Source organism: Curtobacterium citreum, from assembly GCF_006715175.1.
Taxonomy (GTDB): Bacteria; Actinomycetota; Actinomycetes; order Actinomycetales; family Microbacteriaceae; genus Curtobacterium; species Curtobacterium citreum.
This window is the reverse complement of sequence record NZ_VFMQ01000001.1, coordinates 3484152-3598297: the sequence shown is the minus strand read 5'-3', so window position 1 is coordinate 3598297 and position 114146 is coordinate 3484152. Positions and strand designations below refer to the sequence as shown.

The 114146-nt window shown below is 71.1% G+C and carries 118 protein-coding genes (2 of these 118 cut by a window edge); 92 read left to right on the top strand and 26 right to left on the bottom strand.

Going from position 1 to position 114146, the window contains the following annotated elements:
- The 36 genes from FB462_RS17085 to map form a co-directional block, all read left to right on the top strand.
- Window positions 1-72: the final stretch of a prepilin peptidase gene (locus FB462_RS17085; RefSeq protein ID WP_229666986.1), read on the top strand. It extends 768 nt beyond the left edge of the window; only the last 72 of its 840 coding nucleotides appear in the window; its start codon lies off the left edge, out of view; the stop codon is at window positions 70-72.
- 21 nt (window positions 73-93) lie between these two features.
- Window positions 94-1143, top strand: coding sequence for a type IV pilus assembly protein PilM (gene pilM, locus FB462_RS17080; RefSeq protein ID WP_114849343.1), 1050 nt, complete (start codon window positions 94-96; stop codon window positions 1141-1143).
- Window positions 1140-1892 carry a hypothetical protein gene (locus tag FB462_RS17075; RefSeq protein WP_141863162.1) on the top strand — a complete coding sequence of 251 codons (753 nt, stop codon included), beginning with the start codon at window positions 1140-1142 and terminating at the stop codon, window positions 1890-1892. The genes pilM and FB462_RS17075 overlap by 4 nt, the downstream gene beginning before the upstream one ends.
- On the top strand, window positions 1889-2668 hold the full coding sequence (locus tag FB462_RS17070) for a hypothetical protein (protein WP_141863159.1): 780 nt from the start codon (window positions 1889-1891) through the stop codon (window positions 2666-2668). Before FB462_RS17075 ends, FB462_RS17070 begins: the two co-directional genes overlap by 4 nt.
- 172 nt (window positions 2669-2840) lie before the next feature.
- Window positions 2841-3491, top strand: a complete 651-nt coding sequence (locus tag FB462_RS17065) for a CBU_0592 family membrane protein (RefSeq protein ID WP_141863158.1) — start codon at window positions 2841-2843, stop codon at window positions 3489-3491.
- Between the two features lie 58 nt (window positions 3492-3549).
- Entirely contained in the window at window positions 3550-4002 is a 453-nt protein-coding gene (locus FB462_RS17060; RefSeq protein WP_141863156.1) for a DUF6121 family protein, read from the top strand.
- Between the two features lie 115 nt (window positions 4003-4117).
- Window positions 4118-5248 (top strand): hypothetical protein, encoded by a 1131-nt coding sequence (locus tag FB462_RS17055; RefSeq protein ID WP_141863155.1) that lies wholly within the window; start codon window positions 4118-4120, stop codon window positions 5246-5248.
- A 337-nt stretch (window positions 5249-5585) separates the two neighbouring features.
- On the top strand, window positions 5586-5954 hold the full coding sequence (gene rpsL / locus FB462_RS17050) for a 30S ribosomal protein S12 (protein ID WP_141863153.1): 369 nt from the start codon (window positions 5586-5588) through the stop codon (window positions 5952-5954).
- Window positions 5955-5959: 5 nt separating this feature from the next.
- On the top strand, window positions 5960-6430 hold the full coding sequence (gene rpsG / locus FB462_RS17045) for a 30S ribosomal protein S7 (protein ID WP_058742332.1): 471 nt from the start codon (window positions 5960-5962) through the stop codon (window positions 6428-6430).
- Between the two features lie 100 nt (window positions 6431-6530).
- Complete coding sequence (gene fusA / locus FB462_RS17040; RefSeq protein WP_114849349.1) at window positions 6531-8645, top strand: elongation factor G; 2115 nt, start codon at window positions 6531-6533, stop codon at window positions 8643-8645.
- 137 nt (window positions 8646-8782) lie between these two features.
- The gene (gene tuf / locus FB462_RS17035; RefSeq protein WP_058742334.1) at window positions 8783-9970 is read left to right on the top strand and encodes an elongation factor Tu; all 1188 of its coding nucleotides are present in this window, start codon (window positions 8783-8785) and stop codon (window positions 9968-9970) included.
- A gap of 136 nt (window positions 9971-10106) precedes the next feature.
- Entirely contained in the window at window positions 10107-11084 is a 978-nt protein-coding gene (locus FB462_RS17030) for a DNA topoisomerase IB (RefSeq protein WP_141863151.1), read from the top strand.
- A 113-nt stretch (window positions 11085-11197) separates the two neighbouring features.
- On the top strand, window positions 11198-12013 hold the full coding sequence (locus FB462_RS17025; protein WP_141863149.1) for a DarT ssDNA thymidine ADP-ribosyltransferase family protein: 816 nt from the start codon (window positions 11198-11200) through the stop codon (window positions 12011-12013).
- A gap of 516 nt (window positions 12014-12529) precedes the next feature.
- The gene (gene rpsJ, locus FB462_RS17020) at window positions 12530-12838 is read left to right on the top strand and encodes a 30S ribosomal protein S10 (protein WP_022903286.1); all 309 of its coding nucleotides are present in this window, start codon (window positions 12530-12532) and stop codon (window positions 12836-12838) included.
- A 13-nt stretch (window positions 12839-12851) separates the two neighbouring features.
- The gene (gene rplC, locus FB462_RS17015) at window positions 12852-13505 is read left to right on the top strand and encodes a 50S ribosomal protein L3 (protein WP_022906340.1); all 654 of its coding nucleotides are present in this window, start codon (window positions 12852-12854) and stop codon (window positions 13503-13505) included.
- A 2-nt stretch (window positions 13506-13507) separates the two neighbouring features.
- Entirely contained in the window at window positions 13508-14167 is a 660-nt protein-coding gene (gene rplD, locus FB462_RS17010) for a 50S ribosomal protein L4 (RefSeq protein ID WP_058742337.1), read from the top strand.
- Window positions 14164-14463 carry a 50S ribosomal protein L23 gene (gene rplW / locus FB462_RS17005; protein WP_058742338.1) on the top strand — a complete coding sequence of 100 codons (300 nt, stop codon included), beginning with the start codon at window positions 14164-14166 and terminating at the stop codon, window positions 14461-14463. The genes rplD and rplW overlap by 4 nt, the downstream gene beginning before the upstream one ends.
- Before the next feature lie 18 nt (window positions 14464-14481).
- Window positions 14482-15321 (top strand): 50S ribosomal protein L2, encoded by an 840-nt coding sequence (gene rplB / locus FB462_RS17000; protein WP_022903282.1) that lies wholly within the window; start codon window positions 14482-14484, stop codon window positions 15319-15321.
- 11 nt (window positions 15322-15332) lie between these two features.
- Window positions 15333-15614 carry a 30S ribosomal protein S19 gene (gene rpsS, locus FB462_RS16995; RefSeq protein WP_017885529.1) on the top strand — a complete coding sequence of 94 codons (282 nt, stop codon included), beginning with the start codon at window positions 15333-15335 and terminating at the stop codon, window positions 15612-15614.
- Window positions 15615-15639: 25 nt separating this feature from the next.
- The gene (rplV, locus tag FB462_RS16990) at window positions 15640-16032 is read left to right on the top strand and encodes a 50S ribosomal protein L22 (protein WP_058742339.1); all 393 of its coding nucleotides are present in this window, start codon (window positions 15640-15642) and stop codon (window positions 16030-16032) included.
- A complete protein-coding gene (gene rpsC, locus FB462_RS16985; RefSeq protein WP_058742340.1) occupies window positions 16032-16829 on the top strand; it encodes a 30S ribosomal protein S3 in 798 nt (265 codons plus the stop codon). The genes rplV and rpsC overlap by 1 nt, the downstream gene beginning before the upstream one ends.
- A gap of 2 nt (window positions 16830-16831) precedes the next feature.
- A complete protein-coding gene (gene rplP / locus FB462_RS16980) occupies window positions 16832-17251 on the top strand; it encodes a 50S ribosomal protein L16 (RefSeq protein WP_022903279.1) in 420 nt (139 codons plus the stop codon).
- A complete protein-coding gene (gene rpmC / locus FB462_RS17845; protein ID WP_058742341.1) occupies window positions 17251-17571 on the top strand; it encodes a 50S ribosomal protein L29 in 321 nt (106 codons plus the stop codon). The genes rplP and rpmC overlap by 1 nt, the downstream gene beginning before the upstream one ends.
- Window positions 17571-17855: a 30S ribosomal protein S17 gene (gene rpsQ / locus FB462_RS16970; RefSeq protein WP_058728266.1), complete on the top strand. Its 285-nt coding sequence runs from the start codon at window positions 17571-17573 to the stop codon at window positions 17853-17855. Before rpmC ends, rpsQ begins: the two co-directional genes overlap by 1 nt.
- Before the next feature lie 31 nt (window positions 17856-17886).
- Window positions 17887-18255, top strand: a complete 369-nt coding sequence (rplN, locus tag FB462_RS16965; RefSeq protein WP_017885523.1) for a 50S ribosomal protein L14 — start codon at window positions 17887-17889, stop codon at window positions 18253-18255.
- Window positions 18256-18258: 3 nt separating this feature from the next.
- On the top strand, window positions 18259-18618 hold the full coding sequence (gene rplX / locus FB462_RS16960) for a 50S ribosomal protein L24 (RefSeq protein WP_058742342.1): 360 nt from the start codon (window positions 18259-18261) through the stop codon (window positions 18616-18618).
- Entirely contained in the window at window positions 18618-19208 is a 591-nt protein-coding gene (rplE, locus tag FB462_RS16955) for a 50S ribosomal protein L5 (RefSeq protein ID WP_058742343.1), read from the top strand. The genes rplX and rplE overlap by 1 nt, the downstream gene beginning before the upstream one ends.
- A 154-nt stretch (window positions 19209-19362) precedes the next feature.
- A complete protein-coding gene (gene rpsH / locus FB462_RS16950; protein ID WP_058725384.1) occupies window positions 19363-19761 on the top strand; it encodes a 30S ribosomal protein S8 in 399 nt (132 codons plus the stop codon).
- A 6-nt stretch (window positions 19762-19767) separates the two neighbouring features.
- Window positions 19768-20304 (top strand): 50S ribosomal protein L6, encoded by a 537-nt coding sequence (gene rplF, locus FB462_RS16945; RefSeq protein WP_058742344.1) that lies wholly within the window; start codon window positions 19768-19770, stop codon window positions 20302-20304.
- A 2-nt stretch (window positions 20305-20306) separates the two neighbouring features.
- Window positions 20307-20678, top strand: a complete 372-nt coding sequence (rplR, locus tag FB462_RS16940; protein WP_058742351.1) for a 50S ribosomal protein L18 — start codon at window positions 20307-20309, stop codon at window positions 20676-20678.
- A 5-nt stretch (window positions 20679-20683) separates the two neighbouring features.
- Window positions 20684-21409: a 30S ribosomal protein S5 gene (gene rpsE, locus FB462_RS16935; protein WP_058742352.1), complete on the top strand. Its 726-nt coding sequence runs from the start codon at window positions 20684-20686 to the stop codon at window positions 21407-21409.
- Window positions 21409-21594 carry a 50S ribosomal protein L30 gene (gene rpmD / locus FB462_RS16930; RefSeq protein WP_031273241.1) on the top strand — a complete coding sequence of 62 codons (186 nt, stop codon included), beginning with the start codon at window positions 21409-21411 and terminating at the stop codon, window positions 21592-21594. Before rpsE ends, rpmD begins: the two co-directional genes overlap by 1 nt.
- Window positions 21591-22055: a 50S ribosomal protein L15 gene (gene rplO / locus FB462_RS16925; RefSeq protein ID WP_058728270.1), complete on the top strand. Its 465-nt coding sequence runs from the start codon at window positions 21591-21593 to the stop codon at window positions 22053-22055. Before rpmD ends, rplO begins: the two co-directional genes overlap by 4 nt.
- Before the next feature lie 146 nt (window positions 22056-22201).
- On the top strand, window positions 22202-23524 hold the full coding sequence (secY, locus tag FB462_RS16920; protein WP_058742353.1) for a preprotein translocase subunit SecY: 1323 nt from the start codon (window positions 22202-22204) through the stop codon (window positions 23522-23524).
- Complete coding sequence (locus FB462_RS16915; protein WP_114849352.1) at window positions 23521-24111, top strand: adenylate kinase; 591 nt, start codon at window positions 23521-23523, stop codon at window positions 24109-24111. Before secY ends, FB462_RS16915 begins: the two co-directional genes overlap by 4 nt.
- A 23-nt stretch (window positions 24112-24134) precedes the next feature.
- Window positions 24135-24965, top strand: coding sequence for a type I methionyl aminopeptidase (gene map / locus FB462_RS16910; protein WP_259550048.1), 831 nt, complete (start codon window positions 24135-24137; stop codon window positions 24963-24965).
- A gap of 251 nt (window positions 24966-25216) precedes the next feature.
- Here the strand turns inward: map and FB462_RS16905 are convergent, their stop codons facing one another.
- Window positions 25217-26473, bottom strand: coding sequence for an LCP family protein (locus FB462_RS16905; protein ID WP_141863147.1), 1257 nt, complete (start codon window positions 26471-26473; stop codon window positions 25217-25219).
- Between the two features lie 303 nt (window positions 26474-26776).
- Here FB462_RS16905 and infA point away from each other — a divergent pair, with 303 nt between their 5' ends.
- From infA to FB462_RS16865, 8 genes are all read left to right on the top strand, one after another.
- Window positions 26777-26998 (top strand): translation initiation factor IF-1, encoded by a 222-nt coding sequence (infA, locus tag FB462_RS16900; protein WP_017885509.1) that lies wholly within the window; start codon window positions 26777-26779, stop codon window positions 26996-26998.
- A 70-nt stretch (window positions 26999-27068) separates the two neighbouring features.
- Window positions 27069-27185, top strand: a complete 117-nt coding sequence (gene rpmJ / locus FB462_RS16895; RefSeq protein ID WP_022903266.1) for a 50S ribosomal protein L36 — start codon at window positions 27069-27071, stop codon at window positions 27183-27185.
- A gap of 139 nt (window positions 27186-27324) precedes the next feature.
- Window positions 27325-27699, top strand: a complete 375-nt coding sequence (gene rpsM, locus FB462_RS16890) for a 30S ribosomal protein S13 (RefSeq protein WP_058742347.1) — start codon at window positions 27325-27327, stop codon at window positions 27697-27699.
- 9 nt (window positions 27700-27708) lie between these two features.
- A complete protein-coding gene (rpsK, locus tag FB462_RS16885; RefSeq protein WP_017885507.1) occupies window positions 27709-28107 on the top strand; it encodes a 30S ribosomal protein S11 in 399 nt (132 codons plus the stop codon).
- Window positions 28108-28313: 206 nt separating this feature from the next.
- The gene (locus FB462_RS16880; protein ID WP_058742348.1) at window positions 28314-29306 is read left to right on the top strand and encodes a DNA-directed RNA polymerase subunit alpha; all 993 of its coding nucleotides are present in this window, start codon (window positions 28314-28316) and stop codon (window positions 29304-29306) included.
- A gap of 60 nt (window positions 29307-29366) precedes the next feature.
- A complete protein-coding gene (rplQ, locus tag FB462_RS16875) occupies window positions 29367-29942 on the top strand; it encodes a 50S ribosomal protein L17 (protein WP_114849354.1) in 576 nt (191 codons plus the stop codon).
- A gap of 160 nt (window positions 29943-30102) precedes the next feature.
- Window positions 30103-31215, top strand: a complete 1113-nt coding sequence (locus FB462_RS16870) for an FUSC family protein (RefSeq protein WP_141863144.1) — start codon at window positions 30103-30105, stop codon at window positions 31213-31215.
- Between the two features lie 26 nt (window positions 31216-31241).
- Window positions 31242-34529, top strand: a complete 3288-nt coding sequence (locus FB462_RS16865; protein ID WP_114849356.1) for an AfsR/SARP family transcriptional regulator — start codon at window positions 31242-31244, stop codon at window positions 34527-34529.
- Window positions 34530-34550: 21 nt separating this feature from the next.
- Here the strand turns inward: FB462_RS16865 and FB462_RS16860 are convergent, their stop codons facing one another.
- Together FB462_RS16860 and FB462_RS16855 are read right to left on the bottom strand one after the other, a co-directional pair.
- The gene (locus FB462_RS16860) at window positions 34551-35384 is read right to left on the bottom strand and encodes an ABC transporter permease (protein WP_058743221.1); all 834 of its coding nucleotides are present in this window, start codon (window positions 35382-35384) and stop codon (window positions 34551-34553) included.
- Window positions 35381-36382, bottom strand: a complete 1002-nt coding sequence (locus FB462_RS16855; RefSeq protein ID WP_114849545.1) for an ATP-binding cassette domain-containing protein — start codon at window positions 36380-36382, stop codon at window positions 35381-35383. Before FB462_RS16855 ends, FB462_RS16860 begins: the two co-directional genes overlap by 4 nt.
- Window positions 36383-36548: 166 nt before the next feature.
- Here FB462_RS16855 and FB462_RS16850 point away from each other — a divergent pair, with 166 nt between their 5' ends.
- The 10 genes from FB462_RS16850 to glmM all read left to right on the top strand — a co-directional run bounded on the left by FB462_RS16850 (window position 36549) and on the right by glmM (window position 46514).
- Window positions 36549-37466, top strand: coding sequence for a tRNA pseudouridine synthase A (locus FB462_RS16850; RefSeq protein ID WP_114849357.1), 918 nt, complete (start codon window positions 36549-36551; stop codon window positions 37464-37466).
- Window positions 37463-38209, top strand: a complete 747-nt coding sequence (locus FB462_RS16845; protein WP_141863142.1) for an MBL fold metallo-hydrolase — start codon at window positions 37463-37465, stop codon at window positions 38207-38209. The genes FB462_RS16850 and FB462_RS16845 overlap by 4 nt, the downstream gene beginning before the upstream one ends.
- Window positions 38210-38332: 123 nt before the next feature.
- Window positions 38333-38743, top strand: a complete 411-nt coding sequence (locus FB462_RS16840) for a hypothetical protein (RefSeq protein ID WP_141863140.1) — start codon at window positions 38333-38335, stop codon at window positions 38741-38743.
- The gene (locus tag FB462_RS16835) at window positions 38659-39684 is read left to right on the top strand and encodes an ABC transporter ATP-binding protein (protein WP_114849360.1); all 1026 of its coding nucleotides are present in this window, start codon (window positions 38659-38661) and stop codon (window positions 39682-39684) included. The genes FB462_RS16840 and FB462_RS16835 overlap by 85 nt, the downstream gene beginning before the upstream one ends.
- 29 nt (window positions 39685-39713) lie before the next feature.
- Window positions 39714-40391, top strand: a complete 678-nt coding sequence (locus tag FB462_RS16830; protein WP_167510159.1) for a hypothetical protein — start codon at window positions 39714-39716, stop codon at window positions 40389-40391.
- A complete protein-coding gene (locus FB462_RS16825; RefSeq protein ID WP_141863136.1) occupies window positions 40388-40645 on the top strand; it encodes a hypothetical protein in 258 nt (85 codons plus the stop codon). The genes FB462_RS16830 and FB462_RS16825 overlap by 4 nt, the downstream gene beginning before the upstream one ends.
- 106 nt (window positions 40646-40751) lie before the next feature.
- Window positions 40752-43796: an ExeM/NucH family extracellular endonuclease gene (locus tag FB462_RS16820; protein WP_141863134.1), complete on the top strand. Its 3045-nt coding sequence runs from the start codon at window positions 40752-40754 to the stop codon at window positions 43794-43796.
- Between the two features lie 356 nt (window positions 43797-44152).
- Window positions 44153-44599 (top strand): 50S ribosomal protein L13, encoded by a 447-nt coding sequence (gene rplM, locus FB462_RS16815; RefSeq protein ID WP_022904636.1) that lies wholly within the window; start codon window positions 44153-44155, stop codon window positions 44597-44599.
- A 36-nt stretch (window positions 44600-44635) separates the two neighbouring features.
- The gene (rpsI, locus tag FB462_RS16810) at window positions 44636-45121 is read left to right on the top strand and encodes a 30S ribosomal protein S9 (protein ID WP_058743227.1); all 486 of its coding nucleotides are present in this window, start codon (window positions 44636-44638) and stop codon (window positions 45119-45121) included.
- Window positions 45122-45143: 22 nt separating this feature from the next.
- Window positions 45144-46514, top strand: coding sequence for a phosphoglucosamine mutase (gene glmM / locus FB462_RS16805; RefSeq protein WP_114849365.1), 1371 nt, complete (start codon window positions 45144-45146; stop codon window positions 46512-46514).
- A gap of 136 nt (window positions 46515-46650) precedes the next feature.
- Here glmM and coaA read toward each other — a convergent pair whose 3' ends face one another.
- Together coaA and FB462_RS16795 are read right to left on the bottom strand one after the other, a co-directional pair.
- Window positions 46651-47595 carry a type I pantothenate kinase gene (coaA, locus tag FB462_RS16800; protein ID WP_114849366.1) on the bottom strand — a complete coding sequence of 315 codons (945 nt, stop codon included), beginning with the start codon at window positions 47593-47595 and terminating at the stop codon, window positions 46651-46653.
- A gap of 125 nt (window positions 47596-47720) precedes the next feature.
- Window positions 47721-48206, bottom strand: a complete 486-nt coding sequence (locus FB462_RS16795) for a glutathione peroxidase (protein ID WP_141863132.1) — start codon at window positions 48204-48206, stop codon at window positions 47721-47723.
- Window positions 48207-48276: 70 nt separating this feature from the next.
- Between FB462_RS16795 and glmS the strand changes: the two genes are divergently transcribed.
- From glmS to tsaE, 5 genes are all read left to right on the top strand, one after another.
- Window positions 48277-50124: a glutamine--fructose-6-phosphate transaminase (isomerizing) gene (gene glmS, locus FB462_RS16790; RefSeq protein WP_141863130.1), complete on the top strand. Its 1848-nt coding sequence runs from the start codon at window positions 48277-48279 to the stop codon at window positions 50122-50124.
- A 7-nt stretch (window positions 50125-50131) separates the two neighbouring features.
- Window positions 50132-50512, top strand: a complete 381-nt coding sequence (locus FB462_RS16785) for a holo-ACP synthase (RefSeq protein ID WP_114849368.1) — start codon at window positions 50132-50134, stop codon at window positions 50510-50512.
- A 70-nt stretch (window positions 50513-50582) separates the two neighbouring features.
- The gene (gene alr / locus FB462_RS16780) at window positions 50583-51686 is read left to right on the top strand and encodes an alanine racemase (protein ID WP_114849369.1); all 1104 of its coding nucleotides are present in this window, start codon (window positions 50583-50585) and stop codon (window positions 51684-51686) included.
- A complete protein-coding gene (gene alr / locus FB462_RS16775; protein ID WP_167510158.1) occupies window positions 51683-52894 on the top strand; it encodes an alanine racemase in 1212 nt (403 codons plus the stop codon). The genes alr (FB462_RS16780) and alr (FB462_RS16775) overlap by 4 nt, the downstream gene beginning before the upstream one ends.
- Entirely contained in the window at window positions 52891-53418 is a 528-nt protein-coding gene (tsaE, locus tag FB462_RS16770) for a tRNA (adenosine(37)-N6)-threonylcarbamoyltransferase complex ATPase subunit type 1 TsaE (protein WP_229666854.1), read from the top strand. Before alr (FB462_RS16775) ends, tsaE begins: the two co-directional genes overlap by 4 nt.
- Window positions 53419-53692: 274 nt before the next feature.
- Here tsaE and FB462_RS16765 read toward each other — a convergent pair whose 3' ends face one another.
- Window positions 53693-54442, bottom strand: coding sequence for a glycoside hydrolase family 16 protein (locus FB462_RS16765; RefSeq protein WP_141863128.1), 750 nt, complete (start codon window positions 54440-54442; stop codon window positions 53693-53695).
- 186 nt (window positions 54443-54628) lie between these two features.
- On the opposite strand from FB462_RS16765, the gene tsaB reads away from it, so the two are divergent.
- From tsaB to FB462_RS17840, 4 genes are all read left to right on the top strand, one after another.
- On the top strand, window positions 54629-55255 hold the full coding sequence (gene tsaB, locus FB462_RS16760; RefSeq protein ID WP_141863125.1) for a tRNA (adenosine(37)-N6)-threonylcarbamoyltransferase complex dimerization subunit type 1 TsaB: 627 nt from the start codon (window positions 54629-54631) through the stop codon (window positions 55253-55255).
- The gene (rimI, locus tag FB462_RS16755) at window positions 55252-55818 is read left to right on the top strand and encodes a ribosomal protein S18-alanine N-acetyltransferase (protein ID WP_229666855.1); all 567 of its coding nucleotides are present in this window, start codon (window positions 55252-55254) and stop codon (window positions 55816-55818) included. The genes tsaB and rimI overlap by 4 nt, the downstream gene beginning before the upstream one ends.
- On the top strand, window positions 55805-56860 hold the full coding sequence (gene tsaD, locus FB462_RS16750; protein WP_141863122.1) for a tRNA (adenosine(37)-N6)-threonylcarbamoyltransferase complex transferase subunit TsaD: 1056 nt from the start codon (window positions 55805-55807) through the stop codon (window positions 56858-56860). The genes rimI and tsaD overlap by 14 nt, the downstream gene beginning before the upstream one ends.
- A 116-nt stretch (window positions 56861-56976) precedes the next feature.
- Window positions 56977-57681, top strand: a complete 705-nt coding sequence (locus tag FB462_RS17840) for a DUF4190 domain-containing protein (RefSeq protein WP_141863121.1) — start codon at window positions 56977-56979, stop codon at window positions 57679-57681.
- 68 nt (window positions 57682-57749) lie between these two features.
- On the opposite strand, the gene FB462_RS16740 is transcribed toward FB462_RS17840, so the two are convergent.
- Window positions 57750-58952 (bottom strand): class I SAM-dependent methyltransferase, encoded by a 1203-nt coding sequence (locus FB462_RS16740; RefSeq protein ID WP_141863119.1) that lies wholly within the window; start codon window positions 58950-58952, stop codon window positions 57750-57752.
- A 158-nt stretch (window positions 58953-59110) separates the two neighbouring features.
- On the opposite strand from FB462_RS16740, the gene groES reads away from it, so the two are divergent.
- Together groES and rarD are read left to right on the top strand one after the other, a co-directional pair.
- A complete protein-coding gene (gene groES, locus FB462_RS16735; protein WP_058743061.1) occupies window positions 59111-59407 on the top strand; it encodes a co-chaperone GroES in 297 nt (98 codons plus the stop codon).
- 169 nt (window positions 59408-59576) lie between these two features.
- Complete coding sequence (rarD, locus tag FB462_RS16730; protein WP_114849374.1) at window positions 59577-60539, top strand: EamA family transporter RarD; 963 nt, start codon at window positions 59577-59579, stop codon at window positions 60537-60539.
- A 236-nt stretch (window positions 60540-60775) separates the two neighbouring features.
- Here the strand turns inward: rarD and FB462_RS16725 are convergent, their stop codons facing one another.
- The 3 genes from FB462_RS16725 to guaB all read right to left on the bottom strand — a co-directional run bounded on the left by FB462_RS16725 (window position 60776) and on the right by guaB (window position 65091).
- Window positions 60776-62110: an ABC transporter substrate-binding protein gene (locus tag FB462_RS16725; protein WP_141863117.1), complete on the bottom strand. Its 1335-nt coding sequence runs from the start codon at window positions 62108-62110 to the stop codon at window positions 60776-60778.
- 363 nt (window positions 62111-62473) lie between these two features.
- Window positions 62474-63370 (bottom strand): hypothetical protein, encoded by an 897-nt coding sequence (locus FB462_RS16720; RefSeq protein WP_141863115.1) that lies wholly within the window; start codon window positions 63368-63370, stop codon window positions 62474-62476.
- A gap of 218 nt (window positions 63371-63588) precedes the next feature.
- The gene (guaB, locus tag FB462_RS16715; protein WP_114849377.1) at window positions 63589-65091 is read right to left on the bottom strand and encodes an IMP dehydrogenase; all 1503 of its coding nucleotides are present in this window, start codon (window positions 65089-65091) and stop codon (window positions 63589-63591) included.
- A gap of 353 nt (window positions 65092-65444) precedes the next feature.
- Between guaB and FB462_RS16710 the strand changes: the two genes are divergently transcribed.
- From FB462_RS16710 to FB462_RS16680, 7 genes are all read left to right on the top strand, one after another.
- On the top strand, window positions 65445-66935 hold the full coding sequence (locus FB462_RS16710) for a branched-chain amino acid ABC transporter permease (protein ID WP_229666857.1): 1491 nt from the start codon (window positions 65445-65447) through the stop codon (window positions 66933-66935).
- A gap of 12 nt (window positions 66936-66947) precedes the next feature.
- Complete coding sequence (locus FB462_RS16705) at window positions 66948-67934, top strand: branched-chain amino acid ABC transporter permease (protein WP_114849378.1); 987 nt, start codon at window positions 66948-66950, stop codon at window positions 67932-67934.
- Window positions 67927-68814 (top strand): ABC transporter ATP-binding protein, encoded by an 888-nt coding sequence (locus tag FB462_RS16700; protein WP_114849379.1) that lies wholly within the window; start codon window positions 67927-67929, stop codon window positions 68812-68814. Before FB462_RS16705 ends, FB462_RS16700 begins: the two co-directional genes overlap by 8 nt.
- Window positions 68811-69617: an ABC transporter ATP-binding protein gene (locus FB462_RS16695; RefSeq protein ID WP_229666858.1), complete on the top strand. Its 807-nt coding sequence runs from the start codon at window positions 68811-68813 to the stop codon at window positions 69615-69617. Before FB462_RS16700 ends, FB462_RS16695 begins: the two co-directional genes overlap by 4 nt.
- A 190-nt stretch (window positions 69618-69807) precedes the next feature.
- Complete coding sequence (locus tag FB462_RS16690) at window positions 69808-70014, top strand: hypothetical protein (RefSeq protein ID WP_114849380.1); 207 nt, start codon at window positions 69808-69810, stop codon at window positions 70012-70014.
- A gap of 9 nt (window positions 70015-70023) precedes the next feature.
- Window positions 70024-71145, top strand: coding sequence for a GuaB3 family IMP dehydrogenase-related protein (locus FB462_RS16685; protein WP_114849381.1), 1122 nt, complete (start codon window positions 70024-70026; stop codon window positions 71143-71145).
- 116 nt (window positions 71146-71261) lie between these two features.
- The gene (locus FB462_RS16680; RefSeq protein ID WP_114849382.1) at window positions 71262-73184 is read left to right on the top strand and encodes a glycerol-3-phosphate dehydrogenase/oxidase; all 1923 of its coding nucleotides are present in this window, start codon (window positions 71262-71264) and stop codon (window positions 73182-73184) included.
- A 55-nt stretch (window positions 73185-73239) separates the two neighbouring features.
- On the opposite strand, the gene FB462_RS16675 is transcribed toward FB462_RS16680, so the two are convergent.
- A complete protein-coding gene (locus tag FB462_RS16675; RefSeq protein WP_141863113.1) occupies window positions 73240-73746 on the bottom strand; it encodes a hypothetical protein in 507 nt (168 codons plus the stop codon).
- 73 nt (window positions 73747-73819) lie between these two features.
- Here FB462_RS16675 and FB462_RS16670 point away from each other — a divergent pair, with 73 nt between their 5' ends.
- Genes FB462_RS16670 through guaA form a run of 5 tightly spaced genes read left to right on the top strand, consistent with a single transcriptional unit; the run spans window position 73820 to window position 78669 of the window.
- Window positions 73820-74350 (top strand): cation:proton antiporter regulatory subunit, encoded by a 531-nt coding sequence (locus FB462_RS16670; RefSeq protein ID WP_058741281.1) that lies wholly within the window; start codon window positions 73820-73822, stop codon window positions 74348-74350.
- Between the two features lie 3 nt (window positions 74351-74353).
- Window positions 74354-75853, top strand: a complete 1500-nt coding sequence (locus tag FB462_RS16665; RefSeq protein WP_058741280.1) for a cation:proton antiporter — start codon at window positions 74354-74356, stop codon at window positions 75851-75853.
- A gap of 5 nt (window positions 75854-75858) precedes the next feature.
- Window positions 75859-76635, top strand: a complete 777-nt coding sequence (locus FB462_RS16660) for an SURF1 family cytochrome oxidase biogenesis protein (RefSeq protein ID WP_058741279.1) — start codon at window positions 75859-75861, stop codon at window positions 76633-76635.
- A 10-nt stretch (window positions 76636-76645) separates the two neighbouring features.
- A complete protein-coding gene (locus FB462_RS16655; RefSeq protein WP_022906980.1) occupies window positions 76646-77092 on the top strand; it encodes a DUF3817 domain-containing protein in 447 nt (148 codons plus the stop codon).
- Window positions 77089-78669: a glutamine-hydrolyzing GMP synthase gene (gene guaA / locus FB462_RS16650; protein WP_058741277.1), complete on the top strand. Its 1581-nt coding sequence runs from the start codon at window positions 77089-77091 to the stop codon at window positions 78667-78669. The genes FB462_RS16655 and guaA overlap by 4 nt, the downstream gene beginning before the upstream one ends.
- Before the next feature lie 264 nt (window positions 78670-78933).
- Here the strand turns inward: guaA and FB462_RS16645 are convergent, their stop codons facing one another.
- Window positions 78934-79818, bottom strand: a complete 885-nt coding sequence (locus tag FB462_RS16645) for a Bax inhibitor-1/YccA family protein (protein ID WP_141863111.1) — start codon at window positions 79816-79818, stop codon at window positions 78934-78936.
- Between the two features lie 238 nt (window positions 79819-80056).
- Here FB462_RS16645 and FB462_RS16640 point away from each other — a divergent pair, with 238 nt between their 5' ends.
- On the top strand, window positions 80057-81070 hold the full coding sequence (locus FB462_RS16640) for a glycerophosphodiester phosphodiesterase family protein (protein ID WP_141863109.1): 1014 nt from the start codon (window positions 80057-80059) through the stop codon (window positions 81068-81070).
- On the opposite strand, the gene FB462_RS16635 is transcribed toward FB462_RS16640, so the two are convergent.
- Complete coding sequence (locus FB462_RS16635; RefSeq protein WP_141863107.1) at window positions 81044-81556, bottom strand: hypothetical protein; 513 nt, start codon at window positions 81554-81556, stop codon at window positions 81044-81046. The genes FB462_RS16640 and FB462_RS16635 overlap by 27 nt on opposite strands.
- A gap of 126 nt (window positions 81557-81682) precedes the next feature.
- On the opposite strand from FB462_RS16635, the gene FB462_RS16630 reads away from it, so the two are divergent.
- Window positions 81683-84139: an ATP-dependent helicase gene (locus FB462_RS16630; protein WP_141863105.1), complete on the top strand. Its 2457-nt coding sequence runs from the start codon at window positions 81683-81685 to the stop codon at window positions 84137-84139.
- Between the two features lie 108 nt (window positions 84140-84247).
- Here FB462_RS16630 and FB462_RS16625 read toward each other — a convergent pair whose 3' ends face one another.
- From FB462_RS16625 to FB462_RS16590, 9 genes are all read right to left on the bottom strand, one after another.
- Window positions 84248-84742 (bottom strand): GNAT family N-acetyltransferase, encoded by a 495-nt coding sequence (locus FB462_RS16625; RefSeq protein ID WP_141863103.1) that lies wholly within the window; start codon window positions 84740-84742, stop codon window positions 84248-84250.
- A 55-nt stretch (window positions 84743-84797) separates the two neighbouring features.
- A complete protein-coding gene (locus FB462_RS16620; protein WP_141863100.1) occupies window positions 84798-85433 on the bottom strand; it encodes a pyridoxal 5'-phosphate synthase in 636 nt (211 codons plus the stop codon).
- Between the two features lie 18 nt (window positions 85434-85451).
- On the bottom strand, window positions 85452-86105 hold the full coding sequence (locus FB462_RS16615) for an NUDIX domain-containing protein (protein WP_141863098.1): 654 nt from the start codon (window positions 86103-86105) through the stop codon (window positions 85452-85454).
- Entirely contained in the window at window positions 86102-87658 is a 1557-nt protein-coding gene (locus FB462_RS16610; protein ID WP_141863096.1) for a nicotinate phosphoribosyltransferase, read from the bottom strand. The genes FB462_RS16615 and FB462_RS16610 overlap by 4 nt, the downstream gene beginning before the upstream one ends.
- Window positions 87655-88491, bottom strand: a complete 837-nt coding sequence (locus FB462_RS16605; protein ID WP_141863094.1) for a phosphoribosyltransferase family protein — start codon at window positions 88489-88491, stop codon at window positions 87655-87657. The genes FB462_RS16610 and FB462_RS16605 overlap by 4 nt, the downstream gene beginning before the upstream one ends.
- Before the next feature lie 27 nt (window positions 88492-88518).
- The gene (locus FB462_RS16600; protein WP_167510157.1) at window positions 88519-89376 is read right to left on the bottom strand and encodes an oxygenase MpaB family protein; all 858 of its coding nucleotides are present in this window, start codon (window positions 89374-89376) and stop codon (window positions 88519-88521) included.
- Window positions 89373-89741 (bottom strand): hypothetical protein, encoded by a 369-nt coding sequence (locus FB462_RS17460; RefSeq protein ID WP_167510156.1) that lies wholly within the window; start codon window positions 89739-89741, stop codon window positions 89373-89375. The genes FB462_RS16600 and FB462_RS17460 overlap by 4 nt, the downstream gene beginning before the upstream one ends.
- A 44-nt stretch (window positions 89742-89785) precedes the next feature.
- Window positions 89786-90079 (bottom strand): hypothetical protein, encoded by a 294-nt coding sequence (locus FB462_RS17455; RefSeq protein ID WP_167510155.1) that lies wholly within the window; start codon window positions 90077-90079, stop codon window positions 89786-89788.
- 236 nt (window positions 90080-90315) lie between these two features.
- Window positions 90316-91947, bottom strand: coding sequence for a RecQ family ATP-dependent DNA helicase (locus FB462_RS16590; protein WP_141863090.1), 1632 nt, complete (start codon window positions 91945-91947; stop codon window positions 90316-90318).
- A 199-nt stretch (window positions 91948-92146) separates the two neighbouring features.
- Between FB462_RS16590 and sucC the strand changes: the two genes are divergently transcribed.
- From sucC to FB462_RS16550, 8 genes are all read left to right on the top strand, one after another.
- Window positions 92147-93316: an ADP-forming succinate--CoA ligase subunit beta gene (gene sucC, locus FB462_RS16585; RefSeq protein ID WP_114849394.1), complete on the top strand. Its 1170-nt coding sequence runs from the start codon at window positions 92147-92149 to the stop codon at window positions 93314-93316.
- 14 nt (window positions 93317-93330) lie between these two features.
- A complete protein-coding gene (sucD, locus tag FB462_RS16580) occupies window positions 93331-94218 on the top strand; it encodes a succinate--CoA ligase subunit alpha (RefSeq protein WP_058741263.1) in 888 nt (295 codons plus the stop codon).
- Between the two features lie 146 nt (window positions 94219-94364).
- Window positions 94365-96413, top strand: coding sequence for a cell division protein PerM (locus FB462_RS17835; RefSeq protein WP_141863088.1), 2049 nt, complete (start codon window positions 94365-94367; stop codon window positions 96411-96413).
- 31 nt (window positions 96414-96444) lie between these two features.
- Window positions 96445-97038: a phosphoribosylglycinamide formyltransferase gene (gene purN / locus FB462_RS16570; RefSeq protein ID WP_114849396.1), complete on the top strand. Its 594-nt coding sequence runs from the start codon at window positions 96445-96447 to the stop codon at window positions 97036-97038.
- The gene (gene purH / locus FB462_RS16565) at window positions 97035-98669 is read left to right on the top strand and encodes a bifunctional phosphoribosylaminoimidazolecarboxamide formyltransferase/IMP cyclohydrolase (protein WP_114849397.1); all 1635 of its coding nucleotides are present in this window, start codon (window positions 97035-97037) and stop codon (window positions 98667-98669) included. Before purN ends, purH begins: the two co-directional genes overlap by 4 nt.
- A 640-nt stretch (window positions 98670-99309) precedes the next feature.
- The gene (locus tag FB462_RS16560) at window positions 99310-101133 is read left to right on the top strand and encodes an ABC transporter ATP-binding protein (RefSeq protein ID WP_114849398.1); all 1824 of its coding nucleotides are present in this window, start codon (window positions 99310-99312) and stop codon (window positions 101131-101133) included.
- Window positions 101134-101264: 131 nt separating this feature from the next.
- Window positions 101265-103073, top strand: a complete 1809-nt coding sequence (locus tag FB462_RS16555; protein ID WP_114849551.1) for an ABC transporter ATP-binding protein — start codon at window positions 101265-101267, stop codon at window positions 103071-103073.
- 37 nt (window positions 103074-103110) lie between these two features.
- Window positions 103111-103536 carry a DUF805 domain-containing protein gene (locus tag FB462_RS16550; protein WP_141863086.1) on the top strand — a complete coding sequence of 142 codons (426 nt, stop codon included), beginning with the start codon at window positions 103111-103113 and terminating at the stop codon, window positions 103534-103536.
- Window positions 103537-103667: 131 nt separating this feature from the next.
- Here FB462_RS16550 and FB462_RS16545 read toward each other — a convergent pair whose 3' ends face one another.
- From FB462_RS16545 to FB462_RS16535, 3 genes are read right to left on the bottom strand one after another with little or no spacing between them, the layout of a single operon-like run.
- A complete protein-coding gene (locus tag FB462_RS16545) occupies window positions 103668-105182 on the bottom strand; it encodes an ICP22 family protein (protein ID WP_141863084.1) in 1515 nt (504 codons plus the stop codon).
- Window positions 105183-105236: 54 nt separating this feature from the next.
- On the bottom strand, window positions 105237-105572 hold the full coding sequence (locus FB462_RS16540) for an MGMT family protein (protein WP_141863082.1): 336 nt from the start codon (window positions 105570-105572) through the stop codon (window positions 105237-105239).
- Window positions 105572-106027: a GNAT family N-acetyltransferase gene (locus tag FB462_RS16535; RefSeq protein WP_114849402.1), complete on the bottom strand. Its 456-nt coding sequence runs from the start codon at window positions 106025-106027 to the stop codon at window positions 105572-105574. Before FB462_RS16535 ends, FB462_RS16540 begins: the two co-directional genes overlap by 1 nt.
- Window positions 106028-106128: 101 nt before the next feature.
- Between FB462_RS16535 and FB462_RS16530 the strand changes: the two genes are divergently transcribed.
- Window positions 106129-107379: an ROK family transcriptional regulator gene (locus FB462_RS16530; RefSeq protein ID WP_141863080.1), complete on the top strand. Its 1251-nt coding sequence runs from the start codon at window positions 106129-106131 to the stop codon at window positions 107377-107379.
- A gap of 110 nt (window positions 107380-107489) precedes the next feature.
- Here the strand turns inward: FB462_RS16530 and FB462_RS16525 are convergent, their stop codons facing one another.
- Window positions 107490-107918, bottom strand: a complete 429-nt coding sequence (locus FB462_RS16525) for a hypothetical protein (RefSeq protein ID WP_058741254.1) — start codon at window positions 107916-107918, stop codon at window positions 107490-107492.
- Between the two features lie 180 nt (window positions 107919-108098).
- Here FB462_RS16525 and FB462_RS16520 point away from each other — a divergent pair, with 180 nt between their 5' ends.
- From FB462_RS16520 to FB462_RS16505, 4 genes are all read left to right on the top strand, one after another.
- On the top strand, window positions 108099-110528 hold the full coding sequence (locus FB462_RS16520; RefSeq protein WP_141863078.1) for a lamin tail domain-containing protein: 2430 nt from the start codon (window positions 108099-108101) through the stop codon (window positions 110526-110528).
- Window positions 110529-110621: 93 nt separating this feature from the next.
- Window positions 110622-111464, top strand: a complete 843-nt coding sequence (locus tag FB462_RS16515; RefSeq protein WP_141863075.1) for a PhzF family phenazine biosynthesis protein — start codon at window positions 110622-110624, stop codon at window positions 111462-111464.
- Window positions 111465-111732: 268 nt separating this feature from the next.
- Window positions 111733-113094: an extracellular solute-binding protein gene (locus tag FB462_RS16510; protein ID WP_114849405.1), complete on the top strand. Its 1362-nt coding sequence runs from the start codon at window positions 111733-111735 to the stop codon at window positions 113092-113094.
- Between the two features lie 109 nt (window positions 113095-113203).
- Window positions 113204-114146 carry the 5' portion of a carbohydrate ABC transporter permease gene (locus tag FB462_RS16505; RefSeq protein ID WP_114849406.1) on the top strand. The gene runs 8 nt beyond the window's last position, so only the first 943 of its 951 coding nucleotides appear in the window; its start codon is at window positions 113204-113206; the stop codon falls past the right edge of the window.

Below are 114146 nucleotides of genomic sequence, written 5' to 3'. Positions count from 1 at the left end.
GGGGCATGGCTCGGCATCCTCCTCGGCACGCCGCTGTGGAACGCGTACCTCGGCCTCATCGGCCTCACCTGATCACGAGCGGAAGAACGAGCAATGGCGAAGAACGTCGTCGGGATCGACATCGGCAGCACGTCCATCCGTGCCGTCGAGGTCGCGCGGACCCGTGGGAACGCCCCGTCCATCCTCCGCATCGCAGAGGTCCCGCTGCCGATCGGGTCGACCAGTCGCGGTGAGGTCCTCGAGCCGAACACCGTCGCCGCCGCGCTCCGGGAGCTGTGGGCCGTCGGACGTTTCCGGACCAAGGACGTCGCGCTCGGCATGGGCAACCAGCGGGTGCTCTCGCGGGACCTCACCGTCCCCAAGGCGCCGCTGGCACAGATCCGTGAGTCGCTCCCGTTCCAGGTCCAGGACCTCCTCCCGGTCCCGGTGGGCGAGGCCATCCTCGACTTCTACCCGATCGCCGAGGGCAGCGGCGAGGGCGGACCCGTCGTGCACGGCCTGCTCGTGGCCGCCATCAAGGACGCCGTGCTCGCCAACGTCCGAGCCGTCCAGCTCGCCGGTCTCCACCCGGTCGGCGTCGACCTGATCCCGTTCGCCCTCAGCCGCGTGCTCGCACCCGCCGACGTCCCGGCCGCCGCCATCGTCGAGCTCGGCGGCAACGCCACCACCGTGGTCATCGCCCGGCACGGGGTCCCGCACTTCGTCCGGATCATCCCGACCGGCGGCGACGAGGTCACGAAGCAGATCGCCGTGCGGCTCGAGATCTCCCTCGAGCAGGCCGAGGTCGTGAAGCGCTGGATCGGCACCGGGGCGCGGGCGCAGACCGCCGACGACGTCCGCGCCGCCGCGGTCGTCCGCGAAGCCACGAACGAGCTCATCGCGAGCATCCGCAACACGCTGAACTACTTCGTGAACACGAAGGGCGACGGCGCGCCGATCGCACGGCTCGTCCTCGCCGGGGCGGGCAGCGGCCTGCCGGGCTTCGGCGAGGCCCTGGCCGAGACGACCGGCGTCCCGACCGTCGTGGGAGACCCCTTCGCGGGCGTCCACTGGGCGCGGAGCATCGCGCCGGAGGTCGTGGCCGAACGCGGGCAGTCGATGGCGGTGGCCTGGGGCCTCGCCGCGGGAGGACGAGCAGCATGACCGGCACGATGGAACGGCTCCGCGGAGTCCGACCGACCTCGTCGGCCGCCAAGCTCGTGTCCGACCACGAGCAGCGCTCGAGGCAGCAGAACCGCCGGGCCCCCCGGGACCTCGTCGTCGGTGGCTCGCCCCGGGTCGACCTCCTCCCCACCGAGGTGCTCGTCGACCGTCGCCAGCGCGTCGTCGTCCGCCGGGTCTGGTTCGGGGTGGCCGTGGTCGCCTCGGTCGTGCTCGTCGGGAGCGGGATGACGGCGCTGGACCAGATGTCCTCGGCCAGCCAGCTCCGGACGGCCCAGAGCGAGGGCACCGCGCTGCTGCAGCAGCAGGGACAGTACTCGGACGTCCGCGACGTCGAGGGGCGCTCCGACCTCGTCCGTTCGGCGCAGGCGGTCGGCGGAGCGACGGAGATCGACTGGGCTGCGTACCTGCAGAGCGCCCAGGACTCGCTGCCCGCCGGTGTGGCCATCACCGGGGTGACCGTCGACTCGGCGTCGCCGCTCGCGCCGTACACACAGGCGGACGCCCCGCTGCAGGGTGTCCGGATCGCCACGGTCACCTTCGACGCGGACAGCCCGACGCTGCCCTCGATCCCGGACTGGCTGGACCGCGTGCGTGGGCTGAAGGGGTTCGTCGACGCGAACGCGAACGCCGTGTCACGTGTCGACGAGGACGGCCACTACACGGTGAACATGACCGTGCACGTGAACGAAGCCGCCTACGACGGCAAGTACGAGGAGCGATCGAAGTGACCAGGAACCGGCTCCACCTCGTCGTGGCACTCGTCATCGGCAGCGTCGTCCTCGTCGGCGGGTTCTTCCTCGGTGTGCAACCGCAGCTGGCCGCCGCCGCGGCGAACCGGCAGCAGCAGGCGTCCATCGAGGCGACCAACGAGACCTACCGGAGCGAACTCGCCCGACTCGCGGAGCAGTCGAAGGAGCTCCCGAGCAAGCAGCAGGAGCTCGCGACGCTCGAGGCCTCCGTCCCGTCGACCCCCGCCACCGCAGCCTTCTACAAGGAGATCGACGCGGTCGCGTCCTCGTCCGGCGTCACGGTGACGGGCATCACGACCGCGTGGGCGGCCGCGTACGCACCGCCGGCGTCGACCGGGACGACCGGTGGAGTACCTGCGTCCACCGGCACGAGCGCGACCTCGGCGCCCAGCGGCGAGCCGACGGCCGCTGCGCCGACGTCGCCCGTGGCCCCGGCGACGAAGACGGACAGCCGCATCACCGGCGCCAACTTCTCGACCATCGCGGTGAGCATCGACGTCTCGGGGTCGTTCGCGCAGGCGCTGCAGTTCACCAAGGGCGTGCAGAGCGGAGAGCGCCTGTTCCTCGTCAACGGCATCACCTCGCAGAAGCAGGAGACCGCGGCCGACGCGTCCGCTGCCCCGACCGCAGGCGGGACCACCTGGACTCTCTCGGGGTTCGTGTACGTCCTCGCCGATGCGAAGGCCGCCCAGGTGTCGCAGGCGACCGAGAACGCGTCCGCGACCCCCTCCGCCACCGCCACCCCCGCCGGCTGACACCCCCTGGGAACCCACCCCGCGAAGTGGGTGCGCCACGCCACGCCGCACCCACTTCCGCGACACCCGTCGGTGTGCCTACGATGCTCCCGACGTCGCACTCGCGACTGCTCGCCCCCCTCTCGGACGGTCGCCTCTGGACGGCCGTTCCTCGTCGTGCCCGGAGTCGCGCGTGTTGGTCGGAATCGTGGAGTTCCTCGGCTGGTTCGGAGCCGTAACCGTCCTCGCTGGTTACCTGTTGTTCTCGCTCGGGAAGATCCCCAACGGGCCGCTGTACCAGGTGTTCAACCTCGTCGGAGGACTGTCGGTGGCGATCAACGTCGCCGCCCACCACGCGATCCCGTCGACCATCGTGAACGGCATCTGGGCCGTCGTCGCGGTCGTCGTGCTGGTCCGGATGGGTCGCGCGCGCCGAGCCCGGGTGCGTGCCGGCCGGACCGCTGTCGGGCCCGCAGTCCTGCACGCGGAGCCGCCGACGACGACCGCGGTCCTGCCGGTCGTCGGACCCGCGCTCCGCGACCACGAGGTCCAGCCGCACACGCCCGCCCGGGCCGAGCCGCGCCTCCAGACCGGACCGCTCCCCGCGGCCGAGCCGCGCCTCCAGACCGGGTCCGCACCCACCGTGCCGATCACCGGGTCCATCCCGGTGATCACCGCGACCATCGCGCTCGCCCTCGTCGCCGCAGCGAACGAGCAGGCGGCGCAGGACCAGGCGACGAACGACCGGACGGCAGAGGACCGGGCGGCGCAGGACGAAGCGGCACAGGAGCAGGACGACACGGCACACGAGCCGACGCCGGCCGAGCAGCCCAGCCGCACCTGACCCGGCCCGATCGCGCAGCCGGACGCCCCCGTGGGCGGCCCGGCGGTACGATCGCCCCATGTCCCGGTGGCTGATCGCGACGATGACGTCGGTCCTCTTCATCGCGCTCGTCATCGCGGTGACGGGCTTCGAGGCCCTGCTCGCCGACGTCGAGGCGATCCCCCAACCGGACGCGACCGCGTACCTGGGCCCGGCGATGGTCCTCGGGGCCGGCGTGGTGGTCTTCGTGACGACGGCCGCCGGCATCCGCGAGGGCAACCCCGGCGTGACCGGACTCGTGGCCGCCGCGTCGACGTACCTCGTCATGCTCGCGGTCGGTTCGGTCGGCTACTCCCTCGTCCGCGGTGACGCGACCGAGCTCCTCGTGTTCCCTGCTGGCTCGGCGCTGAGCCCCTTCGTCGTCGGCTCGGTCGTCGTGGCGCTGCTCTGCGTCGTCGGCGGCATCGCGGCCGCACGACACCAGGCCCGCTCCGCACCCCAGCAGGCGCCGGCGGACCACGACCACCGCTGACGGGCGAGGACAGGGTGCGCGGGGACCGCAGCCCGGTCCGACGTCGTCTCCCGGCGGTAGGATCCCGGAGCACGCACGCACCAGGCACGCGCGCACCAGGCACGACGGGGGACGCATGACCGAGGAGCGACAGGTGGCCGACTGGGCCGCGACACCGCACGTCGACACGATCCGGGGCACGCTCGAGCAGCCGGTCGCGCCCCGACCGGTGCCGCCTCGGCGGCGACTCGGCCGCGGTCCGCTCATCAGCATCATCGCCGGTGGGGCCGCGATCGTGCTGCTGGCCGTCGCCGGGGTCGTCGGCTTCTCCGTCGGCACCTCCTCGCACTCGCCCGACCGACCGGTCCGCGCCTTCCTCGACGACCTGACCGCCGGTCGTGTGGACGACGCCCTCTCGGCAGCGGGCATCGAGCACGGCAAGGACGACGTGCTCCTCACCGACGCCGCGTACGCCAAGGCCTCCGGGCGGGTCACCGGCTACCGGATCGCCGCGACCGACACCGCGGGCGACACCGCCCGGGTCCGCGCCTACCTGAAGCAGGGCGGCCGGGACGTCGCCGCGACGTTCACGCTCGACAAGACGGGCACCGACTGGGGCGTCTTCCCGGTCTGGGACCTCGAGGCGCCCCGCCTCGGACAGGTGCAGGTGGCGGTGAGCGGCCCCGGCGGCACCGCGGTCCGCGTCGCCGACCAGGAGATCACGACGTCGAAGGACGGCATCGCGACGCTCAAGGCCCTGCCGGGGGAGTACTCGATCGCCGTCGACGGCGGCAAGTGGTTCACCGCGGACGCCCAGCGCACGACCGTGTCGGGCTTCGGCGGTGCCGTGGGATCGGTGCCGGTCACGCTGCAGACGACCCTCACCGACGCCGGCCAGCAGGCCGCGAAGGACGCGGTCGACAAGTGGGTCGACGGCTGCATCGCCTCGACCGAGACGGCGCCGCCCGGGTGCAGCTTCTACGCCTACGGCGAGGACCCGGCCTACACGTACACGAACCAGAAGTGGACGCTCGAGTCCCGTCCGGTCGTCGCGGTCAGTGACTGGGTCTCCCGCGGATGGCTGGTCTCGACCACCACCAACGGGCGCGCGAAGTTCACGGCGGACATCTCGAACTCCGCCGGCACCGGCACGGCCTCGGCGGGGCCGATGAACGTCAACGCGAGCGGCTACATCACGGGCTTCACCGACCAGGGGGCGACGTTCGTCTCGGCCGTCGGCAACGGTTCGTCGGACTCCGGCTCCTGACCCGACGCCCGTCCGCCGGGTGGTCGGGTCCTCGGCCTGGAGGCGTGACCCACCCCCGCCGATCGGCTCGCCTCCGCCGTCGGGCGGGCAACCGACCGACCGTACCCGCTCCGGCGCGCAGGTGGTGCGCGCCACGACGCGCCCGGATTGATTTCGCCCGACCGCGCGGGTAGGCTCTCCTGGGTGTGCGCCCTCGGGCGCGCCCGAAATCCCGGGTCGGCATCGCCGGCTCGGACATCCATCCCCGCTTCCTCCGCCGTCAGGCGGCGATCGGCGTGGGATGAGGAAGCCAGCGGAACGCGCTGGCCAGAGCACGAGCGAAGAACCAGGAGAACAGTTGCCTACCATCCAGCAGCTCGTTCGCAAGGGCCGCACGCCGAAGGTCGTCAAGACCAAGGCGCCGGCACTGAAGGCGAACCCCCAGCAGCGTGGTGTCTGCACCCGCGTCTACACCACCACCCCCAAGAAGCCGAACTCGGCCCTGCGCAAGGTCGCTCGTGTCAAGCTCTCGAACGGCACCGAGGTCACGGCCTACATCCCCGGTGAGGGCCACAACCCGCAGGAGCACTCGATGGTGCTCGTCCGCGGCGGTCGTGTGAAGGACCTCCCCGGCGTGCGCTACAAGATCATCCGCGGTGCCCTGGACACCCAGGCCGTCAAGAACCGTAAGCAGGCCCGCAGCCGCTACGGCGCGAAGAAGGGTTGAGTTAGATGCCTCGCAAGGGTCCCGCCCCGAAGCGTCCCGTCGTCGCCGACCCGGTGTACGGCGCGCCGATCGTCTCGCAGCTCGTCAACAAGATCCTCCTGGACGGCAAGAAGGGCCTCGCCGAGCGCATCGTCTACGATGCACTCGAGGGCGTCACCGCCAAGAACCAGCAGGATGCGGTCGCGACGCTGAAGAAGGCGCTCGACAACGTCCGTCCGACCCTCGAGGTCCGCAGCCGCCGCGTCGGTGGCTCGACCTACCAGGTGCCGGTCGAGGTCAAGCCGCACCGCGCGAACACCCTCGCGCTCCGCTGGCTCACCTCGTACGCCAAGGCCCGTCGCGAGAAGACGATGACCGAGCGTCTCATGAACGAGATCCTCGACGCGTCGAACGGTCTCGGTGCCGCGGTGAAGCGCCGTGAGGACACGCACAAGATGGCCGAGTCGAACAAGGCCTTCGCCCACTACCGCTGGTAAGTCCGGCCGGTAGTCCCGGCACCGGGAGGGCGTCGGTGGTCAAGAACCCCGGCGCCCTTCCCGGACGCCAACCTCTCCTACAACTCTTCCGGAGGAACCTGTGGCACAGGACGTGCTCACCGACCTGAACAAGGTCCGCAACATCGGCATCATGGCGCACATCGATGCCGGCAAGACCACGACGACCGAGCGCATCCTGTTCTACACGGGCATCACGCACAAGATCGGTGAGGTCCACGACGGCGCCGCGACGATGGACTGGATGGCGCAGGAGCAGGAGCGCGGCATCACGATCACGTCGGCCGCGACGACCTGCTTCTGGGACAACAACCAGATCAACATCATCGACACCCCCGGTCACGTGGACTTCACGGTCGAGGTGGAGCGTTCGCTCCGCGTCCTCGACGGTGCCGTCGCCGTCTTCGACGGCAAGGAGGGCGTCGAGCCCCAGTCCGAGACCGTGTGGCGTCAGGCGGACAAGTACGACGTCCCCCGCATCTGCTTCGTCAACAAGATGGACAAGCTCGGCGCGGACTTCTACTTCACCGTCGACACGATCATCAACCGCCTCGGTGCTGAGCCCCTCGTGCTCCAGCTCCCGATCGGTGCCGAGAACGACTTCGTCGGCGTCGTCGACCTCATCGAGATGCACGCCAAGGTCTGGCCGGGCGATGCCAAGGGTGACGTCACCATGGGCGCCCAGTACGAGGTCCAGGAGATCCCCGCGGACCTCCAGGCCCGTGCCGAGGAGTACCGCGCGAAGCTGATCGAGCGCGTCGCCGAGACCGACGACGCCCTGCTCGAGAAGTTCTTCGGTGGCGAGGAGCTCACGAAGGCCGAGATCAAGGGCGCGATCCGCAAGCTCACGATCGCTTCCGAGGTCTACCCGGTCCTCTGTGGTTCGGCGTTCAAGAACCGCGGTGTCCAGCCGATGCTCGACGCGGTCATCGACTACCTCCCGTCCCCGCTCGACGTGCCGCCGATGATCGGCCACGACGTCAAGGACGAAGAGAAGGAGATCATCCGCAAGCCCGACGCCACCGAGCCGTTCTCGGCCCTGGCGTTCAAGGTCGCGGTGCACCCGTTCTTCGGTCGTCTGACCTACGTCCGCGTGTACTCCGGCTCGATCGAGTCCGGTGCCCAGGTCATCAACTCGACCAAGGGCAAGAAGGAGCGCATCGGCAAGATCTTCCAGATGCACTCCAACAAGGAGAACCCGGTCGACAACGTCACCGCCGGACACATCTACGCGGTCATCGGCCTCAAGGACACCACCACCGGTGACACCCTGTGCGACCCGACCAACCAGGTCGTCCTCGAGTCGATGACCTTCCCGGAGCCGGTCATCGAGGTCGCCATCGAGCCGAACACGAAGGCCGACCAGGAGAAGCTCTCCACGGCCATCCAGAAGCTCGCCGAAGAAGACCCGACGTTCCGCGTCGAGCTCAACGCCGAGACCGGTCAGACGACGATCAAGGGCATGGGCGAGCTCCACCTCGACATCCTCGTCGACCGCATGAAGCGCGAGTTCAAGGTCGAGGCCAGCGTCGGCAAGCCGCAGGTCGCGTACCGCGAGACCCTGACCAAGGTCGTCGAGCGCTACGACTACACGCACAAGAAGCAGACCGGTGGTTCCGGCCAGTTCGCGAAGGTGCAGATCGCCCTCGAGCCGATGGAAGTCACGGCCGAGAAGGTCTACGAGTTCGAGAACGCCGTCACCGGTGGTCGCGTCCCGCGTGAGTACATCCCCTCGGTCGACGCCGGTATCCAGGACGCCATGCAGGTCGGCATCCTGGCCGGGTACCCGACCGTCGGCGTGAAGGCCATCCTCAAGGACGGCGCGGCGCACGACGTCGACTCGTCCGAGATGGCGTTCAAGATCGCCGGTTCCATCGCCTACAAGGAGGCCGCCCGCAAGGCCGGCCCCGCCATCCTCGAGCCGATCATGGCCGTCGAGGTGCGTACTCCGGAGGAGTACATGGGCGACGTCATCGGTGACCTCAACTCCCGTCGTGGCCAGATCGCCTCGATGGAGGACGCCTCGGGCGTCAAGGTGGTCCGCGCGAGCGTTCCGCTGTCCGAGATGTTCGGCTACGTCGGGGACCTGCGGTCCAAGACCTCTGGTCGTGCGGTCTACTCGATGACCTTCGAGACCTACAGCCAGGTCCCGGCCAAGGTCGCCGAGGAGATCATCGCGAAGAACAGCGGAGAGTAACGCTCCGGCGTTCTCTCGACAGGCGAGGGTGCCCGGCGACGGGCCCCTCGCCACCAAGTACAGTAATGACACACACCCTGCACGCCAACGGTCTCGCGACCGGGGGCTTGCTCTCCGAGTCCTGAGGAGGACCCACAGTGGCCAAGGCCAAGTTCGAGCGGACCAAGCCGCACGTCAACATCGGAACCATCGGTCACGTCGACCACGGCAAGACCACGCTCACGGCGGCGATCACCAAGGTTCTGCACGACCAGTACCCGGACCTCAACGAGGCCCGTGACTTCGCACAGATCGACAGCGCTCCCGAGGAGCGCGATCGCGGCATCACGATCAACATCTCCCACGTCGAGTACCAGACGGAGAAGCGTCACTACGCTCACGTCGACGCTCCGGGTCACGCTGACTACGTGAAGAACATGATCACGGGTGCGGCGCAGATGGACGGCGCGATCCTCGTGGTCGCCGCCACCGACGGCCCGATGCCCCAGACGCGTGAGCACGTGCTGCTCGCCCGCCAGGTCGGCGTCCCGTACATCGTCGTCGCGCTGAACAAGTCCGACATGGTGGACGACGAGGAGATCCTGGAGCTCGTCGAGCTCGAGGTCCGTGAGCTCCTCGGCTCGCAGGAGTTCGACGAGGACGCCCCCGTCGTGCAGGTCTCGGCGCTCAAGGCGCTCGAGGGCGACGAGAAGTGGGTCAAGTCCGTCCAGGACCTGATGGCCGCCGTCGACGAGAACGTCCCGGACCCGGTGCGCGCCACCGACCAGCCGTTCCTCATGCCGATCGAGGACGTCTTCACGATCACCGGTCGTGGCACCGTCGTCACCGGTCGTGTCGAGCGTGGCACGCTCGACCTCAACTCCGAGGTCGAGATCGTCGGCATCCGCCCGACGCAGAAGACCACGGTCACGGGCATCGAGATGTTCCGCAAGCTGCTCGACAAGGCCGAGGCCGGTGACAACACCGGTCTGCTCATCCGTGGCCTCAAGCGCGAGGACGTGGAGCGCGGCCAGGTCGTCGTCAAGCCGGGTTCGGTCACGCCGCACACGGACTTCAAGGCGAACGCCTACATCCTGACCAAGGACGAGGGCGGCCGTCACAACCCGTTCTACGCGAACTACCGTCCGCAGTTCTACTTCCGCACCACGGACGTCACCGGCGTCATCACGCTGCCCGAGGGCACCGAGATGGTCATGCCCGGCGACACCGTCTCCATGACCGTCGAGCTGATCCAGCCGATCGCCATGGAGGCCGGCCTCCGCTTCGCCATCCGTGAGGGTGGTCGTACGGTCGGCGCCGGTACGGTCGAGGAGATCATCAAGTAACTCCGTCCAACGGAGCACTGCGCAAGCGGGGTCGGGCCTTCGGGTCCGGCCCCGCTTCGTCGTTCCGCGGGCGTCTGCTCGTACGGTGGTCGCTGTCCGTGGCCCGTCCCAGGTGCGCACGTGTTGCATCGGTGCGGTGACCCGTCTCCGCCGATCCGCGACCAACGGCCGTGGCTACCACCGTGTCCGCAGCGGCCGCGGCTTCTCGTACCGCGACCCGGACAACAACACCGTCACCGACCCCGAGGTGCGCCAGCGGCTCGAGGACCTCGTCATCCCGCCGGCGTGGGACGACGTCTGGATCTCGCCGTACGACAACGGGCACGTCCTCGCGACGGGCATCGACGGTGCCGGCCGCCGGCAGTACATGTACCACCCGTCGTGGCGCGAACGGATGGACCGGATCAAGTACGACCGGGCCCTCGCGCTGGCCGAGTCGCTGCCCGGCGCGCGTCGGATGGTGACGCAGGACCTCCGTCGTCCCGAGCCCGACCGTCGACGCGCACTGGCCGCGGCGTTCCGGATGCTCGACCAGGGATCGCTCCGGGTGGGTTCGGAGCGCTACGCGACCGAGCACGGGAGCCGCGGGCTGTCGACGCTCCTGTGCGCGCACGCGCACGTCTCGGGGAACGACATCGAGCTCGACTTCCCGGGCAAGAGCGGGCAGGAGTGGTCCTCGACGATCCACGACGCCGACCTGGCGCGGGTGATCGCCGGCATGAAGCGCCGCGGGGCGAACGCCCGGCTGCTGGCCTTCCGGGAGCGCCGCGGCGCCGAGTGGGAGCCGCTCGCCGCCGAGGACATCAACGAGTACGTCAAGGAGCGCGCCGGCGACGCGTTCACCGCGAAGGACTTCCGGACCCTGCACGGGACCGTGGCGGCGGCGGTCGACCTGGCCAAGACCGGCATGCAGCCCAGCCAGGCGAAGCGCAAGAAGGCGGTGTCGCACGCGGTGAAGGCCGCCAGCGAGGAACTCGGCAACACCCCGACCGTGTGCCGGCAGAGCTACATCGACCCGCGGCTGCTCGACGCGTACGAGCACGGCGAGACCATCGACCCGGCGCGGCTGCACGCAGCGGAGTCCGAGGTCCGCGCCCTGCTCTACCGCCAGTGACACCGTCCCGCCCTGACGACGACGGGCAGTGACCACGTGCGCCGCATCATGACGTACGGTTGGACACCGTGCCCGACCACCCCCACACGGGCACGGAAGGACCCTCCCCAGTCGTGACCGACGAGTGCATCCACGGTTTCCCCACCGAGCTCTGCGACATCTGCTCCCCCCGCCAGCGCGAGACGCCGATGGCCCCCACCACGCCGGCGCCCCGCCGGACCCGCATCACCACCGACCTCCGATCCACCCCGGCGCCCGCGCGCGGCTCCTCCTCGCTGCGGTCGCCCGCGGCGCCCGAGCTGCCGGAACCCCGTGACTTCGCGTCGCTCCGGGCCCACCACGCCACCCACATCGACAACCTCGCGTCGATCGTCGCCGAGGGCGCGATCCTCGCCGCCGACGCCGCGACACCCGCGGTCGACGTCAGCTCCCCGGCCACCCGCGCCGCACGCGCGCACGCATCCGCGCCGGACGGCGGTCCGGTGTCCGGGCACGTGACGTTCTCGCTCTCGCCCGACGCCACGCGGTGGGACGAGCTCCGCCGCGGCGCCGCGGGGGAGCGGTGGTCCGACGCCGCCCGACGCACGCGTGCCGTCGAGTACGTCGTCCTCGTCGTGCCCGTCTCCGCCTTCGGCGCCTCCGTGATCGTCGCCGACCAGGACGCCGACGCCGAGGACGTCCGGTTCGCCGTCGGCCCCGCGGCCGCGACGAACCTCATCCGCCGCACGGACTTCACCGACCCGGAGATGCACGGCCTCGAACTGCTCGCCGGGCCGCGCGTGCCGCTGTCCTCGGTCGCCGTGATCGGTGTCCCGAACGACCGCGTCCGCCAGCAGGTCAAGACGCTCCTGGCCGAGCAGGGGGGCCGCGCGCCCCGCGTCGCGGTGTTCCCGCCGTGGTTCGTGCCGCCCGTGGTCGCCGCCGAGTAGGCGTCCGGAGTACCTCTGACGCACCCTCCCGACCACGTCGGGAGGGTGCGCTGCGTGACGGGGGGATCCGATCCTCCAGGCCGGTCCGAAGCCCGCGGATCCGGGCCCGTGAGCCGGCCGCGACACGCCACGAATTCGCGACACGCCCGGGTTGCACGCTTGGCGTGCCTGTGCGACACTTGTCCGGTTCCGAATTCCGCGGGCGTTCGCGCGCGCAGGATCACTGCTCTGGCAGTGCACAACCCCTCCGTCCAGCGGAGCTGGGTTGGGCCGCAGGCAGCAGAACACGATCGAATCCCCACCACGGTGTGCGGCACTGCTGTGCCACGGCGCCGGGGAAGCGACATGCCCACGCTGGACGGCCCCGGTCGCCCTGCGCGGTTGACAGGAGAACAGCGGTCATCCCCAGCGGATGCGGCCGGTTGGTTCAGGAAAACAGCCAAGCCCTGCAGGAATGCACGGCACGGCGGCGTCAGGCGGCCCGAGGGTGCGCGGCGCAGAGAGGACAAGAGACACATGGCGGGACAGAAGATCCGCATCCGGCTCAAGTCGTACGACCACGAGGTCATCGACACGTCGGCCCGGAAGATCGTCGACACGGTGACCCGTGCCGGTGCGACCGTGGTCGGCCCGGTGCCGCTCCCCACCGAGAAGAACGTGGTCACCGTGATCCGTTCGCCCCACAAGTACAAGGACTCGCGCGAGCACTTCGAGAAGCGCACGCACAAGCGGGTCATCGACATCGTCGACCCGACGCCGAAGGCCGTCGACTCGCTCATGCGACTCGACCTCCCGGCGGACGTCAACATCGAGATCAAGCTGTAAGGGGGCTGGACTGATGGCGAACTCAACCAAGACCGTCAAGGGCCTCCTCGGCAAGAAGCTCGGGATGACCCAGGTGTGGGACGAGAACAACAAGTTCATCCCCGTCACCGTGATCGAGGTCGGCCCGAACGTGGTCACCCAGATCCGCAACGTCGAGCGCGACGGCTACGAGGCGATCCAGATCGCCGCCGGTGCGATCGACCCGCGCAAGGTCAACAAGCCGGCTGCCGGCCACTTCGAGGCTGCTGGTGTGACCCCGCGTCGCACCCTCACCGAGATCCGCACCAACGACTCCGCCGAGTACTCGCTCGGCCAGGAGCTCACCGTCGACACCTTCGAGGCCGGCCAGAAGGTCGACGTCGTCGGGACGTCGAAGGGCAAGGGCTTCGCCGGTGTCATGAAGCGCCACGGCTTCGCCGGTGTGTCCGCTTCGCACGGTGCGCACCGCAACCACCGCAAGCCCGGTTCCATCGGTGCCTCGTCGACCCCGTCGCGTGTCTTCAAGGGCATGCGCATGGCTGGTCGCATGGGTGGCGAGCGCGTGACCGTCCTCAACCTCACGGTGCACGCCGTCGACGCCGAGAAGGGTCTGCTGCTCGTCAAGGGCGCCGTCCCCGGTGCTCGTGGCCGCTCCGTCTTCGTCCGTACCGCCGTGAAGGGTAAGTGATCATGGCCACCGAGACCGCAACCACGATCGACGTCCTCGACGCGACCGGAGCCGTCGCCGGCAGCATCGAGCTGCCCGCCGAGCTCTTCGACGTCGAGACGAACGTCCCGCTGATCCACCAGGTCGTGACCGCGCAGCTCGCAGCCGCGCGTCAGGGCACCCACAAGACCAAGAACCGCGGCGAGGTCCGCGGTGCTGGTCGCAAGCCGTTCAAGCAGAAGGGCACCGGCCGCTCCCGTCAGGGTTCGGTCCGCGCACCGGAGCACACCGGCGGTGGCGTGGTCCACGGACCGACCCCGCGCGACTACTCGCAGCGCACCCCGAAGAAGATGATCGCCGCTGCTCTGCTCGGCTCGCTCTCGGACCGCGCCCGCGGTGGCCGCATCTCCGCTGTGGAGGGCTTCGTCGCGGCTGAGACGCCGTCGACGAAGACCGCCCGCACGCTCATCGAGAAGGTCGCGCCCGTCAAGAACGTGCTCGTCGTGCTCGAGTCGGACGACGAGCTCACGCTCAAGTCCGTCCGCAACCTGCCGAACGTCCACGCGCTCTCGTACGGCCAGCTCAACGCCTACGACGTGCTCAAGGCCGACGCCCTCGTCTTCAGCAAGAGCGCCCTCGACGCATTCATCGCGTCGAAGACCGCGAAGGAGATCTCCGCATGAGCGGCTTCAACAAGGACCCGCGCGACATCATCATCTCGCCGGTCGTCTCGGAGAAGAGCTACGGCCTGATCGACCAGGGCAAGTACACGTTCATCGTGGACCCCCGTTCGAACAAGACCGAGATCAAGCTCGCCATCGAGAAGATCTTCGACGTCAAGGTCGCGAGCATCAACACGCTGAACCGTCCGGGCAAGACCCGTCGCACGAAGTTCGGCCTGGGCAAGCGCAAGGACACCAAGCGTGCCATCGTGACGCTCAAGTCCGGTTCGATCGACATCTTCACGGCTGTCGGCTGAGGACCAGAGGGATAAATCATGGCTATTCGTAACTACAAGCCGACGACCCCTGGTCGTCGCGGCTCGTCGGTCGCCGACTTCGCTGAGATCACCCGTTCGACGCCGGAGAAGTCGCTGCTTCGTCCGCTGCCGAAGACCGGTGGCCGCAACAGCTCCGGCCGCATCACGACCCGTCACATCGGTGGTGGCCACAAGCGCCAGTACCGCGTGATCGACTTCCGTCGTCACGACAAGGACGGCGTCGACGCCAAGGTCGCGCACATCGAGTACGACCCGAACCGCACGGCGCGCATCGCGCTCCTGCACTACGTGGACGGCACGAAGCGCTACATCATCGCGCCGAACAAGCTCAAGCAGGGCGACGTCGTCGAGCAGGGTCCCGGCGCGGACATCAAGCCCGGCAACAACCTGCCGCTGCGCAACATCCCGGTCGGTACCGTGATCCACGCGATCGAGCTCCGTCCCGGTGGCGGCGCGAAGATGGCCCGGTCCGCCGGTGCCTCGGTGCGTCTCGTCGCCAAGGACGGCCCCTACGCGCAGCTCCGTCTGCCGTCGGGCGAGGTCCGCAACGTCGACGCCCGCTGCCGCGCCACCATCGGCGAGGTCGGCAACGCCGAGCAGTCCAACATCAACTGGGGCAAGGCCGGCCGCATGCGCTGGAAGGGCGTCCGCCCGACCGTGCGTGGTGTCGCGATGAACCCGGTCGACCACCCGCACGGTGGTGGTGAGGGCAAGACGTCCGGTGGTCGTCACCCCGTCAGCCCCTGGGGCCAGGCCGAGGGTCGCACGCGCAAGCCGAACAAGCCGAGCGACAAGCTCATCGTCCGTCGCCGTAACGCCGGCAAGAAGCGCAAGTAGGAGTTCAGAAGATGCCACGCAGTCTGAAGAAGGGCCCCTTCGTCGACGAGCACCTGCTCCGCAAGGTCGTCACGCAGAACGAGGCCAACACCAAGAACGTGATCCGCACGTGGTCGCGTCGCTCGATGATCGTCCCGAACATGCTCGGGCACACGATCGCCGTGCACGACGGCCGCAAGCACATCCCGGTGTTCGTCACCGAGTCGATGGTCGGTCACAAGCTCGGCGAGTTCGCGCCGACCCGCACCTTCCGTGGTCACGTGAAGGACGACAAGAAGGGCCGTCGCCGCTAACGCGGGGACGCAGAGGAGGAACGAAATGGTGGAGTCGATCGCACGCGTGCGACACATCCGCGTCACGCCTCAGAAGGCCCGTCGCGTCATCGAGCTGATCCGCGGCAAGCAGGCCCACGAGGCGCTCGCCATCCTGAAGTTCGCCCCGCAGGCCGCTTCGGAGCCCGTGTACAAGCTGGTCGCCTCGGCGATCGCGAACGCCCGGGTGAAGGCGGACTCGACGAACAGCTTCCTGGACGAGCGCGACCTCTACGTGAGCCGCGTCTTCGTCGACGAGGGAACGACCCTGAAGCGGTTCCAGCCGCGCGCCCAGGGCCGCGCCTTCCGGATCAACAAGCGCACCTCCCACATCACGGTCGTCCTCGCGACGCCGGATGAGGTCGAGGCTGCCGCCACGAGCAAGAAGGCGAGCAACTAATGGGCCAGAAGGTCAACCCGTACGGTTTCCGTCTCGGGATCACGACGGACCACGTCTCGCACTGGTTCACCGACAGCACGAAGGCCGGGCAGCGCTACGCCGACTACGTGGCCGAGGACATCAAGGTGCGCGAGTACCTGAAGAAGACCCTCGACCGCGCCGGTGTCGCCCGCATCGAGCTCGAGCGCACCCGCGATCGCGTCCGCGTGGACATCCACACGGCGCGTCCGGGCATCGTCATCGGCCGCCGCGGCGCCGAGGCGGAGCGCGTCCGCAGCGAGCTGGAGAAGCTCACCAAGAAGCAGATCCAGCTCAACATCCTCGAGGTCAAGAACCCCGAGACCGAGGCCCAGCTCGTCGCGCAGGGCATCGCCGAGCAGCTCTCCGCCCGTGTCGCGTTCCGACGCGCCATGCGCAAGGGCCTGCAGGGTGCACAGCGCGCCGGCGCCAAGGGTGTCCGGATCCAGGTGTCGGGCCGCCTCGGCGGCGCCGAGATGTCCCGCTCGGAGTTCTACCGCGAGGGCCGCGTGCCCCTGCACACGCTCCGCGCGAACATCGACTACGGCTTCTACGAGGCTCGGACCACCTTCGGCCGCATCGGCGTGAAGGTCTGGATCTACAAGGGCGACATCACGAACAAGGAGCTCGCTCGCGAGCAGGCGAACCAGCGTTCGTCGCGCCCGGAGCGTCGTGGCGGCCCCCGTGGCGAGCGCGGCGACCGCCGTGGCGGCGACCGTGGCGGCCGTCAGCAGCAGGCCCCGCAGGACGCGCCGGCCGGCGCAGGAGTTGAGGCGTAACCATGCTTATTCCCCGTCGAGTCAAGCACCGCAAGCAGCACCACCCGAAGCGTTCGGGTCAGGCCACCGGCGGTACCAAGGTCAGCTTCGGCGACTTCGGTATCCAGGCCCTCACCCCGGCCTACGTGACGAACCGGCAGATCGAGTCCGCTCGTATCGCCATGACGCGTCACATCAAGCGTGGTGGCAAGGTGTGGATCAACATCTACCCGGACCGTCCGCTGACCAAGAAGCCGGCTGAGACCCGCATGGGTTCCGGTAAGGGCTCGCCCGAGTGGTGGGTCGCCAACGTCAAGCCGGGTCGTGTGCTCTTCGAGCTCTCCGGCGTCAACGAGGACATCGCCCGTGAGGCGCTGACCCGTGCAATCCACAAGCTGCCCCTCAAGGCACGCATCATCAAGCGCGAGGAGGGCGACGCGTAATGGCGATCGGTTCCAAGGAGCTCCGTCCGACGGAGCTCGACACGTTCGAGAACGAGCGTCTCGCTGACGAGCTCAAGAAGGCCAAGGAGGAACTCTTCAACCTCCGCTTCCAGTCGGCCACCGGCCAGCTGGAGAGCCACGGTCGTCTCCGTGCCGTCAAGCGCGACATCGCACGCATCTACACCGTCCTCCGCGAGCGCGAGCTCGGCATCCGTGCCACCCCCGCGCCCGTCGAGACCGCCACCAAGGCCAAGAAGACGACGAAGAAGGCTGACAAGGCCGCCGAGTCGACCGAGGCCGCTACCGCCGAGGAGAACTGATGGCGAACGAAGAGAAGAACTCCGCCGCCTCGACCCGCGGCTACCGCAAGACGCGTCGCGGCTACGTGACGAGCGACAAGATGGACAAGACCATCGTGGTCGAGGTCGAGGACCGCGTGAAGCACGCGCTCTACGGCAAGATCATCCGCCGCACGTCCAAGGTGAAGGCCCACGACGAGCTCGGCACCGCGGGTGTCGGCGACCTCGTCGTGATCAGCGAGACCCGTCCCCTCAGCGCCTCCAAGCGCTGGCGCCTGGTCGAGATCCTCGAGAAGGCCAAGTAGGCCCCGGCCTGCTTCGGAATAGGAGACAGCAGTGATTCAGCAGGAATCCCGCCTGAAGGTCGCCGACAACACGGGTGCCAAGGAGATCTTGACCATCCGCGTGCTCGGTGGCTCGGGTCGTCGCTACGCCGGTCTCGGTGACGTCATCGTCGCCACGGTGAAGGACGCCATCCCCGGCGGCAACGTGAAGAAGGGTGACGTCGTCAAGGCGGTCATCGTTCGCACCAAGAAGGAGACCCGTCGCCAGGACGGCTCCTACATCAAGTTCGACGAGAACGCGGCAGTGATCCTCAAGGCCGACGGCGACCCGCGCGGTACGCGCATCTTCGGTCCGGTCGGTCGTGAGCTCCGTGACAAGAAGTTCATGAAGATCATCTCGCTCGCGCCGGAGGTGCTGTAAGCCATGGCGAACATCAAGAAGGGTGACCTCGTCCAGGTCATCACGGGCGCCAAGCAGGAGCGTGGCGGCGACCGTGGCAAGCAGGGCAAGGTCATCGAGGTCCTCAAGGACAAGAACCGGGTCGTCGTCGAGGGCGTGAACTTCGTCACGAAGCACGTCCGCGTCGGCCAGACGCAGCGCGGTTCGAAGACCGGTGGCATCGAGCAGCACGAGGCTCCGATCCACGTCTCGAACGTCGCGATCGTCGACCCGAAGACCAAGAAGCCGACCCGCGTCGGTTTCCGTACCGAACAGGTGGAGAAGGACGGCGTCACCAAGACCGTCCGCGTCCGCTACGCCAAGAAGTCGGGTGAGAAGCTCTGATGACCGACACGACTGCCGCGCCGGAGACCAAGGTCGAGCCGCGCCTCAAGCAGAAGTACAAGAACGAGATCAAGGCTGCCCTCACCGAGCAGTTCGGGTACGCGAACGTCAACCAGGTCCCCGGCCTGGTCAAGGTCGTCGTGAACACGGGCGTCGGCGAGGCGGCTCGCGACTCGAAGATCATCGAGGGGGCCGTCAAGGACCTCACGGCGATCACGGGTCAGAAGCCGGTCGTGACCAAGGCCCGCAAGTCCATCGCGCAGTTCAAGCTGCGTGAGGGCCAGGCCATCGGCGCGCACGTCACCCTCCGCGGTGACCGCGCGTGGGAGTTCATCGACCGCCTCGTCACCCTCGCCCTGCCCCGCATCCGCGACTTCCGCGGGCTCAGCGACAAGCAGTTCGACGGGAACGGCAACTACACGTTCGGTCTCACGGAGCAGTCGATGTTCCACGAGATCGACCAGGACCGCATCGACCGCGTGCGTGGCTTCGACATCACCGTCGTGACCACCGCGAAGACGGACGACGAGGGCCGCGCGCTGCTCCGCCAGCTCGGGTTCCCGTTCCGTTCTGCCGAGCAGACGGTCTAAGATACTTCGGGCGGTGCGGGCCGGAGGATTCACGTCCTCCGGCCCGCACCCTTGAACACACCGATCCCGGGGAACCGCTCCGGGATCACCCCGATCGCTCAGGTCGGCATTCGTGGAACGGGTGTCGAAACCAGGCGAAGAATGGACGACCATCATGACGATGACCGATCCGGTCGCAGACATGCTGACCAGATTGCGGAACGCGAACTCGGCGCACCACGACGCCGTCTCGCTTCCCAGCTCCAAGCTGAAGAAGAACATCGCCGAGATCCTCAAGCGCGAGGGTTACATCAGCGAGTGGAAGATCGAGGACGCCCGCGTGGGCCAGACCCTCACGATCGACCTCAAGTACGGCCCCGAGCGCGAGCGTTCGATCGCCGGCATCAAGCGCGTCTCGAAGCCCGGTCTCCGGGTCTACGCGAAGTCGACGGAGATCCCCCAGGTCCTCGGTGGCCTCGGCGTGGCGATCCTCTCGACCTCCTCGGGACTGCTCACCGACCGTGAAGCCGAGCAGAAGGGCGTGGGTGGGGAAGTCCTCGCCTACGTGTGGTGATCGACAATGTCTCGAATCGGACGTCTCCCCATCGACATCCCCGCCGGCGTCACCGTCTCCATCGACGGCCAGACCGTGGCGGTCAAGGGCCCCAAGGGTGAGCTCGCGCTCACCGTTGCCGAGCCCATCCAGGCCAAGGTCGAGGAGAACCAGGTCCTCGTCACCCGCCCGGACGACGAGCGTGAGTCCCGTGCCCTGCACGGCCTGACCCGCACGCTCATCGCGAACAACATCCTCGGCGTGACCCAGGGCTACTCCAAGGGCCTCGAGGTCGTCGGCACCGGTTACCGCGTGCAGGCCAAGGGCAGCAACGTCGAGTTCGCGCTCGGCTACTCCCACCCCATCACGGTCGAGCCGCCGGCGGGCATCAGCTTCGCCGTCGAGGGCAACAACAAGCTCACCGTGTCGGGCATCGACAAGCAGGCCGTCGGCGAGGTGGCTGCCAACATCCGCAAGCTGCGCAAGCCCGAGCCCTACAAGGGCAAGGGTGTCCGCTACGCCGGCGAGATCGTGCGCCGCAAGGCCGGAAAGTCAGGTAAGTGATCATGGCTCTCGGTATCCGAGGAAAGAGCAAGTCGGCCGCCAAGGCGCGCCGTCACAACCGTCTCCGCAAGAAGATCACCGGCACCGAGTCGCGTCCGCGTCTCGCTGTCTTCCGGTCGTCGCGTCACGTGTTCGTCCAGGTCATCGACGACGCGCAGGGCCACACGCTGGCCAGCGCCTCGACGATGGAGGCCGACCTCCGTTCGTTCGACGGCGACAAGACGGCCAAGGCCCGTCGCGTCGGCGAGCTCCTCGCCGAGCGCGCGAAGGCCGCCGGCGTCGAGGCCGTGGTCTTCGACCGCGGTGGTAGCAAGTACGCCGGTCGCGTTGCCGCGATCGCCGATGGTGCCCGTGAAGGAGGGCTGAACCTGTGAGCGACATCGCGAACAACAACGAAGCGGCCGAGACCAAGGCCCCGGCAGCCGACGCTGCTGCGGTCGCCGAGCGTCCGGTCGAGACCGCCGCGGGCTCCGCGTCCAACAACCGCGACAACGCCGACCAGCGCGGCCGTCGTGGCGGCGGGCGTGACCGTCAGCAGGGTCGTGACCGCAACAACCGCGGTGGCGACAGCCAGTTCCTCGAGCGCGTGGTGACCATCAACCGCGTCTCGAAGGTCGTCAAGGGTGGTCGTCGCTTCAGCTTCACGGCGCTCGTCGTCGTCGGTGACGGCAACGGCCTCGTCGGTGTCGGCTACGGCAAGGCGAAGGAAGTCCCGACCGCGATCTCGAAGGGCGTCGAGGAGGCGAAGAAGAACTTCTTCCGCGTCCCCCGCGTCGGCAACACCATCCCGCACCCGGTGCAGGGTGAGGCCGCTGCCGGTGTCGTCCTGCTGCGTCCGGCCGCTGCCGGTACCGGTGTCATCGCCGGTGGTCCGGTCCGCGCCGTGCTCGAGTGCGCCGGCATCCACGACGTCCTGAGCAAGTCGCTCGGTTCGTCGAACACCATCAACATCGTGCACGCGACCGTCGAGGCGCTGCAGCAGCTCGAGGAGCCCCGCGCCGTCGCGAGCCGTCGTGGCCTCGACGTCGACCGGGTCGTCCCGGCTCGTCTGCTCCACGCCGAGGCCGCGGCCCTGCGTGCCGCGACCGAGAAGGCAGGTGCGTGATGGCGATGCTGAAGATCACGCAGACGAAGTCCGTTATCAGCGAGAAGCAGTACCAGCGCGACACCCTGCGCAGCCTGGGCCTCAAGCGCATCGGCCGTACGGTCCTGCGTGAGGACAACGCCCAGAACCGCGGGTACATCGCGACGGTGGCGCACCTCGTGAAGGTCGAGGAGGTCGACGCATGAGCGACGAGAAGAACGAGCGCGTGCAGGTGCTGAAGCTGCACCACCTCCGCCCCGCTGCGGGCGCCAAGAAGGACCGCACCCGTGTGGGTCGCGGTGAGGGCTCGAAGGGCAAGACCGCCGGCCGTGGCACCAAGGGTCAGAAGGCCCGCTACCAGGTCAAGGTCGGCTTCGAGGGCGGGCAGATGCCGCTGCACATGCGCACCCCGAAGCTCCGCGGGTTCAAGAACCCGTTCCGCGTCGAGTACCAGGTCGTGAACCTGGACAAGATCGCGGAGCTCTACCCCAACGGTGGCGACGTCACCGTCGCGGACCTGGTCGCCAAGGGCGCCGTCCGCAAGAACGAGAAGGTCAAGGTTCTCGGTCAGGGTGACATCAGCGTGAAGCTCACGGTCTCGGTCGACAAGGTCTCGGCGTCCGCCGCCGAGAAGATCGTGGCTGCTGGCGGCACCGTCTCCCAGTAACCCCCGTCGGCGGCCCGTGCGTTTGCGCACGGGCCGCCGTTACGGTTTCCTTGACAGTGGCCGTCGTCCGACGGCCGGGTCGGCGCTGCCGACCGCACCGTGACGAGCCCGCTCGGGCCGTGCGGTCCCAGAAGTTCGGAGTCCTCGTGTTCAGAGCGGTCGCGCGCATCATGCGCACCCCAGATCTTCGCAAGAAGATCGGCTTCACCCTCGCGATCATCGCGCTGTTCCGCCTGGGGTCGTACATCCCCGCACCGTTCGTCGACTACGCCTCGGTGCAGAGCTGCCTCGCGAGCGCCTCGTCCTCCGGCGGGCTCTACGACCTGATCAACCTGTTCTCCGGTGGCGCGCTGCTGAAGCTCTCGGTCTTCGCGCTCGGCATCATGCCGTACATCACGTCGTCGATCATCGTGCAGCTGCTGCGCGTCGTGATCCCGCACTTCGACGCCCTCTACAAGGAGGGTCAGTCCGGCCAGGCGAAGCTGACGCAGTACACGCGCTACCTCACGATCGCGCTCGGCGTGCTGCAGTCCACGACGCTCATCACGGTCGCCCGCTCGGGTGCCCTGTTCGGCACGAACGCCTCGGCCTCCTGCTCGTCGATCATCTCGAACGACAGCTGGTACGCGATCATGCTCATGGTCGTCACGCTGACCGCCGGTACCGGCCTCATCATGTGGATGGGCGAGCTCGTCACCGAGCGCGGCATCGGCAACGGCATGTCGCTCCTCATCTTCACGTCCATCGCGGCGCAGTTCCCGTCGGCCCTCTGGGCGATCGAGCAGTCGCAGTCGTTCGAGCTGTTCCTGTTCGTCATCCTCGTCGGGCTGGTCATCATGATGGCCGTCGTGTTCGTCGAGCAGTCGCAGCGGCGCATCCCCGTCCAGTACGCCAAGCGCATGGTCGGTCGACGCACCTACGGCGGCAACAACACCTACATCCCCATCAAGGTGAACATGGCCGGCGTCGTGCCCGTCATCTTCGCATCGTCGCTCCTGTACCTGCCGGCCCTGGTCGCGCAGTTCAACCAGCCCTCCGACGGCTCCGAGCCGGCGGCCTGGGTGACCTGGATCCAGAACAACCTGACCTCGGGTGACAACTGGTTCTACATGGTCCTGTACTTCCTGCTCATCGTCGGCTTCACGTACTTCTACGTCGCGATCACCTTCAACCCCGAAGAGGTCGCCGACAACATGAAGAAGTACGGCGGCTTCATCCCGGGCATCCGGGCCGGCCGTCCGACGGCCGAGTACCTCGACTTCGTCCTGACCCGGGTGACGTTGCCCGGCTCGCTCTACCTCGGTCTCATCGCGCTCATCCCGCTGGCAGCACTGGCGCTGTTCGGCGCAAACCAGAACTTCCCGTTCGGCGGCGCGAGCATCCTCATCATCGTGGGTGTCGGTCTCGAGACCGTGAAGCAGATCGACTCGCAGCTGCAGCAACGTCACTACGAAGGGCTTCTCCGTTGAGCGCACGCCTCATCATCGTCGGACCTCCCGGAGCGGGGAAGGGCACCCAGGCCGGTCGCATCGCCGAGTCGTTCGGCATCCCCGCGATCTCGACGGGTGACATCTTCCGCAAGAACGTCTCCGAGGGCACGCCGCTGGGTGTGCAGGCGAAGGCGATCATGGACGCGGGCAACTACGTCCCGGACGAGCTGACCAACGAGCTCGTGAAGTCGCGCCTGTCGGAGCCGGACGCCGAGCAGGGATTCCTGCTCGACGGGTACCCCCGTACCGTGGGCCAGGTCGCCTACCTCGACGCGCTGCTCGCCGAGCAGGGCACGGGGATCGACGCGGTCGTGCAGCTCGTCGCGGACCAGGACGAGCTCGTGGGCCGGCTGCTCAAGCGCGCCGAGGACCAGGGCCGCAGCGACGACAACGAGGAGACCATCCGCCGTCGGCAGGAGGTCTACACGAACGAGACCGCCCCGATCGTGGCGACCTACGCCGACCGCGGTCTCGTGGTCGAGGTGGACGGCCTCGGTGGCATCGACGAGGTCGGCGACCGCATCCAGTCCGCGCTCGTCTCGCGCGGCCTCGGCGCCGGCGTCTGACCCGCGGGCGTCTGACCACCCTCGTGCGTCGTCGCAAGCCGTCGATCTACAAGACCCCGGACGAGCTCCGGGCGATGGTGCGCCCCGGTCTGCTGACCGAGGCGGCCCTGACAGCCGTCCGTGCGGCGATCCGTCCCGGCGTCACGACCGGTGAGCTCGACGCGATCGCCGAGCGCACCATCCGGGACGGCGGCGGCGTCCCGAACTTCCAGCTCGTGCCGGGGTACCGGCACACGCTCTGCGTCTCGGTCAACGACGAGGTCGTCCACGGCATCCCGGGGGAGCGCGTCGTCCAGCCCGGCGACATCGTGTCGGTGGACGCCGGCGCCGAAGTCGACGGGTGGAACGGCGACAGCGCGTTCACGCTCGTGGTGCCCGGGGGCGACGCGGCGCGCACGGCGGCTCGGCAGACGCTCTGCGACACGACGGAGCGTGCGCTCTGGCACGGGATCGCGGCCCTCGCGCACGCCCGGAACCTCAACGAGGTGGGCGCCGTCATCGAGGACGCCATCGACGAGACCGGCGCCTGGGGCATCATCGAGGACTTCACCGGGCACGGCATCGGCCGGTCCATGCACGAGGACCCGCCCGTGTTCAACTACCGGGTCCGCGGCGCGGGTCCGGCGGTCCGGCCCGGGCTCGTGGTCGCGATCGAGCCGATGGTCACCGCCGGCACGATCGACAGCTCGACGGACGACGACGACTGGACGATCCGTACGCTCGACGGCTCGGACGCGGCGCACTGGGAGCACACGGTCGCGGTGCACACGGACGGCATCTGGGTCACGACGGCCTCGGACGGCGGTGCGGCTGGTCTCGAGCCGCTCGGCGTGACGCCGGTCCCCGTCCCGTAGCGCGGCTCGCCGCCGACTCCGGTCCGGCGACGGCCTGGAGGCACGCCTCACCCGACGCGCGCCCGCTGCGGTCCGCACACGGCCCGCTCCGGCGTCCGCGGGCGCGGTGGACGGTATGCGGTGAGCGGTGAGCGAGCCGGCCGGACGGACACGACTCGCGCTCCGGGAGGCGAGTCACGTCCGCCAGCGCGAGACTCGGGTGCGCCGGCCCGGCCGCGAGCGCCCGGCCATCGGGCGCAGGCGCGGCGCGGTCAGTTGCCGACGGAGCAGGTCTGCTCGGAGGCGCTCTGCCCGGTGATGCTCGAGGGCAGCGGCGTCGCACTCGGCGTCGCGGTCGCGGCGGTCCCGCCCGTCGACGTCCCGCCCGTTGCCGGTGCTCCGGTCGCTGTGGGCGTCGAACCGGCTGCCGGGGTCCCGCCCGCGTCGGGGGACTCGGCGGACGCGCGGCCCGTGGTCGAGTCGGTCAGCGAGGTCTTCTGGTCCTGCTGCAGCGCGACGTTGAGCGCGTGGGCGGGCCCCTCCGACACGAGCACGTGCGCGGTGTCCGCCGGGTCGTCGACGACGGGGTACTGCACGAACAGCATGTTCGACGTGCTCATGCCGCGAAGGGTCGAGGCGAGGCCGACGAGGGTGCGTGTCTGCGCGAGGCCGTCGGACAGGGTCATGTTCGACAGGGCCGCCCCGGCGAGCTTGTAGAGCAGGATCGGGTTCGAGAGCGTGCCGTCCGAGGTCACCTTGCGCAGGAGCGCGGACAGGAAGACCTGCTGCGAACTGATCCGGGCGAGGTCACTGCCGTCGCCGACACCGTGCCGGCTGCGGAGGAACGCGAGCGCGTCCTGGCCGGCGAGGGTGTGCTGGCCGGCGGAGAGCTGCAGCCCGGTGTAGGTGTCGTCGATCGGCTTCGCGACGCAGACGTCGACGCCGCCGAGCGCGTTCGACATCTCGATGACGCCGTCGAACGTGATGAGGCCGGCGTACGGGATGGTCAGGCCGGTCAGGTTCTCCACCGTGTCCACCACGCACGAGACGCCGCCGTGACCGAGCGACTCGTTGATGAGCTCACTGCTCGCCGCGGGGTAGGTCGTCCCGGTCTGGGGGTTCGTGCACGCCGGGATCGGCACCTTCAGGTCGCGCGGGAAGCTGACGGCGGTGAGCTGCTGGTGGTCCTGCGAGATGTGGACGAGGATCGTGACGTCGTTCCGGGCGCCCTCGACGTCCTCGTCCGAGTCGAACTGCCCGATCCGGGTGTCGCTGCCGATGAGCAGGATGTTCGCGCCGCCCTTGATCGCGGTGATGTCGGCGGCCTTCGCGGTGTTCTGGTCGTCCTTGCTCAGCTGCACGGTGTGCGGCGCGGTGGCGAGCTGCGCTCCCGCGATCGCCGCCACGCTCGTCCCGCTCACGAGCACCACCGCCAGGGCCGAGGCGACGACGGTGGCAGCGGTCGCCCACCCGCGACGGCGCGGCAGGCGTCCGTGGCTGGCGAGGGGGCGGCGGGGCGCGTTCGGCACGTGGTCTCCGTTCGGTGGTCCGGCGTCGGCAGCGGCCGCGCGACCGGGTCGTCGGCCAGGCTACGGTCGGGACCGTCGTGGGGACCCCGGAGCGGACCGTCAAACCACTGTGGAACGCTCAGGGAGCCAGCGGAAGCCCCACTCGTGGGGTCCGTGCATGCGGGCCCGACGTGCTGCACTTGGCAATCGCGGGTCTATCACATAAGGTTGATCTTTGGTGTGCCATGCCCAGCGGCGTGGCGCCCGACCCGCAGACCGGCTCGGGGATCACACCGGTTCATCCAACCAAGCGACAGTGAGGCTATGGCCAAGAAAGACGGCGTCATCGAGATCGAGGGCTCGGTGCTCGAAGCTCTGCCCAACGCGATGTTCCGCGTTGAGCTGACCAACGGACACAAGGTCCTCGCGCACATCTCCGGGAAGATGCGCCAGCACTACATCCGCATCCTCCCCGAGGACCGCGTGATCGTGGAGCTGAGCCCGTACGACCTGACCCGCGGCCGGATCGTCTACCGCTACAAGTGATCCGCGAGCTGGAAAGGAACGGCTCGGCGAACCCGCCGGGCACGAAGCCAGCGAGCACGAGGAAACAACCATGAAGGTCAACCCCAGCGTCAAGCCCATCTGCGAGCACTGCCGAGTGATCCGCCGGAAGGGCCGCGTCATGGTGATCTGCAAGAGCAACCCGCGCCACAAGCAGCGCCAGGGCTGAGCTCCCAGCAGGACCCACAACTCAACACTGAACACGCAGTACCAGATCCCGCGGCTCCGGCCACGGGGGACACCTCGGGGCGGAGGCCCGGGCACCGGTACTGCGCCACACCTCCATCGACAACAGGAGCAGCCAGCACATGGCACGTCTAGCAGGCGTCGACATCCCGCGCGAGAAGCGCGTGGAGATCGCACTCACGTACATCTACGGCGTCGGCCGTACCCGCGCGGTCCAGGCACTCGCCGAGACCGGTATCTCCGGTGACATCCGCGTCAAGGACCTGACCGACGACCAGCTCGTCGCCCTCCGTGACTTCATCGAGGGCAACTACAAGGTGGAGGGTGACCTCCGCCGCGAGGTCGCCGCCGACATCCGCCGCAAGGTCGAGATCGGTAGCTACGAGGGTCTCCGCCACCGTCGTGGTCTCCCGGTGCGCGGTCAGCGCACCAAGACCAACGCGCGTACCCGCAAGGGACCGAAGCGCACCGTGGCAGGCAAGAAGAAGGCCCGATAGGAGATCATCATGGCTACCCCCAAGACTGCCGCGCGCAAGCCGCGTCGCAAGGAGAAGAAGAACGTCGCCGTGGGCCAGGCCCACATCAAGAGCACGTTCAACAACACCATCGTCAGCATCACCGACCCGTCGGGTGCCGTCCTCAGCTGGGCGTCCTCGGGTGCCGTGGGCTTCAAGGGTTCGCGCAAGTCGACGCCGTTCGCGGCGCAGCTCGCCGCCGAGTCCGCTGCCCGTCAGGCGCAGGAGCACGGTGTCAAGAAGGTCGACGTCTTCGTCAAGGGCCCGGGCTCGGGTCGCGAGACCGCGATCCGCTCGCTCCAGGCCGCTGGCCTCGAGGTCGGCTCGATCAACGACGTCACCCCCCAGGCGCACAACGGCTGCCGTCCGCCGAAGCGCCGCCGCGTCTGACGCGAGGAGCAACCGGCCGTCCCCCGCTCGTGCCCGCAACGGGAGCGAGCGGGGCCGGCCATTCCTGGTCGTTCGATCGCACACGCCGGGCCCTCCCGGCCCGACCGTGCGCGTGATCACAACTCAACAGACCCGTCGGGGCCCGGTCGGCCCCGTCGTACCGCCGAGTGTCATATAGCGGACACTCCGCCGAAAGGAATCCCACAGTGCTCATTGCACAGCGCCCCACCCTGACCGAGGAGTCGATCTCCGAGTACCGCTCGCGCTTCGTCATCGAGCCGCTCGAGCCGGGCTTCGGTTACACCCTCGGCAACTCGCTGCGCCGCACGCTCCTCTCCTCGATCCCCGGCGCGGCCGTCACCAGCATCCGCATCGACGGTGTCCTCCACGAGTTCAGCACCGTGCCCGGTGTCAAGGAAGACGTCACCGAGATCATCCTCAACATCAAGAGCCTCGTCGTCTCCTCGGAGCACGACGAGCCGATCACCGCGTACCTGCGCAAGCAGGGTGCCGGTCAGGTCACCGCCGCGGACATCTCCGCTCCGGCCGGTGTCGAGATCCACAACCCGGACCTCGTCATCGCGACCCTGAACGACACCGCGCGGTTCGAGCTCGAGCTGACGATCGAGCGTGGCCGTGGCTACGTGTCGGCCACGCAGAACCGTTCCGAGTTCAGCGAGGCCGGTCAGATCCCGATCGACTCGATCTACTCGCCGGTCCTCAAGGTCACCTACCGCGTCGAGGCGACGCGTGCCGGTGAGCGCACGGACTTCGACCGCCTGGTCGTCGACGTCGAGACGAAGCCGGCGATCTCGCCGCGCGACGCCATCGCGTCGGCCGGCCGCACGCTGGTCGAGCTGTTCGGTCTCGCTCGCGAGCTGAACACGGCGGCCGAGGGCATCGAGATCGGCCCCGCGCCGGTCGACGCGGTGCTCTCGAACGAGCTGCAGACCCCGATCGAGGACCTCGACCTGTCGGTCCGCAGCTACAACTGCCTCAAGCGGGAGGGCATCAACACGGTGTCCGAGCTCGTCGCCCTGTCGGAGACGCAGCTCATGAACATCCGCAACTTCGGTCAGAAGTCGGTGGACGAGGTCAAGGACAAGCTCACCGAGCTCGGCCTGTCCCTCAAGGACACCGTCCCCGGATTCGACGGCGCCCACTTCTACAGCGGGTACGACGAGGACGAGTCCAACTGACCTCGCGCGAACGCGCACGCGCGCTGACGCGCGCACCACTTTCACCACTGGAGAACTGACATGCCGAAGCCCACCAAGGGCCCCCGCCTCGGTGGCGGTCCCGCCCACGAGCGCCTGCTGCTGAGCAACCTCGCCAACGCCCTGTTCACGCACGGTCGCATCACGACCACCGAGACGAAGGCCAAGCGCCTGCGTCCCGTCGCCGAGCGTCTCATCACGTTCGCGAAGCGTGGCGACCTGCACGCGCGTCGTCGCGTGATCAGCATCCTGCGCGACAAGTCCGTCGTGCACACGCTGTTCACCGAGATCGCCCCGCAGGTCGAGGACCGTCAGGGCGGCTACACCCGCATCACGAAGCTCGGCTTCCGCAAGGGTGACAACGCGCCGCTCGCCTCGATCGAGCTCGTGCTCGAGCCGGTCTCGGGCAAGCCCGCCCCGGTCAAGCGCGACGCCGCCCCGGCTGCTGCCGCGCCGGCCGCTGCCGAGACCCCCGCCGAGGAGGCCCCGGTCGAAGAGACCGAGACCACCGAGGAGTCGGCCCCGGTCGAGACCGAGAACGAGACCGAGGCTGCTGCCGAGGTCGAGGACGACGCCGCCGCCAAGGGCGACGACGCCGAGGCTGACGACACCAAGTAGGGCACCGCACCACACCGAGGAAGCCCCCGCGACGCACGTCGCGGGGGCTTCCTCGCGTTCCGGGGGTGACAGCAGGGCGGACGGGAGGCACGGGGCGAGCCCGCCACGTGCCTCCCGTCCGGACGGCTTCACAGCACCCCGCACGTACCGTGGCCGCGTCATGGCACGAGCAGAGCGGATCACCGGCGTGGGGCGCCGCGTGTGGCAGTGGAGCCGCGACTCGGGGACGCAGCCGCGGCTGCTGCTCGCGGCGAAGGCCGCGCTCGCGGCCGTGATCGCGTGGACGCTGGCGAAGTACGCCCCCGGGGTGGCCGCCGAGTACCCGTACTACGCGCCGCTCGGGGCCATCGTCGCGATGCGGACGACCGTGTTCGCCGGCATCCGTGCGGGGGTGCAGACGCTCGTGGGGATCACGCTCGGGATCCTCATCGCCGGGTTCACGATGCTCGTCGGCGACCCGGGGGTGATCGCCGTCGCGCTCGTGGTCGGGCTCGGGGTGCTCGTGAGCGGGTTCCGGATCCTCGGCGAGGGGTACTCGTGGGTGCCGATGGCGGCGCTCTTCGTGCTGCTCGTCGGCGGGGGCAACGCCGAGAACTACTCGTTCGCGTACGTCGTGCAGATGGGCATCGGGATCGCCATCGGCCTCGCGGTGAACTTCGTGATCGTGCCGCCGCTGCACTTCTGGGACGCGGAACGGCGCATCGACCAGGTGAACGGGGTCCTGGCGGAGCACCTGGACGACCTCGCCGACGTCCTCGACGAGGGCGAACCCGACGTGCACGCGTGGGACCGGCAGCAGGCGAAGCTCGACCGGGCGATCGCGGACGTGCGGGACCGGGTGTCGGTCGCGCAGGAGAGTCGCCGGATGAACCCGCGCTCGGCCCTCCGCGGCTCGCGGGCCCGGCTCGCCACCGACGGCGCTCGGTTCCGTGCCCTGGAACGAGCCGCTTGGTACACGACGGACCTCACCGAACTCGTGGCCAGTTCCGGTCCGGTCGCGGACAGCCTCGGGCGCCCGGACCCGGCGTTCGCCGGACCGTTCGCGGCGGCGCTCCGCCAGGTCGCCTGCGTGGTGCGCGGCGAGTGCCCGGAGGACGAGGGTGACCGTGCGATCGCGCGGCTCGAGGAGGCGCTCGACGCCAGCCGCTCGAACCCCTCGCACGTGACCGTCACCTCGAGTGCGATCATCGCCCTGCGCGGGGTGCTCGAGTCGGAGAAGCGCGCGACCGAGGACGTCGACACGAAGACGGGACCGTTCGGCCGGAAGCGGTGACGGCACCGGCTCCGTAGACTCCGACCGTGCCGAACGACTGCCGGATCAGCGTGCTCGGGCCCGTGTCGGTCGCCGATCGGTCCGGGGTGCCGACGGCCGTGCCGGGTGCGCTCGCGCGGGTGTTCCTCGTCGCGCTGGTGCTCGCCCGGGGGCAGACCCTGACGACCGAGGCGCTCATCGACGAGCTGTGGCCGGAGGAGCGTCCCCGGGGCGCCCGTGCGGCCCTGCAGACGCTCGTGTCCCGGCTCCGCCGGAGCGTGGCGGACGGCCTGGTCGTCTCGACGAGCACCGGGTACGCGCTCGGTGGCGGCGACGACGGCGACGTCGACCTCCTCCGCGCCGAGCGTGCGGCCGCGAGCGACGACGCGGCCGCCGTCCGTGCGGCGCTCGATGCCTGGCGCGGCGACCCGGGATCGGACGTCGAGGGAACTGCGGGCGAGGAGCTCGCCGAGCGTGCGGCCGCGGCGCGTCGTGCGCTCCGACGACGGCTCGCGGGGCTCCTGCTCGACGCCGGTGACACCGCCGAGGCCGCCGCGGTCTGGCTCGCCGAGACCACCGCGGACCCCTTCGACGAGGTGGCGGTGGCCGGGTGCATGCACGCCCTCGCCGCGGACGGCCGGGTGACCGAGGCGCTCGCGGTGTTCGCGGCGCACCGGGACCGGCTGGTCGAGGAGCTCGGGGCCGATCCCTCCGCCGAGCTCGTGCGACTGAACGCCGACCTGCTCCGCCGCTCAGTCCCGACCGCAGGTGCCGCGCGACGGATCGGCCTCCGGGCCGCGCCGAACGCCCTGGTCGGGCGCGAGGCCGACCTCGCCGCCGTCACGGACCTGCTGGCGCACCACCGGCTCGTCACGGTGCTCGGTGCCGGTGGTCTCGGCAAGACCCGGCTCGCGCAGGCCGTCGCGGCGGGACTCCCCGCGACGACGGCGGTCGTGGTGTGCGAGCTCGCCCCGCTGACCGACGCCGACGACCTGCTGCCGGCGCTCGCCGCGCTGCTCGGGATCGCCGAGGTGCGCTCGGCGCGGTCGATCCGGGACGCCGTCGCCACGGACCTGCGCAGCCGCGTCGTCGGGGTGCTCGACGACGGGCCGACCGTGCTCGTGCTCGACAACTGCGAGCACCTCGTCGCCGGGGTCGCACGGCAGACCGCCGAGCTGCTCGCGGCGGCGCCGTCGCTCCGGGTGCTCGCGACCTCGCGCGCACCGCTCGCCGTCGCCGGCGAGGTCGTGGCCCCCCTCGCCCCGCTCCCCGTCGCCGAGGACGGGGCTGCCGTCCGGCTCTTCACGGACCGTGCCCGCGCGGCCCGCCCCGGAGCGGTGCTGCCGGTCGACGCGGTCCGGCGCATCTGCACGCGGCTGGACGGGTCCCCGCTCGCGATCGAGCTCGCCGCCGCGCGCGTCCGCGGCATGAGCGTCGAGGAGGTCGAACGACGGCTCGACGACCGGTTCGCCCTGCTGCGCGGCGGTGACCGCAGCGCCCCCGAACGGCACCGCACGCTGCTCGCGGTGATCGAGTGGAGCTGGCGGCTCCTCGACCCCGGGGCGCAGGAGCTCCTGACCCGGCTCGCGCTCTTCCCGGACGGGGTCCCCGTCGACGCCGTCCAGGCCGTGGCGCCGGGCGGGGACGACCTCGTGGCGTTCGACGACCTCGCCGAGCTCGTCGAGCAGTCCCTCGTGCAGCTCGTCGAGACCGAGGGGGAGCCGGTGCGCTACCGGCTGCTCGAGACCGTCCGCGAGTTCGGGGCCGCACGGCTGACCGACCGTGGCGCGATCGACGAGGTCCGCGCCGCGATGACGTCCTGGGGTCGCGGGTTCTCGGCGGCGCGGAACCTGTTCGCCACCTCCGGTCCCGCGCAGCTCGTCGCGTTCCGGGAGGTCCGGCGGGAGGCCGAGAACCTCGTGACGCTGCTCCGGTGGGCGCTCCGGGACGACGACGTCCCGACGGTCGCGCACGTGTTCGCGGCGCTCGCCGGGTACTGGACGTTCCGCGGTACCCACGGCGAGGTCGTCGCCGCCGCCCCGGACGTCGTGGCCCTGCTCCGCGACCGACCCGTCGCGTCGGACGCCCGCGCGGCGACGGTCGTCTCGCTCGTGCTCTGCGGCGCCTCGGCGGCGTTCGGGGACCTGCGGACGAGCGCGCGAGCGATCTCGACGCTCCGACGGCTGCGACGGACCGGCACGACGGGGCTCCCGGTGCTCGACGCCGAGACCGACCTGCTCCTGTCACTCGGCCGACCGGCCGAGGGGACGGCCCTCCTCGTGCGCCTGCGGGAGGACCGCGACCCCGGGGTGGCCTGCCTCGCGCACATGCTCAGTGCACCGCTCGCCGAGAACGCCGGGGAACCGGAGGCGGCCTTCCGGTACGCCCGACGCGCCGCCGAGCTGTCGGCCGTGACCGGGGACGCGTGGACGAGCGGCTCGGCGGCGGTGACGCTCACGCAGCTGCACGCCCAGGGCGGCCGGTACGCCGAGGCCCTCGCCACCGCCGAGGCGGCCCGCGAGCAGCTCGAGCGGTTCGGCGCCGACGACGACCTGTACGAGATCAGCTGGACGGTCGGGCTCGCCTCGGCCGCCACCGGCGACCTGCACCGGGCCCGCACGATCGCCGAGGACCTGCGCCTGCGTCCGGTGACGCTCCGGGGTGGGCCGCAGGACGGTGCGGCGCAGGTGGGGGTGCTCGCGCTCGCGATCGACGCCGAGTGCGCGCGGTGGGCGGGCGACCCGGACCGGGCGGCCGCGGCGTACACCGCGGCGTGGGACCTGCTGCGGGACCCCCGCACCCGCGCGGTGCACTGGCGACTGATGGCCGGCGCGGCCCGCATCGCCGCCGTCGACGAACACGAACGAGCACGTGACCGCGAGCACGAACGCGAGCAGGAACCCGAACGCGACCGCGGAAGTGGTGGACCCGACCGCGCCGCGGACGCGAACCGGTCCGACGGTGCCGCCACGCGCCTCCCGGCCGGCGAACGCGACGTCGCACGCCGTCTGCGGACCGGGGCCCTCGTCCAGCTGCGCCTGCGGTCCGCGTGGCTCGACATGCCGGTCGTCGGGACCGCCATGCTCGGCCTGGCGATCGCGCTGCTGCGGGACGGCCGCACGGCGGACGCGGCCCGCTGCTGGGCGGTCGCCACGCGGGTCGGCACCCGGCAGGACTACGCCGTCCTCGCGCACGCACGGGTCCGGCCGCTCCTGGTCGCCGGTGTGGGCGAGCAGGCACTGGCGGACGCCGAGACGACCTCGTCCGGCTGGGGCCCGGACGAGGTCGTCGTGCGGACGCGGGCGCTCCTCGAAGAGCTCCGCGTCGAGGGGTGAGGCGCACCGCGCAGCGGGGCCTCAGGCCTTCCGCATGTACGCGCGGACCGTCAGCGGCGCGAACACCGCGACGATGACCGCGGCGCCGAGCAGGCTCAGCCACAGGTCGCCGCTGACGGTGCCGTGGTTCACCAGGTCGCGGACCGCCGTGATGAGGTGCGAGACCGGGTTGACCTCGGTGAACCACCGGAGCCACGCGGGGAGCGTGTTCGTCGGGACGAACGCGTTCGACAGGAACGTCAGCGGGAAGAGCACGAGGTTCGCGATGCCGGACACGCTCGACGCGGTGCGGGCGATGACGCCGAAGTACGCGAAGACCCAGCTGATCGCCCACGCGACCACGATCACCAGCAGGGCGGCGAGCAGCACCGCACCGAGGCCGCCGGCCGGGCGCAGGCCCATCACGATGCCGACCACGAAGGTGATCGTCGTGGCGATCGCGTACCGGACGGTGTCGGCGAGGAGGGCACCGGCCAACGGGGCGATGCGGGCGATCGGCAGGGAGCGGAAGCGGTCGAAGACGCCCTTGTCCATGTCCTCGCGGAGCTGGACACCGGTGACGACCGACGACGTGATCGCCGTCTGCACGAGGATGCCGGGGATGATCACGGGCAGGTAGCTGCCGACGTCGCCGGAGATCGCCCCGCCGAAGATGTACGTGAACATCACGGTGAAGACGATCGGCATGAGCGTCACGTCGAACAGCTGCTCGGGCGTCCGACGGATCTTGACGAGGCCGCGGTACGCCATCGTGAACGACTGACGGACCGTGGCGGCGAGGCCGGAGCCACCGACACCCGGACGCGGGGTGACCCGGGGTGCGGCGGTGGTGGTGGGTTCGAGGACGGTGGTCATGCGAGGCTCCCTTCGAGCGCGCGCTCGGTCTCGGCCTGGTCGTCCGGGGACGACGGCGAACCGGTGATGGTGAGGAACACCTCGTCGAGCGTCGGCTTCTGCACGCTCATCTCGGCGAGGGAGACACCCGCGTCGCGGAACGACACGAGCAGGTCGGTGACGCGGTCGGGCGCCGTCATCGGTGCGGTCAGGCGCGCGCCCTCCGGGCTGACCACGGCCGGCGTGCCGAGCACCCGCTCGACGAGCGTGGCCGCCGTCGCGAGGGACTCCGGGTCGGCGTCCGCCAGGCGCAGCTGCAGCGAGGCCGTGCCGACCGAGGACTTCAGGTCGTCGGCGGTGCCCTCGGCGACGACGCGGCCGTGGTCGATCACGGCGATGCGGTCGGCGAGCTGGTCGGCCTCGTCGAGGTACTGCGTCGTGAGCAGCACGGTCGACCCGGTCGCGACGAGCTCCCGGATCGTGTCCCACATCTGCGCGCGGGTCCGCGGGTCGAGCCCCGTGGTCGGCTCGTCGAGGAAGATCAGCGGCGGCTGCGCGATCAGGCTCGCCGCCAGGTCGAGGCGACGACGCATGCCGCCGGAGAACGCCTTGAGGGGACGGGAGGCCGCCTCGGTCAGGCCGAACCGCTCGAGCAGCTCGGTCGCCCTGCGCTTCGCGTCGCCGCGGGACAGGCCGAGCAGCCGCGCGAAGATGACGAGGTTCTCGGTGGCGCTGAGGGTCTCGTCGACGCTCGCGTACTGCCCCGTCACGCCGATCAGGGAGCGGACGGTCTGCGGCTCGCGGCGGACGTCGTGGCCGAAGACGCGGGCCTCGCCGCCGTCCGGCTTGAGCAGGGTCGCGAGCATCGAGATGGTGGTCGTCTTGCCGGCGCCGTTCGGCCCGAGCACGCCGTAGACGGTCCCGGCCTCCACACGGAGGTCGACGCCGTCCACGGCGCGGTTCGACCCGAAGGTCTTGACGAGGCCGGTTGCCTCGACCGCGAGGGGGGTGGTGGTCATCGGGATGGTCCTTTCGTCGATGTCGGTGTCGATCGTGCCGACGGGCACTCACGCGCCACTGACGCGGCACTGACACGGGTTGACACGCGCTGACACCGGCGTACGGTCGCGCGGCACGGCGACCGCCGGACGGGAGGCGCGCCCCGCCCCCGGTACGCTCGCTCGCGTGGACGAGACGGTCGGTTCGGGAGCGGTGCGTGTGCGTCTGGACGTCGCGTACGACGGGGCCGCGTTCTCGGGGTGGGCTCGGCAGCCGGGCCTGCGGACCGTGCAGGGGGCACTCGAGGACGCGCTCGCGACGGTGTTCACCCGGTGGGGCGAGCCGCCGCTCCTGACCGTCGCGGGACGCACCGACGCGGGGGTGCACGCGACCGGACAGGTCGCGCACCTGGACCTGTCGGCGGAGCAGTGGGGCGCGCTGACCCGACCCCGCCGGTCGGCACCGGACGGGCCGCCGCGGACGTCGCTCGACGGGCTCGTCAAGCGGCTGAACGGGCTCGCCGGGCGCACCGGGGACGTCGTGGTGACGCGGGCGTCGGTCGCGCCGGACGGGTTCGACGCCCGGTTCTCCCCGCTCTGGCGGCGCTACGAGTACCGGGTCGCGGACGCCGCGGCCGGTCGCGATCCGCGTCGTCGGGGGCACACGCTCTGGCACCCGACGCGGCTGGACCCGGTGGCGATGGAGCGCGGTGCGCTGACGCTGCTCGGGCTGCACGACTTCGCGACCTTCTGCAAGCCGCGCGAGGGCGCGACCACGATCCGGACGCTGCAGGAGTTCCGCTGGGACCGCGAGCCGGACGGCGTGCTGGTGGCGCGCCTCCAGGCCGACGCCTTCTGTCACTCCATGGTGCGCGCGATGGTCGGCGCGACCATCGCCGTGGGGGAGGGCCGCTTCGGCCCGGACCGGCTCGAGGAACTCCGGGTCGCCGAGCAGCGGACCAGCGCCTTCGCGGTCGCGCCCGCCGTCGGACTCACCCTGACCGAGGTCGGGTACCCGGCCGACGACGAACTCGCGGCCCGCGCGTCGCAGACGCGTGCGCGGCGGACGGACGACGAGCCGGACGCCGGTACCGTCGGGGCATGAGCTCCCGCGAACCCCGGTCCGTCGTCTCCGTCGCCCCCGGGGTCGTCTTCGTCGAGGGGCCGGTCTCGAACTGGGTCGTGCTCGCGGAGGAGGACGGCGTCGCCCTCATCGACGCGGGCTACCCGGCGGACAGCGACCTCGTGCTCGAGACCGTGCGCTGGGCCGGGCACGACCTCGCCGACCTGCGGCGTGTGTACGTCACCCACGGGCACGTCGACCACGTCGGTGGGATCCCGGGCATCCTCGAGCGGCACCCGCACGTCGAGGTCCTGGCGCACGCGGACGAGGTGTCGAACGTGCGTGGACCCTCGCGGCAGCAGGTCACGACGGCGGAGATCGGCGGCCGGCTGGCGTCGCCGCGGGTGCTCCGGTGGCTCGCCCGCGCGATCCGGTCCGACGCGCTCCGGCCGACCACGGTGCCGAGCGTCCGGGCCTTCACGGGAGCGGACTTCGAGGGGCGGGCGATCACGCCGTTCCCCGCGACCGGGCACACCGACGGGTCCACCGCGTACCTCCTGCCGGCCGCGGACGCGATCGTCACGGGGGACGCCGTCGTCTCGCGGCACGACACGCAGCCGGCGTCGTGGACCCCGCGGCCGCGGATGATCACGCCGTTCTTCACGGCGGACCTCGGCGTGGCGCTCGAGTCCGCTCGGGCGCTGCCGATCCCCGAGATCGTGTTGCCGGGGCACGGGCCGGCGGTGCACCGGGTCGGGCGGGAGTGGGTGCCGGTCGGGTCGTGATCGAGACATCGGGCCGACATGTTCCGGTAGGTGAAAGGCCTTCTGGTGTCTGGTATTTCATACTGAAGTACCGATAGGGTGGTTCATGCGGCGACGACGCCGCACAATGATTGGGGAATCACCATGAACAAGATCCGCACTGTGGGGATCGTCGGAGCGATCGTCACCGGGGCGATGCTCAGCACCGTTGGCGCGACCGCAGCCTCTGCGCAGCCCGTCCATGCCTCCTCGGTAAGCGCGGTAGCGTCCTCCGCACCGGCCGCGTCGCTTCCCGTGCCGCGACACGGGGGCGTCATCGCTTCGTCCGGCGGCTCATCGACCGATGGCATCCCGATCAAACCGATCGTCGACTGGCTGAAGAACAACGCCTCATCCGTCATCCCGGCGCTCAAGACGGCGCTGAAGAACGGCTTGAACGCCTTCAAGAACTGGTGGAACGGCCTTGCCGGATGGATCCGAGCCGGGATCAACGCGATCGCCCAGATGAGCATCCAGGAGATGTTCTCGGCGCTGTGGAACTACTTCTTCGGATGATCTGTACATCGCCGGGTGGACCGGTCCACCGCCGGTCCGCCCGGCGACGTCGAGAGGAACCAATGGTGCTCGAACTCCAGAGCGTCTGGCTGCGCGGCCGAGGCCGGGCTCGACCTCGTATCCACGATGCCTCGATCCAACTGGAGGCTGGGCGCGTGTACGGGTTGATCGGACCCAACGGTGCTGGAAAGTCCTCACTCCTCGCGGTCCTCGCGGGGCTCGTGCGGCCAGACCGGGGGACCGTCCGTGATGTTCCGTGGCAGCGTGGCGAGCCGATCGGCGCAGTGTTCGGAGATGTCGACATGCACCGAGGGCGAACGGTCCGGGAGACACTTCTGCTCCGATCTCGACTCGTGGGACGTACTCCGGACGAGGCCGAGTCGATGGCCGTGCGGGTCGGACTCGGGGCCGTCCTGAGACGCCGGGTCGCAGCGCTCTCGCTCGGGATGCGGATGCGACTCTCGATCGGCGTCGCGTTGCTCGGATCGCCGATGCTCGTGCTGCTGGACGAGCCGATGAACGGTCTCGACCCCGACGGCATCGCGTGGATGCGTGGCGTCGTCTCGGATCTCCGACAGGCAGGGGCGACCGTGGTCGTGTCCAGCCACCTGCTCGGCGAGCTCGAGACGATGATCGACGACGCGATCATCGTGAGCCGAGGCGAGATCGTCTGTGTCGAATCGATCGCCGACACGGCGGCCCGGGGATGTGACATCGAGGTCGATGAGCCGGCCCGACTCCTTGCGGCTATGTCGGATCGCGGCGTTCCGGCGACGATGCGCGGTCGTGTGGTGCACGTAGAGGGGACCGCCCCGGACACCGTCCGAGTAGCAGTGTCGATCGGCTTGGACGTGACCAGAGTCGGGGTATCGGGCAGGGTGCTCGAGAGTCTCTACGGCGAAGTCGCTTCGGCAGAGTTCGAATCAGAGGGAGCACGATGACCTCGTTCGTGACGATCACGACCCTCGAGGTGCGGAAGCGACTCGACACGGCCGGTGCAGCGGCGGGCTTCGGCGTACTGGTGGCGCTCGTCGTCGCCTGCTGCGCGTTCAGCGTCTCACTTGTCTCGAGGTCCGCGAACTTCGACGTCGGTGAGGTCATCGTCACCGCAGGTCTTCCTGCGGCGTTGGCGGCCTCGATCGTGGGGGTCGTCGTCGGCGTGGGCGATGCGGCTCGCGGCGGGGAACGGGACGGTATCCTCGCTGGCCTGACGCGTGACTCGATCTTCGCTGCCCGTTCGGCTGCCTGCGCGGTGATCATCTCCGCGGTCGTCCTGTTCACCGTCATGTGCGGCTTCGTCGGCACCGGTGTCGCGATCCTCATCGGGGGCCACGTGGCTTCGTGGGACGTCGGCCAGCCGGTCGTGCAGGTCGCTGCGCTGTCCTATTCGTCGGCGGCGTTCGGTTTCGGACTGGGAGCGTCGCTGCGGTCGCTGGCCCTTGGCCTGGTCAGTGTCCTCGTCGTGATGCTCGTGGTCGACATCGTTCTCGGCTTCCTCGGCACGTGGACGGCGTACGTACGGTTCGGGACGCTGCAGAGCGGGCTGACGGGAGAGGCATCTGTGCTCCCAACGGTCAGTTCGGGCCTGATCTGGGTCGTACTGCCGATCACGGCAGGATGGATCAGGGCGCGGCGGGTAGCGACGTGACGGGCGCACCGTCAGCGGAGAAAGTCGGTCGAGCTCGTCGATCGATCACGGTCCTCCTCGTCGTCGTCGCCACGGTGGCCCTCTTCACAGTCGGGGTGGCCGGGCAGGATCCGGTGATCCGCTGGATCGCACTCGCCGTGGCCGGCGCGGCAGCCACACCGTCGCTGGTACTCGCGAAGAAGCGCGGTAACCTCGCGGGCTGGTACGTGCTGACCACGGGCGTGATGGTGCTGCGCCTCCTCACCGGGAAGTGAGGCCGACGACGATGTTGTCGAGCGCAATCATTTACCTGGGCGCAACCTGAGGGACTCTGCAGGTCTGTACGGTCTGACCATCCACGTCTCCGACCCGAAGGTCAGCATGCCCAAGATCGTCGGCCGCACTCTGCTGTGCGCCACGGTGGCCGCGACACTCCTCGCAGCGCCACTCGCCTCCGTCTCCGTCGCCAGTGCGAACACCGCCGGCACGGGTCTCGTCATCGCCGAGGCCTACCTGAAGGGCGGCAGCGCGAACGCCCTCTTCAACAAGAAGTTCGTCGAGATCGCGAACCCGACCGACGCTCCGGTCTCGGTCGACGGCTGGTCGCTGCAGTACCGCTCGGCGACCGGCTCGGCGGCGTTCAGCACGAGCGGCCTCGAGGGCACCGTCCCCGCGAACGGGACGTTCCTCGTCACGATGGCGGGCAACGGCGCGACGGGTGCTGACCTGCCTGCCGCGGACGACACCGCGACCCTGAACGCCTCGGGCACCACGGGCACGCTGGTCCTGTCCGACCAGTCCAAGGCGCTCACCCTGCCGACCGGCGCGATCGCGGCGGGCACCGCGGGGGTCGTGGACCTCCTCGGCTACGGTGCGTCGAACACCTTCGAGGGGCACGTGCGCACGGTCGACGGCGGAAACACCGTCCCGAACGGATTGGTTCGCCAGGGCACGGTCGACAGCGACGACAACGCGGCGGACTTCTCCGTCACGACGACACTCACGCCGACGAACGCCGCCGATGAGACGGCGCCGACGGACCCGACCGACCCGACCGACCCGACGGACCCCGGTGCTCCTGCCGAGGCCGTCACCATCGCGCAGCTGCAGGGCACGACGGACACCTCGCCGTACGTCGGCAAGTCCGTCGTCACGAAGGGCGTCGTCACCGCCGTGTACGCCACCGGTGGGTTCAACGGCTACACCGTGCAGACCCCCGACACCGGCGGTGCGATCGACTTCGGCACGCACACCGCGTCCGACGGCGTCTTCGTGTTCTCCTCGGCCACCGCGTCCCAGGTCGCAGCGGGCGACTACGTCCAACTCACCGGTTCGGTGAGCGAGTACTACGGCCTCACCGAGCTGAACGTCGCCGCCGGCGGCATGACGAAGCTCACCGAGACCGTGCCGGCACCGCAGGCCGCCACCGTCGCGTTCCCGTCCTCGGACGCGCAGCGCGAGTCGCTCGAGAGCATGCTTGTCGCGCCGCAGGGCGACTACACCGTCGCCGACAACTACACGACGAACCAGTACGGCGAGGTCGTCCTGGCGTCTGGTACGAAGCGGCTGATCCAGCCCACCGAGGTCGCCCGACCGGGCAGCGCAGCGGCCAAGGCGGTGGAGGCCGACAACGCCGCCCGCAAGGTCACCCTCGACGACGGTGGCAGCACGAACTTCCTGACCCAGGCGAACAAGTCGATCCCGGTGTCCTGGCTGACGCAGGGGCCCGTCACCGTCGGAGCAGCGGCGACCTTCACGAAGCCCGTCGTCCTCGACTACCGCAACGACTCGTGGAAGTTCCAGCCGACGTCGCCGATCACCGGGGCTACGGCGAAGACCGACCTGCCCGCGACGTTCTCGAACGTCCGCACGACGAAGCCCCAGGACGTCGGCGGCGACCTCAAGCTCGCCGGTTTCAACGTCCTCAACTACTTCCCGACGACGGGCGACCAGCTCACCGGCTGCTCGTACTACACGGACCGCGACGGCGACCCCGTCACGGTGAACTCCGGCTGCAACGCCCGTGGCGCCGCCGAGCAAGAGGACTTCGAGCGCCAGCAGGTCAAGATCGTCAAGGCGATCAACGGTCTCGGGGCCGACGTCGTCTCGCTCGAGGAGATCGAGAACTCCGCCGAGTTCGGCCAGGACCGTGACGCCGCCGTGGCCACCCTCGTCGGGGCGCTCAACGCCGCGACCGGTGCCGACACCTGGGCGTACGTGAAGTCGCCGAAGACGCTCCCCGCGAGCGAGGACGTCATCCGCCTGGCACTCATCTACAAGAAGGACCGCGTCGCACCCACGGGTGAGTCGACGATCCTCATCGACCCGGCGTTCACGAACGCCCGTCAGCCCGTCGCGGACGCGTTCCGTCCGGTCGGGGGCACGGCGGACGACGAATTCCTCGTGATCGCGAACCACTTCAAGTCGAAGGGGTCCGGCACCGGCGAGAACGCTGACCAGGGCGACGGCCAGGGGGCGTCGAACGCGGACCGCGTGAAGCAGGCGACGGCGCTCGCCGCGTTCTCCGCAAAGATGCAGACGCAGTACGGCACCGACAAGGTGTTCATGCTGGGCGACTTCAACGCCTACAGCCAGGAGGACCCGATGGTCGTCCTCGACGAGGCTGGCTACACCGACCTCGGGCCGGCGCTCGACTCGTCGGAGTGGTCGTACGTGTTCAGCGGCCTGAGCGGGTCGCTCGACCACGTGCTCGCCTCGCCGGCGGCACTCGCGACGGTGACGGGTGTGGACATCTGGAACATCAACTCGGTCGAGTCAGTGGCCCTGGAGTACAGCCGCTACAACTACAACGCGACGAACCTGTACACCGACGACGTCTACCGGGCGAGCGACCACGACCCGATCCTGGTCGGCTTCGACCTGACCGGCGACAGCACCCCGACGGACCCGGGCACGGACCCCACGGACCCGGGCACCGATCCGACCGACCCTGGTACGGCTCCGGGTGCCGGTCAGACGCCCGCGCCGACCCCGGGTGCTGATTCGACGCCGGTCGCTCCGTCGGAGTCGTCCCTGACGGATGCGAACCGCGGAACGGTCACGGCGCCGTCGTCGGCTCGTGCGGGTGAGACGATCACGATCGGTGTCGGCACGCAGTACGCGGGGCAGCGGGTGAACGTGTGGATGTTCTCGACGCCGACGTTGCTGGGCACGGTGACGGTCGCGGCTGACGGGACGGTGCGGGTGACGATTCCCGCGGATGCGCCGGCTGGGCCCCACCGCACCGTGGTCACGGCTGCTGACGGGTCGCTGATCGGCTGGACGACGATCACCATCGACCCGGTGACGGGTGCGCTCGCGTTCACGGGTGCCGACCTGACGGGTGGCATCGCCGCGGCGCTGCTGCTCCTCGCTGCGGGTGCGGGTGTGCTGGTGGCACGCCGCCGCCGCGCCCGCGTCGCGTAACCAGAGGCCGGACGGGAGGCACGGTGCCAGCTGACACCGTGCCTCCCGTCCGCCGTGAACGCGCGTTCCGACCCATGGCGCGTGCGGTGGGAAGCCGAATCGCGCGTAGGTGGTCAGAAGTTCGGGCCTCCTACGCGCGTTTCGACCTCCTACGCGCGAAACGGCCACCCGGACCGAGCCGGTCGCGTTTGACCAGCGGGAGGCCGGTCCGGTAGGCTCTTTCCTTGGTCTGTGCGCCCCGTGCGCCGGACAGTCAGATGGGCCCTCCACCGGGCAGTTCCGCGTGCATCACACGAGGAACACCCACCGGAGCGGGATTCACGGACTCCTCACCTCGACACGAAAGCAGCACTCCTGTGACTCGTACGTTCTCCCCGAAGCCGGCAGACGTCCAGCACGACTGGATCGTCATCGACGCGACCGACGTCGTCCTCGGCCGCCTCGCCACCCACGCCGCGGCGCTCCTGCGCGGCAAGCACAAGGCCACCTTCGCCCAGCACATGGACATGGGTGACTACGTCATCATCATCAACGCGGACAAGGTCGCCCTCACCGGCTCCAAGCTCGCGAAGAAGGTCTACTACCGTCACTCGGGCTACCCGGGCGGCCTCACCGCGACCTCCTACCCGGAGATGCTCGAGAAGCACCCGACCCGCGCCGTCGAGAAGGCGATCCGCGGCATGCTGCCGAAGAACACCCTCGGCCGTGAGCAGCTCAAGAAGCTGAAGGTCTACGCCGGCGCGGAGCACCCGCACGCCGCGCAGCAGCCCAAGGCGTACACCTTCGACCAGGTCGCACAGTAGTTCCGGCCACGACGACTTCAAGGACTGATACAACTCATGGCACAGATCGCTGACTCCCTCGACCAGACCCCGGAGAGCTTCACGACCGAGAGCGCGCCCGTCGCGTCCGAGGCCGCTCCCCGCCAGATCCTCAACGTCTCGGGCGGTGCCGTCGGGCGCCGCAAGGAGGCCATCGCGCGCGTCCGCCTCGTCCCCGGTGGCGGCACCTTCACGGTGAACGGCCGCACGCTCGAGGACTACTTCCCGAACAAGCTGCACCAGCAGCTCATCAACGACCCGTTCAAGGTGCTCGAGCTCCTCGGCGCCTACGACGTCACCGCCCGCATCACCGGTGGTGGCCCCTCGGGTCAGGCCGGTGCGCTCCGCCTCGCCATCGCGCGTGCGCTGAACGAGATCGACCGCGAGAACAACCGCGCCACCCTCAAGAAGGCCGGCTTCCTCACCCGTGACGCCCGCGTCATCGAGCGCAAGAAGGCCGGTCTCAAGAAGGCCCGCAAGGCGTCGCAGTTCTCGAAGCGCTAGTCGCCTGGCGAACCCGATCGCAATGCCGCGTCTGTTCGGTACCGACGGTGTTCGTGGACTCGCCAACGGCGAGCTGACGGCCGCGCTGGCTCTGGGTCTCGCCCAGGCCAGCGCGGCCGTGCTCACGCACGGACACCATGCGGACGCCCGCCGGGCGTCCGGTCGACCGCGCCCGCGCGCGGTCCTGGCGCGCGACCCGCGCGTCTCCGGCGAGTTCCTCGGTGCCGCGGTCGCGGCCGGGCTCGCCTCCGCCGGCGTCGACGTGCTCGACGCCGGGGTCATCCCCACCCCCGCGGCGGCCTTTCTGGTCGCCGACATCGACGCCGACTTCGGCGTGATGATCTCCGCGTCGCACAACCCGGCGCCGGACAACGGGATCAAGTTCTTCGCCACGGGCGGCCGGAAGCTCCCGGACGAGGTCGAGGACCGCATCGAGGCGGCCATGCACGACCAGTCCGCACCGACCCCGACCGGCGGCGACGTCGGCCGGATCACGCGCTTCGCCGACGCCGAGGACCGTTACGTCGTGCACCTGCTCGGCACGCTCCCGCACCGGCTCGACGGCATCCACGTCGTGCTCGACTGCGCGAACGGTGCCGCCGCCGGCGTCTCGCCCGAGGTGTTCGTCAACGCCGGTGCCCGGGTGACGCTCATCGGTGCCGACCCGGACGGCATGAACATCAACGACGGCGTGGGCTCGACGCACATCGACAACCTCGCCGCCGCGGTCCTCGAAGCCGGGGCGGACGTCGGCATCGCGCACGACGGCGACGCCGACCGGTGCCTCGCGGTCGACGCCGCCGGCAACGCGATCGACGGCGACCAGATCATGGCGATCCTCGCGCTGTCCCTGCAGGAGCGGGGGCTGCTGGCGTCCGACACGCTCGTGGCCACCGTCATGTCGAATCTCGGGCTCAAGCGGGCCATGGCGGACGCGGGCATCACGGTGCTCGAGACCGGCGTGGGCGACCGCTACGTGCTCGAGAAGATGACCGAGGGCGGGTTCTCGCTCGGCGGCGAGCAGTCCGGGCACATCATCTTCAGCGACCACGCGACCACCGGGGACGGTGTCCTGACGGGGCTGCACCTCGTCGCGGAGATGGCGCGCACGGGCAAGACCCTGCAGGAGCTCGCGTCGTGCATGACCGTGTTCCCGCAGGTGCTGCTCAACGTCCGCGGGGTCGACCGCCACGGGCTCGACGACCAGGGCGTGCAGGACGCGGTGACCGCCGCCTCTGCCGCGCTCGGGGACGCCGGGCGCGTGCTGCTCCGCCCGTCGGGCACCGAGCCCGTCGTGCGCGTGATGGTCGAGGCCGCCTCGCAGGACGAGGCCCAGCGCGTCGCCGAGGAACTCGCGGCCGTCGTGTCCGACCGGCTGACGATCGCGGCGTAGGCGCCGCGCTCCGGCATCGACGGCTGGCGGCGCGGGCTGCTTCCGCACAACCGAACGCACCCCGAACCACGTGATTGCGTGGCGCGGGGTGCTCTCGGTTGTGCGGAGGACCACGGCGGCGCGCCGACGCACTGCGTCAGATCTTGCGGAGCAACACCGACGACACCTCGTGGTTCGCGCCCTTGCGGAGCACCAGGGTCGCCCGGGAGCGGGTCGGCAGCACGTTCTCGAGCAGGTTCGGCTCGTTGATCGCCCGCCAGACGTCGGTCGCGGTGCGCACGGCGTCCTCGCGGGACAGCGAGGCGAACCGGTGGAAGAACGAGTCCGGGCTCGAGAACGCCTGCTCCTGCAGGGCGAGGAACCGGTCGACGTACCAGGACTCGATGTCCCGGGTCTTCGCATCGACGTAGATCGTGAAGTCGAACAGGTCGGACAGGGCGAGCCGCCCGTGCACCGGCGGTGCGAGCACGTTGAGCCCCTCGACGATGAGGACGTCCGGCTGCCGCACCACGATCTCGGCGTCGGGCACGATGTCGTAGACCAGGTGCGAGTAGTAGGGCGCCCGCACCTCTGCCGCGCCGCTCTTCACCTGGCTCACGAAGCGCAGCAGCGCCCGCCGGTCGTACGACTCGGGGAAGCCCTTGCGGTCCATGATCCCGCGACGCTCCAGCTCGGCGTTCGGGTACAGGAACCCGTCCGTCGTCACGAGTTCCACGCGCGGGGTGTCCGGCCAGCGCTTCGTCAGCTCGCGCAGCAGGCGGGCGACGGTGGACTTGCCGACCGCGACGGACCCCGCGACCCCGATCACGAAGGGCGTGCGTCCGGCGCGTTCGCCCAGGAACCGGCTGGTCTCGGCGTGCAGGTTCCGTGCGCCGGCCGCGTAGAGCGTCAGCAGCCGGGACAGCGGCAGGTACACGTCCTGCACCTCGCGGATGTCGAGCCGGTCCCCGAGGCCGCGCAGCTGCACGATCTCGGTCTCGGTGAGCGACAGGTGCTCCTTCGGCGCGAGCTGCGACCACTCGTCGCGCGGGATCTCCACGAACGGGGTCGGGTGCGCGACGGTGGCTTCCGGGATCGGCATGGGCACGAGCGTACCGACGGGAGGCGCGGATCACGTCAGCCGACCGGCCCACGTGATCCGTGCCTCCCGTCCGGTGTGGCGGTGCGCGTCCGGCGGACGCGCGCCGGTCGGGCGGACCGAGCCCGTCAGGCGGGCAGGGCCGCCTCGATGGCGGCGACGACCTCGGGGGCGTCCGGCTTCGTCGTGGGACGGAACCGGGTGACCGTGCCGTCCGGCGCGACCAGGAACTTCTCGAAGTTCCAGCTGACCCGGCCGGCCTTGCCGGACGCGTCGGGCGTCTCCTTGAGCGCCTGGTAGAGCGGGTGCGCGCCCTTGCCGTTCACCTTGACCTTCTCGGACATCGGGAACGTGACACCCCAGGTCGTGGAGCAGTACTCGTCGATCGCCTCGGACGAGCCGAGCTCCTGCAGGAACTGGTTGCTCGGGAAGCCGAGCACCGTGAAGCCGCGCGGCCCGTACTGCTGCTGCAGGGCCTCGAGCTGCTCGTACTGCGGCGCGAGCCCGCAGCGGGACGCGACGTTGACCACGAGCACGGCCTTGTCCGCGAACTGCCCGAACGTGGTCTGCTCACCGTGCAGCGTCGTGATCGCGATGTCGTCGAAACGTCCCATGGTCCAAACGGTATCCCCAGTCCTGCGAGCGTGCAGGGTTGCTCCCCAGGCAGACCGTAGGATCGATCGCATGTGTGGAATCGTGGGCTACGTCGGCACCAAGAGCAGCCAGGAGGTCCTCCTCGGCGGCCTCCGTCGTCTCGAGTACCGCGGCTACGACTCGGCCGGGATCGCGGTCGTCGACGGGTCGCACGACCTGGCCTCCGCGAAGAAGGCCGGCAAGCTCCAGGCCCTCGTCGACGAGCTCGCCGAGCACCCGATCGCGGACGGCGGCACCGGCATCGGGCACACCCGCTGGGCGACGCACGGCGGCCCGACCGACGGCAACGCGCACCCGCACCTGGCGGACGGCGGCAAGCTCGCGCTCATCCACAACGGCATCATCGAGAACTTCGCCCCGCTGAAGGACGAGCTCCTGGCCGAGGGCGTCACGTTCACGAGCGAGACCGACACCGAGGTCGCTGCGCACCTGGTCGGCCGGGCGTACCGCGAGACCGGTGACCTGACCTCCGCCATGCAGCAGGTCGTGCAGCGGCTCGAGGGCGCGTTCACGCTCCTCGTCGTGCACGCCGACCAGCCCGGCGTCGTCGTCGGTGCCCGCCGGAACTCGCCGCTCGTGGTCGGGCTCGGCGACGGTGAGAACTTCATGGGCTCGGACGTCGCAGCGTTCGTCGCCTACACGCAGCGTGCCCTCGCGATCGGCCAGGACGAGATCGCCACGATCCGTCCGGAGGGCGTCGAGGTCGTGCACTTCGACGGCACCCCGGCCAACCCGGAGGAGTTCGAGGTCAGCTGGGACGCCTCGGCCGCCGACAAGGGCGGCTGGTCGTCCTTCATGGCGAAGGAGATCAGCGAGGAGCCCGAGGCCGTCGCGAAGACGATCCTCGGCCGCGTGCACGACGGCGCGGTGACGCTCACCGACCTCGACCCGATCGCGGACCGCCTGGCCACCGTCGACCGCGTCATCGTCATTGCCTGCGGCACCGCCGCCTACGCCGGCATCCTCGGCAAGTACGCCATCGAGCAGTGGGCCCGCGTCCCGGTCGAGGTCGAGCTCGCCCACGAGTTCCGGTACCGCGACCCGGTCCTCGACGAGCGCACCCTCGTCGTCTCGATCAGCCAGTCCGGCGAGACCATGGACACGCTCATGGCCGTGAAGTACGCGCGGGAGCAGGGCGCGCAGGTCCTGTCGATCTGCAACACCCAGGGCGCCACCATCCCGCGCGAGTCCGACGCGGTGATCTACACGCACGCCGGGCCCGAGGTCGCGGTGGCCTCGACGAAGGCGTTCATCGCCCAGGGCGTCGCGCTCTACCTGCTCGGGCTGCACCTGGCGACCCTGCGCGGGACGCTGACCGCCGAGCAGATCGCGGAGCAGGTCGCCGAGCTCGAAGGGCTCGCGCCGAAGCTGCAGCAGACCATCGACGACGCTGCCGGGGTCAGCGAGCTGGCGAAGTGGATGGCGGACACCCGCAGCGTGCTGTTCCTCGGTCGGCACGTCGGCTACCCGATCGCGCTCGAGGGGGCGCTGAAGCTCAAGGAGCTCGCGTACATCCACGCCGAGGGCTTCGCCGCCGGCGAGCTCAAGCACGGTCCGATCGCCCTGATCGAGCCCGGTCAGATCGTCTTCGTCATCGTGCCGTCCCCCCGTGACCAGCGGTCCCTGCACCCGAAGGTCGTCTCGAACATCCAGGAGATCCGCGCCCGCGGCGCCCGGGTGATCGCGATCGCCGAGGAAGGCGACGCCGCCGTGCTCCCCTTCGCGGACGAGGTCCTGCGGATCCCGCTCGCGACGCCGCTGTTCGAGCCGCTCCTCGCGGTCGCGCCGCTGCACATGTTCGGCATGGAGCTCGCCGCGGCCAAGGGCCTCGACGTCGACCAGCCGCGCAACCTCGCGAAGTCGGTCACCGTCGAGTAGTCGCACGATGATCATCGGCATCGGGGTGGACGTCGTCGACCTGGACCGGTTCGAGCGGGTGCTCGACCGGACCCCGGCGTTGCGCACGCGCCTGTTCACCCCGTCGGAGCTCCTGCGCGACGGCGAACCGCGGCCGAGTGCGTCGCTCGCGGCCCGGTTCGCCGCGAAGGAGGCGCTCATCAAGGCCTTCGGGTCGAGCGCCGGGCTCAGCTGGCAGGACCTCGAGGTCGTCTCCGACGACCAGCGGAACCCGTCGCTGACGCTCCGGAGCGGGGCGCAGGACGTCGCCGACCGGCGCGGGGTGTCGAGCGTGCACCTGTCGCTGTCGCACGATGGTGGGATCGCCACGGCGTTCGTGGTCATCGAAGGGGCAGGGGACAGGGTGTGAGTGCGTTCACCGGCATCACGGTCGACCGCCGGGTGGCGGCGCTGTCGCTGATCGCTGTGGGAGCCGCCGCATGAATGCGTTCACCGGCATCACGGTCGACCGGGAGGCACTGATCGCCAACTACGCGACGGTCGCCGAACGGGTGGCCCCGTCCGGCGTCATCGCGGTCGTCAAGGCGAACGGTTACGGCCACGGCGCCGTCGACGCCGCCCGGGCCTTCGTGGACGCCGGCGCGGAGTGGCTCGGCGTCGCCGACCTCGACGAGGGCATCGCGCTCCGGCAGGCCGGCATCGACGAGGGAGTCCGGATCCTCGCGTGGCTGCACGCCCCGGACGAGGACTTCCGCCGCGCCGCCCGGTACGACGTCACGCCCGCGGTGTCGAGCGTCGACCAGCTCGCCGCGGCCGCCGACGCCGAGGTCCCGGTCGTGCACCTCTGTGTCGACACCGGCCTGAGCCGCAACGGCGCGGTGGAGTCCGAGTGGGCCGAGCTGTTCGCGACGGCCGGTCGGATCGCCCGCGGCGGTGGCCGGACCCGGGTCGAGGGCCTCATGTCGCACCTGTCGAACGCGTCCCGCGCGGACGACCTCGACCAGGACGCCGCGTTCCAGCGGGCGCTCGACGGTCTCGCCGCGAACGGCGTCGTGCCGGAGGTCGTGCACCTCGCCGCGAGCGCGGCGAGCATCGCGGTGCCGGAGACCCGACGGGACGCCGCACGGGTCGGGCTCGCGCTGTACGGGCTGAGCCCCTTCGCCGACCGCTCGTCCGCCGACCTCGGGCTCCGGCCCGCGATGCGCGTGACGGCCTCGGTGCTCCGCACGGTGCCGGTGCGTGCGGGCGAGGGCGTCAGCTACGGCTACACCTGGCGTGCCGAGCACGACACCCGCCTGGCGGTGATCGGACTCGGGTACGCCGACGGCTTCGACCGGGCGTCCGGCGGACACGTCACGGTGCGGATCGGCGACCGGCGGTTCCCGGTCGTCGGACGGGTCGCGATGAACGCGATGCACATCGACGTCGGCGACGCGGACGTCCAGGTGGGCGACGAGGTCGTGCTCTGGGGCGACCCGGCCGACGGCGACCCGGCGATCGAGGAGTGGGCGGACGCGATCGGCACCATCAACTACGAGGTGGCCGCACGGGTCGGCCGCAGCGTGGAACGGAGGACGACGTGAACGCGCCGCTGCGCCGGGCCCGGATCGACCTCGACGCCTACCGGTCGAACCTCGACCTGGTCCGGGAGTGGATGGACCCGGTCGAGGTCATGGCGATCATGAAGGCCGACGCGTACGGCCACGGGCTCGAGCCGATCGCGCTCGCCGCGGTGGACGCCGGGGTCCGGTGGATCGGTGTGCTCACGGTCCCCGCTGCCCTGCGCCTGCGGGCGATCGGCGTCGGCGAGGACGTCCGGCTGTTCACGTGGCAGCACGACCCGGCACTCGACTTCCGCGATGCGATCGACTCCGCGGTGGACCTCGGCGTCTCGAACGCCGCCGAGCTGCAGCGCGTCGTCGACGCCGTCGACCAGCGACCCGCGCGCGTGCACCTCGGGGTCGACACCGGGCTGCACCGCGACGGTGCGACCGCGGAGACCTGGCCCGACCTCGTCGCGCTGGCGGTCGACGCGCAGCGCGCCGGACGCATCGAGGTCGTCGCCGCCTACACGCACCTCGCCGAGTCCTCGGACGACGACGACAGCGCCGCCGTCGCGCTGTTCGACGCCGCGGTCGAGCAGGCCGAGGACCTCGGGCTCGACATCCCGATGGAGCACGTCGCCGCGTCGCTCGCCGGCCTGGAACGCAAGGAGTTCCGGAAGGACATGGTCCGGATGGGTGCCAACCTGTTCGGGATGCCCGGGGCGGACGGCGTCTCCGCGGCGGACCTCGGGCTCGAGCCCGTGATGACCCTGACGGCGTCGGTCGCGAAGACCAAGCGGGTCCCGGTCGACACCGGGGTCTCCTACGACTACACGTACCGCACGACCAGCGAGACGACCCTGGCGCTCGTGCCCGTCGGCTACGCGGACGGTGTGCCGCGCCGGGCGCAGGGGCGCGTCGAGGTGTCGATCGGCGGCCGCCGGTACCCGATCGCCGGCCGGGTCGCGATGGACCAGTTCCTGGTCGACGTCGGCGACGACGATGTCCGGGTCGGTGACCTCGTCGTGCTCTTCGGGACGGGCGAGCACGGTGAGATGACGGTCCTGGAGTTCGGGGCGGCGGTCGACTCCATCGGCGAAGAGGTCACGTGCCGCATCGGCGCCCGCGTGCCCCGCGAGTACGTCGGCCACGAGGTCGAGGGCCGCGTCGGCTCGTGGCTCCGCGGCGACCACCACCACCGCGACCACCATCGCGGTGACCACCAGGCGCGCGGGACGCACGCGTGACCGCCGCACCCTGGGTGCTGCTCGACACGACGGTGTCGACGACCGACGAGATGTCCGCGCTCGGCGCCCGGCTCGCCGGGGTCCTGCGCGCGGGGGACCTCCTGGTCCTGACTGGGCCGCTCGGCGCCGGGAAGACCACGATGACGCGCGGCCTCGGTGCCGCCCTCGGTGCCCGGGGGCAGGTGTCGAGTCCGACGTTCGTGCTCGCCAGGACCCACCCGACGACGGCCGGCCCGGACCTGGTGCACGTCGACGCCTACCGGCTCTCCGACCCGGTCGAGCTCGACGACCTCGACCTCGACTGGGACGGCGCGATCGTCGTCGTCGAGTGGGGTCGCGGGTTCGTCGACGGGATCTCGGACGACGTGCTCGACGTCGAGATCGTCCGGGCGACCGGCGGCGACACCGTCGATCCGGAGCGCGCCGCGTCGGCGGCGCCGCTCGACCCGGACGACGTCACCGACGAGCCGCGTCGGGTCATCGTCACCGCGACCGGCCCGCGCTGGGCCGACGTCGCGCTCTGACCTCGCCGACCGAGCCGTCGAGCGGATCGAAGAAGAAGTCCGCGTCGGTCGGGTCGTCGACCGGCAGCCACCCGAGCCGGGCCTCGACCATCGCAGCCAGTTCCGCCGGCGGCGTGTGCCCCCTCAGACGCCACTGCCCCGGGTCCCCTCGAGCATCCACGACCACGGCCGCCCCCTCCCGTGGTGCTCCGGGACCGGCGTCCGCTGGAACATCACCGGACAGCATCCTCGTCGCTGCGACGACGGGGTGCAACCTCCGGGAGCGCCGCCGGGCTCAGGGCTTCCAGGAGGCGATCGTCACCCAGTCGATGTACAGGTGCCCCTTCTTCCCCCAGTTCCCGGTCTGGAACATGAAGCGGTGCGGGGTGGTCGCCACGTCGCGGGTCACGGTCTGCAGGACCCGGCCGTCCATCGAGTACGTCACCGAGCGTCCCGGGATCCACTGCACCGAGTACGTGTGCCAGTCGCGCCACGACGCCTTGGTCGAGACGGCGACCGCCGACGCCTCCTTGCCGGGCGTCATCGAGTGGTGGAACGCGTACGGCACCTGGTCGAAGTTCCCCTCGGGGAAGTCCATCTCGCCGTCCGCCCACACGTTCGACTTCGGCCAGACGATGAACGCCGCCCCGTTGCCGTCGCCACCCGTCGCCCGGGCCCGCACGGTGAAGGTGCCGCCGACGTAGTCCCAGGCGCCGCGCTGCGTCCCGAACGTGCCGGCGGCACCGCGCTTGCCGTCCAGCGTGACGTCGAGCACCCCGTCGTGCGCGCTGACCTGCGAGCCGGACCAGTACTTGCCGTCGCCCATCCCGTCCGGGTAGGGCTGCCAGGCGTTCGTGTACCGCTTCGCGAACGGACCGTCGGCGGTCGCCGGAGTGCTGAAGTCCTCGCGGAACGTCTGCGTGAACGTCCCGGTCGGCTTGGCCGGTGTCCCTGCCTGGGCGGCGGACCCGGTGGTGAGCGGCGCGGCGACGAGGACCGCGGTGAGGAGGACCGTCGCGACGGACACCCTGGTGGTGCGCTGCATGTGCTGCTCCCTCGGGCGCGGACCGTCCCTGGGCCCGCACCGTGCAGACCGACCCGAACGGCCTGCACCGTGGATTGTCGGCTTCCGAACGTCGGCTGCAAGCGGTCGGGGATGCCCCAGTGCAGGGGCAGAACGCCCGCTGTCCGCACTTCGGGTGACCGGCCGCCGGACGCATACGATGGACGGGTGCTCCTCGCCATCGACACGTCCGCCGGTACCTCCGTCGCCGTCGTCGACCCCGCCACCGGGCGCGCGGTCGCCGAGCGCAGCACCGACGACTCCCGTCGGCACGCCGAGGTGGTCGGCCCGTTCCTGGCCGAGGTCCTCGCTGAGGCGGGCATCACCGGCGCCGACGTGACCGGCGTCGTCGCCGGCACGGGGCCCGGCCCCTTCACCGGCCTCCGGGTCGGCATCGCCGCCGCCCGTACCTTCGCCGCGGCACGCGGCGTCCCCGTCCTCCCCCTCGTCAGCCACGACGCCGTGGCCACCGACCAGGCGGCCGACGTCCCGTTCGTCGTCCTCACGGACGCGCGACGCCGCGAGGTCTACTGGAGCGCCTACGACCAGACCGGCACGCGGGTCGCGGGTCCGGGACTCGCGAAGCCCGCGGACCTGGACGAGGCGATCCGTGCCTCCCGTCCGGACGCGGTGGGCTGGGACCGCGTGACGGTCGCGACCATCCCGGCCTGGAGGCTCGGGGCGCTCGCCGCGGACCGGCTCGCGTCCGGCGCGCCCTTCGCGGACGACACCGCGCTCTACCTGCGCGACCCCGACGTGACGATGCCGGGTGCGCCCAAGCGGGTGGTCCGGTGAGCGAGCTGCCCGACGGGCTGCGGTTGCGCCGGGCGGTCCCGCAGGACCTCGACGACGTGATGTGGCTCGAGCACGCCTCGTTCCCGACCGATGCCTGGTCAGCCGCGCAGATGGCCGGCGAGCTGTGGTCCCCGCACGGGTACTACGTCGTGCTCGAGACCATCGACAGCGGGGCGCCCACCGTCATCGGGGCTCCGTCCGTCGTCGGCTACGCGGGACTGTCGTCGTTGGCGGGGAACCCCGTCGCGGACGTGCAGACCATCGCGGTCGCGGCCGAGTACCGGGGGAGGGGCCTCGGCAAGGTGCTCTTCACCGAACTGCTCGACGAGGCCCGCCGTCGCGGCGTGCACGAGGTCTTCCTCGAGGTCCGCGCCGACAACCCGGTGGCGCAGGCGATGTACGCGGCCGCCGGCTTCGAGCAGATCGCCGTCCGTCCTCGCTACTACCAGCCGGACGGCGTCGACGCGTGGGTGATGCGGGCGACGATCGCGCAGCGCCCGGCGACGACCGCCTCGACCGGCATCGGCCCCATCGGACAGGAGACCCTCGGTGAGCGCGACTGAACCCCTGGTGCTCGGCATCGAGACGAGCTGCGACGAGACCGGCGTGGGCATCGTCCGCGGGACCACCCTGCTCGCGAACGTCATCGCGTCGAGCATGGAGGAGCACGCCCGGTACGGCGGGGTCGTCCCGGAGGTCGCGGCCCGCGCACACCTCGAGGCGATGACCCCGACCCTGCACGAGGCGCTCCGGCGCGCGGACGTCACGCTCGACGAGCTCGACGCCGTCGCGGTCACCGCCGGCCCGGGCCTCGCGGGTGCCCTCATGGTCGGCGTCGGGGCGGCGAAGGCCCTCGCGGTCGCCACCGGCAAGCCGCTGTACGGCGTGAACCACCTCGTCGGGCACGTCGGCGCGGACGTGCTCCGGGCCGACGACTCCGCGATCGAGCTGCCGACCGTCGCGCTCCTGGTCTCCGGCGGGCACACGTCGCTGCTGCTCGTCCGTGACCTGGTCGGCGACGTCGAGCTGCTCGGCGAGACGATCGACGACGCCGCGGGCGAGGCGTTCGACAAGGTCGCACGGCTCCTCGGGCTGCCGTACCCCGGCGGCCCGCAGATCGACCGCGCCGCGGCCGACGGCGACCCGACGGCCATCCGGTTCCCCCGGGGCCTGACGCTGCCGAAGGACATGGCGGCGCACCGCTACGACTTCTCGTTCTCCGGGCTGAAGACCGCCGTCGCACGCTGGGTGGAGAAGTGCCGCGACGAGGGCCGCGAGGTGCCGGTCGCCGACGTCGCCGCGAGCTTCCGGGAGGCCGTGGTCGACGTGCTCCTGACGAAGGCGCTCGCCGCGTGCCGGGACACCGGAGTCGACCGACTGCTGCTCGGCGGTGGCGTCGTCGCGAACGCGCGGCTGCGGGCCGTCGCCGAGGAGCGGTGCGCGGCCGCCGGGGTCGCGCTGCGCATCCCGCCGTTCGATCTGTGCACCGACAACGGCGCGATGATCGCGGCGGTCGGCGCGCGGCTCGTCGCCGAGGGGCACGCGCCGAGCGACCTCGGGTTCGCCGCGGACTCGACGCTGCCGGTGACGACCGTCCAGGTCTGACGCCCGTCCCGGTCCGACGGAGGGCCGGGCAGCCCGGGGCGCTGAACCCGCCGCGGGTCCTTGTGGGAGGATTCAGGTCGGGCGTCGACCGACCAGGCGCCGAGAGGGGTGGACCGGTGTCCGATCAGAACCAGTGGCCGAAGCCGGACGAGTCGTCGAACGCGTCGAACTCGACCGGGTCCTCGGACCCGACGTCGAGCGCGTCCGGGTCCCAGCCGCCGCAGTCCGCGCCCCGGTCGGCTCCGCAGTACCCGTACTCGGCACCCGGCCAGCAGCAGAACCCGTACGGCCAGCCGCAGCAGCAGTCGAACCCGTACGCGGCACCGCACCAGCAGCAGTCGAACCCGTACGCGCAGCCGCAGCAGCAGTCGAACCCCTACCAGCAGCCGTCCGGCGGCCAGTACGGCCAGCAGCAGGGCGGCCAGTACGGTCAGCAGCCGAGCAACCCGTACGCCCAGCCGCAGCAGCAGTCGAACCCGTACGCGGCGTCCTACGCCTCCACCGGGTACCAGCCCTACGCGCAGCGCCCGAAGACGAACACCCTCGCGGTGCTCTCGATCGTGTTCGGCCTCGGTGCGATCCCGCTGTTCTTCATGGCGATCCTGCTCGGCCCCGCCGGCGCGATCCTCGGCCACATCGCCCTCGGCAAGATCAAGCAGAACGGTGAGGGCGGCCGTGCCCTCGCCCTGACCGGCATCATCGCCGGCTGGGTGATGACCGGCTTCTGGATCCTGTGGATCATCGCGCTCGTGGTCTTCGCCGGCTTCAGCAGCTCGTACTCCGACCCCTACGGCTACGACTCCGGCGCCTTCGTCGGCTGACGAACCCGGACGACCACGACGACGGGCCCCGCGCAACCGCGCGGGGCCCGTCCTCGTCCGTGGCGTGCTCAGCCGGCCACGTCGACGAGCCGCTCGCACAGGATCGCCGTGTGTCGTCCCTCCAGGCGGGTGAGCACGAGCGTGACCGCGCGTCGGCCCCGCAGCCGCAGCCGCTTCCGGAACTGCGCCGGGTCGACGTCCACGCCGCGCTTCTTGATCTCGACGGTGCCCACGTCCTCCGCCGCCAGGCGTGCCGCGAGCTGCTTCACGTCGAGCGGCATCGTGTCGAGCACCCGGAAGCCCTGGGCGAACGGCGTGGCCACCGCCCGGTCCGAGGTCACGTACGCGATGCCCTCGGACAGCATCCGCCCGTCGAGCGACCGGGCGAGGTCCCCGATCAGCCGCGCGCGGATCACCGCGCCGTCCGGCTCGTACAGGTAGTCGCCGACGGGGCCGACCTCGACGTCCTCGGTGTCCCCGGGCGCGGTCAGCTCCGCGGTGCCGTGTGCGCCGATGACCGTCGCGGCACGTCGGATGCCCGGGCGGGCGAGGGGTCCGGACCAGAGCACGAGCTCGACGACCTCGCGGTCGACGGAGACCCACTGCGCCTCGAGCGTGTCCGGGATGAGGTCGCGGTCGATCCCCGGCCCGAGCTTGACGCCCGTCGGGGTGGTCGTCGCGGCCGCGAAGACCGTGTCGAGCGACGGCGACCAGTCGTCCGGGTCCGCCAGCCGTCGGGTGTTCGCGTGTCCGGCGGTCCGACGAGCCGGGTCCATCCACACGCCGTCCACCCGACCGAGGTCGAACCCGGCCGCGTCGCCGAGCTCCACCCGGGCGTTCGGCCACGGCGCGAGGTTGTGCGTCGCGACGGCAGCCGTGACCTCGTCACGGTCGACGGCGGTGACGTCGAGGTCGAGCGCGGCCATCGCCAGCGCGTCGCCGCCGATCCCGCAGCCGAGGTCGGCGACCCGCGTGAGTCCGGCGCCGACGAAGCGTCCGGCGTGCAACGCGGCGACCTGCAGCCGGGTCGCCTGCTCGAGTCCGGCCTCGGTGAAGAGCATGCGCCCGGCGAAGTCGCCGAACTTGCCGCGGGCCCGCTGTCGCAGTCGCGCCTGGGTGAGCACGGCGGCGACGAGCCCCGGGTCGTGGCCCTCGGCGCGGAGCCGGGAGACGACGCGGACGATCTCGCCGCCGTCGGAGATGCCGGGGGTACGGTCGAGCAGGGCCATCCCCTCGGGGGTCAGCAGCTGTGCGAGATCGGCGGCGTCCACGCCTCGATCCTCCCAGGTCGCCGAGAGGGCCGGAGCCGCCTGGCACTCGGATTGACCGAGTGCCAGACTGTCCCTAGACTCGCGTTGGCACTCTCCTGTGCGTAGTGCCAACCGGTTCCCATCTGTACCGAGTCAGTACCGAGAAAGAAGAGGTCACCGTGGCCGTCACCATCAAGCCGCTCGAGGATCGCATCGTCATCCGCCAGGTCGAGGCGGAGCAGACCACTGCTTCCGGCCTGGTCATCCCGGACACCGCGAAGGAGAAGCCCCAGGAGGGCGAGGTCGTCGCCGTGGGCCCCGGTCGCATCGACGACAACGGCAACCGCGTGCCGCTCGACGTCGCCGTCGGCGACAAGGTCATCTACTCGAAGTACGGCGGCACCGAGGTCAAGTACTCGGGCGAGGACCTGCTGGTCCTCTCGGCTCGCGACGTCCTCGCGGTCATCGAGCGCTGACACCCAGCTCCTGACGAACGCCCCGCTCGGCTCCGGCCGGCGGGGCGTTCGTGCGTGCGGCACGCGTCCGGCGGGCGTGCGGATCGCGTCCGGCTCGCGTCCGTGCGCCTTCCGGCCGGGAGGCACGGTGCCGGTCCGCCGCGTCGCTCCGGCTTCCTAGGATGGTTCCGTGAGTGAACCGACCCCGACGCGCCCCGCCCGTTCCGAGGCATCCGTCGGTGTCGTCCAGGCGATCGTCGCGTACGGGCTGTGGGGACTCATGCCGTTGCTCTTCGCGGCGATGGCCCCCGCCGGCGCGTTCGAGATCGTCGCGTGGCGGATCGTCTTCGGGCTGGTCTTCTGTGCCGTCGCGATCGCCGTCACCCGCTCGTGGCTCCGCACCCGCTCCCTGCTGGCCCAGCGCCGGGTGATGCTCGTGATGGGCATCGCGGCCGTCCTCATCCTGGTGAACTGGACCGTGTACGTCGCCGCGACGACGACGGGCCACACGGTCGAGGCCGCCCTCGGGTACTTCATCAACCCGCTCGTGACGATCGCCCTCGGGATCGTGGTGCTCCGCGAACGGCTCCGTGCGGCGCAGTGGGCCGCGGTCGGCATCAGCATCGTGGCGGTCGTCGTCATCGCCGTCGGCTACGGCCAGGTCCCGTGGATCTCGCTGACGCTGGCGTTCTCGTTCGGGTTGTACGGGCTGGTGAAGAAGCGCGTCGGCGGGACGATCGACGCGTTGAGCGGGCTGACGATCGAGACGCTCTGGCTCCTGCCGATCGCCGTGGGCGCGCTCGTCGTGCTCGGGGTCACCGGCCTCGACGGTGGGGTGACCTTCACGAGCGAGGGCTGGCCGCACGTCCTCGTCACGGTGCTGACCGGGCCCGCGACGGCCGTGCCACTGCTGCTCTTCGCGTCCTCGGCGCGGCGGGTGAGCCTGTCCACGCTCGGGTTGACGCAGTACCTCGCACCGGTGATGCAGCTGCTCGTCGGGGTCGTCGTGCAGCACGAGGCGATGCCGCCGGCACGCTGGATCGGCTTCGGGATCGTGTGGGTGGCGCTCGTCGTGCTCACGGTCGACAGCTTCGCGGCGGCCCGGGCAGCGCGGCGCCGGACGCTCGCACCCACGGCGGCCGAGCCGGTCTGACGGGCCCGACCCGTGCCTCCAGGCCGGCCGCCTGCGCGCCTGCCGGAGCCGGTGCCGCCCGCCCGCGGCGCCGAGTCTCGCCCATGCGGACACATCCGCGGCGTCGATGCCGCGAAACCGTCCGAGGAAACGAGTCTCGCGCCGACAGGGCGAGCGCGCGACCGTCGGCGGCACACACGTCGGCCCCGGATCTCGATGAGATCCGGGGCCGACGTGTGGTGCGGGGTGGTTCGTGCCTACTTCGAGACCGAGCCCTGGATGGCGCTCTGGTACACGGGCTTGTTGTCACCGTCGAACTTGTAGATGCCGATGTAGGCGCTCGACGGGTCGTTGTTCTCGTCGAACGGACCGATGCCGGACGGGCCGGTGTAATGGATGTCCTTGCCCTCGTCGAGCAGCTTCTTGCAGTCGGCGAAGGTGGTGCACTCGGTCCCGCCGTCGGCGCCGGACACCGCGGCCATGTTCTTCTGGATGGTGCCGGAGTCGGTGCCCTTGCCCTTCACCGCGGCGAGTGCGGCGAGCGTCGTGGCGTCGTAGGACTCGGCCGCGTACGAGTAGTCCGCGAGCGGCTTGCCGGCGGTCTTCTGGTAGTAGTCCGACAGGCGCTGCTTCAGCTCGTCCTTCGGGCTCGCGCCGGGGATGGTGCCCTGTGCGCCCTCGAGGGTGCCCTTGTCGAAGTCCTTCGAGTAGTCCGCGGTGTTGCCGTCGGACATGTAGATCTTCGCCATGTCCGCGTTCTGCGACTTGAGCTCGGGGATGATCGACTTCGTCTCGTCGAAGGCGAGCACGACGATGGCGTCCGGCTTCGTGGCGAGCGCCGCGGTGACCTCGGACGAGAACGTCGTCTGTCCGGGCGGGAACTCCTGGCCCTTGCCCTTGCCGCCGTAGACGACCTGGCCGCCCGAGGCCTCGATGGCCTTCTGGACGGTGTCGCGGAGACCCGTGCCGTACGTGTCGTTGAAGACCAGGAACGCGACCTTGGCGTTGCCGTCACCCGTGACGAGCTGGCCGAGCGCCGAACCCTGCACCGAGTCCGGCGGAGCGGTCCGGTAGTAGTACGACGAGTAGCCGGAGAGCGAGGTCGCCGTGTTCGCGGGCGAGATTTCCACGATGCAGTTGCTCGTCAGCTGGTCGATGACGTTGAGCGTGACGCTCGAGGACTCGGCGCCGATCGCGACCGGGACCTTGGCGTTCACGAGCTTCGTCGCCGCCGAGCTCGACACGGTCATGTCGTTGCTGTCGCCGGAGTCCGTCGCCGGGTCGATGCTGACGTCCTTGTCGAGCACGCCGCCCGCGGCGTTGATGTCCTCGACGGCCAGGCCCACACCGGACTCGGCCGGGGGGTTCAGGTACGACAGGGTGCCGGTGAGGGGCAGGATCGTGCCGATCTTGAGCGCGTCGGTGCCCGGGGTGTCGGGCGCCTTGCAGCTCGCGGCCGGGTCCTTCTTCGCGCCGCTCGCCGAGGCGGAGGAGTCGGTCCCGGCGCTGCCGGTGGTGGAACACGCGGCGAGGAGGAGCGCTGCCGCTCCCGCCACTGCCAGTGCCGTGGTGGCACGGGTGGTTCTGGTCATCCGTGGAGCCCTTTCTCTGCGCGTGAGGCGTCCGACATCGGGTCGAGTGCCGCACCTCCGCGTGGGTTGCCGAGAAAACTAGGGCCGATGTGTTTCGCGTGTGTGTCCGTCGACCTCCCCTGGACGTTTCGTTACAGACCCGTGACTCATCTGAACGGCTGCACCGGAATCCCTGATGAGGAGTCCGTCCGGACGGTTGCGAGCCTGTGGAGCGGTCCTTCCGAGACGCCGCCTTCCCGTCGAGACGCCGCCTTCCCGTCGAGACGCCGCCTTCCCGCCGAGACGCCGCCTTGGGCGCAGGCGTCTCGAGCATCTGGGGGCGTCTCGAGCACCGCGGGGCGTCTCCCGGGCGTCTCCCGGGCGTCACCTGGGCCGCGCCGCCCACCCGCGTCCGAGCGGCACGCCCGCTGCCAGGAGCACGTGGGCGAGGAGGACGGGGTCGCCTGCCTCGCGCATGCCCCACCGCGCGAAGCCGGACACCTGGGGGAGTCGTCGCAGCGCGTCCTCCCGTCGCTTCTCGGCCCACAGCACGTCCCGGTCGTCGTACTTGACGCGACCGTCGAACTCGCCGACGACCCCGACGTCCGGCCACCAGAAGTCGACCCGGAAACGTCCGGCGTCCGTCGCGAACTCCTGCTGCAGGATCGGTGGTGGGACACGGAGGTCCCGCATGGTGACACGGCTGCTCGACTCACCGGGCGACTCCGACGCGGCGTCGGCCAGGTCCAGTGCAGACCTCGCCACGCGGTTGCCGCGCCGACCCGCGCGCTGGTCGAACGCTCGCTGCAGTGCCGGACGGTCCATGTGCCCGGTGTGCAGGACGTGGTCGAGGACGACGACACCGTGCCGGAGCGGAACGGTGTGCGCGATGTCGGTCACGGTCCGCAGCAGGGACGTCACGGGCGTCCCCGAGAGCTCGGCGATCTCGTCCGAGGCGATCTGACCCGCGTGTCGGACGACGCCGCGCCCGACGTGGGTCTTGGCGATGCCCGGGTCGACGACGTGCAGCCGCGAGTCCCACCGACCGAGTTCTGGAAGCCCCCAGAGTGCCCCGGCGGACCGATGGGATGCGACCACGCGGCGTTGCAGGGCAGCGATGCGGGACCGCACGACCAACTGCCGTCGCCCGAGCGCGTCCAGGGCCTCCCACTCCCGGCGCTCGACAGCTGCGCCGTGGAACAGCCGGACCGGGTCTGCCAGGTCAGCGGGACGGCGCACGACCACCGGTCGGCCGGGCCGGAAGGTGGGGATCGATGTCATGGCGACCACACTGACGCGACCACACGTCGGTCGGTGGCGAACGGGACGGACCTGTGGAGCGCCTCCCGTCCAGGTGGGGTGGTGGAGGACGACGCAACACGGCCTGGTGACGATGAGACGCCCCCGAACAGACGAGACGCCCCCGGATTCGGGGGCGTCTCGCGCGTTCGGGGGCGTCTCGTGCAGAAGCGGTCGAGCCGGGTTGAGCCGGGCCGGGGTCAGCCGCGGTAGTTCGGGGCCTCGACGACCATCTTGATGTCGTGGGGGTGCGACTCCTTGAGCCCCGCGGCCGTGATGCGGACGAACTTGCCGCGGGCCTTGAGCTCGGGGACGGTGCGACCGCCGACGTAGAACATCGACTGACGCAGGCCGCCGACGAGCTGGTAGACGGCGTTCGCCACGGAGCCGCGGTAGGGGACCTGGCCCTCGATGCCCTCGGGGATGAGCTTCTCGTCCGAGGGGACGTCGGCCTGGAAGTAGCGGTCCTTCGAGTACGAGGTCTTCTCGCCGCGCGTCTGCAGGGCGCCGAGGGAGCCCATCCCGCGGTAGGCCTTGTACTGCTTGCCGCCGACGAACACCAGGTCGCCGGGGGACTCGTCGGTGCCGGCGAGGAGCGAGCCGAGCATCACGGTGTCCGCACCCGCGACCAGGGCCTTGGCGATGTCGCCCGAGTACTGCAGGCCGCCGTCGGCGATGACCGGCACGCCGGCCTCCCGTGCGGCGAGCGACGCCTCGTACACGGCGGTGACCTGCGGCACGCCGACACCCGCGACGACGCGCGTGGTGCAGATCGAACCGGGGCCGACGCCGACCTTGACCGCGTCGACACCCGCGTCGATGAGCGCCTGCGCACCCTGCCGCGTCGCGACGTTGCCGCCGATCACGTCGATGCCGGCGAACGAGGCGTCCGCCTTCAGGCGACGGACCATGTCGAGGACGCCCTCGCTCTCGCCGTTCGCGGTGTCGACCACGAGCACGTCGACGCCCGCGTCGCGCAGGGCCTCGGCGCGCTGCCAGGCGTCACCGAAGAAGCCGATGGCCGCGCCCACCCGCAGGCGGCCCTCGTCGTCCTTCGTGGCGTCCGGGTACTTCTCGCTCTTGTCGAAGTCCTTGACGGTGATGAGGCCGCGGAGCTTGCCGTCGGCGTCCACCAGCGGGAGCTTCTCGATCTTGTGCTGCGCGAAGATCGCCACGGCGTCCTCGGGGTCGATGCCCTCGAGCGCGGTGACGAGCGGCGCCTTGGTCATGACGTCGCGGACGAGCGTGGAGGCCATCTCGAACGGGGCGACGAAGCGCATGTCCCGGTTCGTGATGATGCCGACGAGCGTGCCGTCCGACTCGACGACCGGGAGGCCGGAGACACGGAACTGGCCGCAGATCGCGTCGACGTCGGCGACGGTCGCGTCCGGGGTCGTGGTGACCGGGTTCGTGATCATGCCGGACTCGGAGCGCTTGACCTTGTCGACGTACGCCGCCTGGTCCTCGATCGACATGTTGCGGTGCAGGATGCCGATGCCGCCCTGACGAGCCATCGCGATCGCCATCCGGGCCTCGGTCACGGTGTCCATCGCTGCGGACAGCAGCGGGACGTTGACCGAGATGCGCTTGGTGAGCCGGGACGTCGTGGACGCCTCGCTCGGGATGACGTCGGTGTGCCCCGGCAGGAGCATGACGTCGTCGTACGTGAGTCCGATGAATCCGAACGGATCCGGCTGGTCCATGGGTCCCCTTCGTGGGCGAGGTGAAGTGGTGGGCACCGGGGCGCGTCGTCGGGTTCCCGATGGGCCATGGTAACGCGCGCGGTACACGTGCCATTCCGACGGCCCACGGCGGGCAGGCCGCACGGCGCCGGCGGGCAGGCCGCACGGTGCCGGTGAGCGGGGCCGCGCCCGGCCGTGTCCGTGACGCGCGAAACGGTTCCTGAGAATCCTGTACCGGCCGGACGGGCGGATTGGTGCGGATCGACAGGGCATCGGTCACGAAAGCAGCACGATTTGTGCAGGAGACGTGACGGAAACACGGGGGACACAAAAAATCCCTAGGGTCCTCGACTATCCGAACGAGAGGCTCATCCGTGGGTTCCATCACTCCCCCGGGGTCAGCGCTCATGCGCCGGCTCCGCCGCGGGGCTCCAGGTCGCAGTCGCCTGGTCCTCGCCGCCGTGCTCTTCCTCGCCTTCCTCGCCACCTTCGCCGTCGACTGGGCAGTGTCGCCCGCGGCGGAGGCGGCGACGAGCACCACCAGCAGCACCAGCAGCGTCACCGCCAGCACCGTCACCGCCGGCAGCGTCACCGCCAGCAGCAGCAGCCCGGCCAGCGCCCCAGCGAGCGCCCCGGCCAGCACCGGGCCCTGCACCGTGAGCCCCACCAACGGCTGCATCCGGGGCACCATCCTCGACTCCGAGCGGAAGCCCGCCAAGGGCATCGACGTCGACGTGTCCGGCCCCGGCGGCTTCGCGCAGACCGCGTCCACCGACGACACCGGCCGCTGGTCCGTGAGCGTCACGACGGCCGGTCAGTACACGGTGAGCGTCGACCAGGGATCGCTGCCGAAGGGCCAGTACCTGACGAACGCCGAGGACGCCGACCGCAAGGTCAACGCCACGCTGAACGCCAACGTCGGGCAGATCTTCCAGCTCTCCGACCAGCAGGGCGCGACGACCGACACCGACTCGTCGAGCCTGACGTTCGCCCGGGCCTGGCAGCAGCTCGCCTCCGGCATCCGGCTCGGCCTGCTCATCGCCCTCGCGTCCGTCGGCCTCTCGCTGATCTACGGCACGACCGGCCTGTCGAGCTTCTCGCACGGCGAGCAGGTGACCCTCGGCGGTCTGCTCGCCTACGTCTTCGCGAACCAGCTCGGGTGGAACATCTGGGTGACCGGGATCGTGGTCACGCTGCTCTGCGCGGCCACCGGCTACCTGCAGGACGCCGCGATCTGGAAGCCACTGCGCCGCAAGCGGATCAGCCTGACGCAGCTCATGATCGTGACGATCGGTCTGTCGATCGCCGCCCAGTACGCGTTCCAGTACTTCTTCGGTGCCTCGACGGTCCGCATCCAGCAGGGCAACCCGGAGACGGTCACGTTCGCCGGACTCACCCTGACGGTGCAGTCCTACGTCGCGATGGCGATCGCGCTCGTCGTGCTCGTCGGCACCGGACTCTTCCTCGCGAAGACCCGCTTCGGCCGGGCCACCCGCGCGGTCTCGGACAACCCGGCGCTCGCCGCGGCGTCCGGCATCGACGTCGACCGGGTGATCCGGTTCGTGTGGACGCTCGCCGCCGGTCTGGCGGGCCTGTCCGGCGTGATGCTCGGCCTCGTGCTGAACGGCGTGAACTGGCAGACCGGTCTCCAGCTGCTCCTGCTCATGTTCGCGTCGGTCACGCTCGGCGGCCTCGGCACCGCGTACGGCGCCCTCGTCGGCTCGATGATCATCGGCGTCGTCGTCGAGCTCACCAACCTCGTGCTCCCCGGCGACTTCAAGTACGCCACGGCGCTCGTCATCCTCATCCTCATCCTGCTGTTCCGGCCGCAGGGCATCTTCGGTCGCGCCGAGCGCATCGGCTAAGGGAGCTGCGACATGGACTACATCCTGAACCTGCTCAGCTCGCTGACGCAGGAGGCCCTCGCCCCCACCACGGCGGCGTTCGCCCTGGCCGCGATCGGCCTGAACGTGCACTTCGGCCTCACCGGCCTGATCAACATGGGCCAGGCGGCGTTCCTGCTGCTCGGCGCCTACGGCTTCGCGATCTCGATCACGAACGGCCTGCCCTTCGTCGTCGCCGTGCTGGTGGCGCTCGCCGTCGCGATCGTCTTCGCGGTGATCCTCGGCATCCCGACCCTGCGGTTGCGCGGCGACTACCTGGCGATCGTGACGATCTCCGGCGCCGAGATCATCCGCATGGTCGGCCGCTCGAGCCTGCTGACCACCACGACCGGCGGCTCGAACGGCATCGCCGGCTCGGCGTACCGCGACCCGTTCAACGCGCTCAGCCCGCTGCCCGACGGCACCACGAGCATCCTGTGGTTCACGTACTCGAACAACGGCGTCAACGGCTGGTGGATCCGCATCGCGGCCTGGGGCCTCGTCGCCCTGTTCACCCTGGTGCTGTTCCTGCTCATGCGCAGCCCGTGGGGCCGTGTCGTGAAGGCCATCCGCGAGGACGAGGACGCCGTCCGCTCCCTCGGCAAGAACGTCTACTCGTACAAGATGCAGGCGCTCGTGTTCGGTGGCGCGCTCGGTGCACTCGCCGGGGTCATCTACGTCCTGCCGAGTTCGGTGCAGCCGGACGCGATGGGTCGGTCGATGACCTTCTTCATCTGGACGGCGCTCATCCTCGGCGGTGCGGCGACGGTCTTCGGTCCGGTCCTCGGGGCCGTGCTCTTCTTCGTGGTCCGCCTGTTCATCCGGACCCTCGCGGGGGACTTCATCCCCGACTCGATCATGAACGCCCAGCAGGCCGAACAGTTCTCCTACGTGCTCGTCGGCGTCGCGCTCATGCTCCTCATCGTGTTCCGTCCACAGGGACTCCTCGGCAACAAGAAGGAGCTGACGTTCAGTGTCTGAGCCGTACGCCCACAGCAAGACCGACCCGATCCTCACGGTCGACACGGTCACCCGCCACTTCGGCGGCATGACCGCGGTCGACGTCGACCACCTCGAGGTGCAGCGCGGCACCATCACGGCGCTGATCGGCCCGAACGGTGCCGGGAAGACGACCTTCTTCAACCTGCTCACCGGGTTCGACAAGCCGAGCCCCGGCGCCCGCACGACGTTCGACGGCGCGACCCTGCAGAAGACCAGCGCGACCCACATCGCGAACAAGGGCATGGTCCGCACGTTCCAGCTGACGAAGGCGCTGAGCCGCCTCACCGTCATGCAGAACATGCTGCTCGGCGCCCGCGACCAGCCCGGCGAGAACTTCTTCGCCGCCCTCGTCAAGCCGCTCTGGTCGAAGCGCGAGCAGGAGATCACCGCCAAGGCCGAGGACCTGCTCGCCCGGTTCAAGCTGCTCGAGAAGAAGGACGACTACGCGGGGTCCCTCTCCGGCGGCCAGCGGAAGCTGCTCGAGATGGCCCGGGCGCTGATGTCCGACCCGACGATGATCATGCTCGACGAGCCGATGGCCGGCGTGAACCCGGCGCTGACCCAGTCGCTGCTCGGGCACATCAAGTCCCTGCGCGACGACGGCATGACCGTGCTGTTCGTGGAGCACGACATGCACATGGTCCGGCACATCTCGGACTGGGTCGTCGTGATGGCCGAGGGCAAGGTCGTCGCCGAGGGGCCGGCCGACACCGTGATGGACGACCGCGCGGTGATCGACGCGTACCTCGGTGCGCACCACGACACGGACCTGGGCGACGACGCGCTCCTCAACGAGGAGACCTACGAGGAACTCGCCGAAGAGGTCAAGGAAGAAGACGAGCAGGAGGCGACCCGATGACCGACGCAACGAACGCAGCCGACGCGAGCCGCGCCTCCGGTCCGTCTCCGGTGGCCACCCTGGACCGCGAGCCGGTCCTCAGCGCGAAGAACCTCGTCGCGGGCTACCTGCCCGGGGTGAACATCCTGAACGGCTGCGACCTGGACTGCTACCCGGGCGAGCTCATCGGCATCATCGGCCCGAACGGCGCCGGGAAGTCGACGCTCCTCAAGGCGCTGTTCGGTCTCGTGTCCATCCGCGAGGGATCGGTCACGCTGCAGGGCGAGGACATCACGAACCTCCGGGCGAACAAGCTCGTGCAGGCCGGCGTCGGCTTCGTCCCCCAGACGAACAACGTCTTCCCCTCGCTCTCCATCGAGGAGAACCTGCAGATGGGCCTGTACCTGCGCCCGAAGAAGTTCGCGGAGCGGCTCGAGGTCATCTACGACCTGTTCCCCGTCCTCGGCCAGCGTCGTACGCAGCGGGCGGGGTCCCTGTCCGGTGGTGAGCGGCAGTCCGTCGCGATGGCGCGGGCCCTGATGATGGACCCGAAGGTGCTGCTGCTCGACGAGCCCTCCGCGGGACTGTCGCCGGTGCGCCAGGACGAGACCTTCATCCGCACCCGCAGGATCAACAAGGCCGGGGTGTCGATCATCATGGTCGAGCAGAACGCGCGACGCTGTCTGCAGATCTGCGATCGTGGGTACGTGCTCGACCAGGGGCGGAACGCGTACTCGGGCACCGGGCGGGAGCTCGCCGACGACCCGAAGGTCATCGAGCTCTACCTGGGGACGCTCGCCAAGGACGTCGACGAGGCGCGCTAGCGTCACGTCGACACACGGGTACCGCTGTGGGGGTGGTACCCGTCCCGGACGGGGTCGCGCTGGCTGCTGTCGCGCCGCGCGGCCCCGTTCCACGAACCGGTCCGGTCACACGCGCCGTCCCGCCGGGCGCGTGGTGCGGAACCGGCCTGGAGGCACGACCCGCCCCCGCCACTCGGCTAGCGTGACGCGGGTGCGCACCTCCGGCCCCCTCGTGCTCGACGCCCTCGTCTGGGTGGTCTTCGCCGCGCTCTTCGTCGGCGCCGCCCTGCTCGTGAAGGTCGCCGCGGTGCTCCTCGTCGTGCTCGTCGTGCTCGCGCTCCTGCTCGGGCTCGTCCTGCGGGTGCTGCGGAACCGGCGGGCCCGACGCACCCGCCCGCGGGACGGGACCGCCCGCTAGGCTTGCCCGGTGACTGAAGTCGAGATCGGTGCAGGCAAGCGCGGCCATCGGGCGTACGCGTTCGACGACATCGCGGTGGTCCCCTCGCGGCGCACCCGCGACCCGCACGACGTGAGCGTGCAGTGGTCGATCGACGCGTTCACGTTCGCGTCGCCGATCCTGTCCGCGCCGATGGACTCCGTGTCCTCGCCGGCGACGGTCATCCAGATGGGCAAGCTCGGGATCCTCGGCGTGCTCGACCTCGAGGGTCTCTGGACCCGCTACGAGGACCCGACGCCGTTCTACGAGGAGATCAAGACCCTCACCGACGGCAACGTCACCCGTCGCATGCAGGAGATCTACTCGGAGCCGGTCAAGGCCGAGCTGATCACCGCGCGCCTGGCCGAGATCCGCGCCGCCGGGGTCCCGGTCGCCGGGTCGCTCAGCCCGCAGCGCACGCAGGAGTTCTCGCAGACCGTCGTCGACGCCGGGGTCGATCTGTTCGTCATCCGCGGCACCACGGTCTCCGCCGAGCACGTCTCCCAGAACCAGGAGCCGCTCAACCTCAAGAAGTTCATCTACGAGCTCGACGTCCCGGTGATCGTCGGCGGTGCCTCGACGTACACGTCGGCGCTGCACCTGATGCGCACCGGCGCCGCGGGCGTCCTCGTCGGCTTCGGCGGCGGTGCGGCGTCGACCACCCGTGCGGCGCTCGGCATCCACGCGCCGATGGCCACCGCGGTCGCGGACGTCGCCGGCGCCCGTCGCGACTACATGGACGAGTCCGGCGGCCGGTACGTGCACGTCATCGCGGACGGCGGCCTCGACACGGCCGGCGACATCGTCAAGGCCATCGCGGTCGGCGCCGACGCGGTCATGCTCGGCACCGCCCTGGCCCGCGCGACCGAGGCCCCCGGCGGCGGCTTCCACTGGGGTGCCGAGGCGCACCACCCCGAGCTGCCCCGCGGCCGCCGGGTCGAGGTCGGCCAGATAGCCCCGCTCGAGAACGTCCTGAACGGCCCGACCCCGTCGTGGGACGGCCGCGCCAACCTGGTCGGCGCCCTGCGTCGGTCGATGGCCACCACCGGATACTCCGACGTCAAGGAGTTCCAGCGAGTAGAAGTGGTCGTGGCGCCGTACCACCGACAGTGACGGCGGTTCCCGTGCCCCTGCACGGGTGACGTCCCGGCGCCGACCGTGCCGGGCCTGGTCCGGCGCAGCACGCGCGCGGAGGCCGGCTCCGGGCGTGGACCCGCACGGAGGCGACGATGGCGAAGGCACCCACCAGCACGAGCACCGGCACCAGCACGGGCCCCGGACCGGACGGGACGAACGCCGCTCCCGGGCGGGGCGTGCCGTCGAGCGGCGGCGTCGGGTTCGACCCGACCGCGAAGCTCGGGCCGGACGAACGCGCGGCGACGATCGAGGCGCTGAAGACGAAGGAGCTCGACGTCCTGGTCGTCGGCGGCGGCATCGTCGGTGGCGGTAGCGCGCTCGACGCGGTGACCCGCGGGCTGAGCGTCGGGATCGTCGAGGCCCGCGACTGGGGATCCGGCACGTCGAGCCGCTCGTCGAAGCTCGTGCACGGTGGCATCCGCTACCTCGAGCAACTCAACTTCGCGCTCGTCCGCGAGGCCCTGATCGAGCGCGGCCTGCTCCTGCAGCGCATCGCCCCGCACCTGGTGAAGCCGGTCCGCTTCCTGTACCCGCTCAACCACCGCGTGTGGGAACGCTTCTACATCGGCATCGGCATGGCGATGTACGACGTCTTCAGCTGGTCCGGCGGCCGTCCCCCGGGGGTCCCGCACCACCGGCACCTCAGCCGCAAGCAGGTCCTCCGGAACATGCCCGGCCTGAAGAAGGACGCCTTCATCGGCGGCATGACCTACTACGACGCGCAGGTCGACGACGCCCGCTACGTCGCGTCGCTCGTCCGGACCGCCGCCTCGTACGGGGCGCTCGCGGCCAGCCGGGTCCGGATCGAGGGGTTCATCAAGGTCGGGGAGCGGGTCGTCGGGGCGCACGCGCACGACATCCAGACGGGCGAGAAGTTCGACATCCGGGCGAAGCAGGTCGTCAACGCCACGGGCGTCTGGACCGACGACACCCAGGCGATGATCGGTACGCGCGGGCAGTTCAAGGTGCGGGCGTCGAAGGGTGTGCACCTGGTGATCCCGCGGGACCGCTTCCAGTCGAACACCGGCATGATCCTGCGCACCGAGAAGAGCGTGCTGTTCGTCATCCCGTGGGGCCGGCACTGGCTCGTCGGCACGACGGACACCGACTGGAACCTCGACAAGGCGCACCCCGCTGCCACCGCGGCGGACATCGACTACATCCTCGAGCACGTCAACAAGGTGCTCGCGGTCCCGCTCACCCGCGAGGACGTCGAGGGCGTCTACGCCGGGCTCCGGCCGCTCCTGGCGGGGGAGTCCGACCAGACCTCGCAGCTCAGCCGCGAGCACGTCGTCGCGCACACCGTCCCCGGGCTCGTCGTCGTGGCCGGCGGCAAGTGGACGACCTACCGCGTGATGGGCAAGGACGCCATCGACGAGGCCGTCGCCGCGATGGACGGCAAGATCCCGGCGTCGACGACCGAGGACATCCCGCTCGTCGGTGCCGAGGGCTACCCGGCGGCCTGGAACCGCCGCGGCCGCACCGCCCGGTCGTACGGGCTGCACAAGGTCCGCATCGAGCACCTGCTCAACCGGTACGGCACGCTCGCGACCGAGGTCCTGGCGCTCGTGAAGCAAGACCCGTCCCTCGGCGAGCCGCTGCCCCAGGCCGACGACTACATCGGCGCCGAGGTGGTCTACGCGGCCTCGCACGAGGGTGCCCTGCACCTGGAGGACGTCCTCGCCCGCCGCACCCGCATCTCGATCGAGGCGTGGGACCGCGGCGAGTCGGCGGCCCCGGTCGCGGCGAAGCTCATGGCCGACGTGCTCGGTTGGGACCAGGAGACGACCGAGAACGAGGTCGCGAACTACCTGAAGCGCGTCGCCGCGGAGCGCGAGTCGCAGCTGCAGCCCGACGACGAGTCCGCGGACCGCGTGCGGCTCGAGGCGCCGGACATCGCGTTCGGGTTCGACGAGGACGACGTGGTCGTGGGCGGCGGCCGGTCGAGCGGCGCCGAGGGCGCGAAGGCGTCGGACGAGCAGGTCGTCGGCGAGAAGACGAGCGAACCGAAGTAAGCACGAGACGGACGGGAGGCACGTGGCGGGCCCGCCACGCGCCTCCCGTCCGTCGTCAGCCTGCGGTCCGCGACCGGCGCGCGGTCCGCACCGCCGTCGCGACGAGCACCACCGGGATGCCCGCCAGCGCGACCAGGCTGACGGTGAAGAGCACCTGCCCGGACCACGCGTGCACCGCGCCGGAGACCCCGAACGCGTCGGCGACGTCCATCCCGAGGAAGAACCCGCTCTGGAACACGGCCGCTGCACCGAACGCGAGCAGCGCGAGGTGGCAGACCGCGACGACCGGGAGCGGCATGCGCTGCCGGAGCCCCACGACCGCGACGCCGACCGCCATCGCAACCCCGGTGCCCGCGCTCACGAGCACGCCCACGACGTCCTGGGTCGTGCTGAGCCCGATCGCGTCGACGCCCGCGTAGATCGAGCGGAGCGACCGACCCGGGACGGCGGCGAGCGGATCGAGCACCAGGGCGTGCACCGCGAGCAGTGCCGCGTACCCGATCACGAGCACCATCCCACCAACGGCCGTCACCCGCGTCCACGCCGTCCGAGTCCACCCCATCCCCGCACCCTACGGCCGGAATGCCGGGAACCAGCCGGTGGTTATCATCGGGGTACTCACCAAGGGAGCCATCATGGTCGACGTCCATCGCGTCAAACTCCCCGGAGTCGGCGTGCTGCACAGCTTCTACACCGACGACGGTGGCAAGTGCGGGGTCATCACGCACCGGTCGGGGCACTCCGACCTCATCTCGTTCGCCGACGTCTCGGACGGCGCGGACAAGTCCGAGAAGGTCTCGCTGCGCCTGAGCGAGGACGAGGCGCACACCCTCGCCGAACTGCTCGGCGGCACCCGCATCACCGAGGGCCTCGACAAGCTCGACGAGATCCCCGGCCTGTCCATCGACTGGTTCAGCGTGGACTACGACGACGCGATCGCCGGCAAGCCCCTCGGCGACCTGCACGACTCCGGCTTCATCGGCCTCACCGTCGTCGCGGTCGTCCGCGGTGACAGCGCGAACCCCGCGCCCTCCTCCGACTTCGTCGTGTTCCCCGGTGACACCATCGTCGTCGCGGGTGCTCCCGAGAAGGTCGCGAAGGCGTTCTCCTTCTACCGCAGCGGACAGCTGGCGGCCGCGGCCGCCGAGGCGCCGCCCGGGAGCTAGCCGGTGCACCTGGGTGGTGAGCTGCTGACCATCGGCGGCCTGTTCATCATCGCCTACGTCCTCGGACGCCTGGGCAAGACCATCGGTCTGCCCGCCATCCCGATCTACATGGTCGTCGGGCTCATCGCGAGCCCGCACACCCCGTGGATCGGGCTGAGCGTCGAGTCCCACACGATCGAGCTGATCGCGACGTTCGGACTCGTGCTCCTGCTCTTCAACCTGGGGTTGGAGTTCGACCAGGAAGAGTTCTACGGCAACGCCGGGAAGCTCCTGGTCTCCGGCGGCACGTACGTCGCCATCAACATGGGCATCGGGTTCGCCTTCGGGTTCTCGCTCGGCTGGGGCACCCGAGAAGCCCTGATCATCGCGGGCATGACGGCGACGTCGTCGAGTGCGATCGTGACGAAGCTCCTCATCGAGCTGCGGCGCCTGGCGAACGACGAGACGCCGATGATCCTCGGCGTCACCGTGATCGAGGACGTCTTCATCGCCATCTACCTGGCGATCGTCTCCGTGGTGCTCTCCGGCGACACGAACGTCTGGGGCGTGGTCGGCAAGCTCGGACTCGCGTTCGGGTTCCTCGTCGTGATGTTCACGCTCGCCCGGTTCGCCGGCAAGTGGGTGTCGAAGATCTTCGCGACCCGCGACGACGAGCTGTTCACCGTGCTGTTCTTCGGCCTCGCCGTGATGTTCGGCGGCATCGGCGACCTGCTCGGCGTGACGGACGCGATCGGTGCGTTCGTGATCGGCCTGCTCTGCGGCGCGACCCGCTACCGGGACCGCATCGAGCAGCTCGCCCTGCCGATGCGCGACGTGTTCGCGGCCTTCTTCTTCGTGAACTTCGGGCTCGGCCTCGACGTGTCCACCTTCGGTGAGGTGCTCTGGCCCGTCCTCGGCGCGATCGGCATGACGGTCGTGCTCAACGCGGTCGCGGGGCAGATCGTCGCCCGGATGAACGGGTTCAACGTCCAGCAGGGGATCAACACCGCGGTCATCCTGGTGAACCGTGGCGAGTTCGCGCTGATCCTCGCGACGCTCTCGGCTGCCGCCGGCCTGGAGGAGCGGATCACCGCGTTCGCGGGCCTCTACGTCCTCGTCATGGCCGTCCTGGGACCGCTGCTCGCCGTGAACTCGGACCGGATCGGCCGCCTCGTGGTGCGCCCCGCCCGCGTGGCGCGGCTGCGCCAGCGCCTGCGCGCGCGGCTCGGCGGCTCCGGGGCCCGCGGCTCGGGTGCCGGGATCCCGGCGGGGCCGTCGCTCGACGCGGCGATCGACACCGCGGCCGAGGCCGGCGTCGCCGACCAGGACGCGGCCGCCGCCGCTCGTCGTGCCGAACGCGACCGGCAGTTCGCGGAGGAGTTCGCCCTCGTGGAGGCGGCTGGTAGGGAAGAGCGCGACAATGGAGCGTCCGACCCGGCCACGAGCGACCCCGTCACGTCGCCGGTCGACGTCCCCACCGAGCGCCCGAAGCGCCCGGCCCGCCAGCGTGACCCGGAGTACTGATACAGATGTGGGCCGTTGCCCGACGACCGAAGTGGATCGCGCTGCTCGTGCTGGCGCTCGTGCTCGCGGGGGTGTTCGCCGGGCTGGGCAAGTGGCAGCTCGAGCGGAGCATCGCGAACGGCACCCCGCTGCCGGAGACCACCGAGACGCAGAAGCCGCTGCAGGACGTGACCCAGCCGGGGCAGGCCGCATCGGAGACGATCGCCGGGCAGAAGGTCAGCGTCACCGGTCGCTTCGTCGCCGGTGACACCACGCTGCTGACCGGCCGCTCCGGCGGCGGGACGTACCAGACCGTCGGCCACCTGGTCGACGCGGCGAGCGGCGCGAGCGTGCCCGTCGTGATCGGGTGGGCGGACGAGCGTCGCGCGGCCGAGGCCGGCGGGGAGCGCGTAGCCGACGGCGCCGAGCTCACGGTCGAGGGCCGCTACTACCCGGCCGAGTCGCCCGACCAGGACGCGTACACCAAGGGTGAGTTCTCGGCGGTGGCGCCGGCACGGTTCGTGAACACGTGGAAGGCGTTCGACGACCGGATGTACATCGGCTACGTCGTCGCCGACGGCAGCACCGCGAAGGCGGCCGACCTCGGCACCATCGCCGACCGGGCCCCGACGCGCGAGGTCCAGTTCGACTGGCTCAACCTGTTCTACGCGATCGAGTGGGTCGTCTTCGCCGGCTTCGCCGTGTTCCTCTGGTACCGCTTCGTGAAGGACGCCTGGGAACGTGAGCAGGAGGACGCTCAGGACGCCGCAGCGGCCACCGAGCCCGCTCCGGCGCACCGGTAGGATCGAGGCCATGGCTCTGACCGTCCGAACCCGCGACATCCCGAAGATCCCGGGAGCCGTCAAGTGGTACCGCGTCTCGGCGTACATCACCGGTGTGCTGCTGCTGGCCCTCGTCATCGAGGTGATCATCAAGTACACGCCGCTGCAGCTCGAGATGCAGCTCGGCAACGGGCCGTTCTTCGTGCCGAACGGCACGGCCGGCGAAGCACCGGGCACGTTCAACCTGTCGATCGCGATCCTCATCGCGCACGGCTGGCTGTACGTCCTCTACCTGTTCACGGACTTCCGCCTCTGGAGCATCATGCGCTGGAAGCCGTCGCGCTTCCTGCTCATCGCCCTCGGCGGCATCATCCCGTTCATGTCCTTCGTGGTGGAGCACCGCATGCAGCAGAAGGCCATGGACACCTACCACGAGCTGACCGCTGCCCAGCAGCGTGAGAAGGAGGCCGCTCGGTGAGCGAGACCGACCAGCGACCCGTCCTCGTCGTCGACTTCGGTGCGCAGTACGCGCAGCTGATCGCCCGACGCGTGCGCGAGGCGAACGTCTACAGCGAGATCGTCCCGCACTCCATCACCGCGGACGAGGTCAAGGCGAAGGACCCGGCGGCCATCGTGCTCTCCGGCGGCCCCTCGTCCGTCTACGAGGAAGGCGCCCCGGCGCTCGACGGCGAGATCCTGGACCTCGGTGTCCCCGTGCTCGGCATCTGCTACGGCTTCCAGGCGATGGCGAAGTCGCTCGGTGGCGAGGTCGCCCAGACCGGCCAGCGCGAGTACGGCGCGACCGACGTCACCGTGACCGGGACCGACAGCGTCCTGCTCGGCGACCAGCCGGCGTCCCAGGTCACGTGGATGTCGCACGGCGACTCCGTGGCGAAGGCGCCGGAGGGCTTCGAGGTCCTCGCGTCGAGCGCCTCGACCCCGGTCGCCGCCTTCGCGTCAGACGAGCGCAAGCTCTACGGCGTGCAGTGGCACCCCGAGGTCAAGCACTCCGCGTTCGGCCAGGCCGTCCTCGAGAACTTCCTGCACCGTGCCGCCGGGCTCCCCGGCGACTGGAACTCGAACAACGTCATCGAGGAGCAGGTCGCCCGCATCCGGGAGCAGGTCGGCTCCGCACGGGTCATCGCCGGGCTCTCCGGCGGCGTCGACTCCGCCGTGGCCGCTGCCCTGGTGCACAAGGCCGTCGGCGACCAGCTCACGTGCGTCTTCGTCGACCACGGGCTCCTGCGCGCCGACGAGCGCAAGCAGGTGGAAGAGGACTACGTCGCCTCGACCGGTGTCCGGCTCGTCACGGTCGACGCGGAGCAGCAGTTCCTCGACGCCCTGGCCGGTGTGAGCGACCCGGAGCAGAAGCGCAAGATCATCGGCCGCGAGTTCATCCGCACGTTCGAGGCGGCCGCCGAGGCCCTCGTGCTCGAGGCGCGCGGAGACGACGAGGCCGGCGAGGTCAAGTTCCTCGTGCAGGGCACGCTCTACCCCGACGTCGTCGAGTCCGGCGGCGGTTCGGGCACGGCGAACATCAAGTCGCACCACAACGTCGGTGGGCTGCCGGAGGACATGACCTTCGAGCTCGTCGAGCCGCTGCGCACCCTGTTCAAGGACGAGGTCCGTGCGGTCGGTCGCGAGCTCGGGCTCCCCGAGGTCATCGTCGGCCGCCAGCCGTTCCCCGGCCCGGGGCTCGGCATCCGCATCGTGGGCGAGGTCACCGCGGAGCGGCTGGACCTGCTCCGTGCCGCGGACAAGATCGCGCGCGAGGAACTCACCGCGGCCGGCCTCGACGAGGAGATCTGGCAGTGCCCGGTCGTCCTGCTCGCCGACGTCCGCTCCGTGGGCGTCCAGGGCGACGGCCGTACCTACGGCCACCCGATCGTGCTCCGTCCGGTCTCGTCCGAGGACGCCATGACCGCGGACTGGACGCGCCTGCCGTACGACACCCTCGCGAAGATCTCGAACCGCATCACGAACGAGGTGCCCGACGTCAACCGGGTCGTGCTCGACGTCACGTCGAAGCCGCCGGGGACGATCGAGTGGGAGTGACCCCTCCCTGACCTGCCGAGGGCCCGGTGCGCGCTGCGTGCCGGGCCCTCGTGCGTGCGGGTGGGCCGCCGACCGTGCCACTTCTGTCACGCTCGAGGCGCGCCGGCGACCGGAAGCGCACACACGACGACACGCGCGCGGCATGTCTTGCACGCTCGCGGGGCGCGCTGGGCCACCCGGCGCCCGCGCTGGCAGAATCCGCCCCCGGGAACGCCGAAGGGCCCCGGCGGTGCCGGGGCCCTTCGGTCGAGGTCGAGCGGAGCGCTAGTTGCGCTGGCTGCTCGCGATGATGGCGAGGATGCGCAGGATCTCGAGGTACAGCCACACCAGGGTGACGATGAGCCCGAACGCCGCCGTCCACGCGTAGATCTTCGGGGCGCCGCGCTGGACACCGGTCTTGATCTGGTCGAAGTCGAGGATCAGCGAGTACGCCGCCATGAGCACCACGAACACGCCGATCAGGACGCCGAGCGGAATGCCGAAGATCGTCGTTCCCATGAGCCCGAAGGCGGTCTGCGTGACACCGGTCCACATCAGGACGAGGTTCACGAGCGAGAACGCCATGTACCCGACCATCGCGATGAGGAAGAAACGGGTCAGCTTGGGCGTCGCACGGACCTTGCCCGAGAGGAACAAGAGCAGCGTAACGGCGAAGACACCGAGGGTGCCGAAGACCGCCTGCGCAACGATGCCGTCGGCCTGCGGGAACGCCGTCTGGAAGTAGTTCGAGATACCACCGACGAACAGCCCCTCGAAGAACGCGTACGTCAGGACCAGTCCCGGCGAAGGCTTCTTCTTGAAGGTGTTCACGAGCGCGAGCACGAAGCCCACGATCGCGCCGACGATCCAGACGATCGGGGGCAGGTTCCACCCGGCGACCGCGCCGACGAGGAGCACGCCGAACGCCAGGAGCGTCTTGACGATGGTGTCCTCGTACGACATCCGGTCCGTGTCGACGGTGTTCGCCGACGGGCGGTCGTACATGTACTGCAGCTGCTCGGGCGTCATGCCGCCCTGCTGCGGGTACTGCCCCTGCTTCGGGGTCTGTCCCCAGCCCGCCTGCTGCTGACCAGCGCCGCTGACGCCCCAGGCGCCACGCCCCTGGTCGTTGAAGGCGGGGGACTGGTCGAAACCGGGCTTGAAGGCCATGGTGTCCTCTTCCTTGGAGATTCGAGTCCTCTCAGCCTAGAGGTGCTGCGCCGCGGAAGGCTGAGGATTCGCGGCGAGCGGAAGCGGGTCCTGACGGGCCCGACACCCGAAGACTATGGGGGTGGTCTGCGAGCGCACCCCGAGCCGGCCGAGTGATCGCCGATCACCTGCGACGGCTCGCAGCAGTGTCCCGTCGCGCGACACCGCCCGGTCACGGCGGGGCGGTACGGTTCGGCGCATGACCCGTGTGATCGCCCACCGCGGTGCGTCCGGCCACCGGCCCGAGCACTCCCGGAGCGCCTACGAGCTCGCCGTCGAACTCGGTGCCGACGCCATCGAGCCGGACCTCGTGCCGACGCGGGACGGCGTGCTCGTGCTGCGCCACGAGAACGAGGTGTCCGGCACGACCGACGTCGCGGACCGTCCCGAGTTCGCGCACCTGCGGACGTCGAAGACCGTCGACGGACAGGTCGTCACCGGGTGGTTCACCGAGGACTTCACGTGGGACGAGCTCCGCACGCTCCGGGTCCGCGAGCGCCTCCCGGCCCTGCGGCCCGCGTCCGCGGCGTACGACGGGCAGGAGGGCGTGCTCCGGCTCGAGGACCTGCTCGGCATCCTCGACGCGGCACCGCGGCCGGTCGGGCTCGTCGCCGAGGTGAAGCACGCCACCTTCTTCGAGCAGGCCGGCCTCCCGATGGCGCAGCTGCTCGACGACGCACTCGGGGCCGCCGGCTGGCGCGGCGACGACCGCCTGACGGTCGAGTCGTTCGAGAAGACGGTGCTCCGGCAGCTCGGCGCGCGGAGGACGGGTGGCCGGCTCGTGTACCTCCAGGAGGCTCGTGGCAGCGCCGCGGACGAGGTCGCCGCCCACGGGTCGGTGGCTCCGTCGTGGGCGTCCGAGCGGACCGACGAGGCCCTGGCCGGCTTCGCCGCGGAGTTCCACGGGATCAGCGTCGACCTGAAGACCCTGATGGCGGGGACCGACACCGCGGCCGTGGACGACCCCCGACCGGTGCGGAGCGCGATCGTCGACCGGGCGCACGCGGCGGGGCTCGCGGTCTACACCTGGACCCTGCGGCCGGAGAACCGGTTCCTGCCGGCGCCGCTCCGTCGGGGCGGGGACGTCGCCGCCCACGGGGACTGGGAGCGCTGGTTCACCTCGGTGCTGCGGACCGGCGTCGACGGCGTGTTCGCGGACCACCCGGACCTCGCGGTGCGGGCCCGGTCACTCGTCGGCGGCAGCGCGGACTGAGACGTCGGGCTCCGCTGCGGGCTCGATGTCGGCCGGAAGCCCAGTGCGCCGCGCGGCGATCGCGGCTGCGGTACTCGCTGCGACCCCGACGACCGCGGCGAAGGCCGGGAGCGGAGCCCACAGCGGCGAGCCCCAGGACGCGCTCGGCACGACGACGCAGAGCGTCCCGAGGGCACCGGCGAGCACGGCGTGTGCGACGACGTGCACGCCTCGGGGGAGCGCGCGCCGGGTGAGCGCCCAGCCGAGCAACCACGTGCACGGCAGTGCCACGATCCCGCCGCCGACCGACACCACCCCCGACGCCACGGCGACGATCAGGCCGAGGAGCCCGGCGGCGGCCACCTGCTCCGGTCCGAGGGGGCGGCCGTCGACCAGCAGGGAAGCGGCCAGCGCGACGACGATCGTCACCGGCATGGTGACGAAGACCATCCAGCACCAGCTCCGCTCGACGAGCGCCACGGCGTCCCACACGGTCCACGTCCTCATGCCCCACAGCCTGGACGTGCGCGCGGCACGCCCGGCTCCTCGCGGACCGAGCTGTGTCCCGCGGCCCACAGCTCGTGGTCGCGGCCCGCTGCGGCTGTCGGAGGGCGCGCCTAGACTGACCCGGTCATGACGATCGTGCTCGAGCCCTTCGACCAGTCCCCCGAGCCGGACGCGGGCCACCGCGCCGGCGGGTACGACGACCCCTTCACCGCGGGTCTCAACCCCCAGCAGAAGGAAGCCGTCGAGTACCGCGGCGAGTCCCTGCTCATCGTGGCGGGCGCCGGCTCCGGCAAGACCAGTGTGCTCACGCGGCGCATCGCCCTGCTCCTGGCGAACCGCGAGGCGTGGCCGTCGCAGATCCTCGCGATCACGTTCACGAACAAGGCCGCGGCCGAGATGCGCGAGCGCGTGCAGGCCCTCGTCGGGCAGGCTGCCGAGGGCATGTGGATCTCGACGTTCCACTCGGCGTGCGTGCGGATCCTCCGTCGCGAAGCGGAGCGGTTCGGGTTCCCGCAGTCGTTCACCATCTACGACTCCGCTGACTCCCGCGCGCTCCTCAAGCGGATCATCAAGGAGCTCGAGGCGGACTCGCTCGGGCTGACCGTCGGGGCTGCGGCGTCGAAGATCTCAAAGCTCAAGAACGAGCTGCAGGACATCGACACGTACGCGCGCAACATCAACGCGAACGACCCGCAAGAGGTCATGTTCACCGAGGTGTTCCGCCGGTACACGAACGAGCTGCGGCGGGCGAACGCGTTCGACTTCGACGACCTCATCGGGCAGACGGTGTTCCTGTTCCGGGCGTTCCCCGAGGTCGCCGCGCTGTACCAGCGACGCTTCCGGTTCGTGCTCGTCGACGAGTACCAGGACACGAACCACGCGCAGTACGCCCTCATCCGTGAGCTCACGCGTCCGGTGCCCGTCGAGCAGGTGGACAAGCTCGAGGACGCCGGCCAGCACGTCGAGCGCATGCGGGAGGCCGACGGGTCGATCGCCCCGGCGTCCCTGACGGTCGTCGGCGACTCGGACCAGTCGATCTACGCGTTCCGCGGGGCCGACATCCGCAACATCGTCGAGTTCGAGCGGGACTTCCCGAACTCGAAGGTCATCCTGCTCGAGCAGAACTACCGGTCGACACAGACCATCCTCGACGCCGCGAACGCCGTCATCGCGAACAACTTCGACCGGCAGGCCAAGAACCTGTTCACCGACGTCGGCGCCGGCGACAAGATCATCGGGTTCACGGGCTACACCGGTCACGACGAGGCCCAGTTCGTCGCGGACGAGATCCAGCGGCTGCACGACGACGGCACGTCCTACCGCGACATGGCCGTGTTCTACCGCACGAACTCGCAGACCCGTGCGCTCGAGGAGATCTTCATCCGCGCGGCGATCCCGTACCGGGTGCTCGGCGGCACCAAGTTCTACGAGCGCGCCGAGATCAAGGACGCGATGGCGTACCTGATCACCGTTGCCAACCCGGCCGACCCGCTCTCGCTCCGCCGCATCCTCAACGTGCCGAAGCGCGGCATCGGTGCGGTGACCGAGACGGCGCTGCAGCGGTACGCCGACGAGCACGAGACCTCGATGCGCGACGCCCTGCGGCACGCGGACGAGCTCGGGTTCGGCCCGAAGGTGCGGACCGCGATCACGTCCTTCGCGGCGCTGCTGGACGACGTGGCCTCGCGCGCGGCGACGCAGCCGGTCGTGGACACCCTGACGCAGCTGCTCGACGGCTCCGGGCTGCTCGAGAACCTGCGGAAGTCGCCCGACGCCCAGGACGCCGCGCGCGCCGACAACATCGACGAGCTCGTGGCCGTGACGCGGGAGTTCCAGAAGAACAACCCCGAGGGCACGCTGTCCGACTTCCTGACCGAGGTGTCCCTCGTCGCGGCGGCGGACGAGCTCGACGACTCGTCGGGCACCGTGTCGCTCATGACGCTGCACACGGCGAAGGGCTTGGAGTACGACGCGGTGTTCCTCACCGGCGTCGAGGAAGACCTGCTCCCGCACCGGATGTCGGCGAACGAACCGGGTGGTCCGAGCGAGGAACGCCGACTGTTCTACGTCGGGATCACCCGGGCCAAGAAGTCCCTCTTCCTGTCCCTGGCGATGACCCGCGCGCAGTTCGGCGACGTCAACGTGGCGATGCCGTCTCGCTTCCTGCAGGAGATCCCCGAGGGGCTCATCGAGTGGAAGCAGTCGCCCGGCATGGCGAACAGCCGCGGTGGCACCGAGCCCCGGGCCCTCAACGCCCGGCGCGGCGGTGGGCTCGGCGGCGGTCCGTCCGGCGGGGGTGGCTACCGCGGTGGTGGCGGCTTCGGCGGCGGGTCGTACGACCGTGCGGCGGCTGCGGCGAAGACCCGTCCCAAGACGGAGTGGGCGAACCGGGTGTCCGGGCAGGTCCGGGACAACGGCGACATGGAGCTCGCCCCTGGCGACCGGATCTCGCACGTCGACTTCGGTCAGGGCACGGTGTCCGCGGTCACGGGCCAGGGCGCGAAGCGCATCGCGGAGATCGCGTTCGACTCCGCGGGGCGCAAGAAGCTCCTGATCAAGATCGCGCCCATCGAGAAGCTCTGACGCCGAGGCGCACCGCCCCGGGGAGCTCGACCCGAGGCGCTCGGTCCGGACGAAGCGAGCGCTGACCGCACGGACTGCGCGGACCGCGCGGACCGCGCGGACCGCGCGTCAGCGCACCATCCGGACCGCGTCCATGCCGCTCGGTCCGATCGGCACGTGCTTCGCGGCACCGTCCCGCTCGAAGCCGTTCCGGCGGGAGAAGGCCTCGGCGCGCGGGTTGCCCTCCGCGACCCAGAGGAACGCCGGCTCGGCACCGATCGCGGCGTCGAGCAACGCCTGCCCGGCGCCGGTCGCGTGGTGGGCGGCGAGGACGTAGATGCCCTCGAGCTCTCGGTCCCGCACCGCGGGCTCCTCGCGCCCGGGGCCGGCGGACGCCCATCCGACGACGGCGCCGTCGCACTCGGCGACCACGACGGTCAGGCCCGGCTCGACCACCAGTCCCTCCCAGCGGGCCGCCCGGGCGTCGACGTCGAGCGCGGCGAGGTACGCCGCGGGCAGCAGGTGCGCGTACGCCTCCTGCCAGGCCCGCACGTGCACCTCGGCGATCGCCCGGGCGTCCCCTGCCCCGGCCGGTCGGACGGTCACTGCGCCTGCGTTCCCCATCCGCCGACGCTACCGCGCTCTGCGGACGGCAACAGGCAGAGCACGAGCGCCCCCGCTACGGCTGCAGCCGCACCGCGTCCCAGCCCTCGCCCGCGCGGACGTACTGCAGCCGCCGGTGCATCCGGTCGCGGCTGCCGTGCCAGAACTCCACGACCTCGGGCTCGAGCCGCCACGCAACCCACCCCTCCGGGCGCGGGACGGCGTCGTCGGTCTCGGACAGGAGCACGTTCGCGTCGTCGATCAGGTCCTGCAGGGTCCGGGGCTCGAGCACGGCGGACTGGTCGGCGATCGCGGTCGCGGCGCGGGACTTCGGCGAGCGGTCGGCGAACAGTGCGTCGGACTCGTCGTCGGAGAGCTGCACCGCCCGGCCCTCGAACCGGAGCTGCTGCATCGTCTCGCGCCAGTACACCTGGAGCGCGGCGTGCGGGTTCTCGGCGAGCTGCCGCCCCTTGGGGCTGAGCGTCGAGGTGCCGAACACGAGCCCGCGGTCCTCCAGCCGCTTCACGTCGACCGTGCGGGCACTCACCCGGCCGTCCGCCCCCGCCGTCGCGAGGGTCATCGACATCGGCTCGGACACGTCGCGCGATGTGGCGTCGTCCAGCCACCGCCGGGCCAGGTCGATCGGGGACGACGGCGGCGCGTCGAACTCGGGCAGGTGCAGGGAGTCGTCACCGGACAGCGAAGCGGACATGGCACCAGCCAACCGCGCTCAGTCCGCCCACGTCCAGGTCGCCGGGGGACGTCCGCCCCGCGTGCCCGTCGTCGCGGGTGCGGTGGCCCGCACGAGCGCCGGGTTCGTCCGCAGGGAGCGGTTGAGGTTGCCGGCGTCTGGTGCGCTGCCGTGCAGCGCCGCGTGCAGCTGCGCCGCCGCGGACGTCGGGAACACCTCGCCGAGCAGGGCGCGCGTCAGCGGGACGTCGCGCCACAGCCGGGTCCGCACCTGGTCGACGGCCGTCCGGACGATCGCGTCGTGGTCGAACGGGAGGCGCGGGTCACCCTGGTCGGGTCGCCGCCAGACCGCGGGCGGTGCGTCCACCCCCGGGTCGACGACCGCCAGGAACGCGATGCTGATGGCGGTGTCCCGCGGGTCGCGGGACGGTCCGTCGAACGCACCGACCTGCGCGAGGTGCCGGACCGCAGCCGCGTCGATCCCGGTCTTGGTCCGCAGTGCGCGTCGCGCGCCGTCCTCGAGGCGTTCCGCAGCGTCCAGGAGCACGCCGGGGAGTGCCTCCAGGCCGGCGAACGGGTCGTGTGCCCGCCGCGCGGTGGCGACCCGCAGACCGTCCGCCGTCGTGAACGACACCGGGACGACGTCGATCGCGATGAGCGGTTGGTCGCGGGCCACCGTGGCGGCGTCGGTCACACCGTCGCCCGGCGGGCGGCCCGGGCCGCCCGCTCGGTGCGGAGCACCTGTCGGACGTCCGCGAAGGACTGGTGGACCTGGAAGCGGCCGTCGACCCAGACCGGCTGGAGGAGGCTCGTGGCCTCGTCCTCGGGCGTGGCCTGGTCGGTCTGGCGGATCTCGCCGTCCGCGTCGCGGTGCAGCGCGATGCGGCCCTTCGCGCTCTTCTTGCCGCTGCCGGTCTTCGGGTCCTTCTGGATGTCGACCGGCTGGCCGTCGACGAGCGCCCACGTCGCCTTCACCGCGCTGCCGAGGTTGTCGCGGGTCATGTACTGGTACGTGTACGAGCCGATGCCGAGCACGATGTTGTCGCTCGCGTAGCCCTTGGCGGCCAGGCGCTCGTAGATGCGGTGCGCACGGTCGAGCGTGATGCTGTCGCCGTAGATCACGCCGATGTGCTGGTTGAGGACCTTGTAGCCCTCCGCGTTGACGGTGTGACCGAACAGCTCGTCGAGGAGCTCGACGACGCCCTTCTCCTCGTGGCTGCGGCCGTCGCGGAGGAGTTCGTCCTGCGGGACGCCGTGCACCGTGCCGGTGACGATGTCGACCGGGTCGCCCGAGTCCGGACGGATGACGAGCTTGCCGTCGCGGGCCGTGATGCGGTCCTTGAGCTGCGGGAGTGTCTCGGTGATGACCTTGAACAGGTCGAAGCCGTCGCTCACCGCCGAGACGATGCCCGTCGGGTAGACGTCAAGGATCTGCTCGAAGGTCTCGAGCTCGCCGTCGGCGCCCCGGACGCACATCACGCTGTGCTCGGTGGCGGGGACGCTCGCCGCGACCCAGCCGTTGTCGCCGGGGTAGTAGCGGTCGATGAAGTCGAGCGAGGGCATCGAGTCGGTGCCGAGGAACGAGAGCAGGTGCCCCGCGCCGCCGGCCGCCGCGGACTCGATGCTCGACTGCCCGCGGAACGAGAAGTCGTGCGCGGCGAAGTCGATGCTCGCCGGGTCGGCGCCCGTGCGCTCGGCCCAGTCCTCCATGAGGTCGCGGTACTCGAGCGCCTTCGTCGCGACGGTGGACGGGTGCCAGATCGACGCCGACAGTGCGGTCTCGATGTAGTTCGGCAGCCAGAAGAACTCGTCGACGGTGTTCTCGACCGTCAGGGTGGCGACGCCGATCGGGGCGAGGGTGCCCTCTGGGAGTGCGCGGATCTCGAGCGGCAGGTACCCGAGGCGGTGCAGGGCGCGGACGTGGTCGACCCCGATGTGGTTCGGGCCGAAGTAGCCCTGCAGCGCCTGCTCGAACAGGTCGGCGACGGTGTCCTCGTCCGCGGCGAAGAACGGCTCCCACGCCTCGACGAGGTGCCGCTGCACGAAGGCCTGCAGCCCGAAGACCACGGCGTGCGTCGACTCGGGCATGTGCGCGTTCGAGCGGTTCGTCCAGTTGATCAGGATCCGGGTCGTGCCCTGCGGGTAGACCTGCCGGTGCGAGTGCTTGTAGCCGTCGACGGCGAGCAGTGGGGCGATCGGGCTCGCGGTGGTGGTGCGGGGCTCGAGGCCCGTCGTCGTGGTGGTCATCGGATCTCCTTCGTGAGGTAGGGGCTGAGCGGGACGGTCCGGAGACCGGGGACGGCGTTCTGGGCCGGGTAGCTGTCGGTCGTGACGATCTCGCCGAAGTGCTCGGCGAGCTGCGGGGCCCGGCCGGAGAACACCCCGTGCGAGACCCAGAGGCTCAGGCGCTCCCTCGGCAGGCCGGTCGAGCCGGCGAGGCCCGTGAACGTGCCGCCGCCGTCGCAGATGTCGTCGACGACCAGGAACCGGCCGTCCGCCGGGAGCGGCTCGCACGTGAAGCCGTCGAGCTTGCCGGTGTCCGGGTTGCGGTGCTTCTCGGCGCGGTACAGCGGCAGCCCGCAGGACTCGGCGACCGCGGTGGCACGGGCGACCGCACCCTTGTCCGGCGCGATGATCCCCGTGTACGCGTCCCCTTTTGCGTCGAGCACGGCGTCGCGGACGACCTGCTCGCTCGTGACCACCGTGAGGTTGTCGACGAGGCCGACGATCACGGGGGAGTGCGGGTCGAAGGCGATCACCTGGTCGATGTGGAAGCCGTTGAGGACGTCCGCGTAGACCTTCGCGCCGAAGGGGAGCCCGCGGTCCTGGCGGGCGCCGGGCAGGTACGGGACGAGGGCGACGGACCTGCTGCCGCGCTGCCGGACCGCGTCCGCCCACATGCCGAGCATGAGGAGGTCGTCGCCGTTGGTGCCGCGCAGGGTCGCGATCTCGGTGGCCGCCCCCGCGTCGGCGTCGTCCACGACCTTGACGTGGGCTTCACCGGCGGGGAACTGCATGGTGGAGAACGTCGGTGTCGTCGGTGTGCCCTGGGCGTCCCAGGTGCTGAGTTCGACTGCCATGACCCGACCGTACCACGGTAATTGTCGCTAGGACAAGAACTGGTCCGGCCGTACCGCGAGGTACCGGGCGGCCGTCCGGTGCATCGCGCGCAGCAGCAGGGGCCCCGGGAGCCGCAGGAGTGCCGCCGGCACCATGCGGCGCACACCCCGGACGAGCCGGACGGCCCGTCGGAAGCGCCGCTGTTCGCGCGGCCCCCAGGGGAACCCGTACGCGGCGCGGAGAGCATCGGGCAGCATCCCGACCGTGACGGTCCGCACGAGCGGCATCGCGGCCCGCACCCACGCCGGGGCGAAGCGCGGGTGGAGGAGGTCCCGGACGATGCCCCTGGCGTCGTCGGTGACGGTGAGCGTCGGCAGCGTCGCGGCCCAGTACCGGTCGAAGTCGGCGACGTCGCGGAACCAATCCGTTGCTGGCACCCGCAACGCGGTCGCGATCGGCGCGTAGGCCGCGAGCACGTCCTCGGCCCGGTCCGGACCGGGCGGGTCGCCGAACAGCTCGTGGGCGCGACGTGCGGAGTCGAAGAGCGTCGCCGCGACCCACAGCTGGCGCTCGACGTCGTCCGCGCCGGCGACGGGCCGGTGCGCGTGCTCGACGAAGGCGGTCGCCACGGCGGCGTCGGCGTCCGTGCCGATCACGACGGCGGAGACGAACATCAGGGTGTGGGCGAGCCGCTGCTGCGGTCGCCGCGCGAAGTCCGAGTGCCGTCGGACCCCCGCTGCGACGACCGGGTCCGCGATCTGCAGCAGGATGGCGCGGCCGCCGGCCGCGACGGGCGTGCTGTCGGCCAGCCAGTCCCGCAGGGCACGGTCCGCGACCCGGCCGGGTGTCGGACGGGAGGCACGCCACCGGTCGTGTGCCGTGCCTCCAGGCCGTCCACCGGTCACGTCGCGGACCCGCGCCCGCGCGCCCGCAGCACCGGGACCACGTCCAGGAGGACGGCGGCGACGAGACCGACGCCACCGGCGACCGCCGCCGCGGCGACGCGGGCGGCGACGGCGTCGCCGGTGGCGGAAGCAGACGCGAGCAGGGCAGCGACGAGCCAGATGGCGGGGAGCGGCCAGGTGCGGGTCGGGCAGCCGGTCAGGAGGGCGATCGCAATCCCGGCGACGGTGAGCGGTACCCACGTGGCCGGGCCGTCCCCGCGGACGAGCATGTGCGCGCCCGCGGCCACCAGCAGGAGCGCGGCGAGGGTGAGCAGCCTCGCGACCGCAGGGACGCGGCGGACGGCGGCACGGACACGGCGGAGCACGGGCGGCAACCTACCGTCCCGTGCTCCGTCGGTGCCGTGCTGCGTCAGAGCGGCTTCGTGCCGAGGTCGCCGCCGAGGTCAGGACGGTCCTCGTCCCCGTCGTGCTCCCAGAGGTCCGGGGAGCCCTCGCGCGGGGCGCCGCCCGTGGGGCCGTCGTCCGAGCCGTCGCCGACCTGCGGCTCGACGGTCTCGCCCGCGACGGCGTCGTTCGTGACGGTCTCCAGGGACTCCTCGGACTCGTCGACCTCGTACGGCCCGACGTGCTCGCGGTCCACGTCGTCGGCGCGGCGCTCCTGGGCGTCGAAGTCGTCGACGGGGCTGATGCCGGGGTCGCTCATGGTGGCTCCTTGTCGTTCGCCCGATCGGGCGCGTTCGGTGGTCCTCCTGTGTACGCCGGACGCCTGACGGGGCGTCCGGGATGCGCACTCGGGGCCCGGCTTCGCGTCGCGTTCACCCGGCGGACACCTCCGGGACACGGACGCGGGGCACACTCGCCGTGCTCGGGGGAGTGGAGCGCGGTCGCCGACGGGTGGTCGAGCGACCGCGCCTTCCCCCTGTGCTCGGCGTCCCGGGTTCAGACCCGCTCGAGCAGGTGCCGCTCCTCGACGTCGGCCAGGGCCAGCGTCTTGTACCCGGCCGACTCGAAGAAGACGGTAACCCGGTCGTCCTCGGTGCTCATGACGGTGCCGTGGCCCCACTGCGCGTGCTCGACCGCCGACTCCGGCGGCCAGACGTCGTCGTGCGCACCGTCGGCGCCGTGCGCCCCCTGCTCGTAGGCGCTGCCCGACGTGCAGGTGTCGCAGTTCCCGCAGGGCTCGGCGAGCTCGCCGCCGAAGTAGCCGAGCAGGAACTGGCGGCGGCAGCCGGTGGTCTCGGCGAACCGTCGCATCATCGCGATCCGGGACTGCTCGACCTGCTCGCGCTCCTCGGCGCGGGTGGACGCGCGCTTCGCGGCCTCGGCGGCCGAGTGCGGTGCGTCGGCAGCGCGGACGATCCCGTCCGCGCCGTCGTCGAGCACGCCCGCCTCGACGAGGGTGTTCACCGCACGGCCCGCGGTCCGGGTCGACAGGCCGGACGCGTCGGCGAGTGCCGACCGGGCGATCGACCCGTCCTCGGGGACCGCGTCGAACACGGCGCGGAGCGACGCGGGCTTCGGGGTGCCGGTCGCGAAGAACCGGCGGAGGCCCAGGTCCTCGGCGCGGTAGTGCAGGGTCGCGGTCGCCGGGGCGCCGTCCCGGCCCGCACGGCCGATCTCCTGGTAGTGCGCGTCCACGGACTCGGCGACGTCGGCGTGCAGCACGAAGCGGACGTCCGGCTTGTCGATGCCCATGCCGAAGGCGCTCGTCGCGACGACCACGTCCACCTCGCCGTCGTGGAAGGCGTGCAGGACAGCGTCGCGGTCCCGGACCCGCATGCCCGCGTGGTACGGCCGGGCGTCCTTGCCGCGGGCGCGGAGGGCGTCGGCGTACTCGTCGGTCTCCTTCCGGGTCGCGACGTAGACGATGCCGGTGCCGGTCGCGGCTGCGGCCTGCTCGACCACGGCCGCGCGCTTCTCGTCGGCGTCGGCGTAGCGTTCGACCTCGATGCGGATGCCCGGGCGGTCGAACCCCGCGGACAGCACGAGCGGGTCGCGCATGCCGAGGCGCGCGACGACGTCCTCGCGGACCGGGGCCGAGCCCGTCGCGGTGAGGGCGAGGACCGGCGGACGGCCGAGGCGCTCCGCAGCCTCGCCGAGGGCCAGGTACGCGGGGCGGAAGTCGTGCCCCCACGAGGACACGCAGTGCGCCTCGTCGACGGCGAGCAAGGACACGCCCGCCGCGGCCAGTCGCTCGACCACGTCGTCCTTCGCGAGCTGCTCCGGCGCGAGGAACACGTAGCGGACGTCCCCGGCGGCGATCGCGTCCCACGCGTCCTCGACCTCGGCGGCCCGCTTCGTCGCGTTCACGGCCACGGCACGCGGGGCGTCCGGGTGCCGCTGCAGTCCGACGACCTGGTCCTCCTGCAGGGCCACGAGCGGGGAGACCACGACGACGAGCCCGTCGAGTGCGAGCCCGGCGACCTGGTAGATCGCGGACTTCCCCGACCCGGTCGGCATCAGGGCGAGGGCGTCGCGGCCGGCCAGGACGGCGTCGATGACCGTGGCCTGGGCGTCACGGAGGTCCCAGCCGAAGACGTCGGCGGCGCGGGTACGGAGTGCGGTGTCCATCGGAGCCACCGTGCCCGGGGGCGGCTGGAGGTCCTCCCCGCGTGGCGCGTCGCGGCCATCCGGATCCGCGCACCGGGTGTCCACGCTGCGGCAGTAGGGTGGTCGCGGCCGTTGTCTCGACATCGAGCGACCCTCGACGTTGAGTGCGCGACCCGATGACCGATGCCGATCGCACGAACCGTGCGGGAAGAAGAACAGCGTGGATCTTTTCGAGTACCAGGCCAGGGACCTCTTCGAGTCCTACGGCGTCCCTGTGCTGCAGGGCATCATCGCCGACACCCCTGAGGAGGCGAAGGCAGCGGCCGAGAAGATCGGCGGCGTGGTCGTCGTCAAGGCCCAGGTGAAGGTCGGCGGCCGCGGCAAGGCCGGCGGCGTCAAGGTCGCGAAGACCCCGGACCAGGCCTACGAGCACGCGCAGGCGATCCTCGGCCTCGACATCAAGGGCCACACCGTCCAGCGGGTGATGGTCGCCCAGGGCGCCGACATCGCCGAGGAGTTCTACTTCTCCGTGCTGCTCGACCGGGCGAACCGCTCGTACCTGTCCCTCGTCAGCGTCGAGGGCGGCATGGAGATCGAGCAGCTCGCGGTCGAGAAGCCCGAGGCGCTCGCCCGGGTCGAGGTCAACCCGTTGACCGGGATCAACAAGGAAGCCGCGCTCGACATCGCCCGTCAGGCGAACTTCCCGGCGGAGCTGCAGGACCAGGTCGCCGACGTCTTCGTGAAGCTCTACGACGTCTTCGCCGGCGAGGACGCCACCCTGGTCGAGGTCAACCCCCTCGTCCGCACGGGCGACGGCCAGATCCTGGCGCTCGACGGCAAGGTCTCGCTCGACGAGAACGCCGACTTCCGGCACCAGGAGCACGCGCAGCTCGAGGACACCGCGAGCGAGGACCCGCTCGAGGCCAAGGCGAAGGCCCACGGCCTGAACTACGTCAAGCTCGACGGCCAGGTCGGCGTGATCGGCAACGGCGCGGGGCTCGTCATGTCGACCCTCGACGTCGTCGCCTACGCCGGTGAGCGCCACGGCGGCGTGAAGCCCGCCAACTTCCTCGACATCGGCGGCGGCGCTTCGGCCGAGGTCATGGCGAACGGCCTCGACGTCATCCTCGGCGACCCGCAGGTCAAGAGCGTGTTCGTGAACGTCTTCGGCGGCATCACCGCCTGCGACGCCGTCGCGAACGGCATCGTCGCCGCGCTCGGCATCCTCGGCGACGCGGCCACGAAGCCGCTCGTCGTGCGCCTGGACGGCAACAACGTGGACGAGGGCCGTCGGATCCTGGCGGAGGCCGCGCACCCGCTGGTCACCGTCGCCGCGACCATGGACGATGCGGCCGAGCAGGCCGCCGAGCTCGCCGCGGCCGCGGCGTAAGGAGCACCAGAGCAATGTCGATCTTCCTCAACAAGGACTCGAAGGTCATCGTCCAGGGCATCACCGGCGGCGAGGGCACGAAGCACACCGCGCTGATGCTCAAGGCCGGCACGAACGTCGTCGGCGGCGTGAACGCCCGCAAGGCCGGCACGACCGTCACGCACGGCGACGTCGAGCTGCCCGTGTTCGGCTCGGTGCGCGAGGCCATCGACACCACCGGTGCCGACGTCTCGATCGTGTTCGTCCCGCCGGCGTTCGCGAAGGACGCCGTGATGGAGGCCATCGACGCCGAGATCCCGCTCGTCGTCGTCATCACCGAGGGCATCCCGGTGCAGGACTCCGCCGCGTTCTGGGCGCACGCCAAGGCCCTCGGCGGCAAGACCCGCATCATCGGCCCGAACTGCCCCGGCATCATCACCCCCGGGGAGTCGCTCGTCGGCATCACGCCGGCCACGATCACCGGCAAGGGTCCGATCGGGCTCGTGTCGAAGTCCGGCACCCTGACCTACCAGATGATGTACGAGCTGCGTGACCTGGGCTTCTCGACCGCCATCGGCATCGGCGGCGACCCGGTCATCGGGACGACGCACATCGACGCGCTCGCCGCGTTCGAGGCCGACCCGGAGACCACCGCGATCGTCATGATCGGCGAGATCGGCGGCGACGCCGAGGAGCGTGCGGCCGACTACATCAAGGCGCACGTCACGAAGCCGGTCGTCGGCTACGTCGCGGGCTTCACCGCGCCCGAGGGCAAGACGATGGGCCACGCGGGCGCCATCGTGTCCGGTTCCGCGGGCACGGCCGAGGCGAAGAAGCAGGCCCTCGAGGCCGCGGGCGTGAAGGTCGGCAAGACCCCGTCCGAGACGGCCGCGCTGCTGCGCGAGGTGGTCGCCGCCTCGTAGGCGGTCCGGTCACCCGACCCCAGGACGGACGGGAGGCACGGTGCGGGCCCGCACCGTGCCTCCCGTTGCGTCCGTGGTCGCGTGGATGTCCACCGGCACCGCGCGGCTCGCCCGCGCCGGCCCGGGCGGCACGTACCCTGGCCCGGATGAACCGCCTGGGAACCGCACTGCTGGCCGCCGTCGAGGCGATCGTGACGGTCGGCGTGGGCATCGGCATCGCGCTCGTCCCGCTGACGCTCCTCTGGGGTTTCGAGTACGGCCTGCAGGTCGACTGGGACGTCTTCTGGAAGGCGACCGGCAGCGTCTGGCTCGTCGGCCACGGTGTCGACGTGACCTTCCGGCTCGGTTCCGCGGTGGCCGGCGCGTCCGGGGTGGACGGCGCCGCCGCCCCCATCCACGTGACCCTCGCGGCGCTCGGGTTCGCGGTCGTGACCGCCTGGCTCGGCGGTCGGGCCGGACGACGGTTCGCCGAGACCGAGCACCGGACGACGGGCCTGCTCGTCGGCACCGGGGTCGTCGCGGCCCTCGGGCTCGCTGTCGCACTGTCCTCCCGCTCCGCGGCCACCGACCCCACCGTCTGGCAGGCCGTCGTGCTGCCCGCGCTGTGGTTCGCCGTCCCCGCCCTCGTGACGTCCGAGGTCTGCCGCGTGCGCCGCGGGCTGCCGGCGGACCCCCTGGCCCGTCGGGTGCTCGCGCTCGTCGACCGCATCCCCGGGCGGTGGCGCATGCTCGCCGGGTTCGGGCTCCGCGCGGGCACGGCCGCCACCGCCGTGGTCGTCGCCGTCGCGGCGCTCGTGGTCGGGCTGGTCCTGCTCGCCTCGTTCGCCGACGTCATCGCCCTGTACGAGCGCTCGCACGCGGGGGTCGTCGGCGGCATCGCGCTCACCGTCGGGCAGCTCGCGTTCGTGCCCGACCTGGTCGGCTGGGCCACCGCGTGGCTCGTCGGACCCGGCTTCGCGATCGGCACCGGCTCGAGCGTCTCCCCGATCGGCACCGTGCTCGGCCCGATCCCGGGCCTGCCCGTGTTCGGCGCGCTCCCCGCGGCCGGCCACACCTTCGGTCTGCTCTGGGTGCTCGTGCCCGTCGTGGCCGGGTTCGTCGTCGGCGGTCTGCTCCGGCCGCGGCTCGTGCGGGCGCTCGGCGCCGACGACTCCGCGCTGCACCGGGCGCTCGCCGGGGTGGCGACCGGCGTGGTCGCCGGGCTGCTGACCGGAGTGGCCACCGGGCTGACCGCCGGGTCGTTCGGGCCGGGTCGTCTCGCACAGGCGGGTCCGGACGGACTCGTCGTCGGGCTGTTCGCGGCCCTCGAGGTCGGCGTGCCCGCGGTCGTCGCGCTCGCGATCGGCAGCGACCTCGTCCGGCTGCCCGAGCGCGGCTGGGGCCGGGAGCGCTGGCACGAGGCGGACGACGACGTCCCGACCGACGGGACCGGTGCCGACGCCGCTGACGATGCGCGTGCCGGCTCGCTCCTCGCGGCCCTCGACGACGCCGGCGGCGGACGGTCCACGCAGTCGCACCGGTTCGTGGTGCACGAGGCGCACGACGCCGCCACCCGTGCCGCGGCGGACGACCACCCGACCGAGCCGATCCACGACGACCCGGCACCGGCGGACGAGCCGACGCCGGTACCGGCTCCGTCTCCGGCACCGGCACCGGCACCGGCACCGGCACCGTCTCCGTCACGGGAGCCGTCGCCGGGGCCCGAGCCGGAGTCCGACGCGGTGCCGCTCCCGGCCTGGGCGCGCACGGACGCCGTCGCGGCGGAGCGCATCGAGCCCGCTCCGTCGTCGCAGGGGGCGACCGTGCCGTCCCGCGGCGGTGTGAGCAGCCTGCGCGACCGACTCCGGGGCGCCGCCGACGGCGTCCGGAGCCGTGCCGGGGACCTGCGTGACCGCGTCACGGGTTCGGACGCCGACCGCCCCGGGGGCCCCGGGGACGAACCGCTCCCGCACGCGCCGGGCACCGAGCAGCAGCCCGCGTTCCCGTGGAGCACCGAGGAGTTCGTCGCCAGCCGGCACGACGACACCGGCACCGACCTGACCGGCACCGACGTCACGGGCACCGACGTGGGCGCCACGGGATCGGCCGACACCGCGGAGCCTGCGCGGTCGGCCCGCCCTCCGCGCTGGGACACGACCGACCAGATCGCCGAGGACGAGCTGCCCTGGTGGCGCCGTCCGAAGCACGACGCGTAGTCCGCCGCGCACCGCCGCTAGGCTGGTCCCCGTGCTCGAACTGGTCGTCCTGATCTCCGGTACCGGGTCGAACCTGCGGGCACTGCTCCAGGCGACCACCGATGCCGAGTACCCCGCACGCGTCGTCGCGATCGGGGCCGACCGCGACGCCGAGGGCCTGGGGCTCGGCGAGGAGTTCGGCATCCCGACCTTCACGGTCCCGTTCTCCCGCTTCGCCACGCGCCAGGACTGGGGCGCCGAACTGGCCGCCCAGATCCGCCCGTGGTCGCCCGACCTGCTCGTGCTGTCCGGCCTCATGCGCCTGCTCCCGCACCAGGTCGTGTCGGAGTTCGCCCCCGCCATCATCAACACCCACCCGGCGTACCTGCCCGAGTTCCCCGGGGCGCACGGCGTCCGGGACGCGCTCGCGGCCGGGGTCGACCAGACCGGCGCGAGCGTGATCCAGGTCGACGACGGCGTCGACACCGGGCCGATCCTCGCCCAGGAGCGCATCCCGGTGCTGCCGGGCGACACCGAGTCGACGCTGCACGACCGCATCAAGCCGGTCGAACGCCGACTCCTCATCCAGACGATCCTCGACATCGCCAACGGCACCACCGACCTGAAGGGCACCCCGAGCGCATGAGCGTGCACGCCGCCGACCCCAGCCTCTACCGCCACCGCGACGTCGTCCCCGTGCGGCGCGCGCTCGTCTCGGTGAGCGACAAGAGCGGCCTGCTCGAGCTCGCCGAGGCCCTCGCCGACGCCGGTGTGGAGCTCGTCTCGACGGGCAGCACCGCGCAGACGATCCGCGACGCCGGGTACGCCGTGACCGACGTGTCGAGCGTGACCGGGTTCCCGGAGTCGCTCGACGGCCGCGTCAAGACCCTGCACCCGGCCGTGCACGCGGGACTCCTCGCCGACCTGCGCCTCGCGTCGCACGAGCAGCAGCTCGGGGACCTCGGCATCGCGCCGTTCGAGCTCGTCGTCGTGAACCTGTACCCCTTCGTCGAGACGGTGGCCTCCGGCGCCGACGCGGCCACGGTCGTCGAGAACGTCGACATCGGCGGCCCCGCGATGGTCCGGGCGTCCGCGAAGAACCACCCGAACGTGGCGATCGTCGTCTCGCCGTCCTCGTACGCCGAGGTCGTCGAGGCCGTCCGCGCCGGCGGGACGACGCTCGAGCTCCGGAAGCGCCTCGCCGCGCAGGCCTTCGCCCACACCGCCGCCTACGACACCGCCGTGGCGTCGTACTTCGCGACCGACGTGGTCGAGCAGGCCGCGGCACCGACGGTCGACGGCGACGTCGTGACCCCCGGCACGTTCGACGACGAGCTCCGGCTGCAGGCCGAGCTCCGTGCGACCCTCCGCTACGGCGAGAACGCCCACCAGGCGGCCGCGCTGTACACGACCCCCGACGGCACGGGCATCGCCCAGGCGACCCAGCTGCACGGCAAGGAGATGTCGTACAACAACTACGTCGACGCCGACGCCGCCGTCCGGGCCGCGTACGACTTCGACACCCCCGCCGTCGCGATCATCAAGCACGCGAACCCGTGCGGCATCGCGATCGCCCCGGCCGACGCCCTCGACCCGATCGCCTCGGCGCACGCGGCGGCCCACGCGTGCGACCCGCTGTCGGCGTTCGGCGGTGTGATCGCGGCGAACCGCCCGGTGACGAAGCAGATGGCCGAGACGGTCAAGGACATCTTCACCGAGGTCGTCGTGGCCCCCGGCTTCGACCCCGAGGCCCTCGAGATCCTGTCGCAGAAGAAGAACATCCGCCTGCTCACGCTGCCGGCGGACTTCGCGCTCGCCGAGCACGAGGTGAAGCAGATCTCCGGCGGCTTCCTCGTGCAGGACGCCGACCGCTTCGCCGGCTTCGACCAGTCCACGTGGGACCTCGTCGCGGGGGAGCCGGCGGACGACGCGACCCTCGCCGACCTGGCCTTCGCGTGGAAGGCCAGCCGTGCGGTGAAGTCGAACGGCATCCTGCTGGCCGACCGCGGCGCGAGCGTCGGCGTCGGGATGGGCCAGGTCAACCGGGTCGACTCCTGCCACCTCGCCGTCACGCGTGCGGGCGAGCGGGCCGCGGGGAGCGTCGCCGCGTCCGACGCCTTCTTCCCGTTCGCCGACGGCCTGCAGGTGCTGCTCGACGCCGGGGTCCGCGCGGTCGCCCAGCCGGGCGGCAGCGTCCGCGACGCCGAGGTGATCGCGGCGGCGCAGGCGGCCGGCGTGACCATGTACTTCACGGGCGAGCGCCACTTCTTCCACTGACCGACGCGGACCGACGCCGACGCGGACCGACGCCGACGAGGACCGACGCCGACCGACGCGCTCGGACGGAATCGACACCGCGTCCAACAACAGGAATCTTCCTCGGATCCGTTGCGCAACACGCCCGCCCCGGAATAGTCTGCAAGGCTCCGCAACAGGTGCTGACGATCCCCGTCGGATCGGCGGCAGCGCGGACACAACGGTGACGAAGACGACGACTGGAGTGACGATGGACACGACGACCGGCACAGTGGCGACGGCTGCCCGGACGGGTCTCGTGTCCCTCGTGGGGACCACTCCCGCTCCGCGACCCCGGTACCGCGCGCGCATGCCGCGACGGACCCCGGCCGCGGCCGCCGTCTAGCCAGGCCCCTCCCACGGCCCCGTGCCAGACGACCGCCGTCGGCGAGCACGGACCACCCGCTGAGAATCCGGGGGACCACTGCGTCCCCCGGTGCCCTCCGGCCCGGTCGACGTCACGCGACGTGACGGCGACGGCGCGCGACCACGCGCCCGGCCGACGACCATCACGCAACGCCCACCGTGCCTCCCGGCCGGACCGCCACCCACCGACGTGACCCGTCGGCGGCAGCGGCGACCAGACCGGGCGGACGCGGCACGACGCACGAGGACGCAACCCATGTCCAAGACGCCAGACCAGGCGCGCCCGTCCACCGACCGTCCCTCCACGCTGCGCGCGCTCGCGCGCATCTGGCCCTACGTCCGACCGCACAGCGGTCGCCTGCTCGGCGGCATGGCCGTCGCGATGGGCGCCTCGCTCGTGGCCCTCGCCATCCCCTACGTCCTGCAGGGGCTCGTCGACGGTCCGCTCTCGAGCGGCGACCGGAACCTCATCCTGCCCGCCGGGCTCGCCGTCCTGGCGCTCGGTGTGCTCGAGGCGTTCTTCATCGCCGCCCGTCGGCGGATGGTGATGCGCCCCTCGACGCGGATCGAGTCGAGCATGCGCAACGCGCTCTACAACAAGTTGCAGGACCTACCGGTCGCGTTCCACGACCGCTGGGAGTCCGGGCAGCTGCTGTCCCGCTCGGTGTCCGACCTGTCGCTCATCCGACGCTGGCTGGCGTTCGGCGTGGTGCTGCTCGTCGTGAACACCGTCACGATCGTGGTCGGCTTCGTCGTGCTGTTCAGCTTCGGCTGGCTGCTCGGCCTGGTCTTCCTCGTCGCGTGCGTGCCGATCTGGGTCACCGCGATCCTGTTCGAGCGCCGCTACTCGATCATCACGCGCCGCTCCCAGGACCAGGTCGGCGACCTCGCGACGAGCGTCGAGCAGTCGGTGCACGGCATCCGCGTGCTCAAGGCGTTCGGTCGCGGCCGGTCGAAGCTCGACGAGTTCACCGAGCAGGCCGAGGCGCTGCGCGGTACCGAGATCGAGAAGTCCCGGGCGATCGCGGGCCTGTGGCTCTGGCTGCTCCTCGTGCCGGACGTCGCCTTCGCGCTCTGCCTGCTCGCCGGCATCTGGCTGGCGTCGCAGGGCGAGCTCACCGTCGGGCAGCTCTTCGCGTTCTTCGCGACCGCGACCGTGCTGCGGTTCCCGATCGAGTCGATCGGCTTCCTGCTCTCGATGACGTTCGACACCCGCACGGCGGTCGACCGGTTCTTCGAGGTGATGGACTCCGAGAACACGATCCAGGACCCGGAACACCCGCGGACGATCGCCGAGCCGCACGGTGCGCTGTCGTTCAACGACGTGCACTTCCGCTACCAGGACTCGCCGGCGCAGTTCCCGGACCTGGTGAACGGCGTCCAGCTGGAGCTCCAGCCGGGCGAGACCATGGCGCTCGTCGGCCTGACCGGGTGCGGCAAGACAACGCTGCTCTCGCTCGTGCCGCGGCTCTACGACGTGACCGGCGGCTCGATCACGATCGACGGCGTCGACATCCGCGACCTCACCCGGGAGGAACTCCGTCGGCACGTCGGCGTCGCGTTCGAGGACGCCACGCTCTTCTCGACGAGCGTGCGTGACAACGTGCTGCTCGGTCGCCCGGACCTGTCCGGCGACGAGGCGGAGCGGATCATGCGTGAGGCCCTCGAGATCGCGCAGGCGTCCTTCGTCGACGAGCTCCCGGAGGGCGTCGACACCCGCGTCGGGGAGGAGGGCCTGTCGCTCTCCGGCGGCCAGCGGCAGCGTCTGGCGCTGGCCCGGGCGATCGCGGCGCGGCCGTCGGTGCTCGTGCTCGACGACCCGCTGTCGGCGCTCGACGTCGACACCGAGGCGCGGGTCGAGGCCGGGCTCCGCCGGGTCCTCGCGGACACCACGTCGCTCATCGTCGCCCACCGCCCGTCCACCGTGACCCTCGCCGACCGCGTGGCCCTCATGGAGAACGGCCGGATCACCGCCGTCGGCACCCACTCGGAGCTGATGGCCACCAACGAGCACTACCGCTACGTCATCTCCTCGCTCGACGAGGACGATGCGCCCGCCCGAGAGGAGGCGATGGCATGAGCCAGCAGACGGATCCCACGCAGGGTGCGACCCCGCAGGTGGTCGACCCCCAGCCGGGAGGCACGGTGCCGGTCGCGCACGCCGGCACCGGCACGCAGGCGGCCGAGGCAGCAGCCCCCGTCACCGCGTCGATCACCGTGCACGGGGTGCGCGGCGAGGAGCGCAACGACTTCACGAAGGCGGAGAGCGCGCGGTTGCGCCGACGCTCGCTCGCGCTCCTCGGGTCGCTCGCCGCGCCCCTGAAGGCGCGGCTCTGGGGCATCGCGGTCGTCGTGGTCGTCTCGACCGCGGGGCAGGTGGCCGGCCCGGCGCTCGTCGCGTGGGGCATCGACAACGCCCTGCCCGCCGTGCTCGACCGGTCCGACTGGACCCCGGCGTTCGTGGTCGTCGCGCTGTACGTCACGATCGCGGTCGTCGGCGCGGTGCTCACCGCCTGGTACACGGTGCTCGCGGCGCGGATCAGCCAGGCGATCCTGCTCGACCTGCGGAAGCGGGTGTTCCTGCACACGCAGCGGCTCTCGCTCGAGTTCCACGAGACGTACACGTCCGGCCGGATCATCTCCCGCCAGACGAGTGACCTCGACTCGATCCGCGAGCTGCTCGACTCCGGGCTGAACCAGCTCATCCAGGGCGTGTTGTACATGGTGTTCACGGCGATCGCGCTCGTCGTGCTCGACCCGACGTCCGGGATCGTGCTCGCCGTGTCGCTCGTGCCGCTGTGGTTCCTGACCCGGTGGTTCCAGAAGCGGTCGCAGACGCTGTTCCGGGCCACCCGCACGACCTCGGCGCGGGTCATCGTGCACTTCGTCGAGACGATGACCGGCATCCGGGCCGTCCAGGCGTTCCGGAAGGAGTCGCGGAACAAGGACGAGTACGGCGGCTACGTCGAGACGTACCGGCAGGCGAACTCGAAGGTGTTCAACCTGTTCGGGACGTTCGACCCCGGACTGGTGCTCATCGGCAACGCGTGCCTCGCGGCGGTCGTCATCGTCGGCGGCTACCGGGTCGTCGGCGGGTCGCTCGAGATCGGTGCGCTGCTCGCCGTCGCGCTCTACGCCAAGCGGTTCTTCGACCCGGCCGAGGAACTGGCGATGTTCTACAACGGGTACCAGTCGGCCTCGGCGGCGATGGAGAAGATCTCCGGCGTCCTCGAGGAGCAGCCGTCCGTGCCGGACCCGGTGAAGCCGACGAAGCTGCCGGACGCTTCCGGGCGGATGGACTTCGACGGCGTCGAGTTCGCGTACAACGCCGACAAGGTCGTGCTGCCCGAGTTCACGCTGCACATCCCGGCGGGGCAGACCATCGCCCTCGTCGGGTCCACCGGTGCCGGGAAGTCGACGCTCGCCAAGCTCATGGCGCGCTTCTACGACCCGTCCACCGGCGCGGTGCGGCTCGACGGCGTCGACCTGCGCGACCTCGACCCGAAGGACATGCGCCGCGCCATCGTCATGGTCACGCAGGAGGCGTACCTGTTCTCCGGCTCGGTGGCGGACAACATCGCGCTCGGCAAGCCCGGTGCGACCCGTGCCGAGGTGGAGCGGGCGGCGAAGGCCGTCGGCGCGCACGAGTTCGTGATGGCGCTGCCGGACGGGTACGACACCGACGTGAACAAGCGCGGCGGTCGGGTGTCGGCCGGGCAGCGCCAGCTGCTCTCCTTCGCCCGGGCGTTCATCGCCGACCCGAAGGTGCTCATCCTCGACGAGGCCACCGCGTCGCTCGACATCCCGTCCGAGCGGCTCGTGCAGGAGGGGCTCGAGACGCTGCTCGCCGACCGGACCGCGGTGATCATCGCGCACCGGCTGTCGACCGTGGCGATCGCGCACCGGGTGCTCGTGATGGAGCACGGCCGGATCGTCGAGGACGGCACCCCGGCGGACCTCATCGCGGGGACCGGCCGGTTCGCCCAGCTGCACGCGGCCTGGCGCGACTCGCTCGTGTGACGCCCGCCGGGCTGCACGCACGTGGTTGTCTTGGGGGATGAGCAACGACAGCGTGCAGCCCGGCGGCGTCGCCCTGCGCGACCCCTTCTACGGGGCACCCTTCACCGAGGCGGTCCGGCGGTTCTGGCGGAAGTACACCGTGTTCACCGGCCGGGCGTCCCGCTCGGAGTTCTGGTGGTGGTGGGTCACGTCGTTCGTGGTCGGCCTGGTGCTGCAGCTCGTGCCGCAGGCGTTCACCCCGGGATCCCCGGTGCTCGAGAACCCGGTCGGCTCGTACCTGTTCGTGCTGTGGGGACTCGTCACGCTGATCGGCTCGCTCGCCCTCGGCGCCCGGCGCCTGCACGACGCGAACCGGTCCGGCTTCTGGCAGTTCCTGCTCCTGCTGCCCGTCGTGGGCGCGCTCGTCCTGCTCGTCCTGTTCCTGCTGCCGTCGAAGGCGGAGGGCACCCGCTTCGACGCCTGATCGACCCCGCGTCCCGTCCGTCGTGCGTGCGGGGGCGACGGACCACCCGGACGACGGCGACGGCCGGCGCCGCGGTCCGCGGGACCGCGGTGCCGGCCGTCGGTTCAGCCGTCCGGGCGGGTCCGGTCGTCTCAGACGGTGATGGTCGTCGAGGCTCCGGAGGCGTCCGTGACCGTCACGACGGTGCCGGCCTTCGGTCCGTAGACGTACCGGCCCCAGCCGCTCTCGTTGCCGGACGCGGTGGTCGTCTGGCCGTCGTAGGAGATCGTGACGGAGCCGGTCGCGCCCGCGAACCAGATCTGCGATTCGTAGCCCTTCGAGACGGCGGTCGCGACCAGGGTGCCCTGGTCGGCGCGCGGGCCGGTGCCCACCTCGACGGTGCGCTCGGCCGTGGCACCGTCGTGCTCGGCCGTCACCTGCACGCTCCAGCGGAACTGCGACGGCAGGTGCAGCTGCAGGCGTGCGGAGCCCGAGCCGTCCAGGCGGCCGCGGACGGTGTCGCCCGTCGGGGTGGTCGCCGTGACCGAGGTGCCCGGTTCCCCGCGGACCTGCAGCGAGGTGTAGCCAGCACCGTCATCCGTCGGGATGATCCACTGGATCGGGTCGACCGGTGCGGGGGTCTCGCCCTCGCCGCCGTCGCCGGGGTCGGGGGTCTCGCCGCCGTCGCCGGGCTGCGGGGTGAAGCCGGGGTCGACGTCGGTCGGGGGCGTGACGACGTCGCTGGGGCCGCCGGTGCCGGGGTCAGGGGTCTCGCCCTCGCCGCCGTCACCGGGGGTCTCGCCCTCGCCGCCGTCGCCGGGGTCGGGGGTCTCGCCGCCGTCGCCGGGCTGCGGGGTGAAGCCGGGGTCGACGTCGGTCGGGGGCGTGACGACGTCGCTGGGGCCGCCGGTGCCGGGGTCGGGGGTCCCGCCCTGGTCGTCGACGTCGACCTGGGTCCACGCACTGGTGCCGAGCGAGTCCTCGGGGTCGCCCTGCTGGTCGGCGGGCAGGTCGACCGTGGCGCGGACGCGGAAGGCGTCGTCCTCGTCGGCGTTGCCCGGTCGCACCGGTGCTTCCACGCGGAACGTGCCGTCGTTCGCGTCGGCCTCGGCCACCGTGGCGTCGTCGGAGGGGGTCGCGACGGTGATGTGCGCGCCGGGGGTCGCGGTGCCCTCGATCACGGCGACGTCACCGTGGCGGGTGGCGGAGGTGACGTTGGGCTTCTCGACGCGGGCGCGCAGGAGCACGACGTCCTCGGCGGTGCGGCTGCCGTCGGGAGTCGTGACGAAGGCGTGCAGCTCGCGTTCCCCCGGCGCGAGGTCCGGGATCTCGCAGACGAAGGCCAGCCCCTGCGTGGCGACGCTGCAGAGCTCACGGTCACCGTCCGACAGGTGGAAGGTGCCGGCGGCGGAGGCGACTCCCGAGACGACGACCGAGCGCGACGACGCAAGGGCGAGTCGCGAGTCGCCGAGGTCGAGCACGGGCACGCCGCCGAAGTAGCGCAGTTCGGTCGAGCTGCCGGGGATCGTCGACGAGGCACGGGCGGACGCGCTGGCGGTCGCAGCGGTTCCGAAGGCGTTCGTCGCTGCCGATGCCGGAGCTGCCGCGGCGCAGAGGAGACCGACCGTGACGGCGGTCGTGGCGATGACGTGGTTCTTCCTGAGCATGGTGTCCTTTCGAGACGAGGTCGCTCAGTTGTACATCTGAAATGTCGTATGCAGTTAATCTCGCAGCTGCTCGAAGAAGCCGGACCAGCGCGCACGGCGCATGTCGATCCTCCAGGCCGAGGAGCCCTGCACGAGCGGCGTCCCCTCCGCCCGGTAGTGCTCGAACGCGCGGGTCTCGTGCCGGACCGGCGGCAGCCCGCCGGAGCGGACCACCCGCCACCACGGCAGGTCCGAGCCCTCGTGCGCCATCACCTTGCCGACCGCCCGGGGTGCACGTGACCCGAGTTCAGCGGCGACGTCTCCGTAGGTCATCACCCGACCGGGTGGGATCGACCGCACCACCAGCGCGACCGCGGCACCGAAGTCCGTCGGGTCGGGCTCGGAGGGCACTACAGGGACAGCGCGGCGAAGTGGTCGCCGTACTGCGTCTCGCGCACGACCGAGAAGCCGAGCGCGCGGAAGAACGCCTCGGGACCGACCTCGCCGCCGGGCTCGTACACGACGGTCAGGCGTTCGAACCCTCGGCTCCGCGCCTCGTCTGCCAGGCCGTGCACCGCGAAGCGTCCGACGCCCCGGCCCTGGGCGTCACCGGCGACGTGCACGCGCCAGATCGCGCTCCGGAGCTCCTCGTCCGCGTTGTCCTCGTCGAAGGTGCCGACGATCACGCCGACGACCCGGTCCCCGTCGAGGACGACGCGGGTCCAGGCGGAGCTGGGCTTCACGTCGGACTCCGCGACCGCGTAGGTCTGCGGCTGCACGAACTCCTCCTGCCCCGGCTTGAGCGTCAGGGAGTTCGCTGCGGCGGCGGTGGACGCGGAGAGTTCTTCGAGGCGCAGGTCGGACATGGGGTCAGGCTAGCGGTGCTCCCCGACCGGGGGCCAGGACGGTGACACGACCGTTGCACGTCCGTTGCAGCGCCGTCCGGACCGCGCGGTATGGTCGCGGGATGGTGGAGCACCGGCGTGGGGCGAACCTGCCGTCGATCGGCGGGTTCAACCGCACCGTCGTGCTCGACGCGGTCCGCCGGTCGCCGGACGGCCTGAGCCGCGTGGAGCTCGCCGCCCGCACGGGCCTGAGCGCGCAGACGGTCTCGAACGTCACCCGGTTCCTCATCGAGGCGGGGATGATCGTCGAGTCCGGCACGGTCGTCGCCGGGCGGGGGAAGCCGCGGACGATCCTGCGGCTCGAGGCCTCGAGCCGGTACGCCGTCGGGGTGCACGTCGACCCGGCGGTGGTCACGTACGTGCTGCTCGACCTGGCCGGCACGGTGCTCGCCGAGACGACGACCTCGACGCCGTCCGCCGAGGACCCGGACGAGGTCGTCCGCACCATCGCGACCGCCATCGACGGCCTGGTCGCGGGTGCGGGCATCGCGGTCGAGGCGGTGCTCGGCGTCGGCATCGCGAGCCCGGGCCCCATCGACGTGGACGCGGGCGTCGTGCTCGACCCGCCCTTCCTGCCCCGGTGGCGCGACGTCCCGCTGCGCGACGCGCTCGCCGAGGCCACCGGGTTCCCGGTGCTCCTCGAGAAGGACGTCACCGCCGCGGTCGTCGGCGAGATGTTCCTGGCGGGGGAGTCGTCCGCCCGGAACTTCGCGTTCGTGTACTTCGGCACGGGCTTCGGCGTCGGACTCGTCGTCGACCACGAACCGGTGCGCGGGGTCGGCTCGAACGCCGGGGACGCCGGGCACATCATGGTCGACCAGGGCGGCCTCGCGGGCACCCCGGACGGATCGGGCGCCCGGGGTGAGGTCGGGGCCGCCGTCGCCCCCGACCGGCTCGTGCAGGTCGCGCGGGAGCGCGGACTCGCGCTCGGCGGGACCGGCTCCGAGGACGACGCCGCCGCGGTCCAGCGGGCGTGGGCCGCGCTCGGCGAGGCGATCGACGCCGACGACCCGGTCGCGGTGACGCTCGCGGCCGAGGCCGGCACCGTGATGGGGAACGCCGTCGTGCTCATCGTGAACCTGCTCGACATCGACCGGGTCGTGTTCGGCGGTCCGTTCTGGTCGCGGATCGCGCCCGTCGCCCTGCCGGCCGCCCGGCAGGCGGTCGTCGGGTCGCCGCTGCTGGTGCCGAAGCACCCGGTGGTGGTGCAGGACAGCGGTCGGGGCGCGGACGTGGCGGCCGTCGGCGCGGCTTGCCTGGTCCTCGACGCGGCGCTGTCACCGCGCGCGAGCGCGCTGCTGATCCGGCGCTGACGCCTGAACCGGCGCTGACGCCTGGTCGGCGCTGACACCTGGTCGGCGCTGACGCGGACGGGAGGCACGGTGCCGGTCCGGCGCGCGCCTTCCGCTGGTCAGGGTGTGGGTCAGGCGGCGCCGAGAACCTTCCGCCAGGTCGCGGTCAGGGTGTCGTACTCGTCGTCCGACAGGAGGTCGCGCACCCCGGTGGCGAGGACCGCGGACCGGACGGCCTCCTCGGCCCCGGCGCGGTCGCGGAGGTGCGCGTCGGAGTGCTTCACCGCGCGTCCGGCCGCCTGCGCGGCCTCGATCTCGTCGACCCGGCCGGCGGCACCGGCGGCGTCGAGCGCGTGCTGCCACGCGGCGAGCAGGTCGGCGTTCGTCACCATGCGGCCGTCCGCGCCGCCCTGGATCGCGAGCGACGCGCTCGCCTCCGGCACCACGATCTGCTCGTCGGCCTTCCAGGCGACGTCGAGGGCCTCGGCCTCCTCGGCGGTGATGCGTCCTGCGCGGTCGATCATCGACTGCAGTGCGGTGTTGGTGGTGTCGTCCGTCACGGTTCCCTCTCCGACCGAGCGCGCTCGCGGGGTCCGCTCCATCCTGTCGGCGTCCCCTGAGAAGCCGCACCGGTCACCGCCCGTGGCGCGACACCTGTCGTTCACCTGGTCGCCACCGGACGGACGCCGAGATGCTGAACAGTCGTGCAGGTCCCCCGACCTCCCTGAGAAGGACCCTGCATGCGCACCCCTGCCCTGCGGCTCGGCGCCGGCCTCGCGACGGGCATCGCCCTCGCCGCCGGAGTGCTGACCGCGACCCCCGCCGTCGCCGCGGTCGGTGACGACGACCCCACCGTCGGCGCCCGCGTCGCCACCGGCCCCGTCGCCGGACTCGCGATCAACGAGGTGGAGTCCAACGCCGACGACACCGACTGGGTCGAGCTGGTGAACACCTCGTCGGCTTCGATCGACCTGAGCGGCTGGCGCTTCCTGGACTCCGACTCGTCGCACGCCGCGTACGTGCTGCCGCAGGGGTCGACGATCGCCGCCGGCGGGTACCTCGTCGTCGACCAGGAGACCACCACCCGCCCCGGCTTCGACTTCGGGCTCGGCGGTGCCGACGCGGTCCGGCTCTACGACCCCTCAGGCGCCCTGACGCTGCGGTACGCGTGGAGCACGCACGCGGCCGTCACGTACGGCAGCTGCCCGGACGGCTCCGGCAGGCTCGTCGACACGACCGCGTCGACCAAGGGGAAGCCGAACGACTGCTCCTCGCCGGTCCGCATCAACGAGGTCGAGTCGCAGGACGGCACCCCGGGCGACTGGGTCGAGCTGACGAACGTCGGGACGACCACGGTCGACCTCGGCGGGTACGTGCTCCGGGACAGCGAGGACGACCACGAGTGGACGATCCCGGCGGGCCCCACCGTCGCGCCGGGTGGCTTCACGGTGCTCGACGAGGCCCGGTTCGGCTTCGGGCTCGGCAAGGCGGACGCCGTCCGGCTGTCCGACCCCCGGGGCGTCCCGGTGGACTCGTACTCCTGGACGGCGCACGCCGCGACGACGTACGGACGGAACCCGGACGGCACCGGCGCCTTCGCCGAGACCGCCGAGCCGACGAAGGGCGCGGCGAACCGCTTCGCCGGGTCCGTGACCGCCGAGGCGTGGCCCGGCGGCCCGGACGAGACCGTCCTGGACGCCGAGGACACCTTCACCGGAGACCTGAGCGGCCTCGACTGGGCACCCTCCGCCACGACGGCGGACGGTCGACTCTGGGCCGTGCAGAACGGTGACGGACTGCTCTACCACCTGGCCCCGGACGGCCGGGGCGGCTGGGCACCGACGAACGCCGCCGGCGTCGACCTGCGGTACGCCGACGGCACCGGGACGCCCGACGCCGAGGGCGTCACCGTCACGGCCGACGACCCCGGCGCGGTCTACGTGTCGACCGAGCGCGACAACGACGTGTCGAAGGTGAGCCGCCCCGCGGTGCTGCGCTTCGCGAGCGCCGACGGCTCCGAGTCGGTGCTGCGCGCGACGGACGAGTGGAACCTCGCCGCGGACTTCCCGGGTCTCGGCGCGAACGCCGGGCTCGAGGGCGTGACCTGGGTGCCGGACGCGTGGCTGACGTCACACGGGTTCGTCGACCAGCACACCGGTGCGGCCTACGCGCCCACCTCGTACCCCAGGCACGGCGAGGGCCTCTTCCTGGTCGGGGTCGAGGGCACCGCGAGCGTCTACGCCTACGCGCTGATGGACGACGGGGCGTTCCAGCGCGTCGCCACGATCGCGACGCCGTTCTCCCTAGTCGCCGAGGTGCAGTTCGACCCCACGCTCGACGCGCTCTGGGTCGTCTGCGACGAGGCCTGCTCCGGGCGCACCGCGCTGTTCGACGTGCAGGACGGGGCGTTCACGCTCGCGACGCTGTACGAGGCGCCGGCGAACGCCGACCGAGGGCTCGCCAACGAGGGCTTCGCGATCTCGGGGCGCTGTGTGGACGGCGCCCGGGCGACCTTCACCGCCGACGACAACGACACGGACGGGTCTTCGCTGCGGACCGGGACGTACCCGTGCGACGCGTCGACGGAGCCGGGCGACGGCGGGACGCCCGCGCCTGGTGACGGCGGCACGCCCGCTCCGGGTGACGGCGGCACGCCTTCGCCGGGAGCGGGTGACGGAACCCCGACGCCGACCCAGACCGCCCCTGGCCCGACCAACCCGACCACCCCGACGACCCCGGCGGCCCCGGTCGCGCCGGACGCCTCGTCGCTCACGGAGGGGAACCGCGGCTCGGTGTCGGCGCCGTCGGTGGTCCGAGCCGGGTCCTCGGCGACGATCTCCGTCGGGGCGCAGTACGCCGGTGAGCGTGTCGCGGTCTGGCTGTTCTCCGAGCCTCGACTCCTCGGGACGCCGGTCGTCGCCGCGGACGGCACCGTGACGGTGGTCGTCCCCGCCGACGTCCCGGCCGGGCAGCACCGCATCGTGGTCACGGCGTCCGACGGCACGGTGCTCGGGTGGACGGCCGTGACGATCGACCCCGCGACGGGTGCGCTCGCGTTCACCGGTGCCGAGCTGGGCGGTGGGATCGCTGCGGCGCTCCTGCTCCTGGCGGCCGGGACCGGTGTCCTCGTGGCCCGTCGTCGTCACCGGTCGGCCGTCGCGCAGGCCTGACCCGCGGGACCGCTCGTCGATGCCCCGTCGTCCCTCCGGACGGCGGGGGCGTCGGCGTCCGGGTGCGCCGGGGTCGCGCGGTAGCGTCGGAGGATGCGCACCGAGGTCCTCCGCTACACCGCCTTCGCCGCCGAGCCCGGGGGCGGCAACCCCGCGGGCATCGTGCTCGACGCCGAGGAGATGACCGACGACGAGATGCTCGCCGTCGCACAGCGGGTGGGGTACCCCGAGACCGCCTTCGTCGTCGCGCGGACCCCGGACGGCGCCCGCGTGCGCTACTTCTCGCCGGCCGCCGAGGTCCCGTTCTGCGGGCACGCCACCGTCGCCACCGCCGTCGTGCTCGCCGAGCGCGACGGGACCGGAGCCCGGGTGTTCTCCACCGCTGCCGGGGACGTCGCGGTCGACGCCACGACCGCACCCGACGGCAGCGTGCAGGTCGCGATGACGAGCGTCGAACCCGACACCCGGCCGATCGACCCCGTGCGGTGGGAGCGGCTCGCCGCCGTGCTCGGACTCGTCGACGGTGACGTCGCCGAGGGCTTCCCCGTGCTCGAGGCCTTCGCCGGCAACTGGCACCCGGTCGTCGTCCTGGCCGACGAGGACCTGTTCCACCAGTTCCGGTTCGACCCCGCGGCGCTCGCCGCCCTGAAGCACGAGTACGGGTGGGCGGGCACCGTGACCGTCCTGCACCGCACCGGCCCGCTCGCGTTCGAGGCACGCAACCTGTTCCCCGCCGGCCGCATCACCGAGGACCCGGCGACCGGTTCCGCGGCGGCGTCCACGGGCGCCTACCTGCGTGCGATCGGCGCGGTGTCGCCCGGGAGCCGCGTCGTGATCCGGCAGGGTCGACACGTCGGGCGTCCGAGCGTGCTGCTCGTCGACGTGCCCGAGTCCGGCGGCATCACGGTGATCGGCGGCGCCACGCCCGTCGCCTGACCCGGCTCCGAGTGCACGTTCCTTCCCATCGCAGGCGCAATGGGAGGCACTTCCGCGCGCAGGAGGTCGTTCCACCCGCCCTCCGACGCGCGGATCGGCCTCCCACGCGCGGATCGGCCTCCCACGCGCGGATCGGCCTCCACCTCGCGCGCGCCCATGCCGTGACCGAGCCGTGACGAAAAGTGCTTGACACGATTAAGTCCACACGCTGTACTAATCCTGCGCGCGGGTGACGGAGCCCGCGGACATCCCGTGCAAAGGAGCACCGATGAAACGCCGCACCCGAATCATCGCCGGCCTCGCAGCCGTGGCAGTCGCCGCGGTCGGGCTGGCGGGCTGTTCCAGCTCGGGCTCTGCCTCGAGCGACACCATCAAGATCGCGTACCAGAAGTTCGGTGCCTTCCAGCAGCTCGATGCGCAGATGAAGGAGGTCAAGACCGAGTACGAGAAGGCGAACCCGGGCAAGAAGGTCACCCTCGTCCCGATCCAGGCCCAGGGCAACGACTACTACACGAAGCTCGCGCTCATGAACAAGGCGCCCGCGACGGCCCCGGACGTCATGTACGAGGACACCTTCCTCATCAAGTCCGACGCCGAGGCCGGCTACCTGCTGCCCCTCGACGACTACGTGGCGAAGTGGAAGGACTGGGACCAGTTCTACGACAACGCCAAGCAGGCCGGCCAGGGTGACGACGGCAAGATCTACGGCGTCTCGATGGGCACCGACACCCGGGCGCTCTGGTACAACAAGGACATCTTCAAGAAGGTCGGCCTGCCCGTCCCGTGGGAGCCCAAGACCTGGGACGACGTGCTCGCCGCCGCGAAGACGATCAAGGAGAAGGACTCGGGCGTCATCCCGTTCAACATCTACTCCGGCAAGGCGCAGGGCGAAGCGTCCACCATGCAGGGCTTCGAGATGCTCCTGTACGGCGCCGAGGGCGACGGCAACACCCTCTACAAGGACAAGAAGTGGGTCGTCGGCTCGAAGCAGTTCGAGGACTCCCTGAAGTTCGTGAAGGACGTCTACCAGGGCGGCCTCGGCCCGACCCCGCAGCAGGCGCTCGACACCAACGTCGGCACGACGATCGCGCAGACGTGGCTGCCGCAGGGCAAGCTCGCGATCGACCTCGACGGCTCGTGGCAGTCCGGCACGTGGCTCGAGTCCGGCACCGCTCCGTGGAAGGAGTGGAACGACGTGATGGGTCAGGCGGCCTTCCCGACGCAGAACGGTCAGGAGCCCGGCTACAACTCGATGTCCGGTGGCTGGACGCTCGCGGTCGGCAAGAACTCCAAGAACCCGCAGGCGGCGTTCGACTTCATCTCGACCTTCCTGAGCAAGGACGGCTCGCTGAAGTACGACACCGAGAACAGCCAGATCGCGGTCCGCAAGGACGTCGCCGAGGACCCGGAGTACACCGGCGCCAACCCGACGTTCAAGTTCTTCTCGGGACTGGTGCAGCACACCAACTTCCGCCCCGCGACGAGCGACTACTCGCAGGTCTCGAACGCCATCCAGGTCGCGATGGAGTCCGTCATGACCGGGCAGCAGACACCCGCCGAAGCCGCCAAGGCCTACGACCAGTCGGTCGAACAGGTGGTCGGCCAGAAGAACACCGTCGACGTCGGGTAGTCACCCGGCCGCACGGCGGACTGGAGGCGCGGCGCCACACCGCCCCGTGCCTCCAGTGCGCCCCTCCCCACCTTCGGAACCCTCTGGCGCACCCGAAAGGCAACCACCCGTGTCCAGCACCCCCCTCGCGCCGACGCTGTCGGCACCCGGTGCGCCGAAGCGCACCGATCCGCCGACGCCGCGTCGGCGGCGCTCCCTGCGGAGAGCGAGCCGAGCGGTCCCGCTCCTGCCGGCCGTCGTCCTGCTCGTCATCTTCCTGCTCGGCCCCGTCATCTCGTCGTTCTACGGGTCCTTCACCAACTCCGCGCTGACCGGCGCGAGCGCCGCGAACCAGCAGTTCGTCGGGCTGCAGAACTACGTCGAGCTCTTCCAGGACCCGGACTTCCCGAAGTCCGTCGTCCTGACGATCGTGTTCCTGCTCGCCTCGGCGGTCGTGGGCCAGAACGTCCTCGGGCTCGGCCTGGCGCTCCTCATGCGCAGCGCGAACAAGGTGGTCCGCGCGATCGTCGGCACGTTCGTCGTCGCGGCGTGGGTCCTGCCGGAGATCGTCGCCTCGTTCGCGGCGTACGCGTTCTTCAACGACACCGGCACGCTCAACACGTTCCTGGCCTCGATCGGGATCAGCGGGCCGAACTGGCTCTACACGTACCCGATGCTCGCCGTGATCCTCGCGAACATCTGGCGCGGCACCGCGTTCTCGATGCTCGTCTACTCCGCCGCCGTGCAGGAGGTCCCCGAGGAGATCACCGAGTCCGCCGAGATGGACGGCGCGGCCGGCTGGCAGCGACTCGTCTACATCACCCTGCCGGTCATCCGCCGGTCGATCTCGACGAACCTCATGCTCACGACGCTGCAGACGCTGTCGGTCTTCACGCTCATCTTCGTGATGACGGGCGGCGGCCCCGGTACGAACTCGTCGACGCTGCCGATCCTGGCGTACCAGGAGGCGTTCAAGTTCTCGCAGCTCGGCTTCGGGACCGCGATCGCGACGATCCTGCTCGTGGTCGGCGCGGTCTTCTCGATCATCTACATCAAGGCACTGAAGCCGGAGG

Coding starts and splice junctions, on each gene's coding strand:
- pilM (WP_114849343.1), top strand. CDS start 94: ATGGCGAAGAACGTCGTCGGGATCGACATCGGCAGCACGTCCATCCGT.
- FB462_RS17075 (WP_141863162.1), top strand. CDS start 1,140: ATGACCGGCACGATGGAACGGCTCCGCGGAGTCCGACCGACCTCGTCG.
- FB462_RS17060 (WP_141863156.1), top strand. CDS start 3,550: ATGTCCCGGTGGCTGATCGCGACGATGACGTCGGTCCTCTTCATCGCG.
- FB462_RS17055 (WP_141863155.1), top strand. CDS start 4,118: ATGACCGAGGAGCGACAGGTGGCCGACTGGGCCGCGACACCGCACGTC.
- rpsG (WP_058742332.1), top strand. CDS start 5,960: ATGCCTCGCAAGGGTCCCGCCCCGAAGCGTCCCGTCGTCGCCGACCCG.
- rpsJ (WP_022903286.1), top strand. CDS start 12,530: ATGGCGGGACAGAAGATCCGCATCCGGCTCAAGTCGTACGACCACGAG.
- rplC (WP_022906340.1), top strand. CDS start 12,852: ATGGCGAACTCAACCAAGACCGTCAAGGGCCTCCTCGGCAAGAAGCTC.
- rplD (WP_058742337.1), top strand. CDS start 13,508: ATGGCCACCGAGACCGCAACCACGATCGACGTCCTCGACGCGACCGGA.
- rplW (WP_058742338.1), top strand. CDS start 14,164: ATGAGCGGCTTCAACAAGGACCCGCGCGACATCATCATCTCGCCGGTC.
- rplB (WP_022903282.1), top strand. CDS start 14,482: ATGGCTATTCGTAACTACAAGCCGACGACCCCTGGTCGTCGCGGCTCG.
- rpsS (WP_017885529.1), top strand. CDS start 15,333: ATGCCACGCAGTCTGAAGAAGGGCCCCTTCGTCGACGAGCACCTGCTC.
- rplV (WP_058742339.1), top strand. CDS start 15,640: ATGGTGGAGTCGATCGCACGCGTGCGACACATCCGCGTCACGCCTCAG.
- rpsC (WP_058742340.1), top strand. CDS start 16,032: ATGGGCCAGAAGGTCAACCCGTACGGTTTCCGTCTCGGGATCACGACG.
- rplP (WP_022903279.1), top strand. CDS start 16,832: ATGCTTATTCCCCGTCGAGTCAAGCACCGCAAGCAGCACCACCCGAAG.
- rpmC (WP_058742341.1), top strand. CDS start 17,251: ATGGCGATCGGTTCCAAGGAGCTCCGTCCGACGGAGCTCGACACGTTC.
- rpsQ (WP_058728266.1), top strand. CDS start 17,571: ATGGCGAACGAAGAGAAGAACTCCGCCGCCTCGACCCGCGGCTACCGC.
- rplX (WP_058742342.1), top strand. CDS start 18,259: ATGGCGAACATCAAGAAGGGTGACCTCGTCCAGGTCATCACGGGCGCC.
- rplE (WP_058742343.1), top strand. CDS start 18,618: ATGACCGACACGACTGCCGCGCCGGAGACCAAGGTCGAGCCGCGCCTC.
- rpsH (WP_058725384.1), top strand. CDS start 19,363: ATGACGATGACCGATCCGGTCGCAGACATGCTGACCAGATTGCGGAAC.
- rplF (WP_058742344.1), top strand. CDS start 19,768: ATGTCTCGAATCGGACGTCTCCCCATCGACATCCCCGCCGGCGTCACC.
- rplR (WP_058742351.1), top strand. CDS start 20,307: ATGGCTCTCGGTATCCGAGGAAAGAGCAAGTCGGCCGCCAAGGCGCGC.
- rpmD (WP_031273241.1), top strand. CDS start 21,409: ATGGCGATGCTGAAGATCACGCAGACGAAGTCCGTTATCAGCGAGAAG.
- rplO (WP_058728270.1), top strand. CDS start 21,591: ATGAGCGACGAGAAGAACGAGCGCGTGCAGGTGCTGAAGCTGCACCAC.
- infA (WP_017885509.1), top strand. CDS start 26,777: ATGGCCAAGAAAGACGGCGTCATCGAGATCGAGGGCTCGGTGCTCGAA.
- rpmJ (WP_022903266.1), top strand. CDS start 27,069: ATGAAGGTCAACCCCAGCGTCAAGCCCATCTGCGAGCACTGCCGAGTG.
- rpsM (WP_058742347.1), top strand. CDS start 27,325: ATGGCACGTCTAGCAGGCGTCGACATCCCGCGCGAGAAGCGCGTGGAG.
- rpsK (WP_017885507.1), top strand. CDS start 27,709: ATGGCTACCCCCAAGACTGCCGCGCGCAAGCCGCGTCGCAAGGAGAAG.
- rplQ (WP_114849354.1), top strand. CDS start 29,367: ATGCCGAAGCCCACCAAGGGCCCCCGCCTCGGTGGCGGTCCCGCCCAC.
- FB462_RS16870 (WP_141863144.1), top strand. CDS start 30,103: ATGGCACGAGCAGAGCGGATCACCGGCGTGGGGCGCCGCGTGTGGCAG.
- FB462_RS16860 (WP_058743221.1), bottom strand. CDS start 35,384: ATGACCACCGTCCTCGAACCCACCACCACCGCCGCACCCCGGGTCACC.
- FB462_RS16855 (WP_114849545.1), bottom strand. CDS start 36,382: ATGACCACCACCCCCCTCGCGGTCGAGGCAACCGGCCTCGTCAAGACC.
- FB462_RS16845 (WP_141863142.1), top strand. CDS start 37,463: ATGAGCTCCCGCGAACCCCGGTCCGTCGTCTCCGTCGCCCCCGGGGTC.
- FB462_RS16840 (WP_141863140.1), top strand. CDS start 38,333: ATGAACAAGATCCGCACTGTGGGGATCGTCGGAGCGATCGTCACCGGG.
- FB462_RS16835 (WP_114849360.1), top strand. CDS start 38,659: ATGGATCCGAGCCGGGATCAACGCGATCGCCCAGATGAGCATCCAGGA.
- FB462_RS16820 (WP_141863134.1), top strand. CDS start 40,752: ATGCCCAAGATCGTCGGCCGCACTCTGCTGTGCGCCACGGTGGCCGCG.
- rpsI (WP_058743227.1), top strand. CDS start 44,636: ATGGCACAGATCGCTGACTCCCTCGACCAGACCCCGGAGAGCTTCACG.
- glmM (WP_114849365.1), top strand. CDS start 45,144: ATGCCGCGTCTGTTCGGTACCGACGGTGTTCGTGGACTCGCCAACGGC.
- coaA (WP_114849366.1), bottom strand. CDS start 47,595: ATGCCGATCCCGGAAGCCACCGTCGCGCACCCGACCCCGTTCGTGGAG.
- FB462_RS16795 (WP_141863132.1), bottom strand. CDS start 48,206: ATGGGACGTTTCGACGACATCGCGATCACGACGCTGCACGGTGAGCAG.
- glmS (WP_141863130.1), top strand. CDS start 48,277: ATGTGTGGAATCGTGGGCTACGTCGGCACCAAGAGCAGCCAGGAGGTC.
- FB462_RS16785 (WP_114849368.1), top strand. CDS start 50,132: ATGATCATCGGCATCGGGGTGGACGTCGTCGACCTGGACCGGTTCGAG.
- alr (WP_114849369.1), top strand. CDS start 50,583: ATGAATGCGTTCACCGGCATCACGGTCGACCGGGAGGCACTGATCGCC.
- FB462_RS16765 (WP_141863128.1), bottom strand. CDS start 54,442: ATGCAGCGCACCACCAGGGTGTCCGTCGCGACGGTCCTCCTCACCGCG.
- FB462_RS16725 (WP_141863117.1), bottom strand. CDS start 62,110: ATGACCAGAACCACCCGTGCCACCACGGCACTGGCAGTGGCGGGAGCG.
- FB462_RS16720 (WP_141863115.1), bottom strand. CDS start 63,370: ATGACATCGATCCCCACCTTCCGGCCCGGCCGACCGGTGGTCGTGCGC.
- guaB (WP_114849377.1), bottom strand. CDS start 65,091: ATGGACCAGCCGGATCCGTTCGGATTCATCGGACTCACGTACGACGAC.
- FB462_RS16705 (WP_114849378.1), top strand. CDS start 66,948: ATGGACTACATCCTGAACCTGCTCAGCTCGCTGACGCAGGAGGCCCTC.
- FB462_RS16695 (WP_229666858.1), top strand. CDS start 68,811: ATGACCGACGCAACGAACGCAGCCGACGCGAGCCGCGCCTCCGGTCCG.
- FB462_RS16680 (WP_114849382.1), top strand. CDS start 71,262: ATGGCGAAGGCACCCACCAGCACGAGCACCGGCACCAGCACGGGCCCC.
- FB462_RS16675 (WP_141863113.1), bottom strand. CDS start 73,746: ATGGGGTGGACTCGGACGGCGTGGACGCGGGTGACGGCCGTTGGTGGG.
- FB462_RS16670 (WP_058741281.1), top strand. CDS start 73,820: ATGGTCGACGTCCATCGCGTCAAACTCCCCGGAGTCGGCGTGCTGCAC.
- FB462_RS16660 (WP_058741279.1), top strand. CDS start 75,859: ATGTGGGCCGTTGCCCGACGACCGAAGTGGATCGCGCTGCTCGTGCTG.
- FB462_RS16655 (WP_022906980.1), top strand. CDS start 76,646: ATGGCTCTGACCGTCCGAACCCGCGACATCCCGAAGATCCCGGGAGCC.
- FB462_RS16645 (WP_141863111.1), bottom strand. CDS start 79,818: ATGGCCTTCAAGCCCGGTTTCGACCAGTCCCCCGCCTTCAACGACCAG.
- FB462_RS16640 (WP_141863109.1), top strand. CDS start 80,057: ATGACCCGTGTGATCGCCCACCGCGGTGCGTCCGGCCACCGGCCCGAG.
- FB462_RS16635 (WP_141863107.1), bottom strand. CDS start 81,556: ATGAGGACGTGGACCGTGTGGGACGCCGTGGCGCTCGTCGAGCGGAGC.
- FB462_RS16630 (WP_141863105.1), top strand. CDS start 81,683: ATGACGATCGTGCTCGAGCCCTTCGACCAGTCCCCCGAGCCGGACGCG.
- FB462_RS16625 (WP_141863103.1), bottom strand. CDS start 84,742: ATGGGGAACGCAGGCGCAGTGACCGTCCGACCGGCCGGGGCAGGGGAC.
- FB462_RS16620 (WP_141863100.1), bottom strand. CDS start 85,433: ATGTCCGCTTCGCTGTCCGGTGACGACTCCCTGCACCTGCCCGAGTTC.
- FB462_RS16610 (WP_141863096.1), bottom strand. CDS start 87,658: ATGACCACCACGACGACGGGCCTCGAGCCCCGCACCACCACCGCGAGC.
- FB462_RS16605 (WP_141863094.1), bottom strand. CDS start 88,491: ATGGCAGTCGAACTCAGCACCTGGGACGCCCAGGGCACACCGACGACA.
- FB462_RS17455 (WP_167510155.1), bottom strand. CDS start 90,079: ATGAGCGACCCCGGCATCAGCCCCGTCGACGACTTCGACGCCCAGGAG.
- FB462_RS16590 (WP_141863090.1), bottom strand. CDS start 91,947: ATGGACACCGCACTCCGTACCCGCGCCGCCGACGTCTTCGGCTGGGAC.
- sucD (WP_058741263.1), top strand. CDS start 93,331: ATGTCGATCTTCCTCAACAAGGACTCGAAGGTCATCGTCCAGGGCATC.
- FB462_RS17835 (WP_141863088.1), top strand. CDS start 94,365: ATGAACCGCCTGGGAACCGCACTGCTGGCCGCCGTCGAGGCGATCGTG.
- purH (WP_114849397.1), top strand. CDS start 97,035: ATGAGCGTGCACGCCGCCGACCCCAGCCTCTACCGCCACCGCGACGTC.
- FB462_RS16560 (WP_114849398.1), top strand. CDS start 99,310: ATGTCCAAGACGCCAGACCAGGCGCGCCCGTCCACCGACCGTCCCTCC.
- FB462_RS16550 (WP_141863086.1), top strand. CDS start 103,111: ATGAGCAACGACAGCGTGCAGCCCGGCGGCGTCGCCCTGCGCGACCCC.
- FB462_RS16545 (WP_141863084.1), bottom strand. CDS start 105,182: ATGCTCAGGAAGAACCACGTCATCGCCACGACCGCCGTCACGGTCGGT.
- FB462_RS16535 (WP_114849402.1), bottom strand. CDS start 106,027: ATGTCCGACCTGCGCCTCGAAGAACTCTCCGCGTCCACCGCCGCCGCA.
- FB462_RS16530 (WP_141863080.1), top strand. CDS start 106,129: ATGGTGGAGCACCGGCGTGGGGCGAACCTGCCGTCGATCGGCGGGTTC.
- FB462_RS16520 (WP_141863078.1), top strand. CDS start 108,099: ATGCGCACCCCTGCCCTGCGGCTCGGCGCCGGCCTCGCGACGGGCATC.
- FB462_RS16515 (WP_141863075.1), top strand. CDS start 110,622: ATGCGCACCGAGGTCCTCCGCTACACCGCCTTCGCCGCCGAGCCCGGG.
- FB462_RS16510 (WP_114849405.1), top strand. CDS start 111,733: ATGAAACGCCGCACCCGAATCATCGCCGGCCTCGCAGCCGTGGCAGTC.